Raw genomic sequence first — 115,343 nt, 5'->3', positions numbered from 1 at the left:
TTTTTCCATGTCCGCGTAACTGATACCCTCGGCCTCGGCGCGAGCCCGGATGACGCTCTCGATACGGGGACCGCGGACGATACCGGGAAGGATTGCATTCACGCGAATTCCGTCCGGTCCCATTTCCTTGGCAAGGCTCTGCGTGAAACCGACGATCCCCCATTTGGAAGCGGCATAGGGCGTGCGCAGGCCATATCCGAGACGGCCGGCAACCGAAGATATGTTGATGATCGCGCCGGCTTCGCTTTGCCGCAGCAGCGGCGCGGCTTGCCGGACAACAAGGAACTGTCCGAGCAGATCGATATCCAGCGTCCGGCGAATATCCTCGACGGAAAGCGTATCGATGCGGCCTGTCGGACCGGAAATTCCGGCGTTGTTGACCAGCACGTCGAGACCCCCGAGTTTCACCCGGGCGTCCTCCAGCATGGCCGTCACCGCCGCCTCGTCGGAGACATCCGCCACCACCGTCAGGATGCCCGGAACATCAGCGGCGAGCCTTTCAAGCGCATTGGCATCGATGTCGCAAACGAGCACCTTCGCATCGGCTTCAGCGAAGGCCCGGGCGATGGCTTCACCGATCCCGGAAGCACCGGCGGTGATCAGAACCCGGAGGCCTTTGGCAGGCAGCATCTTGTCCATTAAAGTCGTCACTGGCGATTTTTCTTTCATTTCCGGGACTAGGGTCTGTGGACAATTAGGTTTGGGTCGCGGCGCGAGCCGGATTTCGGTGACCGAACAGGAGGAAAGTCCGCAGTGGTGCCGCCCACCACAAGGACTTTCCGACGCAGTCGGGACCGAAATCCGCCGCGTCTCGAAGTCACGCCACTTCCAGCCAGTTGCGCCTGATCTCCGGCGCGTTCACGAGCGCCTCCGGGGAGCCGCGAAAGACGAGTTCGCCGTGCCCCATCACGAGCACGTCCTGGGCAACCTTGAGGGCGATTGTCAGCTTCTGTTCGACCAGCATGACGGCGACGTTGCGCCTGGCGATGTCCAGAATGAATTCCATGACGACATCGACGATACGCGGCGCAAGCCCCTCGGTGGGCTCATCGATCAGCAACAGGCGGGGGTTGCCGAGCAGCGAGCGGCAGATAGTCAGCATCTGCTGCTCGCCTCCCGAAAGGTATCCCGCGTTGACGCCCCGCCGCTCCTTGAGGCGCGGGAAGTAGCCGTACATTTCCTCCACGGACCAGACATGCGCACCCGGCGCCGCCTTCTGAACGCCCATGGCAAGGTTCTCATCGACGGTCAGGTTCGGGAAAACGAGGCGCTCCTCGGGCACATAGCCGATCCCGCTCCGGCAGACATCGAAGGGGCGGCACCCGGACAGTTCCTTCTCGCCCAGACGCACCGATCCGGCCGTTGGCGGAACGAGCCCCATGATTGCCTTCAAAAGGGTCGAACGGCCCGAGCCATTGCGGCCGAGCAGCGAAACGATCGCCCCTTCTCCGATTTGCATATCGACCCCGTGAAGGATGTGGCTCTTGCCGTAATGGGCGTGCAGACCTTCGACTTTCAACAGGCTCATGTTGCGGCCTCCTCTCCAAGGTAGGCTTCCTGCACCTGCCTGTTCGCGCTGATCCGCTCCGGCGTGTCCGTGGCCAGAATGCTGCCGTAGACAAGGACCGAAACCCGGTCGCACAGGCTGAAGACGACGCTCATGTCATGCTCCACCATCAGCAGGGTCTTTCCTTCCGTGACCGACCGGATCAGTTCGACCGCCTTCGCCGTCTCCTCGCGGGACATGCCGGCCGTCGGTTCATCCAGCAGAATGACATCCGCTCCGGTGGTCAGGGTCATGCCGATTTCCAGAGCACGCTGTTCGGAATAGGTCAGGTCTCCGGCAAGATGGTCCGCCCTTGGCTCCAACCCCACTCTTTCGAGAATATCCACGGTCTCCTCGTTGATCGCGCGCATGCGCGAAACCGGCTGAAAGAGGCCGAAGCGGACGCCGTGGCGTGCCAGGACACCAATGCGGAGGTTCTCGAAAACGCTCAGGCGATGGAAGATATTGGTGATCTGGAAGGACCGGGCGAGACCGCTGCGGTTGATCCGGTGCGGCGGCAGGCCTGTGATGCTCCGCCCGTTGAGACAGATATCGCCACCGGACACCGCAAACAGGCCCGAGATCAGATTGAACAGGGTCGATTTTCCGGCGCCGTTCGGACCGATGACGGCATGCCTCTCACCCGCCTCGACATCCAGATTGACCCCTTTCATCACGGATATTTCACCGAAGGATTTCGTGACGTCCGTCAATTGCAGCGCTGAAGTTCTGGGTGTGGTTTTCCGGGTCATTTTGCCACTCCCGGCGCTGCCGGTTCATGTGCGCCTTCCCCAACTTCCCGGCCCATCTTCTCCCAGCACTTCAAAATGTTCCCGCGGCTTTTGACAAGGATGGCTCCGCCCGCCGCAAGCAGGACGACCGGAACCAGCCAGGTGGCGATACCGAACGGCTCCCACCAGGCTCCGAACATTTCGTAAGCCGGCAAACTTCCTTCCGCGTTGCGGATCTGAACCGCGTATTCCTCGCCGAAGAGGACCGCGACCGTTTCTGTCAGGTAGATGACCGCGCCCGCGATCAGAACGCCGCCGGTTGCCGCCAGCGCATAGGGCCCCGCAAGCAACAGCCAATCGTCGCGCCGCACATTGCGCAAGTGATGCTGCACAACACCGCCGATACCGGTCGGCGCAAAAAGCATGACGAGGACGAAGATCAGCCCCTGGTAGAAGAGCCAGGAACGGGTCAGATCCGAGACGAGATAGGCAAAAAGCGTGAAGGACACGGCGCCGACAACCGGCCCGAAGAAAATCGTCGCCCCGCCGACGAAGGTCTGAAGCACCACCTGCGCTGAAATATGCGAACTGAACAGCGCATAGTTCGCCGTCTCGTTGGATATTGCCTGAAGGCCGCCGGCCACACCGGAAAACATGGCCGAAACGGCGAAGATGATCACTTTCGACGTGTGGGCATTGTAACCGAGAAACCGGACCCGCTGCTCATTGTCGCGCAGCGCCAGGGTGAGCCGTCCGAAAGGTGTCCTTGTGTAGGCCCAAAGCGCCATGACGCTCAGCACCACCCAGAACAGGGTCAGGTAGTAGACCTCCAGGACCGTGCCGAAAACGAAGCCCTGCCAGGGCATGCGCATGGAGGATATCCCGGATTCTCCGCCGAAAAAGCCCTGAAGGTGCGGTGTCAGGGAATGAAAGAGTTCCGCGATTGCAAGGGTGACCAGAGCGAAATAGACGCCGGATCGCATTGTTGCGAAAAAGCCGGCGACCACACCGATGAGAAGACCCATGGCCGCTCCTGCCAGCGGCAGCAGGGGCGTGGGGAAGGAAAGGCCATCCTCGATGGCAAGCATCAGGTGGAGTGTCGCAAAGGCGCCCATGCCGAAATAGGCGGCATGACCGAAGGACAGCAATCCGGCCTGGCCGGACAGGAGGTTGAAGGCCAGCGCGAAGAGACTGGCGATCAGGATGTTCACCAGCGCGTTCTGCCAACCCAGTCCGAGAAAGGGCGGGACGGCCACGAGTGCGACCAGGACGGCGGCGATCAGAAGAATGTTTCGCATGTTTGTCATGTCAGTTCCGCTCACCCATGAGGCCCGCGGGGCGTACGAGAAGAACGATCAGCATCAGGGCGAAGGGAATGGTCGCGCTGACGGAAGAAAGTTCCAGGGTCATCAGTCCGCCGATGGATTGCGCCCAGTCGCCCAGGCCGACCAACCCGAAGAGACCGGCGAGCGACCAGTCGAGACCGACCGAGTAGGACGAAAAGAGACCGATCAGCAGGGACGCGAGCAGCGAGCCCTTGAGCGATCCGAGACCGCCAACCACCACAACGACGAACACGATCACGCCGAGTTCCAGCCCCATGTTCGGATTGGTCGGATAAAAGGCCCCGGCAACCGCGCCCGCCAGCCCGGCAAGCGCCGCGCCGACACCGAAGACGCCCATGAAGACAACCGGGATATTGTGACCCAACGCCTCTGCCATGGCCGGCAGCCGCTCGGCTGCCCGGACCACGATCCCGATGCGGGTGCGCGCAAGCAGGAACCACAACAACGCGAACATGGTGATGGCGGTTGCGCCGATGAACAGCCGGTAGAAGGGATAGTCCGTGCCGAAGACAGTGAATGCGGCAAAACGCAGGTTATCCGGCATCTGGTAATTGACCGGGAAGTCGCCAAAGAACAGCTTGATCAGCTCCTCGATGATCATGGCCAGACCAAAGGTCAGGAGCAGTTCATGGGCATGACCATGGGCGTGGACCCGTGGCAGAAGATATCTCTCGACCAGCATGCCGACGATGCCGACGATGACCGGTGCAACGATCAGTCCGGTCCAGAATCCAAAATAAGAAGACACCGCATAAGCGATATAGGCGCCCAGCATATAGAAGGATGCGTGAGCGAAATTGAGAACGCCCATCATGCCGAAGATGAGCGTCAGCCCGGCGGAGACCATGAACAGCAAAAGGCCATAGGTCACCCCGTTGAGGGCCGAAATGATTACGAATTCCATGAACAGCTCTCCGGAAGGAAACTTCCGAGTAAAAAGGCGGCGGGATCCGGCCGGATGCGCTCCAGCCGGATCGGTTCTTTCAGGATCAGCCCGGACGTTTCATGTCGCAGCTGTCCTGAACCGGGTAGATGGCCTGCTCGCCCGGCACCACCTTGACGGCTTCAAATCCCATCGAGGTATCGTCGGCCGGATACCTGGCGTTCTCGACCACCCTGGAAACGACGACCGGACGGATGGTCTGGTGATCTTCCTTGCGTACGGCGATCGGACCGACCGGTGTCTCATAGGTCACGTCTTCCAGCGCCAGTGCGATCTTGCTGACATCAATGTCGCCGCCAGCGAAATCAACCCCTTCCAGGGCCTGGGAGAGCGCACCGACGGCAAAGATCGTTTGCGGCTCGACGAACAGCGGATAGTGACCCGAGGCCGCTTTGTATTCCTCGGCGAACGAAGCATCGCCGGCGGTATTGTCGTAGTTGTTGGCGATGTAGTGACCGAGGGCGGTCTCGCCGGCATTGGCGATGTTCCCCGGCTGGTCGAGGTAGGCCGTGCCGAAGGTGACATCGAGACCGGCATCGCCTGTCGCCTTCATCAGGAGCAGAAGATCGTTCGACCAGTTGCCGGTGATGACCGAATCCGGATTGGCAGCCTTGATGCGGGCAACGAACGGCGCGAAATCCTGGATCTTGTTCACATCGTGCAGAACTTCGTCCACGACCTCATAGCCGCCCTTTTCCGCGGCCGCGTTGATGGCTGCCTGAACGTCCTGTCCCCAGGAGTAGTTCTGGTTGATGGAGTAGACCCTGGTGCCGAGATCGCCGGCTTCCTTCATGGCGCTGGTCATCGCGTTGACGCGCATGGGGGCCGTGGTCGTGAAGCGGAAATGGTAGAACTGGCACTTGTCACCGGTCAGTTCCATTGCCTCCGCACCAACGTTGATGAAGAGGATCTCCTTGCCCGGATTTCTCAGATTGTGCTTGCGCACATCTTCGGTGATCTGACCGGCAATGGCTGAGGACGCGCCCTGGATGACAATGTTCACGCCATCGGCAACCGCCTGCTTGAATTTGTCGGCCGCGCCGGTCGAGCCGCCGGCATTGTCATATTCAATGACCTGAACGTCCTCGCCATTGAAGCCGCCGGCCGCGTTGATCTTGTCGACACCGTATTGAACGGCGGTTGCGTAGAGACGGCCCGACGACGTCTGGGCGCCGGAAAGACTCTCGATAATCCCGATTTTCAAGGGTTCGGCCTGAACCGCATGCGCGCCGAGCGCAATGGTCGAGACGGCCGCCAGGGCAGCAAATTTTTTCACGTCGATTTCCTCCACACTTTGTTCGAACGCAAAAGCCCGGATCTGTCGGCATCAGCCTTCGGTCCCCGCCGCCCTGGCGCCCACTCCTCCTCGGAAGCGGCGTCCAAATAAACACAAAACAACGACCTCGTAAAGATATGTGATGTGTGATCACACATCAAAAAGCATAGGTCTTCGCATTGCCCGCTCACAAACAACTGACTATAGTCCGCGCGTCCGCGTCACGGCCTGTCTTGTTGGCCGGCACCGGTTCACTCGGGAAGCAATTGCTTCCGGCAAGTCGATCACCTTCGCGGATTTGGCGCATTTGCATCGCGGTAACAGCGGGCACGTCGAAGCAATGAGCCTACGGACGGACAAGTTTTTTGAGCACTGTAGAATTACAAACGCGCAAGCCCGCCCTTTCACCGGTCGACGTAACCACCGTTCAGGAACGGGTCTATCAGAGCCTGAGGCTGGCCTTGCTCAAGGGAGAATTTCTGCCGGGCGACCAGGTTTCCATACGGGGACTGGCGCAGGCTTTCGGCACCAGCGCCATGCCCGTACGCGATGCGCTCGCCCGCCTTGTCGCCGAGCGCGCCTTCGAGCAACCGTCCGCCCGCCTCATGCGTGTTGCACCCTATGTCGCTTCCGAACATGAGGAATACATCCGTATCCGCATTCAGCTTGAAGGCTACGCCACCGAACGGGCGTGCCGGCAGGGCGGCCCGGAAATCATCGAAGCGCTGAAGGAACACAATGCGCGTCTCGAGGAGGCCCTGACCTCGAATAATTTCGAGGCGGCACTGGCCGCAAATCACGCCTTTCATTTTGCGCTCTACAGCGCCTGCGGCTATCCCCAGCTCGTCGACATGATCTCGAACCTGTGGCTGCGCACCGGCCCGATCCTGGCGTCCGCCCAAAAAGACCGCGACTTGTTCAAGCGTCTTTTCACCATCGGGCACCGGATTCACGCCGACGCGATTTCAGCCATTGGGCGCGGGGATACCAAGGCGGTGAGGCGGTCCATATTACTCGATATCCGGTCCACCCATTTTTCGATCCGACACCATTTTCAGACGGCCGGCGAGCAAACCTGAAGCTGTAGGCAGCGCGTAGCCCTTGAGCCGGACGCTTCAACTGCGCCGGATCATGTCGGCTGCCTTCTCCGCGATCATGACCACCGGCGAGGCCGTGTTGCCCGAGACGATTTTCGGCATGACCGACGCATCGATCACTCGCAGACCCTCGATCCCTCGCACGCGCAATTGCGGATCGACCACGGATTCATCGTCCGCCCCCATGCGGCAGGTTCCGACCGGGTGAAAAATGGTCGTGGCGATATCGCCGATCTTCTCAAGCAGACTGTCCTCGCCCTGAACATCGGGCCCGGGAAGGATTTCTTCCGGCAGATAGGGTTTCAGGGCCCTTGCCGTCATGATCCTGCGGGCTTGGCGGACCGCCTTGAGCGCAATCTCGCGGTCCTTGTCCGCGGACAGGTAATTGAGCCGGATCTCCGACTGTGCCGCTTCACCGGCCACGCTCATATGGACCGAGCCGGTGCTTTCGGGGCGCAGGTTGCAGACAGACAAGGTTATCGCCGGGAACGGGTGTAGCGGGTCGCCGAGTTTGTCGGTTGAAAGCGGCTGGACGTGATATTCAAGGTCCGGGGTCTGAAGCGCGGGATCCGATTTGGTAAACATGCCGAACTGGCTGGGTGCCATGGACATCGGCCCTGACCGGGTCAGCGCATATTGCAGGGCAATTCTCGCCTTTCCCGCAAGGCTGTTGGCCATCGTGTTCAGGGTCCTGGTGTTCTTCACCTTGTAGACCGTTCGGATCTGCAGGTGATCCTGAAGGTTCTCGCCCACATTGGCCCGCTCGTGACGCACCTCCACACCCCGATCTTTCAGGATCTCACCGGCGCCGATCCCCGAGAACTCGAGGATCCTGGGCGAGTTGATTGCTCCGGCCGCCAGCAGCACCTCGCGGCGGGCATGCGCCACCAACTCGTGCCCCTTGCGGATGAACCGAACACCCGTTGCCCGTCGCCCGTCCAGGACCAGCTTTCGGGTTTCCGCATGTGTGATCAGCCTCAGATTGGGCCGTTTCAAGGCCGGGCGGAGAAACCCCCTGGCGGTGCTCCAGCGCACACCGTTCCGCTGGTTGACTTCGAAAAACCCGCTGCCTTCATTGTTGCCGTCATTGAAGTCCTCGCGCGGTTGAATACCGAATTCCCTTGCGCCTTCCTGCACGGCGCGCAGGATGTCCCAGTCCAACCGTTGCTTTGCGACCTTCCATTCTCCATGTGCGCCGTGCAGATCCGTCCGGCCCCGGTGGTGATCTTCCGACTTCAGGAAATATGGCAGGACATCTTCCCAGGCCCACCCGACGTTGCCGAGCTGGCGCCAGTGATCATAGTCAGCCGCCTGGCCGCGCATGTAGATCATGCCATTGACGGAGGTGCAGCCACCCAGAACCTTGCCGCGCGGATAAGTCAGGCTCCGGCCGTTAAGCCCCGGTTCGGGAAGCGTTTTCATCATCCAGTCGGTTCGCGGATTGCCGATACAGTAGAGATATCCGACCGGAATATGCACCCAGTGATAATTGTCCGACCCGCCGGCCTCCAGCAGAAGGACCCGGACCGAGGGGTCTTCGGTCAACCGGTTGGCAAGCACGCATCCGGCCGTACCTGCCCCGATGATGATGTAGTCGTAGGTTCCTTCCAGTCTTTCCGGCAAGCTCATCGGCCGTGGGTCCCGTCCTCGAGTTCGGCATCTGTCTGGCTCTTCGGGTTTTCAATCGGCGGGTAACGTAAAAAACCGGCGGCTTTCATGGGTCATCCTCCCGATGAACGGATTGTTGACATCTCCGACCAGATTGGCCGCATGGCCTCGGCGATCTTCAGGTATGTGCCATAGCGCATGTCGTAATGCGGCTTCATCAAGGGATCGGGCTGGAAGAGGTGCCTGACGCGGGTCATGGCGCCCACCGCGTCCTCGTAACTTCCGAAGAGCCCGGCGCCGACACCGGCGCCGATGGCGGCGCCGAGCGCGCCGGTTTCCTGGTTCTCCGCGACCCGGATGGGCACACCGAGACAGTCGGCGAACATCTGCGGCCAGACCGGACTGCGCGCACCACCACCGGCAAGAACCGCACTGTCGAAGGGCACTCCGGCGCGGTCAAGCGTATCGACATGCCGGCGATGTTCAAACAGAACACCTTCGAACAGGGCTCTGAGGAGATGTCCTTCCGTGTGCCAGCCGGCAAGTCCGTAAAACCCGGCCCGGAATTCGGCGCCCTGCCCCGACCCGTAGAGGAACGGATGAAAGAGCGGATCGTCCGCGGCAGGGGTCACTTCCGCAATGCGGGCGTTGCAATACCCGAAAGGGTCCTCGTGATGGCCGCCGCGCTCGACCAACTCGCGCACATACCATTCGAGATTTGCCGCCGAGGTCGCGCTGGATTCGATATTCACGTATCGGGCCGAAGCGAACCCGGCGGCCATGAAGATGTCCGGATCCACAACCGGCGTTTCCGAGAACACCTGGTTGATGCTCCAGGTGCCGGCGATGATCGAAGCCTCGCCCGCATGGACCACACCCGATCCGAGCGCACTGGCGACCACATCGAAATATCCGCCGATAACCGGAGTGCCTTCCAAAAGCCCCGTTGCCGCGGCAGCCTCTGCGGTCACCCGCCCGGCTATGTCCGCCGGCTCGATCAACCGCGGCAGCAGATCACCCACATCGCCAATGCCGAAAAGCTCCAGGATTTCCGGGTCGTAGCGGCAGTCCGGCATGCGCAGCAGGCCACTGCCCGACATGTCGGAAATCTCGCTGACGCGCTCACCCGTCAGCTTGAAGGTGATGAAATCCTTGCAAAACAGGACCGTTCCGGCCCTGGCATAAAGGTCCGGACGGCTTTTCTTTATCCAGGCAAGAAGGGCAGGCGTCTGCGACGGCCAGGGCTTTTGCAGGCTCAGGGCATGCAACCGCTCGCCATGCAACGCGGCCAGTTCGCCGGAAAGGTCCGCCGCACGCGTGTCGAGGGACTGGATCCCGAGCAGAGGTTCGTTGCCCTTGTCGAGAAGGTACAGCCCGTTGCCATGCCCGGCGCAGCCCACCGCCGCGATGCGGGACGGGTCGGCGTCCGCCTTTTCAAGGCAATCGCGGATGACCTTCCGGGCGTTCCGCCACAATTCGCGAAGGTCGCGTTCCACATGTCCCGGAAGAGGCGACAACGACTGCCCGTCCAGTGCGCTCATCGCGATCTGCCGCCCGCGGCAATCGAACAGAACGGCCTTGATGACCGTGTTCCCGGCGTCAAGTCCCAGCAGGAATTTGTTGTCTTCAGGCATGGTTGTAGATGTCCCAGGCTTCATCGCCATCAGCTCCCTGATGGATCATTGCCATGAGGGCGGCGACGACGGCTTTCGGATTGTCATGCTGATAAATGTTGCGGCCATAGACCATGCCCTTCGCGCCCTGGCGCATCAGCGCGGCCGATTTTCGCAAGACAGTCTTCAGGTCCTCCTTGCCGCCGCCGCGCACCAGAACCGGCACGCGCGCGGCTTCCACGACACGATGGAAGTCCTGCGGATTCTCGGTCGGGTCCGCCTTGATGATATCCGCTCCCATTTCGCTCGCCAGACGTGCGAGCGTGACGATCTTGTCCGCGTCGCCATCCACCTGATAGCCACCCCGGACCTCGTTTGGCAGCATGACCAGTGGTTCGATCATGAGCGGCATGCCGTATCTGTGGCAGGCGGCGCGGACCCTGGAAATATTTTCGACACACTGGCGGAACAGCTCCGGTTCGTCCGGCAACATGAAGAGGTTCACGACAACACAGGCCGCATCCATCTCCAGCGCGCCGATGATCGGATCGTCCGCGTTTTGCAGCAACGACCACATCACCCGGTGACGCTGATCATTGTACGGATTTCCCATGTCGATCCGCATCACCAGTGCCGGCTTGTCCTTTTCCGGCCGCCCCTGCAAAAGGTCCGCCTGGCCATAGGCCATCTGGATGGCGTCCGGCCCGGCCTTGATCAGGGTATCGACGACACGCGGCATATCCTCGAGGCCAACCATGAAACTCGGTTCGTTGCAGACACCGTGATCGACTGCAACATCCAGACATCCGCCATTGGTGAACATCCGGTTCAGGCGGACTTTGGGGCTCAAACGCATATCTTGCTCCTGCTGATGTCTTGATTGTCCAGCTTCTCCTGCGAGACGCCGTAATAGGTGCTTAAGTCGTGGATCAACAGCGCCCGCTGACGTTCGCTTTCCGCGGGAGCCCAGCCGAGTTCCCGCGTGGCTATGTCCGTCAACCTGTCGATCAGGTCTTTGGTGAGCAGTCCACGGATAGCAAGCGTTGTCCGTCTCAGGACGATGTCAGTGAGGTTCACAACGTATTCGTGCCGGACCAGGCAGGCGATTTCCGCAGCGGTGATTTCCGTTTCCCCGTCAACCGGAACATCGTCGGATCTCGACTGGCAAAAGGCCAGCAGGTCGCCGGCAGTGGTGCCATAGGTCGACACGAGATGTGCCGCCCTCTTGGCACTCACGCCGAACGTGGCGGCAAGGTCCCGTTCCAGGATGGCACCGGCCAGCGGAAATCCCTTCCCTCCCCCGATGGGTAGCTCGAGCGTATCCGTCGACCTCTTCCTGCCGAGTTCCTCCAACACCTCGTCCGCTGCCTGTGCGGCAAAAGCCCGGAACGTGGTCCATTTCCCCCCGATCATGCAGATCTGCGGCACGCGTCCCTTAATGCGGCGGGTGAAATGTCCTCTCGTGATCCGCCCCGTGAAGTCGTGACTGCTTTTCGGCAGCGGACGAATGCCGCTGAAGCTGAAGACGACATCTTCCGCGCCGACGTCGATTTGCGGAAACACGAGGCGCAACGAGTTCAGGATGTAGTCCTGTTCCTCCGGCTCGCAGCGCACCCGTTCCGCGGACTTGACGCGAATATCCGTCGACCCCGCCAGAACCTTGCCGAAGAACGGATAAACGATGCACACCCTGCCGTCGGAATTTTCGAAATAGACCATGTGGCCCGCGAGAGCGGCTTCAAGTGCCGGATTGTCGATGATGAGATGGGAGCCCTTCGTTCCGGATACCAGGCGTTCGTGGCCGCTCTCTCCGCAGATCTCGTCAATGGCGTCATCGAGCCAGGCGCCGGTCGCATTGACGATCAGCCCTGGAACCACAGTCACGGTCGTCCCTGCCGTTTCGTCACGCAGCAAAAACCCGGCTTCGTCCGGAAGAAGTCTGGCATAGTTCAGCGCGACACAGTCCGGAGCAAGCCTTTCCGTATCCTGTATGAGTTCAAGCGCCAGTCGTTCCGGGTGGCTGATCCACGCATCGAAATAGGTTGCCGAGCACTGAATGGCCCGTGTGAGACCGGGCCAGCGCGCATGTGTCTGCCTGGCCCTGTGGAACCGGTGCCTGGGCAGCTGCCGGTTCTTGCGTGTCACCCAGTCATAGAGCGTCAGCCCCAGTTTGATTGCGATCGCTCCCCTGTTGGACGGCTTGCCGGAGATCCCGACAAAGTTCGCGGCGCTGTTCAATAGACCGGAGAAGATCGAGGTGACCGGGATGACCGTCGGCAATGGATGGACGAGATGCGGTGCGTTCACCAGGAGCGCATCGCGCTCGCGCAGCGATTCACGCACCAGCTCGAATTCGCCGTTTTCAAGATAGCGCAAGCCACCGTGGATCATGCGGGAGGGGGCCGCGCTGCAGCCGGAGCAGAAGTCATTCCGCTCGACAAGGAGCACCCGCAGCCCCTGCAAGGCAAGTTCCCGGTAAACCCCGATCCCGTTGATGCCGCCACCGACCACAACGGCGTCAAAGGCGCCGTCGTGAACGATGCGATCCCATTTCCCTTGCCGTTGTTCGGACATGACTCTCCCGTTCGCCAGACTTGAGTCCGACGTGCTCCCTGTTTCATTTTTGCACTGACTTAAGCGGCGAGCTCAGTCAGATGAATGGCTGCTGCCTTGCTGATCGCCCCGATCTCCTCGTCCGAAAGCCGGATCCGGCCGGCCCGGGCATTTTCAACGGCCTGGGCTCCGGTCCTGGCACCACAAAGCGAGAAGGTGATGCCGGGTTGCTGAAGCGTCCAGGCGATGACAACCTGCGCATTCGTCGCCTCATGCGCATCCGCGATCGGGGCTATCGCCTCCATGAGGAGAGCAACCTTGCGGCGGTTGGCGATGGAAAATCTCGGGTTGTTCTTGCGCTGGTCATCGCCTTCAAACTCCCGGTCCGGACCGATCTTGCCGGTCAGAAGACCGAGTGCGAGCGAGGAATAGCTCAGGACCGACACGCCGTTCTCCAGACAGATGGGGATCAGCGTTTCCTCGATGTCTCGCTTGACCATGCTGTATTCTTCCTGGATCGCGTCCAGCTGTCCGGTGGCCACATAGGCCTTCAACTCCTCGGGCGAGGTGTTGCTGGCGCCGATCGAACGGATCTTGCCTGCGGACTTCAGGGTTTCCAGTGCCTCGACGGTCTCGGCGATCGGTGTTGTCGGGTCCTGCCAGTGGGTGATGTAGTGGTCGATATGATCCGTCCCCAGACGCTTCAGGCTCTGCTCGACCTCATGGATGATGGACTCCTTGCCGAGATAGCGATGCACCGGCTTGCCGTCGTAATCAAAGAAGTGGTTGCCCTTTCCGGTGTGCCAGACAAGGCCGCATTTCGTGGCAAGCACCACCTTTTCACGCCGGCCCTTGATCGCCTTGCCGACGATCTCTTCGGCCAGACCCTGACCATAGGCGGGTGCGGTGTCGATCAGGCTGATCCCTTCGTCGATCGAGGCCTGAATAGCCGCAATCGAGCGGCTTTCATCGGTACCGCCCCACATCCAGCCGCCAATAGCCCAGGTTCCCAGACCAATGGCGGATGCCTCAATGCCGGAGCGGCCGATTTTCCGCGTCAACATCTCATGCAACATTTTGCCTGCCTTCCATGGTTGCGAGGACTTCGCTCGCGGTGTCCTCGTCCAGAATGAGTGAATTCAGATAGTTTCCGTTGAGCACGGCCCGGATCGGCCAGACTTTCTCCTCGCCGGAGACGACGCCGATAACCCTGGCGCATTGGTGCAGATCCGTCGGACGCAGAGCGACCAGGCGCGAATTGAGCGCGTAATCGGCAACGCTTCCGTCCTTGTGGATCAGATGGGCCATGAACTCCGCCGTCGCGCCGCTGCCCACCAGCATCTTCCTGTCGGACTCCGGCATGGGATGCAGGTCGTAGTAGCTCGAGCCGGGCGTCGCGATCGATCCGATACCGACCAGGGCGACATTCGCCCGCCGGGCCAGGTCGAGCACCTCTTTGATGGAAGCCACTTCCATCAGCATGTCGCGCTGCTCGCGGCTCTCGGCGAAAAGGGGCGCGTGAAGCTGCAGGGCCTTGCCCCCGAGTTGATCGGCCAGAAGCATGACCTGATGGTTCACATCGGTGTGGTACTTCCCCTGCACGCCGCCGGTGAACGGAACAACCGTGACATCGAATTTCCGGTCCGTTTCGATATTCTGCACAACCGCGCTGACCGCCTTTCCGCCGGTAATGGCAATGACATCCCCGTCGCGCAGTGTCTCCACAAGGTGGTTTGCCGCAGCCCTGCCAACCTGCTTGAGCGTGGTACTCGTGCTGCCTTCAACGGAGGAGGTGACCAACGCCCTGGTGAGCGGTGTTCCCTCCTCCAGGAGGTGCTCCAGATCGGTCAGCCGCTGGAAGGGATTTTCGATATCTATCTTGATCATGCCCATCTTCCGTCCCTGGGTGATCAGCCGGTTGACCTTGGAGGTCGACAAGTTCAGCAAGTCGGCGATCTCCGACTGCTTCTTGCCCTCCAGAAAATGCAGCACAAGGACGGTGTGCATCTGGCGCATCAGCTCGATATCGTTCTTTTTGTCAGCCATGAGGGTCAGTCTCTTTCCCATGCCGCTCAGGCGCGTTTCTTGACCAGATAGTGATCGATGGATACCGCCGTCAGCAGGATCGATCCGCGAATGATGTCCTGCCAATAGACGGAGACATCCAGCAGCGCGAGCGAGCTGGAGACGACCGACAGAAGCACGGCGCCGAGGATCGCCCCGAAGATGGTCCCCGATCCGCCCTTGAGGCTGGCGCCACCGATCACGGCAGCCGCGATCACGTTCAGTTCCATGCCGATGCCGAAGGTCGGTTGCGCCGAACCGAAACGGGCCATGTAGATGATGCCCGCAACTCCGCACAGCGCGGAACACAGCGTGGTGGTGAAGAAGATGACCCGCTTCGTCCGGATACCCGAATAGGCGGCAGCCTTCTCGTTGCTGCCGGTGTAGAACACCTTGCGGAACAGGGTTGTCCGCCGCAGCATGAAGTCGAAACCGATCACGACCGCGAGGAAAATCAGGATCACGACCGGGACCGGGCCGATCGTTCCCTGGCCGATGAACTTGAACTCCGGTGGCAACGTGTAAAGGCCGAGCGGACGCCCGCCTGTACCGAGCAGACAGACCCCGCGGGCGATCACCATGACCGCCAGTGACACGATGAAATGATGCAGGCCGACACGGGTAACGAAAAACCCCATGAATGCGCCGATGCCGGTGCATACGGCAATGGAAATCGCGGAAGCCACCCATGGATCCACGCCATTCAGGAACAGCCAGCCCGCGACCACCATGGCCAGCGCGGTGACCGAGCCGACCGAAAGATCGATCCCGCCGGAAATCAGCAGGATGGTCATTCCGACCACGACGATCCCTTCCACAGCAAAGGCCATGACCATGGCGCGCATGTTCACCCAGGTCAGGAAATAGGGTGAGGCGATGGACATCGCGACGAACAGAACCAGTATGATTGCGACAAGCCCGGTTTCGCGCATGCGCAGCATCCGGCGGATAAACGAAGCATCCGCGCTCCTGGTGTGCGGTGTGTCTGTCAGGGAGACTGCGTCTTCCATGGTTTTCCCCAAAGTGCTCTAGGCGGTGTGGACGAATTTGAGATGCATTTCGCCGGGAGCTGCATCGTTCAAGATCAAGACGGATTGGCGCTGGGATTGGGCGATGGAGGCCCGGCCCTTAGGGTGAGACAAGAGGCTTCGATCCGACACGAAAAAATCCTTGACCGTATCGCCGATAAGCTCCGCGGATCTTTCCCCGCCATCTCTCGCCTCTTGTCTCACGAAATGCGCCTCCAATTCGTCCGCACGCCCTAGTGTAAGCTTGGCCGGACGCCGCCGACCGACGCCAGGTGCATGATGTTTTCTTCGCTCATGTCTTTTCCGCTGACTTCGCCGCTGATCCGGCCTTCGCAGACAACCAGGACCCGGTCGCACACGCCGATCAGCTCCGGCAGTTCGGAGGATATGACCAGGATGCCGACCCCGCTCGCGGCTAGGGTTCTGAGGATGCGGTGAATTTCCGCCTTCGCGCCGACATCCACCCCGCGGGTCGGCTCGTCCAGGAAAATGAGTTTCGGATCGACCCACAGCATTTTCGCGATGGCGACCTTCTGCTGGTTGCCGCCCGACAGCGACGAAACGGGATCTGTGAGCGCGCCGAATTTCAGGTTGAGGCGCGCCGCGAGTCGTGCGGCCTGCGCCTCCTCCTTGTATCTGACGATGAGGCCCAACGCGTTGGCGACCTGTTCGGGCTTCAGCGCCGAAACATTCGCCGAAATCGGCATCTCGAGGAATATGCCGTCGCCCTTGCGGTCCTCCGACAGGTACACGATGCCTTTCGAGATGCTGTCCTTGTAAGACGTGAGCGAGAGTGGAAGCCCGTTCAGGGACATCTCGCCGCTCACTTTCCCCTCGAGACGGCAAATACCCTTGACGATTTCGCTGCGTCCGGCGCCGATCAGGCCCGCAAGGCCCAGGATTTCACCCTTCCGGATTTGAAACGTTACATCCTTGAAGCGGGTCCGCTCGCTTAGATTACGAACATCGAGAATGACATCTTCGGACCGTTCGTCCTCCGACTGCTTCCTCGGATAAAGTTCGTCGATAACCCGCCCCACCATGGCGTTGACCACGTCGTCGGGTACGACGTCGGCCACGTTGCGGGTGGTGATATGACAACCGTCCCGAAAAACAGAGACACGGTCGCAATTGTCGAAGATCTCCACCATGCGGTGGGAAATATAGATGATCGATATACCCTTGCCGGCCAGTCGGCGCATGATCCTGAACAGGATCTGCGCTTCCTTTTCCGTCAGCGCGGCGGTCGGCTCGTCCAGGATGAGGACCCGGCAATCGAGTGTCAGCGCCTTGGCGATCTCCACCAGCTGCTGATGGGAGATCGACAGGTCGCGCACCAGCGTCGAAGGATCGATGGTGACGAGTTCGCCGAGCACCGCGGCCGCCTTTTTCTCCAACGCATGATAGTTCATCAGGAAAGATCGGCTTGTGTTCGTCGTTGCCATGAAGATGTTCTCGGCCACCGACACATCCGGGCACAAGGCGATTTCCTGATGCACGAACCCGATGCCGAGTTTCTGCGCCACGGCCGGCGAGCCGATCTTCACGCGCTGGCCATCAATGGAGATCTCTCCGCTGTCCGGTTGCAGGATCCCGTCGATCACATTCATCAGCGTCGATTTGCCGGCACCGTTTTCGCCCGCAAGCGCATGGATCTCGCCCTTGCGCAATTCGAAGTCGACCCCCTTCAACGCGCGGACAGGTCCGAACGATTTGCTCAGGTTGGAGATTTTTAGGATCACGTCGTCAGTCATGACAGCGCCGTCTTGCTCAAGATTGGAGTAAGGAGGGCTGTCTTGCGCCTGCTCGTTCGGCGAAGACAGCCCGGGGACAGGAGCGTGTTGCCCGCTCCGGCGGAGCTTTAGCTCGGATCGCGGCCTTCCATGTAGGCGTTGAGGTCGAAGCTGTCGGCATTCTCCTTGGTTATGACGGCGAAACCGTTATCGATGTAGGGAACCTGCATCGGATTGTAGCCGGACACCTTGTAGTCGTTGAACGGATCGAAGACGTCCGGATGCGCGGCCAGAAAAGTGGCCATGAACCCCATGAAACCCTGGATGCCCTGGTTCGGGTTCAGCGCCATATGGATGTTGCCGGCTTTGATATGCTCAAGCGTGGTCGGCGTCACATCCGCATGCATGATCAGCACCTCGGCTTCCGCTTCCAGAACCGCGGCGACAGCCCCTTCGGCGGAACCGGCTTCCGGAATCCACAGCGCCGCCAGGTTCGGATTCGCCTGCAGTATCGAGGCGGTTGCCCGGTAGGCCGCGTTGCTGTCCTGGTTGGTGGCCTGCCGTCCCACCAGCTTCATGTCCGGATAGTTCTCCTCCATGTAGGAAATGAGCGCGGTGACACGCAGATCATGGTTGGACTGGCCAGGATTTTCCAGAACAGCGTACTCTGCGCTGTCGCCGACCTGCTTGACGATTTCTTCCGCGGCGAACTTGGCCTCGGCCAGGTTGTCGGAGGTGATGTAGGCGGTGCGGTTCGACTTTGGCGAATCCGCCGCGAAGGTCACGATCTGCGTGCCGCTGTCGATCGCCCGGTTGATCGGCTCGATGAACGGATCGGACTGCATCGGATGCAGAAGCATCCCGGCCGGCTGTTTGACCATGTCCTGTTCGAAGGAGGCGATCTGTTTGGTGATGTCATAATCCGGAGTGCCCGAGAAGATCGTCTCGCATCCGAAAGCGGCGGCGGCCTGTTTGAAGCCCTGATAGACCGGCACCCAATAGGGGTGTCCGGAGACCATCACGTTCATGATGTATGTTTCGCCCGGCTCACACTGCAAGCCGTTTGCTGCTGCCGGCAGCGGTGAAAGAACTGCAGCCGACAACGCAGCCGATGCCAGAATGGCCTTACATTTCAAAGCGTTCATGGTTACCTCCCTAGAACTGCCCCTCCCGATCCCGCAGCTGGCAAATTTTCCCAACCCTTGCTGCAAGATATTTCAAGCACTGGTTTTTATACCAGCGCAGTTATGGATAAGGGCAAGCTCAAGATGAGGTCAAATCTTTTTGGTATTTATTTCTTATAGTGAAATTTATATCAACTTACCTGCGGCTATCGCTGCAACGCTGCCAGCTTGATCCGTTCTCCTTCCCCGTTCGCCCCGGGCCGGAACTGCCTGTGCTTTTCCGGGCGACGCAACTGGCTGGATTTCGGCCGTCAGACTTATAATACCCGCCTGGATTGTCGTGCGGGCTTTAATCCCCTCGCGGAAACCCGAATGCACCGAGACTCTGGGTCACGGACCCGTAAATGGCGACAAAAGCCGGCGCACTTGTCACTTGAGCGCGTTCGGCAGAAACAGCACGACGTCCGGGAAGACGATCACAACGGCAACGACGAGGAGATCGACGAGAAGAAAGGGAATGACCCCTTTGAAGACCTGAACCACCGTGACGTATCTTGCCGCGACATTCTTGATGACAAACACGTTCAGCCCGACCGGGGGCGTGATCATGCCTATTTCCAGCAGCTTGACCACCAGAACGCCGAACCACACCAGGCTGATCGATTGAGCGTTCAGAATCGGCAGCAGGACCGGCAGTGTCACCAGCATCGCCCCGAATGGCTCCATGAACATGCCGAGAACCAGATACAGCGCAACGATCAGCAGCATCAGTTCCACATAGCTTAGTTCCGCCCCATTGACCGCGCCGGCCAGGAAGCCGGTCAACCCCGTCAGCCCGAGAAAGCGGGTGAACATGGCCGCGCCCACGCCGATAATGAACAGCGAGGACGACGTCATCAGCGTCTCGATCATCGCTCGCCGGAACGTGCTCCAGCTCAGGCGCCGTGTTGCGGTAGAGATCAGGATCGCCCCCATGGCTCCCGCCGCACCGGCCTCTGTTGCGGTGAAGAAGCCGGAGAACATTCCGCCGAACACCAGCAGCATGAGCACGATCACGGGCCATATTTCGAGGAGCGCTTTACGGGTATCGATATCCGCGGCATCGAGCGGCCGGGGCGGTGCGATATCGGGCCGCAGCCAGCACGTGATGAGGACGACGATGGAGTAGGCGACCGCCGTCAAAAGCCCGATGGTGATGCCGCCCAGGAAGACCTGTGTAACCGACGTTTCGGCAAAGACACCGTAAACGATCATGAGAATGGAGGGCGGGATCAGGGCGCCAATCGTGCCGCCTGCCGCAATCGACCCGCTGGCGAAACTCGCCGAATAGCCCGACTTTATCATTTCCGGAATGGCTATGCGCCCCATGGCGGCCGCCGTCGCCAGCGACGATCCGCATACGGCGGCAAAGCCCGAACAGGCAAAGATCGATGAAATGGCGAGAGCGCCGGGAACTTTCCGCAGCACGGCCTTGGCTGCATCGAACAGGCCGCCGGTGAGCCCCGAATGGTAGGCGACGAACCCCATGAGCAGGAACATCGGCACTGCCGACAAGGTCCAGTTTGAGACGAAGTCGAAGGGCGTCGATGCCAGAATGCCTATCGCCGGGGTCCAGCCGAGCAGCCAGGCAATCCCGACCACCGGAACCGCGATCAACGCGAGGGCAACCGGCACCCGCGCCGCCAGCAGAAGGAACAGCAGGATCACGCCGGCAAAACCGGTTGCAACGCTCATACAGCGGCTCCCCGCGCCGGAAAGACCATCCGGATGGCTGTCGTCAAGGCAGCAAGAGCGAAGCCGAGCGGCAGGAGAAAATAGGCAGGCCAGGTGGGAACCCGCGTGTTCTGCGCCAGCACGAAGACACCGGTATCGAAATTTCGCAGGGCGGTCTGCAAGGTGAACCAGGCCAATGCGGCATAAATGACGCTCGACAGAAGCGCCACCAGCCTGTCGGACCAGACAAGTCCCCGTGGGCCGAGAAACGTCTCGAAGACCTCGACCTGCACCATTCCTCCTCCCTTTTCGACCCAGGCCAGCGGAATGAAGGCAAGGGCGATCATGTAATAATGTGTCACGATTTCATACGTGGCGGGTATGGGGGAATTGAGCGCGTTGCGCAGAACCACGTCGGCCGCGACATGCAGCATCAACGCCACGATGGCGAGCGCTCCCACCACCGCCAGCAGGTTCAATAAACTGTCCTGCACACGAAAAAGCAGGCGCATGGGCGTTCCTCACAAGGCCAAAGCGATGCCGGCAGGACCCGGGGGCTGGACCGCCCCCGGATCCTGAACCGGATCAGCTACCGTAGCTCGCGTAGTCCACCTTGGACCAGACTTCTTCGTAGATGCGCTTGGACATGGCCGCCGGGTCGTCTCCGACCTCCTCGGAGATGGCCTCCCACTTCTTGACAAGGCCAAGAAATGTCCCGATCTGTTCCGGAGCGTCCTCGATGCCGAATTCCTGCTGGGAATATTCACCCGCTGTCGTGATGTCCGCCTGGATGAAGTCCTGCATGGCGGTGACAAGAGAGGCGTCGGCCTCGATGAGTTCCACGCCGGCATCCTTGGCGGCCTGTTCGGCTGCCGCGGGCATTTCCGAACCCCAGCGATGGGTAAAGTCGACATTCGCGCGATTGGCCGCCCGGGCCATCGCTCCGCGATCCTCCGCGGAGAGGCCGTCCCAGGTTACCTTCGAGACGGTGAAATCCGATGTGGAATGATAAAGCCCGAGCGGCGCGAAGGTCACGTATTTGACCACCTCGACAAGCCGGAACGAAAGCATGTCGGCAATCGAAGCCATGGTTCCGTCGATCGCGCCCTGGCTGATCGCCTCGAACTGGTCGAAGACGGACATCTGCACCGGAGTGGCTTCGAAATGCTCCGCAAATCGCGCCCAGGGTGCACCGCCCGAGCGAAGCCGAAGTCCCTTGAGATCTTCCGAGGTGCGGATCGGCTTTGTGGTCAGGAATTCGTAGACGTCGGACGCCCCGGATCCCAGATAGACCAGTTGCTGCTTTTTCATTTCCTCCTGGCAGGGCGTGCAATTGACGATGAATTCGGTCACGGCGGCCGCCATGGCCTGCGAATCCGTACCGATCAGGGATAGCTGTCCGGTGACCGCCATCATCGGCAGGTCCGCGGGGAAATAGAGCGGCAGAAGGTTGCCCACCTCGATCACCTGGGACTGGAGCGCATCCTTCACCTGCAGAAGACTGACGACCTCCGGGCCGATCATCAGGCCGGTCAGCCGGCCATCGGATTCCTCAGGCAGGTATTTGATGAAGTTCGTATACATCACTCCGTTCGCCGGATGGGCCGGCGGCGCTGCGGGGGCAACGCGCAATTCGCGCGCGTCCGCACTCAGACCGGTCACGGCAAGCGAGGCAACCAGAGCTGTCATTGCAAGCAGTCGTTTCATCTTCAAGTCCTCCCAGACCTGGAGCATCCTGCGTTCACTTGAACGCAGACAAGATGCTCCAACACTCCAAAATCGATCAACTTGGGACGTACAATCGGAAACGATTGAACGTCCGTTGATCTGGAGCATCCCGCGTTCACTTGAACGCGGACAAGATGCTCCAACACTCCAAAACCGATCAACTTGGAACGTACAATCGGAAACGATTGAACGTCCGTTGATCCAGCACCCTGAAAACCGCTAAAGCTTCAGCAGCTTCCTCCCATTCTCCTTCAGGATGAGCGGGCGCACCTCATCCTTGATCTTGATATTCTCGAAATCCGCCAGCCAGCGGTCCGGCGTGATGGCGGGCCAGTCGGACCCGAAAAGCATCTTGTGCTTCAGGATCGTGTTGGCGTACTGCACCAGGATCGGCGGAAAGTATTTCGGCGACCAGCCGGACAGGTCGATATAGACGTTGGGCTTGTGGGTCGCGACCGACAGGGCTTCCTCCTGCCAGGGGAATGAAGGGTGCGCGAGAATGATCGGCATATCCGGAAAGTCCGCGGCCACATCGTCCAGATAAAGCGGATTGGAATATTTCAGGCGCATGCCCATGCCGCCGGGCATTCCCGATCCGACCCCTGTCTGACCGGTGTGAAACAGCGTGACGGCGCCCTCTTCGGCAATCGCCTCGTAAAGCACATAGGCGTCGCGATCGTTCGGGTAAAACGCCTGCATGGTCGGATGGAACTTGAAACCGCGCACACCGAAATCGCGCACCAGCCGCCGCGCTTCGCGCGCGCCCAGCTTGCCTTTCGCCGGATCGATGGAGGCAAAGGGGATCATGATGTCGCTGTTTTGTGCGGCGATCTCGGCGACTTCCTCGTTGCTGTAGCGCCTGAAGCCTGTCTGCCGTTCGGCATCGACCGGAAAGATCACGCAGCCGATCTTTCTCTCGCGGTAATAGGCGGCCGTCTCGGCAACGGAGGGCAGCATGCCCTTCGCCCCGGCCGGGTTCTTGAAATACCGGGCCATTGCCGCCTGGAACTCGTCATAGCCGTCGTCCCGGGGTCCGCAGCACGGTTCCTCGGCATGGGTATGAATGTCGATCGCGACCAGGTCATCGATATTGATCATTGGGGGCCCTTTGCGTCAGCGCCCCGCGGCGGCCAGCCGGCAACCTTGCGAAGCAGGACGAGAAGCTGCGTGTGCTCATCGTCGGAGAGCATCTGGAACGCCTTGCGGTCTGACGTCTCCATGTCCTGCGACACGCTGTCGATCAGCTTGTGCCCTTCCTCGGTGACATAGAGCTCCACGGAGCGGCGGTCGTTTTTCGGAACTCTGCGGCCGATAAGGGTCCTGTCTTCCAGCGTGCGAACCAGCTTGGTCATGTTCGACCACTTGATCTTGAGAAAATCGGCGAGAACGCCCTGGCGCACGCCGGGGTTCAGGGCGATGCCGACCAGCACGGAATATTCGGAAATCTTGATATCGTGCGCCGGAAAAAGAGCGAAGAACCGTTCAAAGGCCGCCAACTGGGCAATACGCAGGACAAATCCGGCAGCCTGTTCCTGGCTTCCGAAGTTCAAGGGTTCCGCTGTATTGTCGTCCTGTTGTGCGGGAAATTCCAGAATGCTCACGTGTCCTCGCTCTGTCGGTCTTTCGTCGGAATATCGAGCCGCTTGGCCTTCTTCTGAACAAAGGCCTGCAATCTCTCGATCGCCTCGGGCGTGTTCTGCGTCAGGGAAGCGACCATCGATTCAAAGAACAGGCCCTCGTCATACCCGCTGTCATGGATGCGCTGCAGCCCGTTGATGGTGATGTAGTTGGAAAGCGACGCGTTGCCGGCAATCTTTTCCGCAAGCTCCATCGCCTTGTCGAAGGACTTTCCGGGTTCCGTGACATAGGTAACGACGGCGCAGCGCTCCGCTTCCTCAGCGCTCAGCACGCGGCCGGTCAGCATGAGGTCCGTCATCCGGGCGACGCCCATCAGGCGGGTGATGTTCACCGAGCCGCTGCCGCCCACGAATATGCCGCGCTGGCCCTCGGGCATGGCGAAATAGGTTTCGCTGTCGGCAACGCGGATATGGGCGTTGGACGCAAGCTCGAGCCCCCCGCCGACCACCGCGCCATGCAACGCGGCAACGAAGGGAATCTTGCCGCGCTGGATACGGGAAAACACCGCGTGCCAGGATCGTGACCCATCGATGGATTCCATCACGGTCTTTTGCGAATGCTCCAGAAGGTCAAGACCGGCGCTGAAATGGGTGCCGTTACCGCAAATGACAGCGGCCTTGGCCTCCCCGGCCGCGCGATCGGCTGCCATACCGAGATCCGCCAGCATGGCGTCATTCATCGCATTGCGCTTGTCAGGCCTGTTGAGCCGCAGGATCGCGATATCGCCCTGCAACTCGTAGTCCACCAAAGCCATCCACGGGCCTCCCAGGCCATATTCTTCCCGGTCAATTTCATTCGAATTGACACTGTTCACTTTTGAACTATTAGATAATGAACAGATTGACCGATCTTCCGTCAAGCGGAAAATGAGAGGTCAATCGGACCGGCTGGAGACCGGGAACCGGGAGGACATCGATGCAGACACACCAACCTGACCACGCGCGCCGGGTCGAAGCACCATTGCGGCCGGTCGAAGTCTGGGCGCCCGAAATCACCGTGCGCCAGAACGACGACGGGGTGATCTATATCGAGCAGACCAGACCGCTGCCGCCCTATCCCGACCGGATCACCGAGCCGCTTCTCAAATACGCCGCCGAACAGCCCGAGAGGACACTCTTTGCCGAACGGACCGGGGACGGCGGCTGGACAAGGATAAGCTACGCCGAAGCTTTGACGAAAACACGCGCGCTCGGGCAGTACCTCCTCGACGCGGGACTGACTGCCGAACGTCCCCTCGTCATCCTTTCCGGCAACGACCTCAATCATGCCGTTCTGGCGCTGGCGGCGATCCACGTCGGCATCCCCTATGCCGCGATTTCGCCCGCCTATTCCCTGATTTCGAAGGATTTCGCCCGGCTGAAGGATATCTTTGACAGCATCACCCCGGGCATGATCTATGCCGCCGACAGCAAGCCCTTCGAAAAGGCGATCGCGGCGGTCGCCAATCTGGAGGATACGCGCACCCTGTTCGGCAAGAACGCGCCAGGCACCGAACAAGGCTTCGACTTCGCGCTCTCGACGCAGCCGACGGAGGCGGTCGAAAAGGCGTTTGACGCCCTCACCCCCGACAGCGTCGCCAAGTTTCTGTTCACCTCCGGTTCGACGGGCACGCCCAAGGCTGTCATGAACACCCATCGCATGATCTGCTCGAACCAGATCATGACACGGGAAACCTTCACCTATTTCAAGACCGAACCGCCAGTTCTCCTGTCCTGGGCGCCCTGGCATCACACCGCGGCGGGCAACAAGGAATTCTTCATTCCCCTCTTCAGCGGCGGGTCCTTCTATCTCGACCACGGCAATCCGACGCCGCAGGGAATCAAGGAAACCGTCCGGAACCTGAAGGACGTGTCTCCCACCTGGTACTTCAATGTCCCCAAGGGTTTCGAGGCCCTGATTCCGTATCTGGAAGCGGATGGCCAGCTCCGCCGGAATTTCTTCAAGGATCTGAAGATGCTCTGGTATGCCGGTGCATCCATGGCACAGCATACCTGGGACGATCTGGAGCGGCTTGCAGCGGAAACCCTGGGACAGAGGATCCTTCTGGCCACCGGTCTTGGCGCCACGGAAACCGCCCCGGCCTGCCTGATGTGCACCTGGCCGGTCGAGGAAGCCGGTAATGTCGGCCTGCCCGGCTATGGCGTGCAGCTCAAGCTGGTGCCCCAGGACGGCAAGCTCGATGCCAGGGTCAGGGGACCGAACATCATGCCCGGTTACTGGAAGGCACCGGAGGTCACCGCAAGGTCCTTCGACGAGGAAGGCTACTATTGTTTCGGCGACGCGTTGCGCTTTGCCGATCCGGACGACATGTCCGCGGGCTTCTTCTTCGACGGCCGAACGGCGGAGAATTTCAAGCTCGATACCGGCACCTGGGTATCGACCGGCGCGCTGCGCACCGCCTTCATCAACCATTTCGGCACGATCGTGCGCGATGTCGCCATCGCGGGCGCCGACCGCCCCTATCTCGCCGCGCTTGTGTTTCCCAATGTCGAGGAGCTGCATCGGCTGACCGGACTGGACGAAGACGCAGCCCCCGCCGCGCTTTTCGCTCATCCCGCGGTCGTCGCGATTTTCCGGGACAAACTGACGTCGCTTGCAAGTCAGGCGACAGGGTCCTCAACCCTGATCAGGAAGCTGGTGCTGATGGATCCGCCTCCCTCGCCGGATGCGGGAGAGATCACGGACAAGGGATCGGTCAACCAGCGCAAGGTGCTTTCCCTGCGGGCCGCGACCGTGGACGCCCTCTATGAGGAAACCATAGAGACGATCGGCCTCTGACGGATACCTGGAACCGCCCGCGATCAGGCCGGCTATGCCGGCCCCAGACTACTAAGTATATGGTACGCTGCGGAATAAGCTTTCTCGGGGAAAATTCAGCGCGACGTTTCTTATCCAGTGCCTTCAGGCTGCAGGAGTTGACAGTTTTCGGTTAGATTAGCCGTACCAACGAGCCTGCCCCATCGACTTTTACGGGTTGGTCGAAAGAGAGCGCCCAACCTAGAATTTTTTCTTATTACCTCGAACTCTCCCTCGACGGCGTTGTGCGCCGACCTCCAATGCTCCCAGTCTTTTAACGAATAAACATTTGTTTTTGCATTGCTCATTGCGCGATCGATTTCGCGCACATAAAGGGCATAATTTGCCTCAATAGTGTTTACCGCATCAATCATCTTCGGCAGGGGAATATATTCCACAGGTGAGCTTGATAGGGGGGCGAGGCTTTTTATTGCCTCCATCAATGGCTGATTATCCTCAATCTTCGGCGCATCTGGAATTTGTTCGGCCATTGACCGAACACCCCCAATCAAGGGGAATATCCTGTTCACCACGAACAACATAAGTTGCTCGTGATCGCCTTCGTAAGTCCCATAATTTGGAAGGTCTGCTTCAATCTGACGAAGACGGGATTTTGTTAGTTCATGCGCATCTCGTTCAATGCGGTATGGCGCACAAGCGAAATTGTATAAGAAAATGAAGACTACACCTGACAGAGCGCCGACAATAGCGACAACAACAAACGGCACTTCCTCTAATGCCATTTCACGCCCTTTCCAAAGGTATAGGGCGACGAGAGAAGCGAAGCCAACAAATGCACCGCCAAGTAATGTCTTTATGTGGCCAACAGTATCGGCAAAGGCGCGATGTAATATCTGCATCCTTGTAGGATGCACAAAGACACTTCAGTTGTGGAGTCATTTTACCTCACTCCACAACGGCGAGCACCCTTGGTGCTCTTGATACATAATGCCGTTCATTGGTCTGAGGCCGGCTACGCCGCGCCCGCCTTCGCCTAAGCGGCCTCCTGCCGGCCGGCCCATTCGGCACAGGATTTGATACCGCCCAGCGGGAAGAAATGAACCTGCGCGATCGGGCTGTCCGGCGTGTTTGCAACCTTTCGGCAAAGGTCGGTCAGAACGTCTGTCGGTTCATAGGGAAGCAGCAGCTTGCCGAGATCCATTGCCCGGCGCTTGAGCACCTTGATCGACGGCCCGACCCCGCATGTCATGGCGAATTTGATCAGGGTCTGCAGCTTGGCCGGCCCGGCGACGCCCACGTGAATGGGGAGCGTAACGCCCATGCCCTTCAGGCGCTGAGCCCAGCGGACAACAGGATCGGCATCGAAAACGAACTGCGTGACGATTGCCATCTCGGCATCCGTCCTGTCACAGAATGCCTGTTTCCATTGCAAGGCCGCGTCCACCCGCCGGAATGACCCGTCGCCGTCTATGTCCGGATTGCCTTCCGGATGCCCCGCGACGTGAAGGCGCTTGAAGCCGTATTTGTCATAGAGGCCGGTGTCGAGCATCTGCATGGTGTTGTCATAGGCGCCGAACGGCTGCGATCTCCCGCCCCCGACAAGGAGTGCCTCGCTTACGTCGGCTTCGTCCCTGTAGCGCGACAACATGGTCTCCAGCTCACGGGCATCGTCAATGAGGCGCGCCGGCATATGCGGCATGACCGCGAACCCGTCGCCGCGCAAGCGCCTTGCGGTCAGGATCATGTCGTCGAAGTCCGTACCTTCGACATTGGCGACATAGACCCGGGTTCCTTCCGGAAGGAGAGCCTTGAAATCATCGATCTTGGCGGCCGTGCGCGGCAAGACTTCTATCGAATAGCCACTGACCATGTCACCGACGGCCGAACGCCCGCCCATCCATGTGCCCTGACTTTGACCGTCATGTTCCAGCATCGCGGTAATCCTTCCTCCCAACGCGATGCATGTATACACGAACGAGTTAAAATCTCAAAACAGATTCGCTATATTCCATATTTTCTGGCGTTTATCGGAGAGAAAGTCTTCCTGAACTGGATTAGATGCATACATTTTATAATTCGGGAAATCCAAATACCCGGCCTCATCCTGAGGAAGCGCGATGCGCTGTCTCTCAGGATGAGGCCGTTGTCACGGTGAGGATGCACCAACGGCTGTTCCACCCCTCAGGTCTGTTTGCGGTAGCTGTTCCGAAAGGCTTCGTGGATCGGCCAGGGATGGACTTCCGCGCCGACGTCCATCTGCCTGTGGCGCTCCACCACCGGCTTGGCGCTGCCGCCGTCCGGCTCGCCCCACACGATCGTGACCCTGGAACCCGAGGCGGCGCAGTCCGGCGCCACCATGGCCAGCGAAAGCCATGCCCGTTCGTTGGCCGAATAGACCGGGTAGGTGGAAATGCCGACGGTTTTGCCGTCCTTGACCACCTTGTCATAAGGGTGCGCCGCATAATGGGCGGCGGGCATCTCCATGAGCTTGGGACTGTCGCCTTCCTCCATCAGGCCGGCATAGACGGCAACGACGTCCTCCTTGTCCCAGACCAGGGTCACCTTTTTGCGGTGTGTCTCGCCGGCCATCTTTTCCAGCGCCTCGCGGCCGATGAAGTCATGGTCGAACTTGACCACCCGGCCATAGTCGAGATCCCACGGTGTCAGATAGTAATCCTCGACGTTGTCAGAGTAGAAACTGCCGCCCAGAGAGCTGACAGCCTCGAAACTCCCGGCCGGCAGCCATTCGCGGTAGGGCTTCATCGTGTCGCCGGAATAGATTGCCGGCAGCGGTGACGGGATCCATCCCGATTCGGTGGCGACCGAGGAATAGGCACGCGCGCCGGCTTGCGCCAGGCCGTAAGTCTTGCCGATTTCCAGCAAAGCCGCCTTGACCTTCGGACCGTCCTCGAACGGTCCCCAAAGCTCCAGTCCCGGCGCACCGCCCATGCCATGCGCGAGCGTGCGGGCCTTGCAGCCGGCTATGACGATCTCGCCCATGTTGAAAAACTTCGTGGTCAACGGCCCGCCTTCGTTGACCGCTTCCAGAATAGCCATGGCGTTCGGACCCTGCACTTCGTAGCGGTAGGTCTTGCGCGGCTTGTCCGGATTGTCGAGCGAACGTTCGTCCCGCTCCACGGTAACGTCGTATCCGCCGGTTTCGGCATGATACTGGATCCAGTTCGGCAAAGGGGGACGGCCGACGATGTTCACGGCGTCATCTTCAAGGCCGAAGAGAATGCAATCGCCGATGACATAGCCGTCGTGGTTACAGCAGACGAGCTGCTTGGCCTTGTTGCGGCCGAAAGTCTTGAAGCTGTTGACACCCACATGGCTGAGAAGCTTCACAACGTCCGGGCCCTGCACATAAAGGTCGGTCATGTGGAAGGACTGATCGAACAGGACGGCGCTCTGGCGCCAGGCACGCTGCTCATCCATCCAGTTGCTGAAAGCGGCAGGGATCGGAAACACATAGGGCCCGAGCTGAGCGTTGAGCAGCATTTCGGCCGGATTTCCGCCGGTTGCGCGGATCTTGTCCTCAAGTGAAACGATCGTCATTGGAATGTCCTCCCTGTCTTTACCGGCTTCATAGCATTGCGTTTTCCGTCCCGCTTATGCGAAGAATGAATATGATTTTTCATTCTGGTTATTTATGAAAAAGACCGACGCGAAGCGGCTGAGCCTGAAGCAGGTCCGCGTGATCGATGCCGTGGCGCGTTCGCGCGGTTTCGCCGAGGCCGCCGCAATGCTCAATTCCTCCCAGCCGGTCGTCTCGCGCACGATTGCCGCCGCCGAAAAGCTGTTCGGCCGCCCGATCTTTCAGCGCGGCTGGAGCGGCACCGAACCGACCGCCTGGGGCGAGGCGGTGATCGAGCGCTGCGCCAATGCCCTCAAACTGATCGCGCGGGCGGAAACAGATCTTGCTGCGACCGGCCCCCACCCGGATCTTGCGGTCGTTCTGCGCTGGCATCATCTCGACGCCGTCGCCGCCGTGACCTCCTGCGGCGGCACCACCGGCGCCGCCGGATTTCTGGCCGTTTCCCAGCCCGCCATCAGTAAATCCCTGGCCGCCATTTCCGCCTGCACCCCACATCCGCTGTTTCTGCGAAAGCGCGAGGGGCTGGAGGCAACACCGCACGCCCGCAGGCTCGCGGCTCTACGGGACGAACTGCGCCAGGCACTCGGGACCGCCGGCGAGATCACCCGCTCGCCGGCCGGCAGACTCGGCGGCAGGCTGGCGGTCGGTATGCTGCCGTTTTCCGGTCAGGCGCTGGTCGCCAGGACATTCGGGGGGCTTACCGGCCAGGCTCCGGACCTCAGGCTGATGGCGGTGCCCGGAAGCTATCACATGCTCGCCGAAGCGCTTCGCCGCGGCGAGATCGATTGCATGATCGGAATTCTGCGCAGGCCGCCGCCTTTTCCGGATCTTCAGGAGCGGTTTCTCTATCACGAGACGTATACACTCGTTGCCCGGCACGACCATCCGTGCCACCGGCGGCACCTGACCATGGCATCGCTCAAGAACGAGCAATGGATCGTCGCGCCGCACGGCACTCCCATCCGCGCTTTTTTCGAAAGCCTGTTTGCGAACGAGGGAGCCGCCCCTCCGGCTCAGACCTGCGAGATCCTGTCCTTTGGCAACGCCGAACAGGTGATCATGAACAGCCAGGCGATCGGCCTGCTCGCCTATGGCGAACGGCAGCTCCTGGACTTGCACCCGGAGTTAAAGAAGCTGGACATCGATCTTCCCGGCGCCCGGGTCGATGTCGGATTGACGGTTCGCACACAAGCCGGGGAAACGAACGTCCTGCAGGTATTCGAGAAAACCCTGCAGGACTTTCTTAAATGAAACGGTAGTTGCGGCGGAAAGCCGGCTGTCCTATTCGAACACCACGGTCGTGGTTCCGTTCAGCATCACCCTGTCCTGAAGATGCAGATTGACCGCGCGGGCCAGAACCGAGCGCTCTATGTCCCGCCCCCTGCGGACCATGTCTTCCGGCGTATCCCGATGGCTCACATGCTCCACGTTCTGGGCAATGATGGGCCCTTCGTCGAGATCCTCGGTGACATAATGCGCTGTGGCCCCGATCATCTTCACACCGCGCGCATGTGCCTGGTGATAGGGTTTTGCGCCCTTGAAGCCCGGCAGGAACGAATGGTGGATGTTGATGCAACGCCCGGAAAGATAGGCCGAGAAATCGTTGGACAGGATCTGCATGTAGCGCGCCAGAACGATCAGCTCCGCTCCGGTTTCCTCGATGATCGCCTTGATCTGCGCTTCCTGCTCGGCCTTGGTGTCGCGGGTGATCGGCAGATGGTGGTAGGGCAGTCCTTCATGCAGGGTGAGGTTCAGCACGGAACTTGGATGGTTGGAGACAATGCCGACGCACTCCATGTTGATTTCGCCGATCCGCATCCGGTAGAGCAGATCCCCGAGGCAGTGATCGAGTTTGGAGACCAGGATCAGCACCTTTCGGGGACGGTCCGCCGGGCGCAAGGTCCATTCGAAACCGAATTTCGAGACATGCCTTGAAAAGCCGTCGGTGAAGGTCTCGATCGGTTTTTCCATCGTAAAAGCGCAGCGCATGAAGAACATGCCGGTGCGCCGGTCGTCGAATTGCTGCGCTTCGGTGATATCCCCGCCGCAACCGGACAGTTCCGTCGCGACCGCAGCCACGATGCCAGGCCGGTTCCGGCACTTCAGGGTCAAGATACAATTCACGCCCTTAATCCTCCCTTAGAATACATATCCGTCGAAAAGTTTGCGCGCGGTGCGCACGACGCCCGCTTTCCGGACAGACCCGTCCGCCCCCAGATCGACAAGCACAGTGAACTCGCCTGTCGGATGTTCGATCGACATCGACCGGCTGGATCCCTCTCCCTTGTGCGCGATCTCGGCGGCCGGCCCCTCCGGCAGGAGACAGGCCGTCGCGACGCTGACGGCGCCGAGCACACCGATTGCCTTGTGGCAGCGATGAGGAATGAATGTCCGGGTCGAAATCGCCCCGCCCTGCCGTGCCGCACTGACCAGCGTCATCTTCGGCACCGATTTTTCGCGCACGCCGCCCAGGTTCATCATCGGCCCGGCCTTCAGGCGGATCGCCTCGACACGCGCCTTCAATTCCGCGTTCGCTTCCAGTTCTTCCGGCGCTTCCTGACCGCTGAGACCGAAATCGGAAGCACGCAGGATCACACATGGCATGCCGTTGTCGATCAGCGTCGCATCGACCCCGTCGATCCTGTCCACAACATTGCCGGTCGGCAGAAGCGCGCCGCATGTGGACCCGGCTGTATCCTCGAAGACGGTCGGCACCGGAGCGTGGCTCCCCGGCACGCCGTCAATCCGGGCCTCGCCCCGATAGCTCACCTTGCCACCCGGTGTCTGCACGGTGGCGGTCGCGATCTGGCTGGTGTTTTCCATGAAAATGCGGACGTCGGTCGACCCGTCCCGCGCGCTCACAAGGCCGCGTTCGATGGCGAAGGGGCCGACCCCGGAAAGGATATTGCCGCAATTCTGGCCGTCGGTGACGATTGCCCGATCGACGAATACCTGCAGAAACAGGTAGTCGACATCGACACCGGGGCGCTCCGATTTGCGCACCACGGCCACCTTGGATGTCAGGGGATCCGCACCGCCCATGCCGTCGATCTGGCGTGGATCGGGAGAGCCCATCACCTGCAGCAGGAGCCGGTCGCGTTCCGCCGCATCGGCCGGCAGATCCCCGCCAAGGAAATAACCGCCCTTCGACGTGCCGCCCCGCATCCACATGCAGGCAGTGCCTTCAGACATATTTCAGGCCCTTTTCGGCCAGCAGCTCACGCATGTTGTAGATGTCGAGGCCAAGTTCTCCGTCGGCAAGACGCTTGCGTTTTTCCGTTTCGGCGGCCTCACGGGCGCGGGCCTTTTCCAGCACCTCGACGGCTTCCTCGCGCGCAACGACACAGACGCCGTCGTCATCGGCGACGATGATATCGCCCGGATTGACCAGTGCGCCGGCGCAGACCACCGGCACGTTGACCGAGCCGAGTGTCTCCTTCACCGTGCCTTGCGCGAAGATCGCCTTCGACCAGACCGGGAAATTCATTTCGGTCAGGTCGCGCACGTCGCGCACGCCGGCATCGATGATCAGACCCCTGCCGCCGCGCGCCTGCATCGAGGTCGCCAGCAGATCGCCGAAATATCCGTCCTCGCAGGGAGATGTCGGGGCAAGCACCAGGATGTCGCCGTCCTTCACCTGCTCGATGGCCACATGCACCATCCAGTTGTCGCCCGGGGGCGCGGAAATGGTGACCGCCGAGGCCGCGATCCGCGCACCGGAAAAGATCGGCCGCATATAGGAGGCCAGCAGGCCCCTGCGGCCCAGAGCCTCGTGCACTGTCGCAACGCCGCACGCGCCGAGGGCGGCGATCACCTCTGGATCCGCACGCTCGAAATTGCGGACGACAACGCCGGATTTTGTCACAGCGCCGGCCATCACAGTTCATCCACGGTACGGGGAAAGACGGACTGGAAGCCCTCCGCGTACCGGCAGTCGCGACCGCCCGCCTGGCCGCCGGAATTGCGCCGGAAATGGTTGCCCCGGTTCTCCGCGACATTGGTGTAGTAGTGCCACAGGTGCTCCTGGCCCCGCATGCACTCGATGGCTGCCTTCTTCTTCTCCCAGACCTGGGTGATGTCGAGAAACACGTCCGGCTTCCAGCCCATCTGTTCGGTCTGATGCGGCTCGAACAGGTAGAGCTGCGGCGCGCCCAGAACCTTCTCACCCGGATTGTGGCCCCATGCCTGGGCGATCATCCGGCACTCCAGAGCGATCCGCGTCGCATACATGTGGTCGGTGTTGTAGGGATCGTACTGCGAATGGGTGAGCATGAACTGCGGCTGCACCTTGCGGATCACATCCACCAGCCGGTCCTTGGCACCGCTATCCAGCTCCAGCGGATAATCCCCAAGATCGAAGAACTGGATGTCGCTCACGTCAAGCGCCCTGGCGGCATTCTCGGCTTCCTTGCGCCGCTCGGTCTTGACCGTCTCCAGGGTCATGCCTTCCTGTTTCCAGAGCTTCGCGCTCTCGCCGCGCTCGCCGTAGGACAGGCACACGACGGTGACGTCGTATCCCCTCTCTTCATGCAGCGCGATGGCGCCACCGCAGCGCCAGACGAAATCCGCCGAATGGGCGCTGATGACCAATGCGGTCTTTCCTGCCATTGTGCTCTCCTATTCCTTGCCCGGCACGGGAGGCGTGCCATGCGTATGGAAGGTTTCAATGGTCTTGAGGCCCCAGGCCTGACCCTTCTTGCGGTCGGCCTCCGTCCAGACCACCGGCTCCCAGTCCGGCGCCAGCAGCAGCCGGGCACCGGCATTGGCCAGTTCGACGCGATTGCCCGCGGGCTCCCAGACGTAGAGGAAGAACGAGCCCTGGATCGCGTGTTTGTGCGGACCCGTCTCGATATGGACGCCGTTGTTCAGGAAAATGTCTGCGGCGCGCAGGATGTCCTCGCGCTGGTCGGTGGCATAGGTCACATGGTGCAGCCGACCGGTGCCGCCGCCCCGCTCCTCGGTACAGACCAGATCGTAGGTCTTGTTGTTGCAGGTGAACCAGACGCCGCCGAGCCGCCCGTTGTCTAGCTGGATATATTCCGACAGCCGGCTGCCGAGGCAGGTCTCGACGAACTTGCGGAACTCGCTCGCATCCTCGCCAAGCAGGTTGACGTGATCGATGCGGCGGGGACACACGCCCTGGGCGTGAAACTTCGAGGCGTTGTTCTTCAGCGCCGGTTCTTCGCCCGGACCGGGCACGAAGCGGTGCGTATCCCAATAGAGTTCGAAGACGTGACCGAAGGGATCCTCGAACCGGTAGGCCCGGCCGTGGCCGAGATCGCCCTCGACCCAGCCGTGTTTCTTGTAGTCACTTGCCTCGATGGCGGCGACCCGCCGCTCCAGCGCCTCCGGCGACGAAACCCGGTAGCCGATATGGCCCATGCCCGGGGTGTCGTGCTTCGTCAGCTTCAGCGAATGGAACTCATATTCGTCCCATGCCCTGAGATAGGCGGAAGTCTCGTCCCGGCCGGAAACCGTCAGACCGTAGACCCGCGTGAAGAAATCAAGGCTTTCATCGAACTTGTCGGTATAGACCTCGACATGACCGAGATGGGCGACATCAAAGCAGAGTTCCGTCATTCAATCCTCCCTGAGGTGGCCCGTTCACGCGCGCGAAACAGTGCGTTAGGCCATCGAGTGGTTCCTGTATTTCGCTTTAGTTGATCATGGAATTCGGCAGAAAGAGCGAGATCTGGGGAAAGGCCACCAGCAGACCCAGAGTGACCAGCATGGCGAACCAGAACGGCATCACTCCCGCGAATATCTTCCCGATGGGAACATCCTTGGCGACCGATTTCACGATGAAGACGTTGACACCCACCGGCGGCGAAATCAGCCCCATTTCGAGTGTCAGCACGACCAGCACGCCGAACCAGATCGGATCGATCCCGAGTTGCGTGATGATCGGGTAGAAGATCGGCATGCTGAGCACCAGCATGGCGAAGCCTTCCAGGAAACAGCCGAGAACAAGATAGCAGAGCATGATCACAAGCAGGATACCGACCGCCGGCAGGTCCAATCCGGAGAGGAAACCGCCGATGGTCTGAGGAATGTGGCTCAGCGCCAGAAACGGGTTGATCATGTGGGCGGCGATCAGGATCAGCATGACAGTCGACGTCGTCACGACGGAATCCCGCGTTGCGTTCCACAATCCGCGCAGCGTCAGCGTCCGTCCGATGAAGCCGAAGATGATCACCAGACCCGCGCCGACCGCCGCGGCCTCCACAGGCGAGAACAGGCCGCCATAGATACCGCCGATGGTCAGCACGATGATGGTCAGGATAGGTGCGGCACCGGCGATGCCGCGCGCCTTGTCCCGCAGGGAGGTTTTCGGCCCGGCCGGACCCATCTTCGGGAAAAACCAGCACAGGATCGAAACGGTCAGCACGAACATGCCGAGCAGCAGCAGACCGGGCAGAACGCCGGCCAGGAAAAGCCGGCCGATCGATTCCTGCGCCAGGATCGCGTAGATCACGAAGCCGGTGGACGGCGGGATCAGGATGCCCAGGGTTCCGCCCGCGGCGACCACACCCGTCGAAAGACGCGGATCGTATTTGAAGCGGTCCATCTCGCCAAGCGAGACCTTGCCCATGGTGAGAGCCGAGGCAACCGACGAGCCCGAAAGCGCCGCGAACCCGCCGCAGCCGATGACGGTGGCGGAGGCCAGACCGCCGCGCACAGAGCCGATGGTCGCGTAGGCCGCGTCGTAAAGCCTGCGGCTCATCCCCGTTTCGGTGGCCACGTTGCCCATCAGGATGAACAGCGGCACCACGATGAGTTCGGCCGAGGACGCAAGCGTGAAGCTTTCGGAAGCCGTCAGGCTCAGCGCCGCCGGGAAGCCGTTTAGAATGGCGTTGCCGCCAAAGCCGACCGCGAACATGGCGAATGCGACGGGCACGCGCAATGCAAGGAGAACCAGCAGGATGCCCATGCCGGCCAGGCCGATGGCTGCGGGGCTCATATCGCTTTGTCCAGTTGATGGGAAACCGGCTTGCCGCTGAGGGCAATCCCCAGTGCGCGCGTGAACATCCCGAATGCCGTTATGGCCGACAGGACGACCACCACATACTGAAACCACGCCTTGGGCAGATAGATGATGTTCGTTGCAAGGTTGAGCATCCTCGACAGCGCCGCCGACTCCCAGACGGTCCAGGCGATGCCGCAGAAGATCACCCCGCCGAGCAGGGGCGCGATCACGTCACCAAGCCAGAGCACCCGGGGCGGGAAAAAATATTCGAAAATGTCGACGGAGATATGCCCGCCGAGCTTGTCGCAGAGCGCCATGCCGCCGAACACGATGATCACCATTGTCATCTGGGAAATGTCCTGGGCACCGGTCAGCGGCTTGCCGAAATAGCGCCCGGTAACATCGACCAGAATCACCATGACTTCGACAATCAGGCCGATCGATCCGAGCACGGCGGACAGGCCTATCAGCCTGTCCGCCAGTTTGTTGATTGCGGATAACACGGACGTCTTACTGGCCGGTCATGGTTGCGTAAACGTCCTCGGCACCGATCTCCGAGACGATCTTCTGGGTAACCGGCACGGTCAACTCGCCAAACGCCGCGATGTCATCGTCCGAAAGCTCGATGACAGTGTTGTCGCCCGTGGCCTTGAGGGCCTCAACGGTCGCCTTTGCCTTCGCGTTCCAGCCCTCTTCCGCGCTCGCGGAAAGCTTGCGGCCGGAATGGTCGTCGATCGCCTTTTTGGACGCGTCTGACAGGCTGTCATACTTCGCCTTGTTCATGACGAGATAGAAGGAGATGCGGCCAAGCGGCGCGCCGATCGTGTAGCTGTTGGCCACTTCGTCCAGCTTGAAGTCGGCAACCGCGCTGGCACCGGTCACCACACCGTCGATCAGACCGGTCTGCAGCGAATTATAGATCTCGCCGGCCGGCATCTGGACCGGCGTTGCTCCGAGCGCTTCGATGATGGCAGCGGCGGCGGAACCGGAGACACGGATCTTCAGACCCTTGAGGTCCTCCGGCTTGCGGATGTCGCGGTCCTTCATGATGAAGATGTTGGGTTCGGAAAGCCAGAGAGCCAGCGGGACGGTGCCCGGAAATTCCCCGGAGATCTGGCCCGCGTCATAGGCATCCCAAAGAATATCGTATCCGGCCTTGCCGTCCGGAAGAACACTGGGCAATTCTGAAACCATCGTTCTCGGGAATTGCGAGGAGGTGTATCCCTGCAAGCCCCACACGATGTCCGCAACGCCCTGAACCGCACGGACATACTGCTCCAGCGGCCCCTTGCCCAGTTCGCCGCCCGGAAAGACGTCAATCGTCAAGTCACCGTTGGTGTCGGCCTCGACGCCGTTTTTCAGCGGCTCGATTGTCGATTTGGTCAGCGTGTGTGCCGGTGGCACCCAATGCGCGAGTTTCAGGGTTTCGGCTTGCGCCGATGAGGCAATGGTAAAAATCGCCATCGTACCGGCGACCGCAGCGCCGGCAAAAGAACGGCACAGAGTTTGATTGAACATGCAATTTCCTCCCGTTTTTCAGGACCCGACGCAACGCTTTGCGTTTGTTGCCCGATCTCATCGAACCTTACGCCGCGATGGCGCTTTTGGCGAATTCGTTTTCGATGACCCGCCATTAGACTTAGGCTCAGTTTCTGCCGGCCTGAACCTGAAAAGAAAACACCTCTTCAGACCGGGCCCGACCGGCGCCGCGCGATACGCGCAACGCCTTCTTGCAACATCTTGATTTCACACCCTCCCCGGCGTGAAATTTTCCAATACCCCGCGTTCAATTGAACGCGGACAAGATGCTCTGGCACTTTAAGGTCGATCAACTTTGGCGCATCCAGTCGACTTCGACTGGATGTCCGTTGATCTAGAGCATCCTGCGTTCAATTGAACACGGACAAGATGCTCTAGCACTTTAAGGTCGATCAACTTTGGCGCATCCAGTCGACTTCGACTGGATGTCCGTTGATCTAGAGCATCCTGCGTTCAATTGAACACGGACAAGATGCTCTAGCACTTTAAGGTCGATCAACTTTGGCGCATCCAGTCGACTTCGACTGGATGTCCGTTGATCTAGAGCATCCTGCGTTCAATTGAACACGGACAAGATGCTCTAGCACTTTAAGGTCGATCAACTTTGGCGCATCCAGTCGACTTCGACTGGATGTCCGTTGATCTAGAGCATCCTGCGTTCAATTGAACGCAGACAAGATGCTCTAGCACTTCAAGGTCGATCAACTTTGGCGCATCCAGTCGACTTCGACTGGATGTCCGTTGATCTAGAGCATCCTGCGTTCAATTGAACGCAGACAAGATGCTCTAGCACTTCAAGGTCGATCAACTTTGGCGCATCCAGTCGACTTCGACTGGATGTCCGTTGATCTAGAGCATCCTGCGTTCAATTGAACGCAGACAAGATGCTCTAGCACTTCAAGGTCGATCAACTTTGGCGCATCCAGTCGACTTCGACTGGATGTCCGTTGATCTAGAGCATCCTGCGTTCAATTGAACGCAGACAAGATGCTCTAGCACTTCAAGGTCGATCAACTTTGGCGCATCCAGTCGACTTCGACTGGATGTCCGTTGATCTAGACCTTGCTCCGCCAGCTGTCCGCATAGTTTTCACGGGCCTCGCTCGAATACGGGGTCGGCGAGACACGCACGCGGATTTCCGCCTGCTTGTGCTGCTCGGTCGAGGTCTTCGCCGTCGGCTCAGGCTCGCCCCACTTGAGTGTAAGGATGTCTCCGACCTGGACGTCGGGGTCGACAATGCCGAGCGAGAGCATGCAACGTTCGTTGTAGGAATAGCCATTGAACATCGACATGCCGACCATCTTGCCGTCTTTCAACAGCATGTCGGCGCTGGTCGACGCGTAGTTCGGCTGCGGGAAGTCGATCCACTTGTAGGGCGTGCCCTGTTCGAAGGCCGAAGCGATGACCTTGAGAACATCCTCGCGGTTCCACTCGAAGGTGACTTTCTTGCGGTTCCTCTGGCCTTTCATCTTTTCCAGCGCGGCCTTGCCGATGAAGTCCGGCTTCTTCCAGCCGATGTAGAAATCGTAGCCGAGTTCGAACGGATTGACGTAGTAGTCCTCGATGTTGTCGGAGACGAAGGAACCACCGATGGCGCCGGTTGCTTCGTAACTGTCGGCACCGAGCCACTGGCGGTATTCGGCGAGCATGCCGTCACCGGTGTAGATGCCCGGCATCGGCGAAGGAATCCAGCCGGATTCCAGCGTGTTGGTCGAATAGGCGCGGCTGCCGCAGCGAACGAGATCGACACCGGCTTCCTTGGCCGACTCCAGGATGACGGAGAGGATATAGGCCTTGTCCTCGTACGGCCCCCAGATCTCCAGGCCCGGCGCACCGGACATGCCGTGCCGCAGCGCCTGTACCTTCTTTGAACCGACATTGATCCAGTCGACATGGAAGAACTTCACATCGGGGATCGGGCCGCCGTTCATCTTCTCGAAGATCTTCGGCGCTTCCGGCCCCTGGATCTGATAGCGGTAATGCGTCCGCAGGACCCGCTCCCCTTCGGGGCGCGACGGCGAACGCGGATCGTGCTTTATGCGTACATTCCATTTTCCATAGGCGGCACAGAACTGCAGCCAGTTGGATGTCGGCGCGCGGCCGACCAGGATGAACTTGTCTTCCCGCTCCCGGAAAATGATGTGATCGCCGATCACATGCCCATTCGGCGTAACCGGCACAAAATGCTTTGCGCGGTTCAGGCCGAAATTGGAGAAGGAATTGATGCCGTGATAAGCGAGAAACTCTTCGGCCTGTGGGCCTTCGACGATCAATTCATCCATGTGATGACACTGGTCGAAAAGGACCGCCGAGTCGCGCCAGGCTTGCTGCTCGACCCGCCAATTACTGAATTCCGGCGTCACCACCGGGTATACATACATTCCGATTCTTGAGTTGCGTAGTAGCTGGGCGGGATTGCCGCCTTGGCCTAAAACTGCCGCTAAACTGCTTCCTGACATATCTTTTCCTCCCAGACGTCAGATAAATATGTATACATAGCTACCTCATTTTGAGGCTTTTGCCACTTAAAATTTCTTATATTCACCTCTGCGGGACGACAGCGCGCTGGAATGCCGCATTCATTTCCGCGGTCCCCATCGTTGCCCGTCACCGGTTGCCCGCACCGGCGAGAGAGCCGCTCAGGTAACCATCAGCGCAAGGCCGGGCAGCAGGTTGGCGTCGCCTTTTTTCTTCATGGCCTCTTCCAGGTCCCTGCGCGCCGTTCGGGCGTGCTCGCGCGCCAGTGCCTCGGCGCGCGCGCCTTCCCGCGTCCTGATCGCAGACAGGATTTCCCTGTGCTGAGCCTGGGCGATCACGAGCGATGTATGCCGGCTTTCCACATTGACCTTGTCAGGAAGAAAGGCGGACGGCGACGCGAATGGAAGATGAACGACACGGTCCAGTTCCCATTCGATGATCTTGCTGCCGGCAAGGCGGGCCAGCACGCTATGAAATTCCTCGTTGCCTTTCGAATAGATTTCAAAGTCGACACTGCCGTCCTGGAAGCACGCATCCAGCCTGCCCACGATCTCCGTCATCTGCTCCAGCTGCAACGGATCGCCGCCTCGTTCGGCAGCCAGGCGGGCCGCGGTTCCTTCCAGCACACCCCGCAACTCGATCGCGTCGATCACGTCTTCAACGCCGAAGGCACGCACGACAAAGCCGGCACTTTTGGCGCGCTCCAGCAGTCCCTCCTCAGCCAGACGGGACATGGCTTCGCGAACCGGGGTACGTGAAATGCTCAACATTTCAGCCAGAGGAACTTCAAACAGACGTTCTCCGCCGGCCAATTCGCCGCTCAGGATCCGTTTCCTGATCTCTGTCAGCGCACGAGTTGTATGGTTGCTTCCGCTCGTTTCAGCCATATCCTTACCAATGATCTCCCGCTTTCACCCTTTGTGAGCGCCCGAAAAGCATACATCAATTACGGCTGGAAATAACGTGCCCGGCGATTTCGCTCTTCCCCAGGGGATCTCCTGCGTGACGGTCAACCAGCCCGTCTCTCAAAAGATATTTGTTATCAATCATTTAAAAGACAACGCCTGGAATGTGCAGGTCTTGAAGCTCGATCTGCCGAGAGCACACCGCCACATTCCGGAAATCATGACGGCATGAAATGTATGCTTGTGCAATTGCCCCAGCCGCCATCAGGCCCCGCTCCTCGACCGCCTCTAAAACGCCAGAAGCTCCCCGGTTTTCGCCGGTCGAGCTTTTGTTCGATTTGGCTGCGGAAGCAGGTCAGCATTTCTGCCCAGCTGCGCCTGCCTTTGGTCATCTTGCGGGTTATGGCATCCGCGAGCTCGGGAGAGGACGCGTCGTGAATATTTGTCATAAGTGGATATTTTTTGCATCGCATCATAGACATCTCATTGAAAGAGCCCCACATAATGCTTTAAATTCGGAAATCTGTTCGCACTTGCAGCAACCGACCGAGTTGGGGCCAGCCTGAGGGGCGCTGTTCATTGCACCGCTTTGACTGCATGCGAGAATGCCTATTTAAAGCGTGCCAGAAGGCGTTCGCCTCAAGGTCGCTCAGCTTTCCTCCAGCCTCCACTCCGGTTCAGTGCTACCTGGTGTTTCCGACACGCTGTTGTCCTCGTGACGTTGTGGACCCGCTGGAGACCTGACTTAATGTTTGATAAAAAAAACGTCCTGCTGACGTGCCTGCTGGCCTTCGCCGCGGTTTCATCTACCTCCGCTTTCGCGCAGAAAAGCGCCCCTCCCCCAGCGGTCGGCGTAGTTACCTTGAAGTCGCAAGACGTCACGCTTCGCGCGGACATGCCGGGCCGCGTCGTCGCTTACGGAGTCGCGGAAGTTCGCCCGCAGGTTTCCGGCATTATCGTCGAGCGGTTGTTTGAAGAAGGGAGTGCCGTCAAGAAAGGCGATCCGATGTACCGGATCGACAAGGCCGTCTATGCTGCCGTTGTCCAACAGGCCCGCGCCAGTGTCGCACAGGCCAGGGCATCGCTGACCGCAGCGGAAAAAGAGCTGAGCCGCGCCAACAAGCTTCTGCTGCGCGAAGTTGTCAGCCAACAGGCAGTAGATGATGCCACGGCGGAACGGGATGCGGCGCAGGCTGGACTTCTCGTTGCTCAGGCGCGGCTTAAATCCGCGCAAATCGACCTGGAACACACCACAATCAAGGCCCCGCTGTCGGGCATCGCCGGCCGGGCCCTTGCCACGCAGGGCGCACTTGCCACCGCGCAGCAGGCCGAGCCGCTGGCAATCATTCGCCAGATCGAAAAGGTCTATGTGGACGTGACCGCCTCGACGGCGGATGTCCTGCGTTACAATCGCTCCAAGCTGGCAAAAGGCAAAAGCGACGACACTGGCCTCGACCCCGTGGTCACCCTGACCCTGGCCGACGGTCTGACATATGATCAGACCGGCACCATGCGCGCGGCCGAACCGCAGGTGAATCCGAAGACAGGTGTCTCGGTCCTGCGAATGGAATTCCCCAATCCTGAACAACTCCTTCTGCCTGGGCTCTACGTGCAGGCGCATTTGCCGGTGGAACTGGTCCGGGATGTGGTGCTGGCGCCGCAACAGGGGATCAGCCGCGACCGCAGGGGCCAGCCGACAGCCCTGATCGTCAACGACGAAAACATTGTCGAACTTCGCACACTCAAGGTTCTCGGGACACGTGGCGCCAACTGGATCGTCTCCGAAGGGCTCAAGGCCGGTGACCGGCTGATCGTCGCAGGACTGCAGAGGATTGCTCCCGGCGTCACCGTCGCTGCGGAGGAGCAGTCGATCGAAAACACCGTGGTGCAAAACTGAGCCACCCGGCCCAACTCATGACAATCTGAAGGTTTCCGATGGCTCGTTTCTTCATTGACCGCCCGATCTTCGCCTGGGTGATTTCGATCCTTTTGATGGGGGTCGGCGTTCTGGCCGTCATGATGCTGCCCGTGGCGCAGTATCCGCAGATCGCCCCTCCCACCGTTGACGTCAACGCCAACTATTCCGGCGCCTCCGCGCAGACAGTCAACAACACCGTCACCCAGGTGATGGAGGAGCAGATGACCGGCCTCGACGGGCTCCGGTATATCTCCTCTTCTTCCACATCGACCGGCTCCTCGTCCGTGACCCTCACGTTCGAAACCGGAACGGATCCGGACATCGCGCAGGTGCAGGTCCAGAACAAGCTCAGCCAGGCAACGCCGCTGCTGCCTGAAACGGTGCAGAGGCAAGGCGTCACCGTGCAGAAATCCTCGGCGGGATTTCTCATGGTCGCGGCGCTTGTGTCCACCGATGGCGCCCTCAATGCCGTCGACCTCTCCGACTATCTTGTCTCGAACCTGGTGGACCAGTTCAGCCGCCTGCAAGGGGTCGGCAACGTCCAGATTTTCGGGGCGCAATATGCGATGCGCATCTGGTTGAACCCGGACCAGCTTGCGGCCTTCGAGCTCACGCCGGCAGACATCGTTCAGGCGGTCTCGGAAGAGAACGCACAGGTTTCGGCCGGATCCTTCGGCTCCCTGCCCGCTCTGGACGGGCAGGCACTCAATGCCACGATCACCGCGCAGTCGTTGCTGTCGACGCCAGAGGATTTTGAGCAGATCGTCGTACGTGCGGAGACCGACGGCGGTCTCGTGCTGTTGCGCGATGTTGCCCGGGTGGAAATCGGGGCGGAAAGCTACACGACATCAGCCCGCTACAACGGTAATCCGACGGCCGGCATGGCTATCCAGCTGGCTTCGGGTGCCAATGCCCTGGACACTGCCGAACGTGTCAAGGCGAAGCTTGAGGAAGTGTCCGCCTTCTTTCCCCAAGGCGTCGAATATGTGGTGCCCTACGACACCACGCCATTTGTGCAGATTTCGATTGAGGAAGTGGTCAGCACGCTCATCGAGGCAGTCGCGCTCGTCTTTCTCGTCATGTTCCTGTTCCTGCAGAACCTGCGGGCAACGCTGATCCCGACCCTTGCGGTTCCGGTTGTCCTGCTGGGCACGTTCGGCATCATCGCGCTGTTCGGCTTCACCATCAACACGCTGACGATGCTCGCGATGGTTCTGGCAATCGGCCTTCTGGTGGATGACGCCATCGTGGTGGTGGAGAACGTTGAACGCATCATGGAGGAGGAAGACCTCTCTCCCTATGAAGCCACCAAGAAATCCATGAGCCAGATCACCGGGGCCCTGATCGGAATCGCGCTGGTCCTGTCGGCGGTGTTCGTTCCGATGGCCTTTTTTCCGGGCTCCACCGGAGTGATCTACCAGCAGTTCTCGATCACCATCGTCTCCGCGATGATGTTGTCGGTCGTGGTCGCGCTGACGCTCACACCGGCATTGTGCGCGACCCTTCTGCGCAAACCCAAACATGGCGCGCGCGAGCGCGGTGTGTTCGGACTGTTCAACCGCAACTTTGACCGGCTGACCCGCGGCTATTCCTCCTCCGTGGGCTATATCATCCGCCGGCCGCTGCGGATCGGCTTCGTGTATCTGTTGATCGGCGCGGGGATGATCTACCTGTTCGAGCGCACGCCGACCGGCTTCCTGCCGGACGAGGACCAGGGCATTCTCTTCACGCTGGTGCAGGGCCCCACCGGCACGACGGCGGAGGCGACCGAATCGGTCCTGAAAAAGATCGAACAGCATTACATGGAGACAGAGAAAGAGAATATCGCCTCCATCTTCACGGTGCGCGGATTCAGTTTCGCCGGCCAGGGACAGAACATGGGTCTGGCCTTCGTCAGCCTGAAGAGCTGGGACGAGCGCACGACGCCGGACCGCAGCGTTCAAGCTATCGCGGGCCGGGCTTACGGCTTCTTTTCCCAGATCAAGGAAGCTCTGGCGTTCCCGATCGTGCCCCCTGCGGTGATCGAACTCGGCAATGTCAGCGGTTTCGATTTCTACCTCCAGGCACGCGATGGCCAGACACATGAGCAACTGCTCGAGGCGCGGAACCAGCTCATCGGCCTGGCGAACGCGAGCGCTCTGATCGGCCAGATCAGGCCGAACGGTCTTGAGGACGCGACCCAGTTCAACATCGACCTGGACTGGCGCGTTGCCGGTGCCATGGGTCTTTCTGCAACCGATGTCGGAGACATGCTGTCGATTGCCTGGGCCGGACGCTACGTGAACGACTTTCTGGACCGTGGCCGGATCAAGCGGGTCTACGTCCAGGGCGATGCTCCCTACCGCATGGTGCCGGAAGATATCGAACAATGGCGCGTGCGCAATGACACCGGCGGTCTGGTACCCCTGTCGAACTTCTCCAACGCCAATTGGCGTTTCGGTCCACAGGGACTTTACCGCTACAACGGTGTCCCCGCGGTCCAGCTTCAGGGCGGCCCCGCGGCGGGCGTGACTTCCGGCGAAGCAATGATCGAGATGGAAGCTCTGGCGGCGCAGCTGCCACCGGGCTACCAGATTGCCTGGACCGGCCTGTCGCTGGAGGAAAGGGAAGCAGGCGACCAGGCGGGACTGCTGTATGCCTTGTCGCTTGCCGCCGTCTTCCTCTGTCTCGCCGCGCTTTACGAGAGCTGGTCGATCCCGATTGCCGTCATGCTGGCGATGCCCATCGGGATTGCCGGTGCGCTGACGGGAGCCTGGGTCGGGGGTTTCGAGAACGGCGTCTATTTCCAGGTAGCCCTGTTGACGGTCATCGGCCTCACCGGGAAGAACGCCATCCTGATCGTCGAATTTGCCCGGGAGAGGATCGATGCGGGCGAGCCGCTCTGGGAAGGCGTGGTCTATGCCGCTCAGCAGCGGTTCCGGCCGATCCTCATGACATCCATGGCCTTCACGCTGGGTGTCCTGCCTCTGGTGCTGTCCTCGGGAGCCGGTGCAGGCGGGCGGACGGCCATGGGATCGGGCGTCATGGGCGGCGTCCTCTCCGCAACCTTCCTGGGGGTGCTGTTCGTGCCCCTGTTCTTCGTTGTGATCTACCGGCTCTCGAAAGGCTGGCGGAAAACGCGCATGCCCCTGCCCGGCTCGAGCCGGGACCCGCAATCATCAGTGGATTGAAACCCGCCCCCATAGGTCCCACGGGCACTGCCCATTCGAAAACGGTCAGAGACCGCGTCTGCAAAAGTAAAATCAGCGGGCGCGGTCTCGCACTGTTCTGAATAGACCCGAGTTTTCTAGACACCCTCGGTTTTCGTTTTCTACTGCCGATCAAACACCGCGGGCGACCGCGTCCCGTTTAAGATCATCACTGAAATTGCTTGTGCCCATCATGGCCTCCTTGCCTCAAATTCAGGGAAGAAGGCGTCTACGATTTCAGGGGCTTTTCATATTCATATTGAGGGGAAAACAGGGCTTGTCATCGGGCAGGGACCCGAAGACTGGAGGACCGTACGATCAGTTCGACGCCTGCCCGGTATTCTGTTTCCGGGTGTTTGTCCTTTTCCAGCCATTCAAGCATGGCAGAGGCCGTGTGCTGCCCGAAAGCGGCAATGTCACAACTCACCGACGACAATTGCGGCCAGACCTGCGCGCATTCCTCAATGTCATCGAAACCGACAAGGCAGAATTCCTTCCCCAACTTGCGGCCCAGCCGTGCAAACCCCGACAGCATCCCGAGCGCCACCAGATCGTTAAAGCAAACCGCCGCATCGATCTCCGGATGCTTGTTGGTGATCAGATCGGCGGCGGCGTTGCCAAACGAACGTGAAGACCGCCCATGAAAGACCAGGGGCTCTGAGCCGGTCTCGGCCATCACCTTCAAATAGCCTGCCATCCGCTCATTGGTGATGGCGCGTCCTTCAAGACCACCGACGAAGGCTATGTTCTTTGCGCCTTGCTCCAGAAGATGCCGCGTCGCAAGTTCGCCGCCGCGAATGTAGTCGAAGGACGAAAAGGGAATGTGATCCCTGCGCGCCTCGACCTGCCTCAGAACCTGCATCGCGGGAACCCCTGCGCGAATTATCGGACCGAAGCTGCGCTCAGGCTCGCCATAAGCTGGAGAAATGATCAGGGCCGAAACGCCATGTTCGATCATCGATCCGATCAATTGCGCCTGCAGGTCCGGATCCTCGTCCGAATTGGCCACGACAGTCGCATAGCCCTTGGCCGAAAGAGCCATCTGGACCGAGGTGGCGAACTCGGTGAAGAACGGGTTGCGCAAATCGTTGATCACCAGTCCGATCAGGCCGACACTTGTGCTGCGAAGATTGGCGGCGGCACGATTGTAGACATACCCGACTTCGGCCATGGCCGCGCGCACAGTTTCAGCGGTTTCCGCCTTGACCAGCGAGCTGCTTTGCAGAACCAACGACACCGTCGACTTCGAAACCCTGGCCGTGCGAGCGACATCAAGAATGGTCGGGCGTTTGGTCATTCAGGATCGGTCTCCATCTATCCCATGCAGTGCCAGCAGCGTACTCATCCGCGAGATTGCCAGATCGGGATCCGACAGCAAACCGGCCTGATCGGCGAGGCGGAAGACCTCCCCATAGTGAGAAATCTCCCGCGACGACTGGAAGCCACCCGGCATGATGAAATGCGACTGCGCCCCGTTCATCCAGGCAAGGAAGGCGATCCCTGCCTTGTAGAACTGGGTCGGTGCCTTGAAGATCTCGCGACTCAATGCAACGGTTGGTTCCAGGAGCCGGTGATAGGTTGCCCGGTCGCCCTGCGCAAGCGCTTCCAAAGCCTGCGAGGCAGCCGGTGCGATGGCCGCGAAGATCCCCAGTAGCGCATGGGAGTAATGGGTTCCGTCCCCCTCGATGAGGGCGGCGTAGTTGAAATCGTCGCCGGTATAAAGCCGCACACCTTCAGGCAGGCGCGCCCGAAAGGCTTCCTCATGGGCCTGATCGAGCAGCGAGATCTTGATCCCGTCCACCTTGTCCGCATGGCTCATGATGATATCCAGCGCCGCGTCGGAGGCAGCGGCTACGTCCGTCGCACCCCAATACCCGCACAGCGCCGGATCGAACATGTCGCCGAGCCAGTGAAGGATGACCGGATCCCTGGCCTGCTCCAGCAAGTGCCCATAGACCCGCGCATAGGTATCGGGACCGGCGTTAATCGCCGGCAAGGCCCGTGTCGCCATCAGGATGACCTGACCGCCCGCGGCTTCCACCGCTTCGATCTGGGTTTCATAGGCTGCAATGATGGCGTCCGCATCCTTTAGCTCATCAAGGCTCTTGTGATCCGTTCCGGCTCCGCAGGCAACGCGCGGCTTCAAGGGATGCGCCTTCGCTTCCACCATCGTCCGCTCGATCAGCTCCTTTGCCGTCAACCAATCGACACCCATTCCGCGCTGAGCCGTGTCCATCGCTTCCGCCAGGCCAAGGCCCTGATCCCAGAGCCAGTGGCGGAACTTCAGCGTATTTTCCCAATCCACCGCCGGACGCCCGACCCAGGGAGCCCGCTCGGCGATTGGATCGGAGACCACATGAGCCGCCGCGAAAGCGGTCCGTGTGAAAGCCACCTTCGGTGCGCGCGGTATCAACGGTGTGCCGGTAAGGCTGTAGGAAACGAGAGTTCCCTCCTGGGACGGTAAAAGCATCGGATTAGATCCCGTGATCGGCGCGGATCATGTCGGCTGCCTTTTCGGCAATCATGATTGTTGGCGCATTCGTATTGGAGGAGACAAGCTGTGGCATGATCGAGGCGTCGACCACGCGCAACTGGTCCAGACCGCGAAACCTGAGACGCGGATCGACGACCGCGTCGTCATCCGGCCCCATGCGGCAGGTTCCCGCCGGATGATGATCGGTCTTTGCATGGCGGCAGGCGAAGTCGAAATAATCCTGATCCGTCCTGACATCGGGCCCCGGAAGACGTTCGCCCTGAACAAAAGGCTTCAAAGCATCCTGACGCATGATGTCCTGCGCCAGTTTCAAGCCGCGAATGGACATTTCCCGGTCGTAGGGGTCTTCCCAGTAGTTCGGATCGATCAGCGGTGCGTCGTTGTGGCCGTTGCTTGCAAGACGAACCGTTCCGCATGACCGGGGGCGCAGGAAGGCCGAGTTCAGGGTCACACCCGGATGGGTCATTTTAGCGACGCCGGCCTCGATCCCGGAACCAAGCCCAAGGTGAAACTGGATATCGGGCGAGCGGGCATTCTCGTCCGCATACCAGAATCCACCGGTTTCAAAGAGGCTGGAGGCCACCGGGCCTCTTTTGGTCAGCAGGTATTGAAGCCCTGCGATGACCGACCAATGCGGCTTCGCGAACTTGTCGTAGGTGTGATCGCCGGTGCATTCGGCAATCAGAAAAAGATCGACGTGGTCCTGCAGGTTCGATCCAACCGCCGCCTTGTCGAGGACCGGGTCGATACCGACACTTTTGAGGTGATCCGCCGGGCCGATACCGGACAGCATCAACAGGCGCGGCGAGCCGATCGCTCCCGAGGAAAGCAGCACTTCCGCATTGGCATGAACGACCTCTTTGCCCGCGGAGGACGCAAGTTCGACACCTATGGCTTTTCCGTTTTCCGTCACGATCCGCTGAACCATGGCATCCGTGCGGATGGTCAGGTTTTCCCGGCCTCGCGCAGGGCCGAGATAGCTCGTTGCGGCCGACGCACGCTTGGCGTTTTTCTGCGTCAGTTGGTAAAATCCGACACCGTCCTGAGTTTCGCCCGTCATGTCATGATTTCGAGGAATTCCCAATTGCGCGGCAGCTGCAAAATAGGCTTCGCAGATCGGCAATGGCGCCCGCGGCTGCGAAACCCCGAGCGGACCGCCCTTGCCGTGAAACTCATTGTCGAAGGTATCGTTGTCCTCGGCCTTCCTGAAATACGGCAGCACGTCCGCATAGGACCAGCCTTCACAGCCCAGTTGGCGCCACTCGTCATAATCCAGAGCGTTGCCGCGGGTGTAGATCTGGGCGTTGATGCTGGAGCCACCGCCAATCACCTTTGCCTGCGTATAGCGGATGACCATGTCGTTCATGTGCTTTTGCGGCACTGTCGACCAGCCCCAGCTGCCAATCCCCTTGGTCATCTTCGCAAAACCAGCGGGCATTTGATAAAATGGATGCCAGGCGCGACCACCCGCTTCAATCAGCAGGACGCGAGTAGCCGGATTTTCAGACAGGCGGGCGGCCAGTACACAACCGGCGGATCCGCCGCCGGCAATGATGAAATCGTAGGTCTCAGCCATTGGTCAATCCTCAAAGCCGATGAATCGAGAGGCCGCCATCGACCGGGATCACCGCACCGTTGGCAAAGGCGAATTGACCTTCGGCCAGAGGCACAATGACCGAGCCGATATCCTGCGGCTGGCCCCAGCGGGCAGCCGGGACCAGTCCGCCTTCAATGCGAGAGGTGTATTTATCCTTCACACCGGAGGTCATGGCCGTTTCAATGATGCCGGGGCGAATGTCGAAGACCCCGATACCGCTTTCCGCCATCCGCACGGCAAAGAGCTGCGCCATCATCGCCGCGCCTGCTTTCGAGATGCAGTATTCGGCCCGGTCAATGGAGACCATCTCCGCGCTGACCGAGGTGACGAATGTGATGGAACGATATGTTCCCGCCGGTTGGGAGAGCATTCTGCGAGCTACATTCTGGGCCAGAAAGAACGCCCCTCGCAGATTGATATCCAAAGCCAGATCGAAATTGGCGAGCGCCATGTCCAGCATATCGCCGCGGACTTTCGCTGGCACTCCGGCATTGGACACCAGTGCCGTGATCGGACCAAGGTCGGCCTCTACTTGATTCAACAAATCAGGTACCGCATCAAGCTCTCTCAGATCGTGACGAAAATAGCGGGCCTTCACTCCGAGTTTACGCAAGGCCAGCTGGACTTGATCGGCATCCGGCGCGGCCTCGGAAGCAAGCGCCACATCGTATTCGGCAGCAACCAGCGCCTCGGCAATCCCAAGGCCTATGCCTTGCTGACCTCCGGTGATGAGAGCAACGCGGTTCATGAGGCCAGCTCCTCTTTTTGGATAATCCGCGCGGCCCGCAACCCCAGAGCGGCAACCGTCAGCGCCGGATTGACGGCAGCGGATGTCGGCAGGCAGCCGGCGTCGACGACATAGAGATTTGGGTGGTCGTAAGCCCGGCAATCAGGGCGTAAGGGAGCTTTGGCCGGATCGTCACCCATCCTTACAGTGCCGCATTGGTGCGAAGGCACCGCCGCATCGAAGAGCCGGCTCAAGACCACCGGAAATCCGGCCTGTTTCAATTTGCGGGAAAATGCCCTTACCAGCCGCCGATGGGGACCCATGTTGGTTCGCTTCCAGTGCAACCGGATCTGGTCTCCATCCAAGACAACCCGGCTTTCAGGGTCCGGCAAATCTTCCGTGATCCCGTAGAAATCGATCGCATGACGCGAAATCCAGTCCAGCATGAAGCCGGGAACCGCCTTGACCTGGCCACGAAGGATATCGCCTGTGACCCGGCCCAGGAGCTGGATATTTCCGAGGGGAAAGCCACCAGCACCATCGGACAGATAGTAATCGTTGACGCCAAAGGTCTTCTGATAACGGCTGTTGTTCTTATAGCGCGGGTCAATTCCGATGATGGCGCTTGCGTTGTGGTTCATGTAGTTCCGCCCGACCTGGTCGGATCGATTGGCGACACCAGAGGCCAGAAGAAGGGCCGCGGACTGGATTGCCCCCGCGCTGAGGATGACCAGGCGCGGCGTGACCCTGAAATCTTCACCATCGACCCGGGCGTGAACCACGTTGATCCGGCCGGTGGGGTCAGCCTCCAGACGGGTCACCCGGGCATTGCTCTTCAGCTCGAAATTCGGGTTCTTCCGGGCTTGAGCGAGGCCGCATGTCTCGGCGTCCATCTTGCCGGACCGCGTGTCCGGGAAACCGTCGAATGTCGTTTCCCGGTTTGCCATCCAGGTGTCGATATCAACGCCGAGCGGCAGAGAAAACGGATGCAGTCCGGTCTTGGCCAGTCGCTCTTTAACATCGGCAATTGCAGGTTCGTGGGGTAGCGCCGGGAAAGGATAGCCATCCGATCGCGGCGGATCCGTGGGATCCTCGCCTACGGTCCCGCGCACGTTGTAAAGCCGCTCGGCGGCATCGTACCAGGGCGCGATCTCGTCATAACCGAACGGCCAGGCCGGGGAGATACCGTTTTCATGCTCCAACTCGGCGAAATCTTCTTCGCGGTACCGGATCAGGACCGCACCGTAGAACTTTGAATTTCCGCCGATATTATAATGGTTTCCCGGCGTGAAACCTCGTCCTCCGGCGTCCAGCCAAGTCTCATTTGGCATGAAATATCCGCTGCCGAAAACAGCGGCAGGATCATGCACTTCAGGCGTTTCCAGGAGCTGCTGGCCACGTTCCAGCATCAGGATGGACGCTCCCGTATCTGCCAGGCCAGCGGCAACGCTTGCGCCCCCCATGCCTGACCCGATGATCACAATGTCGGGGCTCATGTTGTATCCTTCAATGCGCTGTGCCCGTACATATCGCCCTCTTAGAACGTTCCAAAAAACAACCTGAAAAAAAGCGACCAAATTGCCGCGTTTTCACTACGAGGCAGCTAGGGTCAGAACCCTAGATCCGCTGCTCGGTTTCAGGGTCGAACAGAACTGCTTTTTCCATGTTGACCGCAAACGGGAAGACATCTCCCGGTTTCACATCGACATCGGCTCGAAACCGGCCCGTGATTTCGGTCCCGCCAAACGCGCTGACAACAAACGTATCGGAACCGGCCGGCTCCGTGATTTCAACATTCGCCTTAACGGTGTGGATCGCCTTGCTGTTGCGGTCCGCGCCATCCAGGTCCGTGATAGCTTCCGGGCGAATGCCCAGGATGACCGATCGGCCTGCATGGCTCGCAACGGAGGGATCCACGATTGGCAACACGCCGATCTGGCCGCTCTCAAGGGAAAATTCCGCCTGCGGAACACCGTTGGCGACTGCGATCTTTGCCTGAAACAGGTTCATCGACGGCGACCCCATGAAACCGGCCACGAACATATTCGCCGGATTGTCATAGATCTCCTTCGGGGTTCCGAGCTGCTGGACATGACCGCCAAACATCACCGCGATCCGCGTCGACAAGGTCAGCGCCTCGATCTGATCGTGGGTCACATAGACAATCGTGGTTCCCAGCTTCTGATGAAGCTTCTTGATCTCCGTCCGCATGTCGACCCTGAGCTTGGCATCGAGGTTCGACAACGGCTCATCGAACAGGAAAACGTCTGGATCGCGCACGAGAGCACGGCCCATTGCGACCCGCTGACGCTGACCGCCGGACAATTGTCCCGGCTTTCGCGTCAGAAGCTGAGTGATCTGCAGCAGCTCGGCAACGTCACGGACGGCCTCGTCGCGCTTGGGCTTGGGTACGCCGTGCATTTCCAGACCGAAGGCAATGTTCTGCGCGACGTTCATGTTCGGATAAAGCGCGTAGGATTGAAATACCATCGCAATGTTGCGATCCGCCGGACGCACTTCGTTCATGCGCTGATTGCGGATCGCGATTTCGCCGCTGGTGACTTCCTCCAGTCCCGCAATCATGTTCAGCAAGGTGGACTTGCCACAGCCGGACGGTCCGACCAGGACGAGGAACTCCCCCTCTTCCACCGAGATGTTCGTTTCATGCAGAACCTGCATCGCACCATAGGACTTGGTGGCTTTTTTGATGTCGAGAAAACCCATAAAATTACCCTTTCACGGACCCGGCCATCAACCCTCGAACGAAGAACCGTCCGGCGACGACGTAAACAAGGAGGGTCGGGAGCGCGGCCATGATCGCGCCGGCAAAATGGACGTTGTATTCCTTCACTCCGGTGGAGGAGGACACGAGATTGTTGAGAGCGACCGTCATCGGCTGACTGTCAAAGTCGGCAAAACTCGCGCCGAACAGGAAGTCGTTCCAGATGTTGGTGAACTGCCAGATGATGCAGACGACCGCGATCGGGCCGGATGACGGTAGCATGATGCGCTGGAAGATCTTGAAGAACCCTGCCCCATCGATCATAGCCGCGCGTACCAGTTCAGTCGGGAACTGGGCATAGTAGTTGCGGAAGTAGAGCGTCGAGAAACCGATGCCATAGACGAGGTGCACAAAGACGAGTCCAGGCACCGTTCCCGCCAGTCCCATCAGTCCCAGCATGCGCGCCATCGGGATCAGCACCATCTGAAACGGGATGAAGCACCCGAACAACATCAGTCCAAAGATGATCGTATCCCCGCGGAACCGCCACTTGGTCAGCACATATCCATTGAGAGCCCCCAGCAAGGTGGATATGACAACAGCGGGCACCACCATCAGGATCGAATTCAGGAAGTACGGCCGCAGACCCGTTGCTTCCACGCCGATCTGAGCCGTTGACCAGGCACTTGACCAGGGTGCCAAAGTCCATGCCTGCGGCAGGGACAACATCCCGCCGCCACGGATTTCATCCAGCGGCTTCAAGGAGTTCACCACCATCACATAGAGCGGCAGCAGATAGTAAATGCAGAACACGGTCAGGATCGTGTAGATGACGAACCGGGACGTTCTTCCGGTCCGCACAACGGTATCGGATGCACCACCGGCCATCAGCTCTTCTCCCGCAGTTCAGACCAGAGATAAGGCACGATGATCGCCGCGATGGTCATCAACATGATGGTGGCGGACGCCGCACCGATGCCCATCTGGTTGCGTGTGAAGGTGTAGGAATACATGAAGGTTGCCGGGAGTTCGGTGGCGCGGCCCGGTCCGCCATTCGTCAGGGCAATCACCAGGTCATAGGATTTGATCGCCATGTGAGCCAGCACCACAAAGGCGGACATGAAAGCCGGGCGAAGCTGCGGAATGACAATTCTGCGGTACAGAGCCCAATTGGAGGCGCCATCGATCTGGGCAGCCTTGAGCACTTCATTGTCAATGCCGCGAAGACCGGCCAGGAACATGGCCATGACGAATCCCGACGTCTGCCAGACTGCCGCAATCACAATGGTATAGATCGCCATTTGACGGTTCTTGATCCAGTCGAATGTGAAGCTCTCCCACCCCCACCCCTGGACAACGGCTTCAAGGCCGATGCCCGGATCGAGAAACCACTTCCAGGCCGTTCCGGTGACAATGAAGCTCAAGGCCATCGGATACAGGTAGATCGTGCGGATTGCTCCTTCGGCGCGAATTTTCTGGTCGAGGAGGATGGCCAGAGCCAGTCCCAGCACGCAGCAGATCACAATATAGAGGCCACCGAAGACAAACAGGTTGTCGACCGCGATGCTCCATGACCGCAATCGAAACAGTTTTTCGTAGTTCTCCAGTCCGACATAGCCGAAGCTCGGCAGAATTCGGCTGTCGGTCATGGACAGGTAGAACGTGAAAAAGATGAAGCCGTAAACGAAGATGACGACCAGCGCGAGGCTCGGGCTGAGGACAAGCTTCGGTAATGCCGAGCGAAGCCAGTCACCGGGCCCCTGCCGCGAAGGTACAGACTGCACCATTGAATTGGATCTCCCCAGCGCAAGGGCACACAGGTGCCCTTGCGTGGTTATAGTCAGGAAGTGACGTGCGCTACTGAGCGATCTCGACCGAGCTTACGAGCTCTTCAACCGCTGTGGCGGAATCGTATTCGCCGTTGAAATGCGCGGTGATCACATCATACATCGCATTCTTGACCGAGGCCGGGTTGGCATGGCCATGGGCCATCGAGCCAAACAGATTGTCACTTGCAGCCGCGGCGGCAAGGTCCTTCATGCCCTTCTTGCCGCACGCATCAAAAGCTTCGTCCGACACATCTGTGCGGGCGGGAACAGAGCCCTTGACCACATTGAACGCGGATTGGAAGGACGGCGACAGGATAGCGGTCGCAAGTGCGGCCTGCTCCTTGCTGACTTCCGAGCCCTGGGCAAACATGGCGAACTGGTCGGCATTGAAGGTGACCTGGTCCTGCGTACCGGGGAAACGGAAGCACAGGAAGTCCTCATCCGGGACCTTGTTCGCATTCAGGAATTCACCCTTGGCCCAATCGCCCATCATCTGGAAGGCGGCGTCGCCCTTGATGACCATGGCGGTTGCAAGGTTCCAGTCGCGACCGGAGAAGTTATCATCCACGTAAGAGCGGATCACACCCATCCGGTCGAAGGTTGTCTTCATGGTGTCCGACCCAAGGGTCTCCGGATCGAGTTCGATGAAGGCCTTGCTGTAGAACTCGGGACCACCGGTCGCCATGGCAACTGCATCGAAGATCGTAGCGTCCTGCCAGGCCTGACCGCCATGCGCGATCGCAACCTTGCCGGACGCCTTTACCTTTTCCAGGGCCGCAACGAACTCGTCCCATGTGGTCGGAACGGCGATACCCAGCTCATCGAGCACAGCCTTGTTCGCCCAGACCCAGTTGGTCGAATGAACATTCACAGGTGCAGCGACCCACTTGCCGTCATATTTGGAGAACTTTTGAAGCGCGGCGGGAACAACGTCGTCCCAGCCTTCCATGCTCGCCTGAATGTTCAGATCGGCGAGAGCGCCTTCCTTTGCCCAGTCGATAATGTCAAACCCAAGCATCTGTACGGCGGTTGGCGGGTTGCCGGCCGTAACACGGGCCCGAAGAACCGTCATCGCCTGGGTGCCGCCGCCACCGGCGACAGGCATGTCCTGCCAACCGATACCCTGGCTTTCGAGGTCCTGCTTCAGGACATTCAACGCGGCAGCTTCACCGCCGGATGTCCACCAATGCAGGACTTCCACATCCGCTGCGGACGCGACCGACGAAGCGGTCATGAAGCTTACGGCTGCTGCCAGTGAAACGAGTTTCAAATTTCGCATTTCCATTCCTCCCAAGTACTCGTTCAAGTCTTGCGCTGCTTCCCAATTTGCAGCGTCATTTCACCCAAGGTTGACGGGTCTGTCCGATCCTCATCAAGACAGACTTGACCTCGAGGAATTCCTCCAGTCCATAGTGGCCGAGCTCCCTGCCCTGACCGCTTTGCTTCACCCCGCCAAAAGGCAATTCGGCGAAACCATCCATCCAGGTGTTCGTCCAGACGGTTCCGGCCTGCACCCGGCGGGCGAACTCAAGACAGGTATGAACGTTCTCGCTCCAGACCCCGGCGGAAAGTCCATAGCTTGCAGAATTAGCCAGACTGATTGCTTCATCAAGGGTTTTAAAGGTCAGCACTGCCAGAACCGGCCCAAAGACCTCATCGCGTGCGATCGGCATTGAACTGTCGATATTCGAGACGATCGTCGGTCCGTAGAAGCACCCCGGCAGGCCATCGATCGCAAGCGCCTCACCACCCAAATGGATTTTGGCACCAGCCCGTTTGGCGGACTGAACGTAACTGTCGATTTTACCCCGATGGGCTTCCGAAATGATCGCGCCGACCTGTGTATCGGGGTGCAGCGGATCACCGAAGGAGACCTTTTTTGAAAGGGCGACAATCTTCTCGACCAATGCGCCGGCAACATCTTCGTGGACGATGATGCGGCTGCCGGAATTGCAGCATTCGCCAGCGTTGAAATAGACCCCGAAGACGATCGCATCGGCTGCCTGATCCAGATCCGCATCGGCAAAGATTGCTTGCGGGTTCTTGCCGCCCAGCTCGAGCGATACTTTTTTCAACGTTCCGGATGCCGCAGCAACAATGTGCTTTCCGACGGCAGTCGAGCCGGTGAAGGTCACAAGATCGACATCCTCATGCGTCGACATCAGGCTCCCGACCGGGTCGCCAAAACCGAGAACGATATTGGCAACACCGGCCGGCAGCCCGGCTTCCATTAATAGCTCGCCTAAAATCACCGTGGTCGATGGGGTTAGCTCTGACGGCTTGATCACGGCGGTACAGCCAGCGGCGAGCGCGAATGGAAGCTTCTGGCTGACAATGAGAAACGGGAAATTCCAGGGGGTGATGATCGCCGCGACACCGATCGGTTCCTTCAGGACAACTCCGAGCATGTCGGAGCCGAGCGAATTGTGACTGTCGCCATGGACGGTGCGGGCCAGAGCCGCCGCATAGCGCCAGAGGTCGACGGATCCTTCGATCTCGGCCTTGGCCTGGGAGATCGGCTTTCCGCTTTCGAGCGTCTCCAGCAGCGCAATGCGCTCCACATTGGCCGCGATCAGGTCCGCAACGCGCAACAGCAGCTCCGAGCGCTGCTTGCCGGAAGTCTGCGGCCAGCCGGACGTATCAAAGGCCTTTCTGGCTGCTGCAATGGCAGCATTCGCATCGGCCTCTCCCCCCCTTGCGGAAAGGCTCACAAGGGTCTTGTGGGATGGCGAACCGCGTTCGAATATCGCGCCGTCGGCACTGTCCTGCCAGCGCCCGTCAATCAGGTGGCGGCCACGAAAAGTCTCGTGGTTCGTCTTTGATTTCTTGCCGTGAACGAGGGTCAATTGCGACATGAGACTTCTTAGCTTCCTGGAAATTCGGGAGTGCGCTTTTCGGCGAAAGCGGTCACGCCTTCGGCCCGGTCGGCGGTGGCGGCAACCATGCCGCTCGCCAGCGCTTCGATCATCGACGGGCGGTCTTCACCTACTCCCGCATGGATCATGTATTTGGCAACTTCCGTTGCCCGTGGGGACGTCGCGGTCAGCTTGTCCAGGATCGCCCGGGCGGCACCTTCCGGATCATCGGATATCTCCGCGGCAAAGCCGAAACCATAGGCCCGGTCCGCGGATATCCGCCGTCCGAATAACGCCATCTCCTTGATCACCGGCTCCGGCAGCAACCGGACAAGGCGCTGGGTTCCGGACCAGCCCGGCACGATCCCGACATGCGTTTCCGGCAGCGAAATTGTCGCTTTGGGTGCCATGACGCGCAGATCGCAGGCCGCCGCCAGTTCCAGCCCGCCACCGAATGCATGCGCGCCGAGCGCCGCGGCCGTTGGCTTTGAAAGCCTTGCCAGACGATCGAAAATCCGGTGTCCGTCGCGCACCCAGTGCCGGGCAAACTCGGCAGGCGGAATGTCCTGCCATGCCTTGATGTCAGCTCCTGCGCAGAATGCCTTGGCGGGCTCGGCCATCAGCAGCACCCCGAGCACGGCGTCTTCCCGTTCCAGCGAGACGCAATGCGCCTCAAGGTCCGCCAGCATGGAAGGGGTAAACGCGTTCAACTTGGACGGATTGTCCAAAGTGAGGGTTGCCACCGGGCCATCGATCTTGAGATGAACGGCACTCACAGGCTCAGCCCCATAGGTGCCTGCCGCAAGAGAGACAGCGGCATTACGGTCGCATTGGCGGCAATCGCCACCAGGCCCTCGGACGCATCGACAATATCCTTCTGGGGATCAATGCCGGGCATGATTTCCATTGCGACCAGGCCGTTTTCGGTAAGCCGCATCACACATCGTTCCGTGACATAGAGAACCTCCTGTCCGGTGCGAAGTCCGCGTTGGCCGGCAAAGGTCACATGCTCGACGGCTTCGACCATCTTGGTGAACTTGCCCGGCCTGACCACCCGCAATCCGCTCTCGTCCAGCGCGAGTTCCGCTCCGGCTTCAAAGAACCCGGAAAAAACGATCTTGCGGGCATGGGCGGTGATATCGACGAAACCGCCACAGCCGGCCGTCAGATAGGGTTTCTTGCCGAGCTTAGAGACGTTGACGTTGCCTTCGGCATCGACTTCCATGAACGACAGAAACGAGATATCGAAACCGCCACCCTGGAAATAGGTGAACTGGTTCGGAGACGGGACGAAGGCATCGGCATTGGAGGCACAGCCGAAGGCAAAGCCGGTGAGCGGCATGCCGCCGACGGCGCCCTGCTCGATCGCCCAGGTGACTTTCTTTTCATGCCCCTCTTCCAGCAGGATACGCGGAACCAGTGCGGAGATGCCAAAGCCAAGATTGGCGGTCTGGCCATCCTTCAGCTCCATCGCGGCCCTGCGGGCGATAACCTTCTCGACGCTGTGCGCGGCCAGTGAGAAACTGCTCCACGGCCGCATGATCTCACCGGAAATCGCCGGATCATAATCCGTTTCAGTGGTCTGCTTCTGGTGCGGAGCAACAACAATCAGATCGACGAGATGTCCGGGCACATGCACATCGTGCGGGCGCAGAGAGCCGGTCGAGGTAACACGCTTGACCTGCGCGATGACCAGCCCGCGATGATTGCGGGTGGCAATTGCCTGATCCAGCGCGCCAAGGGTCGCCCCTTCGTGTTCATAGGTCAGGTTGCCATGTTCATCTGCCGTGGTCGCGCGAATGATGGCGACATCCGGCACGATGTTGGGAAAATGCAGCCAGGTTTCATCGCAGAACTCCCGCCGGAACACGATAGGGGCAGCCGCCGCCTGCTGGTTCATCGCACAGCCTTCGCGCACCGGATCGACGAAAGTTTCCAGACCGACCTTGGTCAGGACGCCCGCCTTCCGTGCGGCGGCATCGCGGTGCATGTCGAACAGAATTCCGGACGGAACGTTGTAGGCCGCGGCGCGGTTCTCAACGACCATTTTCCAGATTTCCGGCATCGGCCGCGACGACGGACCGGAGGGGTAGGACCCGGCAATGATGCGCGACAACAAGCCATCGCGGGCAATATGATCAATACCCTTGACGCCGTACATGTCTCCCGCAGCAATCGGGTTCAATGTCGTCAGGTTCCGCGGATGGCCTTCCCTCTCGAACCGGTCGCCAAGCGCCTCCAGAACGGTGTCCGGGCAACCGAGAGCCGACGAAGACGAGATGGTTACCACCGCATTGTCCTGAATGCGGGCGACGGCCTCTTCGGGGCTGACGATCTTGCTCGCCATGTTCAAATGCCTCCGTAGTCGACAGAGACACGGGAGCCGGACCTTGCAGCCTCAGCCACTGCTTCGGCAACGGCCAGAGACTTGACACCATCGACCCCGCTTGCGGATGGGCGGCCCTTGCCAGCGACCGCATCGCAGAACATTGCGACGGCGCGCGCATAGAGATTATGCTCGCTGAATGGCAGTATTTCGCGTCCGGCTCCGGTAACGAGTTCAATCTCGCCAACCGGCTTCTGCGTCATCACATTGCGGGCGACGATCGATCCTTCAGTGCCATGCACTTCAAAGCCGGTGCCCGGGTATTTGTGCGTGAAGCTCTCATGGGTCTGAACCATCGCGCCGGACGGCATTTTCCAAACGGACATGCAGCTGTCCTCAACGCCTTCGCCCAATCCCGAGGCCGCAGACATCGCGGCTACTTCCTGAGGGTCCTCCTCGAGATGGAACCGGACCGTATCGGCGTCATGAACGACAATGTCCGGGATCACACCACCACCGGCGCCCGGGTTGTTGATCCGCCAGCCCTGCAGATGCGGCGGAAGGAAAACGGCATGAAACACCCGAACACTAAGGACCTTGCCGATACGGCCATCCTCTATCGCCTGCTTGATCGCAAGGTGAGAACCGGCATTTCGAAGATGGTGATTGGTGGCAAAGACCAATCCCGCGCTCTCGGCGGCTCGAACCATGGCAATTGCATCCGCGACGTTCATCGCGAGCGGCTTCTCGCACAAAACATGCTTGCCGGCAGCAATCGCGGCCATCGCCTGGGGAAAATGCTTCTCGTTGGTGGTCGAGATATAAACCGCGTCGATGCCGGGATCGCTCAGCAGATCATCCAGATCGGCGACACCGCGTGCGATATCGTGTTTGTCAGCGTAGGACCCGGCACGCTCCGCACTCGAGCTCAGGACTGCGGCCACCTCCCCGTCCCCGACAGACCGCATGGCGTCTATCATCCACTCGGATGCGATAGTACTTGCCCCGATCAATCCCCAGCGCATACGGCCTCCAAACCAACGAAATTAGAACGTTCCAAAGATTAATTGGAACGATCCAAATTTGTCAATATTCCAAGCCAATTATTTTCAGATGGTATTTTCGGGAAGAGAGGCCAAGGCTAGACATTCGCCTGAAAAATCAAACTCATGGGCCCAAAAATAACCGAGCGTATCGGCAGCAAACAGGAAAAAATGAATAGATGAAGTCGTTGCCACCCTACACACACGACGTTTCAATGGCGATGTCAGGGATCACGAGATGTGAACGACGGCAGCCATGCCATCTATTCAGATCCAGAAGGTGGTGGTCGCTGAAAACTCAGGAAAGGGCGTTGATCTGATGATCCACGGTCGGCTGGCGACGACCCTCGCGGCCCTTGAAGCGTCGCGAGAAGAGGAACGCCACCTGAAGTCAGAATACCGCAAAGCCTGCAATTCTGCCGCTGGCCAACCCCAATCAGGACTTGCTCCCCGATGGCCTTTGAACGCAAAAACCCCCGTCGATTTGATAGGACGGGGGTTTTGATTTGGTTGCGGGAGCCTGATCACACCGAGACTTTAAACTTTGCTATTTATCTCGTCACTCCGGAACCGCTTCGATTGATTGGTTGTTAATTTTCCAGATTCCGGTGCCGCGCAATCGTAACTCCCAGATGGCTACCGGGCAGCATTTATGCCGCCCGGCCGGTCCAATTCTGTTGATCAGATATTGCCCGCGCTCAATTCACGCGCGATGTGATCCGCCTGGCGGATTGCGAGCGCAACGATCGTAAGTGTAGGATTTTCCGAAGCTCCCGTCGTGAACTGGGAGCCATCGGATATGAAGAGGTTCGGGATGTCGTGGGTTTGGCCCCACTTGTTGACCACCCCGTCTCTTGGCTTTTCGGACATCCGGTTGGTACCGAGATTGTGGGTCGATGGGTATGGCGGCGTCGGGAATGTCCGGGTTGCCCCGACCGCCTCGTAGATAGCCTGCCCTTGTTTGTAGGCATGATTTCGCATGGCGACATCATTGGGATGATCGTCGAAATGCACGTTGGCGACCGGAAGGCCCCATTGGTCCTTGACATCGTGGTTGACGGTTATGCGGTTGGTTTCCTGCGGCATGTCTTCGCCGACGATCCACAAACCGGCCATGTTTTCATAAGAATCCATCGCGGAGGTGAATTCTCGTCCCCAGGCGCCGGGATCAAGGAAAGCGGCCATGAACGGCAGACCGAGCGACAGGGTTTCCAGCTCGTAGCCCCCGACGAACCCGCGCGAGGGATCGTGCCGGGCTTCATCCTGAATGATGCCCGCCATGGTCGTTCCGCGCCACATTTTTACCGGCTTGTCGAACACCGCGTAGACCGAACCGGTCATGTGCCGCATGTAATTGCGCCCCACCTGCCCGGAGCTGTTGGCCAGCCCGTCCGGGAACATTGCGGATGCCGAGTTGAGCAGCAGCCGCGGGCTTTCGATCGAGTTGCCGGCGACACTGACAAGCCGTGCTTTCTGCAGCTGAAGACTGCCGTCCTTGTCGAAATATTCGACACCCGTCACCTTGCCCTGGTCATTATGCACGATACGCGCCACATGTGCATGATCGCGAACTTCGAGGTTTCCCGTCGCTTCGCCCCGCGGAACGTCGGTATAGGCCGAGGACCATTTGGCTCCCCATTTGCAGCCCTGGAAGCAGAACCCTGTCTGCTGGCAAGAGACCCGGTCATCATAATCGGCCGAATTGATCGCCATCCGGCCCGTATGAACCTCCTTGTAGCCAAGCGCCTTTGCGCCCTTTTCAAGAACAAGAAAATTGTTGTTGCCCGGCAGGCCGGCGCGGCCGCCGGTTCGCGTCACACCGAGCTTGTCTTCAGCCAGAGTGTACCAGGGATCGAGTTCCTCTCCCGTAATCGGCCAATCGAGCAGGTTCGCGCCCTGGACGGCACCGTAAGTGGTTTTCGCCTTCCATTCATGTGGCTGAAAACGCAGCGAAGCCCCCGCCCAGTGGATCGACGATCCGCCGACAGCTTTGACGATCCATGCGGGAAGACCGGAAAAATCCCTGGAAACACGCCAGTCACCGGACGTCGTGCGCGGATCCACCCACGCCAGTTGTCCGAAGCTTTCCCATTCGTCATTGACGTAGTCTTCCGGCAGATAGCGTCCGCCTGCCTCAAGGGCGACGACGCTTACGCCTTTCTGCGCCAGTTCGTTTGCCAGCACGCCTCCCCCGGCGCCTGTTCCGATGACAACAACAACACTATCGTCGTTCAGGTCAAAAGGTGCAGCCATGGTTATTCCTCCCGAAGGCTCAAAGCCAGTTTATGTCGTTGAAGCCCCGATCGATGTATCCACCGAGCTCAAAGGATGCCCCTTCGTATCCAAACAGGGGCCAAACGGCCTTCTGGTTGTAAAGGCCGGTCACAAGGCCACCGCGGATCTTCTGGAAAAACGGGCTTTCTTCCATGGACTGAAGGACACGCACGCGATCGGCTTCCCATCCGATATCGAGATAGGACGCGAACCCCTTGCCGCGGGCGGCCGAATTCAAGGCCTCGATCCCGGCTTCGATATCTTCGGCATTGTCCGGGTTGTCATACCCCTTCACCGCGAGGACGTAATATTCGTCGCCGATGCGGTCATGCGGGTAGATGTCACGGGCCATTTGAACCAGGGACGCAAACGTCTCCGGCTTCACAGTCGTCAGTTCCGTTGCCCAGGCAGCGTCCTTGGCCGCCATGAATCCGGAACCGACCACAAACACGGCGCCCGCAGCACTCACCCTCGTGAGGAGCTGACGCCTGGTCAATCCTTTCGGGCCCTTGGGACTTTTCATTTTCTCTCCTCCCACTTGAATCACTTGAACCGGCCTCCACGCTCCAGCACCTCGATCTGGTAGCCGTCCGGATCAGCGACAAAGAAAAACCGCGCAACAACCTCCCCGGCAGGCGCGAATTCGACGAGTTTTCGGGGGTGCAGACCTTCGGCTTCGAACCGAGCATGTTCCGCATCGAGGTTCTCGACCGAAACGGCCAGGTGACCGTACCCGTCACCCAGGTCATAGGGATCCGTGCGCCCCTTGTTGACGGTCAGCTCGACCTCAAAACCGGATTCCGGATTGCTCAGATAGACAAGGGTAAAATCCGGAAAGTCCAACCGGTCGGCGACTTTCAGACCGAAGGCCTTGTCGTAAAAATCGACAGACCGGCGTTCGTCCAGAACCCGGACCATAGAATGGATTGCTTTGGCCAAATGCCGCTCCTGCTGGATTTTTCACATCACAACAGGAGCGTAACGCCGCCGACCCGGGGCGCGGGTAGTATGCCTATACTGCCACCGGGAAAATTTACGGCGCAGTCTCGACAGTTATTCAGCGGCGATGGAGGCGGCGTGGTGATCGGGTGACATTTCCATGAACTTCAGGCAGGCGCAGCGCAGCAGCGATGTGAAGTTCGATGGCTCCCCGCTCAGCTGCAACACCTCCGAGTGCAACGTGGAAATGAAGACCGGTGTGGTGACGCCTTCAGTCGCGGCTATCTGGTCAAGAATTTGCCAGAACGAGTTTTCAAGGCGAATGCTCGTGCTTTGCCCGTTCAGGCGCAGCCGCCTCGTATGACTTGCATATCTCTCCGGTTCCTGACCGGCAAAAACATGGCACATCGGCTCTCCTCCAACGATGCACTGGTTATGCCAGAACTTATCCTTTTGATGACATACCGAATTTTGTATACGAAATAAGGGTATTCTCTCTATTGAATTGGTCAAGTCCCAATTAATGCACGTCCTGCTCGAGGGTGTCCGGCAGCAAATCGCGGAACAGAAGATGGACTCGATCAAGCCCCGAAAATCGCTCGTCGAGCAGACCTACGAGATCCTGCTCAACGCCATCTGCACCGGTGAACTGGGGCCTGGAGAAAGACTGACACAGGATGAGATCGCCGCAAAACTCAATGTTTCCCGGCAACCTGTTAACAGCGCCATTTCCATTTTAAAAGCCAATCAGCTCGTTGCCGATACAGGCCGCCGCGGTGTCATTGTAACCCCGATTGACCGGGATCTGTTTCAGTCGATCTACGAATTCCGGTCCGTCATCGAACCTTTCGCCGTTCGCCTGGCCGGCATGCGGCTGCCGGAAAGCGCGAAGAACCATGCCGGAGCCATCCTCGAAAGCGGCAACGCAGCAGTGCGGTCAGGGGACGTCGGTGCGATGCTGCAAGCGGATATCGATTTCCACGAAATGATTTTCCGGTGGAGCGGCAATCCGGTTATCGAGAATTCAATGCGGATCAATTGGCATCACATTCGCCGGTCAATGGCGGTCGTCCTCAAAGACCCGGACGCCGCCCTTCCGGTCTGGAAGGACCATGCGGATATTGTTGACCATCTGCTGGCGGGAGATACCGAAGGCGCTACGGCTTTCATGCACAATCACATCGAGAAAGCCCACTCCCGGTCAAGAACCGCGCTTGAGGCATTGGAGCCCAGCGAATAGCCACGGTTCAGGGTGGAAAATTTTCAGGGCAGCAAAGGTGACCGGCTCTCCTTTCAGTCTCCCTCTTTATGGATCTGCCAGGCACTGCGGGACAATAGCAGCGGAACGAATTCCTCCGCTGTTTCGGTAACGAAGGAAAAGCGCCGTTTGTTCGAACCGCTCCGCTCGAAACCCTTTCTGGTCAACAATGCGAGCGACGCCTCGTTTGCGGTATGAACTTCGGCTTTGATCGGGAGATCAACTGGTTTGGAAAAATAGTTTTCGGCCAACCAATCGATGGACCGGCTGGCCAACCCCTTCCGCCAGAACTTGCAGACCACCCAGAAAGTCAACTGACTGGACAGCGTAACGATGCCGGCGAACGCACCGTTCAATTCCATGGTCCGGGAGGCCTGCCCCGAACTGCAGAGAAATTGCAGGTAGGTATGCAACGTCGCCTCGTCCGGCGGGTATGGAAGAGCCGCCAGATATCGGGAGACGGATCGCGTCGCCAACGCGTCGGCGATCATCGGACCGTCTCCGATCAAGGTCCGCCTCAAGTGAAGCTGTCCGGCAGGAAGACTGATGTCGGCACTCTCCGGCAAAGCGCTTACCGCAGCGTAAGCGTCGTCTGTCACCACAATTCCCTCATCTTCAACCTATTACCGGCACCCCGACGCATCCGTTGCAACCGCTAATATTTCACCAAACATCTTGCTGCACTGCAAAATATTCTTTTCTTGAATACGATACCTTATCCAGCGTTTGACGTTAATTTTGACCGGCCTCACTGTATGTAAACATTTTTTTCCTTACCAAATAAAATCGTGACAACAATGATAGGTAATTTAACCAACAAAAACTGGACTTTCTTCTAGTAGCTGAGTAAATTTGTCGCACACTAGAGGCCAAGGAACCTCGGTCCTCGCCGGCCAATCGGCAGAGCGAACCAGCGGTCAAAATGGGAGGGAGACCTAGTGTGTCAGGAAGACGCGGCGCAGATGAGCGCGGCGCGTTTTGGACGTGTCCTGCCACCAGGCCAGCCAATACCTCTACGATGAATGCACTCAGGCGTTTGGGGAGGCGTCAGACCAACCAGTCTGTCGATTCCCGGATGATTGTCCGGGAGACGTGACCAACCCGACTCGAACGCATCCAGGGAGACGATAGAGTGGTTGACATTTTTTCCAAGAAAGACGGTCCCCGGCGCGAAGACGTTGCCGCAAAACGCCTGATCAACGAAAACCGGGCCACGATCCATCGCCTTGCCGACCAGATAAGCAACGGCGGATTTTCACGCTCGCGCGAAAAGTTGAGGCAATCCCGGCAGGAACCGAAACCGGACGGGCTGATCATCCATATACTTGGCGGCTCGCAAACCCGGGAAGAAACCGATCCGGCCGTTCGGATCAGCGCGAACAATCGTGTGTTCGTGATGGACAAGATCTCGGGCAAGCAGTTGTTGTTTCTGGGAGAGATCCGCAGCAGGGGAACGACGCGCTATTTTGCGCTGGCAACCGAGGAAAACGGGTTCATCTCTCCCCTGGAAGAGGACGTCGAACAGGATCTTGAGGACCTCAACGGAATTGTAATCGAAACGCCGGACATCCAGGAAAAGTTTCTTGAAGTGATGCGCAAAAGGCTCGAGGTCTCCTGACCCCTGTCCTTAGGACGAAATTGTTTGCCCGCTACGGATACTCTCCCAGCCTAGGACGACAATCAGCATGTTGACGAGTTATTTCTCTTCGAGAAAATCAGCAAGATCTGACACGCCGACACCCGGTTTCCATAACAACGAACGCGCAACGATGCGTGCCTGGGAACAATATGTCGAAGGCCGGCTGGAAACAGAGGAAATCGAACGTGGGTTTGCCGGCGTTCGCCCCGAGATCCTGAAGTCCTGGGACCGCAGTTCCGACTGGGGCATCAGTGCGTTGTCGGATGCAACACCCACGAAACTGACCGCCGATCACGTCAAATCCCTGAGCCAGAAGAATCAGAGCCTGGTCAGTGCGGCGCAGGCCGCCTTTTCACGGCTGGCCCCGCATCTTGCGGAATCAGGCGCCATCCTGATCCTGACGGATAAAAACGGTGCCATCATCGAAGCTATCGGCGACCCTCAGACAATCGATGCCGGACGCGATATCCAACTGGAAATCGGCGGCGTCTGGGCCGAGGGCGTTATCGGCACAAATGGCATCGGAACGGCGCTGAGCACAGGCAAGGCAGCCTATGTCCATGCTTCCGAGCATTTTTGCCTCGGGATCAAGGCCTGGACCTGCGCCGCCGCACCGATCTTCGATCCACTCGACAAGAGCGTGGTTGGAGTGGTCGATCTCTCAGGCCCGCCCAATATCTTCCGCCCGCATAACATGGCGCTCGTCGTCGCGGCCGCCCGGGAGATCGAGATCGCGCTTTACGAAGATTTGCGGGAAGAACGAACGATTCTGCTCGAGGCATTTATCGATTTGCCCACGCCGCCGGACAATGCCGACGGCGTCGTGCTGTTGAACCGGCACGGCCGGATCATCTACAGCCGCAACACCGACAGAATTCCGTTTCCTCGCGCACAGCAACTGGGTATAGGGCAGATATTGCTCACCATGCGGCCGGAAATGACCGGGGGCCAGTTGGCCGAGGCCCTGCCGCGTGAACTTGTGACCAAAGGCGTCGAACTTCTGAAAACCGAGGGGGAAACCCGCGGTGCGGTGGTCATTCTTCCCGGGCAGTCGGTGTCGAAGAAAAGCTCGGCACGGCCCAGCAGCGTCAAAATCGCACCGCGCGTGGGTGTCAACGAAGACGAAATTCAAATCGTCGGTAATTGCCCCAAGATGCTGGAGGCAATGGATTTCGCCCGCCGCGCGGCGGAGGCCAATGTCACGGTGCTCGTGCAGGGCGAAACAGGTGTCGGCAAGGAACTTTTCGCGCGGCTCATTCACAGCCACCACACCGAACGCGATACCCCTTATGTCGCAATCAATTGCGCCGCGATTTCAGGCGATCTGATCGGCGGCGAACTCTTCGGCCATGTTGCCGGTGCCTTTACCGGAGCGCTGCGCGATGGAAAGGCCGGAAAATTCGAATTGGCCAATGGCGGAGTGCTTTGTCTCGACGAGATCGGAGACATGCCGCTGGAACTTCAGTCCTATCTGCTACGCACACTCGAACAGCGAGCCGTCTATCGTATCGGCTGCAACCGCCGCCGGCCGATCGACGTACAACTCGTCGCCATGACCAACCGCAACCTTCGTCTGGATATCGAAGAAGGCAGCTTCCGCCGCGACCTGTTTTACCGGATTGGCGCAATCGTGATCGACGTTCCGCCGCTGCGCGAACGGGGCAAGGACATCGAACAACTGATTGACCACATCAACCAGACCGTGGCTCGGAAGTTCGGCCGTGAGCCGTTAATTCTCGACGACAGTGCCCGCGCCGCACTTTGCGCCTACCGCTGGCCCGGCAATGTGCGCGAGTTGCGGAACACCATTGAACGGTTGCGACTGCTGTCCCCGGGCGATCATGTATCGGTTTCAGACCTGCCCACCGAAATCACAATCCCGGACGATGACATGCTCCTTCCAGGAGACCACCGGACCTTGATCCCTGAAAGGCTCAATCTTGACGCCATCGAGTCCGTTGCCATCCAAAGGGCAATCGAACTTGAAGGGGGAAACCTTTCGAAAGTGGCCACATCGCTGGGAATTTCCCGTCCGACCCTCTATCGAAAAATCAGGATCTACGGACTCGATCGAGGCAAATAGCCGCCGGCACGGCCTGAAGGCACGCTCGCCGGAATATATGAAACATCTTGCTTGAAATTTGTCTGTCCGCTGGATCAAATCTGCACAGCCGGATCAAGCCTTCCGACGACGACATGCATGCCACGCTGTCTCCGGAAGACTCGATATTCAAATCACTTACGGCACGATAACCCCGCGCCCGGTGAAGCGATGATCCTTGAAATCCCTGATTGCGGTATTGATGTTGTCGAGCGAATACTCAGTGTAGTGCATTTTCACCAGGCCGTCCGCATTCATCTCCATCAGTTCGACCAGTTCGGTGTAGTCCCCGACCAGGCTTCCGCCAATCTTGATTTCGTTGACCACCAGTTCGACGGTCGGGATTTCTATCGTGCCGCCATAGCCGACGACAATCAGTTCGCCTCCCTGCCGCAGCAGTTTCCAGCAGATGTTCTCAACGCCGAGTTCACCGACGAAATCGATCACCACATGACTACCGCCGCCGGTGACTTCCTTGATCGTCTCGATGAGATCCGGCCCGCCATCCAGAACGATATCCGCCCCCAACTGCTTGGCCAGAAGGCGTGCGCCCGGTTCGCGGTCAACAGCGATGACGCGCGCTCCGCAGATGTGCTTGAGGCACTGGACCGCGATGTGGCCCAGTCCGCCGACCCCTAAAACCGTGACATAGGCTCCCGGATAGACAAGCCGCGCCGCCCGTTTTGCTGCCCGGTAGGCGGTGATGCCGGCATCGGCCATCGGAGCCACTTCCAGGGGCGTGATATCCGTGTTCAGCTTGATCAGGGAGCGCTCGTTGGTGAGAAAATATTCGGCAAACCCGCCATCCAGCCCCAGGCCGGGAAATTGCCCGTGGTCACAATACATGTCGTGCCCATAGCGGCAGTTCAAACATGTTCCGCAACTGCGGAACGGATGACAGATCACCGCGTCACCCGGTTTGACAGCGGTGACGTTGCTGCCGACGTCTTCCACCCACCCGGCATTCTCGTGCCCCATGATATAGGGTAGAAGACTACCTTCGACATCCATGATGTCCTTCCACACACCTTCGATAATGTGCAGATCCGTCCGGCACAGGCCGGCCGCGCCGACCTTCACGATCACTCCGTCCGGCGTGTTGATTGTGGGTGGCGAGACGTTCTCGATCTTGAGCTCGACATTCATCGCCGGATCATATTCGTAAAGCCTGGCTGCTTTCATGACGGGTCCTTTCCTTATTCCGATGATCTCCGGTGCCATGCCCATCGGCACCGAGTTGAGCTCCTGGAGCATCCAGTGTTCAAAACACCCCGGATTTCTCTAACGCTCTAGGGTCTGTGGACAATTAGGTTTGGGTCGCGGCGCGAGCCGGATTTCGGTGTCCGAACAGGAGGAAAGTCCGCAGTGGTGCCGCCCACCACAAGGACTTTCCGACGCAGTCGGGACCGAAATCCACCGCGTCTCGAAGAGATTTGGCGCAAAACGCCCATTTCGGCGTCCCAATGTCTTGAAAGGGAACACCCTTCCCGCGACCTTGCTTCTTGAACTGGGCGTTTTGCATCCAAACCTCGACCAAATCCTTAGTGTCCACAGACCCTAGAATTGTTTCATTTTCTGACTTGCACTCGGTCCGTTGGGACGAGCCTCTTTCTAGGGGCGGCCGAGAAGTTCCGAGCCGCCGCCAAGCGCGGGTCCGGAGGTCGGATCCACTTCGCCTTCTTCCAGATCGCCAACCAGCGTTTCGGTGGTCAGGATCAGCATCGCGACGGATGTGGCGTTCACAAGCGCGCTGGCGGTCACCCGAACCGGGTCGATCACGCCGGCGGCGAACATGTCCTGGAACTCTCCAACCGCCGCGTTGAAGCCGATGCCCGGCTGGGCTTCGGTGACAGTGACGACGACCGATTCCGGATCGGCTCCGGCATTGCTCGCAATGCGCGCCAGCGGACGTGTCAGGACACCGCGGACCAGCTCGACGCCTGCTTTGACGTCGCTTTCGTTTTCGGAAACCAGGCCCTTGAGAACCCAATCGATTTGCGCCAGTGCTGTTCCACCACCGGCGACGACGCCATCCTCGAAGGCCGCGCGCACTGCGGAAAGGGCATCATCGATAAGCTGTATCTTTCGCTTCTGCTCGACCGGCGTAAAACCGCCGGCAAATATCACCGCTGTTCCGCCGGTAAGCTTCGACAGCCGTTCGCGCAACTTGTCCTGTTCGATATTGGGAGGTGCCACGTCATATTGCCGCTGAACCTGCGCCCTGCGTGCCACGATGGCCAGTGGATCTCCCTCACCTTTCAAGATGGAAGTGTGGGACGCCGAAACCTTGACTTTCTGGGCTCCGCCGAGCTGGGCCAGAGTAACTTTTTCGATCTTTTTGCCCAGGTCCCGCGCGATGACTTCACCACCCGTCATGATCGCCAGATCGTCCATCATCGCCGTTCGCCAATGACCGTATTCCGGCGGGTGCACGATCAGGTATTTGCCCGGCCCGCCGTCTTCCAGCAAGGAAACGACCACATCGGGCGCGATTTCCTCGGCAATGATCAGCAGCGGACGTCCGGCCTCTGCGGCAAGCCGGCGCGCATTGTCCAGGATTTGCGGCGCCAGAATTTTCTGATCCGTCAGCAGGATCAGCGGATTTTCCAGAACCGCGTCCATTTGCTCGCGATCGGTGACCATGTGATGCGAGATATAACCCCGCTCGAAGGACATGCCTTCGATCACTTCAAGCGTCGAATCGACGGTGACACCGAATTCGGCTGTGATGATCCCTGAATTGCCGACTTTCCTGTAAGCTTCCGCAACGAGCCCACCCAGTTCCGGGTCGGTGGCCGACACTCGGGCGACGGCTTCCAGGTATTCCGGATTTTCCACACAAGAACGCGATGACTGGTCGAGCCCTTCCACGATCTTCTCCACCGCAAGCTCGATACCGCGGCAGAGATCAACCGGCTTGACTCCACTGGCGGTGAGCTCAACACCCTTCTGGATGAGTGCGTTCGCCAACACGATCGCGGTCGTGGTTCCATCGCCGACCACTTCGTTGGTCTGCATGGACACTTCCCGCACGACTTGCGCACCCATATTCTCGAACCGGTCGGGCAATTCGATCTCCGAGGCGATCGACACGCCGTCTCGGGTGATCAGCGGTGTCCCCACAGGTCGGTCGATCATTGCGTTCAGGCCCTTCGGCCCGAGTGTGGGCTCGACGGCTGCAGCGAGTTTCGCCACGCCCCGGGCCAACGCGGTGCGCGCGGCACCGTTGTGAATGAGTAATTTGGCCATGTTCAATTTTCCTGTTGTTGGTGACACCGCGTGGCGGCGCATCCAGGCTGCGTTCAGCGACCGGTTGAGGCGGATGGATCTGGCGGTACGCGGTCATGGATGAAGTCCACGAGCGTCGGGCCGTCCGCGCTGATCTCGACCTCCTTGTAGCGTGTCGATTTCAGTCCACGGCAGAGCGCACCGTTGAACTCCATGTTGATGCGCACTGAACGCAGGTCACCGAGATGTTTGCGCAGATTGTCCGGCGGGATCCGTTCGCCCTGCCAGGTCGGAAACACCGGATCGCCCGGTTCCCTTGCAAGGTTCCGCTCGATGAGCAGCGAGCGATACCTCGGTTTCTGCCTGCTCTCTTCCCCTCCCTGGAATTCGACCTGATCGAACTCCTTAAGGGTCATCGATACAATCTGCCCGGGCGAATACCCACGGTGCTGCAGAGCCAGAAGGACGGTCTCCTGGCGCCGGATGAAGGCTTTTTCCTGGAATTTCAGCTGTACGGCCTCCAGATTTTCGCCACCGCAATGCTCGGCGAAAATCTCGCTGAACGCACGATCGCTGTTGAGCCCGGCATTGATCTGTTCCCCGAAGCAATGATCTCTCAGCGTGACGGTGATTTCCCTCACCCACGGCAACCGGGCGATCTCCTGCTTGATGCCGAACGCCATCAGAAACGCGAAATTCGGAGAACACCAGTAAGTGGGAAGCCGAAAATCGACTTCCACTTTCCTTGCATCGGCAACCTCCACCCGCTCAACGAAGCCCATATCGGTGATGGGCTCGTCGAGTTCGGGGTCGGTCACATCCTCAAGCGTTCCCCACACTGCCGAAACCAGTTCGGACTGCTGGATTTCCAGAACCATCTGATCACTCCGCTGCAATCTGGATTGGTGCGGCGTTCAGCTCCTTCAGCTTGGCGACGGGGTCGATGTTGTAGAGTTTCGCCGCGTTGAGACCGAGGATCTTTTCCTTGATCTCGTCGGTGAGCTGGATGCCGCCGCGCTCGGAGGAGATGTCCTCCGGGATCTGGTAGTTCCAGAACCGCTCCACCAGCCAGGCCGGGGTCCAGATGGCATAGTCCGAGCCGAACAGGATCTTGTCTTCGCCGATCCACCACAGGAGCTCGGCGATCACTTCACCGAAATAGCGAGGTCGCGAGAAGATGAACGGCAGCGCGACCGCCAGCCCGCCATAAACATTGGTTTCCTGTGTGGCGATCCAGCAGAAATCGTCGAGCCGCGGCAAGCCGCAATGTTCAACGATCCAGTTCAGGTTCTGAAAATCCGTCGCCGCGTGGTCTACGTCGTGGACGTCGAAGGCATCCTTGCTGAGCGGGATGATCGTCGGCCCCTTGTGAACGTGAATGTTGCGGATGCCCAGCTTGTCGCAAAGCTCAAAGCACTTGTAGGCAGCCGGATCGTTGAGCGCCCACCCCTGGCTCTCGCCATTCCATTCAGCGGTGTACATCTTCACACCCTGAATATTGAAATTTTCCTTCATGTAATGGATGTATTCCAGCGCCTTTTCGCCATCGCGCGGATCGAAGGCGCCATTGACGATAAACCGCTCCGGATGGCGCGATGCCATTTCCGTGCTGCGCTCGATACTGGAAAAGCCGTTCTTGTAGAAATCGCGCAGATAGGTGGACTGGATGACCGCCATGTCGTCGGGACCGTCGATAAACAGGTCGCGATAAATGTCATCTTCGGAATACTTCTCGAACCGGGATTTTTCCCAGAGCTGGTCAGGAGGGCTTAAATTCGTGTGATAGGCGTAGAAGCACTCGATGAATTGCTTGCCGTGAATATTGGCCTGGTTTTCAGGGCTCCCGTCCCAGAAATGGGTGTGGCCGTCGAGGATGAAAATCTCTTTTCCGTCCTTGGTCTTGTACATCTCGTTCCTCCCTCTAGAGAATGCTGCTGTTTGACTGAAAAATGGGAGCCGCAGGCCTCAGACCGGGCGGAAGGGCCTGCGGCTGGGACGTCATTCGATGTATTCGATGACGTCATCCATGTTGCCGAAGAGGACGACGGTATTGTCATCGACCCGCACCATCCGTCCGTAATGGGTGGAGGTGTTCACTTCGAAGGTCTCCGCGGTTATTTCACGGCCGAGATATTCGCCGATCTCGTCCATCTTGAAGACAAGCTTGCCTTCGCCGTCGACACGGATGGTCGCCGGGTTGTAGGTCACCGTCACGTTTGGGTCCTGCCCCATGAATTCGGCGATTGCCCGTGCCTCAACACTGTCATTCATCGTCACGCCGCACTGATGCGAGATCGTCTGGTCGAACGTGATCTCCTTCATCGACTTGAAAATGTTCTGCTTTGACGCATTGCGCGCTACATTGGACATCTGGGTACTCCTTGGATTAACGGCTGAGGCCGAGTTCTCCGAGAATCTGGCCGATACGCTCCTGCGACACGGCTTTGACATCCTCGAATGCAACGGGTTTGGAATGGGGCTGTGACCAGATCGGCTGCAGAGCCTGCGCGGCCCTGTCGGCCAGTGCGCTGTGCTTGTTGACCCACGACTGGAACAGCGCCTTGTTGTGAGCGGCATGCTTCTCGTCGTTGATCAGCAGGTACATCAGGTCGATCGTGTTGGCGAGGTTGCGCTCATAATCGGCCTCGGCTGCGGAAATCACCGGAGGTGTGATGAAATCGTTGTTCGCCGCGGCTGCCTGCATGAGGAAACCGGAGCGGAACAACTCACCCACCAGAGGCTCGAAAACGATATTGATGGCGAAATACTGCTCCAGGTAGTCTTCGCATCCCATAATCGTTTCGACGGCTTCACGGGTCGGTTGCCAGATCGGATCTTCCAGCCAGAACTTCTTGCCGAGCTCATGATCCCAGCCTTCGATGTCCATGCCGATTTCGGCCAGGTACAGCGTGATGTCCTGGGCGAGCCGCATCTTGTAGCTGGAGTTGGTCAGCGTCGCGTTGTTGATCATCTGGGTGTAGCCGTACCGCTGTGCCTGCATCAGCGAGGTTCCCAACCCGAATTCCGCGTGTTTCCAGGCACCCAGATGGGACTGAAGGATGCGGTTCCAGGTCTTGTCGAAGGCGGAATGGGCGCCTGCCTTGCGGGCATTCGCAATAACACTCTGCACCATCGTCACAATCTTGGACTGACGCTGATAATGGGTCCTTTCCCATTCCTGGTCGGGGGCCCGGAAGGCATGCCAGTTGGAGCTGAGCGCGGCGGTGTTGTCCTTCCTGTAGGCGCCTCCGCCCTTGCCGCCTTCGAATTCGATGATCCAGTTCTGGATCAGATACCGTTCGGGATCGGGTTGCACATCAACCGTCACATCCTCGTAGTGGGTTGCGCGCTTGCCGCGCGGTTCGAAGTAATTGTACCGGCGGCTTGCCGATCCGACGAAGGTCGCTGCACCCGCGGCACCTGATCCGACTGAACTTGACGTTGCTACCACTGTAGCCTCCCTGGATTTCCATTGATCACTGACTAGCGATCGGCCCTGGTTTTCAGTGGGCCGATGAACCGGAAGTCGGAGTGAACTTGTCGAAGAAGATGCGTTCCGCATCGAAGTCGTGCATGAAGAGCACGGGTGTCAGCGCCTCGATCATCGGCGGAGGTCCGCAGGCATAGACGTCGCCTTCGCCGTCGATTTCCATTTCCTTGAGCCGGCGATCGACGGTTTCGTGCACAAACCCGCGCTCGCCTTCCCAATCCGCATCATCGTCGGCGTGACTGAGCACCGGGATGAATTCGACGGTTGGAAATTTGGCGGTAAGCTCGCCAATCTCTTTAAGCTTGATGAGATCGTTTCGCGTCCGCGCTCCGTAGAAGAAATAGACCGGCCGGTCTTCGTTGCTGGCGACATGGTCGTTGAGGATCGACCAGACCGGAGACATGCCCGATCCCGCGCCAACTAAGATGATGGGTCCTTCCCGTCCTTCTCGTCGGAAGCACATTCCGTACGGTCCGTAGACCCGGACGCCGGCGCCGATCCTGATCCCGCCGTTGTCGAGCTCGTTGGAGAAGCGTCCGTCGGGATATTTTTTGATGATGAACGAGAGGCTTTCGGCTTCGCTCGGCGGATTTGCCATGGAGAACGAACGTGTAATCGTCTCCCCCGTTTGCGTGGTGACCGTGATGTCGACATACTGCCCAGCCCAGAACTTGAGCGGCTCCTGAAGTTCGATCTGAACGCCGCGGATATCATGGGTCAGTTTCTGAAAATCGACGATCCGGCCGGCAAACTCCTTCACCGGAATGGATTTTGAAAGAACCTCCTCGTCATAGTTCAGAAGTTCAATTTCAATGTCGCTGTAAGCGAGCGTCCGGCACATCAGAACATGGCCACTGTCACGCTCCATGTCGTTGAGAGCGAAAGTCGAGTACTTCAACATTTCGGATTCGCCGTCCAGCTTGATGCATTTGCAGGCCGAGCACTGTCCCTCCTTGCATCCGTGCGGCAGGGCAATGCCCTGGCGAAAAGCGGCATCAAGGATGGTTTCATCCTCCTCCACCTCGAATTCCACACCTACCGGCTCCAGTCGGACGTTGTAGGTTTCACCCATCAGTTTGGTCTCCATATTCGGCGTTGCCGCGAAGCGTGATCGCGGACCGGGAGAGCGGAGGCCGTTTCCGGCCTCCGAACGTTGCTTAGTGGCAGGGATTGATGGTGAAGCCCTTGCGGTACTCGGCGACATGCGCGTCGCGTTCGCTGTCGGACATTGCCCGCAAAGCGTTGAGCGGCGAGGCAAGCGTGTGTCCGCGGACGTGCTCCAGCTTCCACATGTCCTTGTCGTCGAAGCGCAAGTGCGGTTGCGGAACCAGCGTTTCACCGTCTTCGCGGACGAAGTTGAGATCCTTGATGGCATCGGCCAGATCCCAGCCGTCATAGACGGTTTCCCATTCGCGTTTTCCGGAGAACTTGCCCATTGCCGGCGTCGGACGGCCCTGATACTCGTCCGCGAACGCTTCTACCGCGGTCCAGCGGTCAAGCTCGTGGGCGAAGGTGTGCCATTTGCCGTCGATCTGGTCGATTACCATGTCCTCACGGACCAGGCAGGGCACCAGGCATGACCAGCAGCGATGCGGGTACACGTATCCCGTTTCCTCATTGAAGGTGATGACCTTCTCGCCGGGCTTGCTGAGCTTGCCGTACCATTTCCAGAAGTCGCCGAATTCGGCGTACCAGCCCGGATACTTGTGCTCGAACCATTCGAAGTCCTTTTCCGTCTGGGCTTCGATCCGCCAGAAGTTCACCGGCCAGCCGACCGCGAAGAACTGGGCGACCTTGTGAACGTATTTCTGGTCGGTGATCCGTTTCCAGGCTTCCTGAACGTCGTCGTGATGAATTTTCACGCCGTATTTCTCGAGCGGCAGCATGTAGGTCCGGTAGTAGTCCTCGAAGATCCACCGGTGCCACATTTCCGCATAGGACTCCTTGTCCTTGTCACGGTTGGTGGTGCCGTATTCGATGAAGGTGCCGATGGCGGCATCGACGATCGCGTGGTTCTGCCAGAAGGCGTAACGGAGATCACGCTCCAGGAGCAGATGGTTTTCCGGCTCCTTCAGAGCGGCCATCAACAGGGAGTGACCGTTGCCGATGTGGCGGCTTTCGTCCGACTGGACGGACAGGAACACGGTGGGAAGCGCATAGTCACCGTTACGTGCCGCTTCCGAAGGCATTGCCACGAAGAGCGTGTTGGTGAAGGCCGTTTCCGCGACAACCGTCAGATACATGCACGCTGCCGTCATGGTATCGCCGGTTATGAACCCTTCACCGAACTGGCGTCCGATGGTGGTCGCGTAGCACTTGCCGAAAGCTTCTTCGGTGATGTCGAACCCTGCCGGATCGATGTAATTTTCCATGTACCACTTCTTCAGGTTCATCTGAATCGTGGAGTGACGGAACTCGTCGACCATCTGCATGGTAAAGCCGGTTCTCAGGTCCTCCCCGGGAGCCAGGCGCGCAACCATCGCCATGGACCGGGCAGCCGAGATTTCCGGAAAGGGAATGATCGCCAGGAAGAGCTTCATCCATTCGATCCAGCGCGGTTCCACGTTGCGGAACATGTCACCGCGCAAGGCGGCGTCCAGGGCACCGTAAACCCGGTTGTCCTTTTCCTCTTCCATGGGAAAATAGGAACGAAGCACCTGCTTCATCGGATCCCGTGGAGCCTTGGTGATCTTGTAATCGGTCGGAAACGTCGCTGCTTCCTGAACGTAGGTCGGGTTCCATCCGAGATCTGAAATCTTCTTGGTCGCCTCCCCAACGGAAATCCCCCGCTGGGAGGTAATTTTATTCAGCGTAATCGCCATACCTTGAGCCTCCTAGAGCTCTAACCGGCGAACCGGCCGGTGGGAGGCAGCAGACTGCTGCCGGTTTACCCGGACAAGACACTGCCTGCCTGCGAATCCGAAAGATCCGAAGAGGCGTTCGACCGGGCGGATGACGGCAAAGGTTGAGAAGGTCCCCACTTCGGGAACTTCGGAAACGCACCGCTGTTGCCCTCCTTCGGCAAAACGGTGCCCTGTCCTCCCTATCCTTCGTTCTTGGCGATCCTTTTTCGGCTGGACCGCGTTGTTGTCCCCGGGTAAATGCAAGGGGCGTACCGGATTGGGAGATAATTCGAGAAGAATGGACAAATACGAGGTCAGATTTTCTTAAGTATCTGTATTAAAATACTTTTCTGATCAAAAATTATTTGAAAACAAAAGAAGAAGAATTTGCGCCGTCTATTCAGAAACAAGCAACGTCGCGCTGGAATGTTGCAAATTTTTACACTGCTTTACACACACACCTGCAACGACTTACAGCGTTACACATTCACGATGCACTTTGGTTTTCGAAAACCTGCTGGACCCACATGGCGCATGCACCCATAAATGAAGTTGAAATGACATTGACATAGATGAAGGCCATGAGGACGTCGCCGGACAGCGACCTCTTCATCCGTCCATTGAAGCGGTGCTGCGGTCACAAGTCAGATCCGCGCCATTGGGCAGGAAGTCCTGGCCAAAACAGATTTGTCGGTAATCCGGGTCGGACAACAATGAACGCTCAGGGAAAAGCCTCGTTCGAAAACAGCTATCGCGGTTGTTCACCCCAGCTGCTGGCGCGAACCCAGCAATTGTGGTCTGCACGCGGGCTGGACCATGAACGTATCTGGCGCCGGTCGATCGGATCCCTCAACAGCTTCCGTCCATTCAGAGTTTCGGAGTTCAACGTCAACAGCGCTCCAATGGATGCCTTCCTGCTTTTCGACCAGGCGTTGATCTGGGTCGCGGCACTCCATGCGGCGGCATGCCGGTCCGATACGCTTCCCGAAACTCGGCTATCGCGCGAACAGTGGCTCAGCGTCAGAGCCGTCACTTTCCGGCTGATGGAGCAACTCGACGGAATTCGCCTACTGTTCTTTGCGGACCTGCCAATTCCCGCCATGCAGATCGCCCGCTCCATTTCTGAAGATGCAGACATGGTGCTTGCTTTCCTGGTCCGGCGCAAACTTGCCCAACGGTTCACCAATTGCAGTTCGGTGGAGGAAACGACAGACTTCTGGCGTCGCCATATTGCGGGCGGCCGCGCTTATCGTGTGGTTACGGAGCAACTTTACAGTGTCGGGCTTGATTACGGTTCGGATGGCGCATATTCGGACTGGCGCAGAAGCACGGTCGCAACCCTTGGCGCGGCGGCTCATACCTCGTTTCACTGGCACCTCATGCGAGACGCCTCACCGGGTTTTGAACCGCTCTTCAGGCAGACCGGGGACTGCCTTGATTTTGTGACCCTGCGTCTGCAGGAAATGTGCGCCTATTCCAGCGTTCTTCAGGACAGGCTGCAGGAGGATCTGGTGTCGCTGAGGAAACAGGCTGCAGGCGATCCAAATCCCGATATCCTGGCGGCCTCGGCCGCAGTGATCGGCGAGATCACCGTCAACCAATGGCGCCGAAGCGTTACCGAAGACGCTACCGGCTGAGTGGCCTGACCTCCTGATCAGTGCTGGTTTTCCGGGGCCGTTTTCGATGTGTCCCGCGCGATCCATTGAGCGGCCATCACCAGGGCACCCATGGCGAAATCCTTGCCATGCTCGTCGATCATCTCCTCCGATATTTCAGCGATCCGCTTGAAGTAGCGATCCTTGCTTACTTCCTCCGGCGTGAGTTCGTTTTTCATTTTTTCCTCCTTCGCATTCATTTGAACATTTTCTCCGGCAAGGTGACGATGCTGCAGTCGCCGCCGGCATCCCCGACGATCAAATGGGTTCCGTCGGGCGACCAGCGCAATGCTGTCACCGCGGCACTCGACCTTTTCCGCAGGATCAGTTCGTCCGGTGTGCCGATACCGGTTACCGAGATCAATCCGTTCGCGTAACCCGATGCGACCAACCCGCGTGTCGGGTGCGCGGCTATCCTGTCGATCACCACAAATCCGGTCTTTCCGGAGACCAGGGACGTACCGGGTTCGTCTTTGAGGGGCAGATCGTCTTCCGCCCAGGCCACCAGACGAAAGGCGCCTGACGCGACAAGCGCATGGCCGGGCTCGCTGAAGGCAACGCACCGGACCGCACCCGGGAACCCTTCGACGCGCTGGATCTGCTTTGTCGAACAATCGATGATCAGCATCGTGTTGTCCACGGATCCGCAGGCAACATGACTTGCCGAGGAACTCCAGCTCATGTCGACGACATCTCCCTCGCAGGCGAAGGTCTTTATGTCCGCCTCCTTCTGCGACCAATCAACGATCGACACGGAATTCTCTCCCCAGGCCACTACCCGTGACCCATTCGGATCCATGGCAAGACAGCTCACGCAATGCCTGAGTTGAACCGAAGCGGCAACTTCCGCACTCGCCACGTCGAAAATCAGGAGATCCTTTTCCCGCGCCAGGGCAAGACGGCTTCCGGAAAGGTCGCCGCAGAAAGCCGTCGCCGGTCCGCCTTCATTGGACAATCTCTCCAGAACCTGACCCCGCGCGGTCACCTGGCAGACAGCGCCGCTTTCGCTGACGGCTGCGAAGTCCCCTGTCCCGAAACGAACAACAGGAAGATCGGGCCGCGTCAGGATCCCGGATCTCACGGGGGGCATGGGAGGCGTGGTCCGCGGGCGGATGGTTGTCCTGCCGCTCTCCTTGTCGATTGTCATGCGTCTTGCCGGCGATTCCGCGTCCGAGGTCCTCATGATGGCCAGCTTGCCCGACGCTTGCTGGAATATGGAATGCTGACCGTCAGAGCTGACCTCGGACCGAGCGATCTCCTCTTCCAATGTCCAGGACATCGCCAAAAGATCAAAAACCGACAGGTTCGCAGCACTTTGTTCAATCATTGACCTCTCCTTCCAGATCGTTGCGTTCCAGCTCCCGGTCGATCCGATCAAGCTCTGCGGTAAGTTTTTCCGAAGCGGCCGCGTTGCATTCGATTTTGGTGGCCACGGCTTCCTTTTCCTTTTCGGCTTCCGAACAGGTCGCCTCATCCAGGCTCTTGAACTCCGCGGCACTTGCGACCTGCAAGAGCCTGTGATGCTCCGCAAACACCGCCGACAATTCCTGGACCACTGCAGTCCGCAGACGCAGAAGGTCGTCGAACTTCTCTGTTTGACCGGTCATTCTTCGCTCCTATATGCAATTGGCCAAAGCACGCGGAAACCGGAGGAATTGCGAATGCTTGGATCAGCACCGAAACAGTTCTTTCTCGCGGTTGCCGCTGTAGGCGCGCAGATACCGGGGGCGGACCATCCGCTGTTGCGGACGATCGAAACAGGGGATGGTGATATCGATCCGAACTCGATTCTCGAGGCGCAAAGAGAACTCGCGGAAATTCCGGCAGAAACGCGCGAAAACCTTCTTCAAGCCATGCACGAATACATGCAGCAGGATGTCTCCGCGATCCGGGACCACCTTTCGAACGCCGGAAAATCCCGCGTCCACCAGAGTACGGACCCAGGCGCGCGCAAACGAGACGCTCGAATACTCTAAAATCGGCCAAACTCCGGATCGGCCGAACATCACAGATCCCTTTCTCGCAGGAAACGCACTCCTTGCCGCTTGCTTCCGGCACAGTTTTCCTGTTCTCACGCAGGAAAAATCGGGACTTCACGCCTTTTTCAAAGATTAAATTATCAATCAGACCAAATTAAACAAGCAATAATTCAAAAATAGATTTATAAATTTGATTTTTCTAGAAGAGTGAAAAGTTTTGTTACAAATTAACATTAGACAGTTTCATTATTTTACACTTTTTGCATAATATTTTGGTGAATAAAAAATATCTAACCTTAAAGTGCCTGATGTAAACATTCGGATGGAATGGTATGCTGACCATCGAAAAAATGATTGCCGCTCGAGAATTTCGGATCGATGCAATGTCTTGAACTGAGCCCGGAGTTCCATCCACTTCAGCGCGGCCAATACAACCAGACAGAAATGACGCGGCTTACGGGCTCCAGAATATGGAATCGCCCTGGTGAACGAAAAACGACGCTGGAGAGCGGCACCCCGGGGTTTCGCCCGTTTGAGGAAGGACGCTTCTTCCCGAGGACTCAACCGGAAGAATTTCAGTTGATTGCCCCGGTCACCAGACCGGATTTTTCATAGGTCGGGTTGAGCCGGCTCAGGAGATAGTCGTCACCACGGATCGGCGGGTATTTCGCCGGGCTGTCCTCACCCGAACAACCCGGCAGGCAAGCGACGATCGCGTCGGGATCCGGATCGAGAAAGAACGGCACCGAATAGCGCTCCCGGCCCGAGGGATTGATCACCCGGTGCGGCGTCGAGACATAGAGGTCGTTGGTCCAGCGCATCAGGCAATCGCCGATGTTGCAGATGAAGGTGTCCGGTATGTAGGGCGCCGACAGCCACTCTCCATCTCGGGTACGCACCTCCAGTCCGCCGGCATCGTCGGTCGCCAGCAGCGTGACGCAGCCGTAATCCGTGTGTTCGCCGGCGCCGAGCTGGCCCTCCTCCATCTCCGCCGGGCTTTCCGGATAGTGCAGGAGACGCAGGGTGGCGAGCGGCCGCCGGAGCTTGTCATCGAAGAAATCCGGATCGAGGCCGAGCTCGGTCGCAAAGGCCGTGTGCAGGGTCCGCCCCAGGGACAGCATGGCGTCGTAATAGTCCAGCATGATCTCCCGGAACCCGGGCACGTCCGGCCACAGGTTAAGTGCCCGCAAGGGCGCCCTGGCAAGGATTTCCGGATCGTCCTCGGCAAGGTCAAGGCCGATATTGTAGCCCTCCTTCAGGTCCGGCGCCTTGGTCGGGTCGAGGGATTCGCCCTTCATCGGCACGTAGCCCCGGTTGCCGGTGTCCCTGGAATAGGCGGTCTTCATCTTCAAGTCGTCCGGACTTTCGAAGAAGGTTCGCGCCATGGCGAACACGCTTTCGCGCCGCTCCGCCGGCACGCCGTGTCCCTTCAGGTAGAAAAAGCCGATGCCTCGGCAGGCTTCCCCGATCTCCCGGGCAACGGCGAGCCTGCCCGCGTCGCCGTCTTCGAAGAGAGGTTTCAGGTCGATAACGGGAATGCTGTCCGTCATGGTCGGGTTCCTTCCGTTTGCGGCCTTTCAGCCGGCCGGGATGATGTCGTCGATTTCCCGCGCCCAGGCGGACGTCCAGGCGCGTCTTGTGGTGTCGTCGAGCCAGGCCGCTTCCAGGCTGGCCAGGATCGCCGTCCTCAGGTCCTGAAGCGTGAAGCCGAGCTCGGAATGCGCCAGTTCGAACTCCCGGCCAAGATCGGTGGCAAACATCGGCGGGTCGTCGGAATTAATGGTCACCGCGAGCCCTGCCGCCTTCATCCGCCGGATCGGATGATCCGGGTCAGCCAGGTCGCGCCAGGAGGTCGTGTATTTCGTCGTCGACGGACAGCAGGTGAAGGCGATGCCCTCGTCGCGGCAGCGCGCGATCAGCGCCGGGTCGTCGACGATGTTGTAACCGTGGTCGATGCGCTCCACCTTCAGGGCGTCCAGCGACCCGGCGATGAATGCGGCCGCCCCGGATTCACCTGCATGGGCGGTAAGGCGAAGTCCGGCCTTTCGCGCCCGTGCGAACACACCCGCATAGGGCTCGGGCGGAAACGGTGCCTCGTTGTAGTCGAGGCCGAGGCCTATCAGGTCGTCGCCGCGGTTTGCGAGGATCTCGTCGAGATAGTGCTCGCCGGCGGCAGGGCCGAGTTCCCGGTTCATGCCGGGGATGATGCGGGAGAGGATGCCGAAATCCGTCTCCGCCTCCGCCATGCCGGCCCGAATGCCCTCGAACTGGCGCGCGAACGGTACGCCTTTATGGGCGTGCGGGCTGATGAAGAACTCCATGTAGCGGCAATTGTTGTCCGCGGCCGACGCCAGCATCTCGTAGGTGATGCGCCGGAAATCGTCGACGGTGACGATGCTGTCGGCGATGGCGCCGTAAACGGCGAGAAAGTCCAACAGGTTGTCATAGGAATAAAGGTCCGCGACCCGTTCGCAGTCCGGCAGCCCGACGCCGTTCTTCGCTGCCAGCTCCATCGCCGTGTCCGGCCGGATCGCCCCTTCAAGGTGGATGTGGATCTCCGCCTTGGGCAGCTTGCGGATGAGCCTGCTGACGTCCATGTCCGTTCCCCTTCGTCAGTGTTCCGGCCGGGGCGCGGTCACGCCGCCGATCCAGACCTGCGCTATGTTCGGCCGGCTGGCCGTGTGGACGATCTTTTGCAGTATTTCGTCGCCCCGGTGCAGCTCCGGCCACAGGCGCAGCGTGCCGAACGGCGCTTGCGGATCGATCAGCACCGCGTCGAACTGGTAACCGGGTGCGAACTGACCGACCGGCAGCCCGAGGGCCGCGCCGCCGCCGGCTGTCGCCAGATGGAACGCCGTGCGGAAATCGATGCGCGCGCCGCCTCGCCCGGAGCGCTGATCCGGTCCGAGTTCCGGATCGGTACCGGTCTCCAGCATCCGCGACGCCGTCACCGCGCTGCGCGCGCTGTCGAGCATGGTGCCTGCCGGCCCGCCGGCGATATCCGTGCCGAGGCCCACATGCAGCCCCTTTTCCAGCGCCGCCTTGAGCGGAAACACAGAACCGGCGAAATAGGCATTCGACAGCGGACAATGGGCGACGGCCGCCTGCCGCGCCCTGATCCGCTCCATGTCGGCGGCGGAAATGAAATTGGCATGGCCGAGCACGCTGCCCCGGCGCAACAGGCCGAAGCGGTCGAGACTGTCCGTATCGCTGACCCCGTGGCGTGCCTGGACGTAACCATGCTCCCAGTCGCTTTCCGAGCAATGGGTCTGGACATGGCAGTCGTGAGACGCGGCGATGGCTCCCAGTTCGCTCAGGAGATCGTCCGTGCAGGACGGAATGAATCGCGGCGTCACCACCGGCATGACCCTGTTGAGGGCATTGTCCGGGTGGTTGCGGATATGCTCGATCAGGCCGATCGTCCCCTCGACGGCGGCGCCGACCGAGGCATCCCGGTAATAGTCGGGGCACTCGGCCGGATTGTCCATGGCGACCTTGCCGATCAGCGCCCGCTGCCCCTTACCGATGCAGATATCGGCGAGCAGCCGGTTGGCCTCGTCATGGATGGTGCCGTAATAGACCGCCGTCGTGGTGCCCGACGCCACCAGATCGTCGACCAGCACCGTGTAGGCGCGCCGCGCGAAGGCCGTGTCGGCGTAGCGCGCCTCCAGCGGAAAGGTGTATTTCTGCAGCCACACCTCCAGCGGCACGTCGAGCGCGTTGCCGAGCTGGGGATATTGCGGCGCATGAATGTGCAGATCGACGAAGCCCGGCAGCAGGTAGACGCCCTCCGGCAGCTCCGTCAGGCTTCCCTTGGCGCGCGCTTCATCGAGACGGCCGCAATAGCTCTCCTGATGCGGGTGAAGTACATCGTGGATCGTTCCGTCCGGATCGACATCGATCAGCACATCGTCGAGGCACTCGACCTCGCCAGGGACGGGCGCGTGAAACCCGCTCCCGCGGATGAGCTTGTTGCGAAGATCCTGCATGTCTGTCAGGCAGCCGTCAGCGTTGTGCCGTAGATCAGGCCCTTTTCCTTCAGCCAGCGCCGGTAGGCGATGGAGGAGGCATCTGCTCTGGTCGGGATTTCCGCGCGCGGTTCGAGCGGCAACAACACCGGCCGCTGGTTTTCAAGAATGATCCGGTCCTGCAGGAAGATGTCGAGCTGGAAGGCGATCAGGTCCTGCTGCGGCGTAACGTCATCGATGAGGAGCATCAGAGGATGCGCCTTGCACAGGTCTTCCTGCATCGGCTGCACGAACAGGCAGATCACGTCCCAGCGCTCGTCGGAATTCGGGCAGGTCTTGTAGAGGACGGTCACGAACGGGGTCGCAACCCGGTAAATATAGTCGGTGAGGATAGCACCCTCCACCGACATCGCGGCCTTCGGCTGCAGGAACTTGCAATTGGTGGCCCAGACCTCGTCGACGTCGCGGCGGATCTCGCAATCGTAATGCTCGACCTCCGTATGCGGCTCCGAGCCGAGGATATCGGTGTGGACGAAGGGGAAATGCGCCATGTCGAGGAAGTTCTCCACGATGCGCAGGCCCGATGCCTTGACGGTGACATTGCCGCACGCGACATGGCGGCGGTCGGTTTCGTCGGCTTCGGGGATCGGCACGACATCCCGGTCGGGCGCGCCGAGCGTCGCCCACAAATAGCCATAGCGGATCTTCGAAGCGACGGTTCCGCTGCCGTCCTTCCGGCGGACGGTCACGGCGGCGGAGCCGGACTTCGTCATGACGAGATCCGTCCCCAGCAGTAGCGTCGCGCTGTCGCCGGGCTGCATGTCGGCGACGCAGCCGAGACAATACCAGTTGTCGAGCGCCGCCTTTTCCACCTTCCTGTTCATCCTTGCCTCCATTTCAAGCTCCCTGCCTCAATTGTCGTGCAGACGTTTCATCGTCGCGCGGTGGTCCGCCAGCACCGCCTCGGCGTCGAAGGCTGTGAACCGGCCATCCGCGATCACCTGCACACCGTCGATGAAGGAATGATCCACCTTGAACGGCCCGCACATGATCAGGGCGGCAAGCGGATCGCGTTCGGCTCCCGACAGGCCGAGCTGGTGCATGTTCACGGCAACAAGATCCGCGCTCATGCCGGGCGCCAGATGACCGATGTCGTCGCGTCCCAGCAGCCTGGCGCCGCCCCGCGTCGCCATGGCGAGCGTCTCGCGCGCGGACAGGGCCGTCGGCGTGCCGCCGAAGCCGCCGCGCCCGCCGGGCTTTTCGGACAGATATTTCGCCGGTGCGACCCGCTGGAGAAACTGGCCGAGCCGGGCTTCCAGGAACATGTTCGAGGTGTCGTTCGATGCGGACCCGTCCACGCCGAGACCGACAGTGACCCCGGCATCCAGCATCTCGCGCACGCGCATGATGCCGAGGCCGCAGCGCATATGCGCCGACGGGCAGTAGGTCGCGCCCGTGCCGCTGTCGGCGAACAGCCTGATCTCGTCATCGTTGAGAAAGATCGCATGGGCGAACCAGACATCGTCGCCCAGCCAGCCGACGGATTCGGCGAAACCCACCGAGCGCATGCCGTAGATCTCGCGGCAGTAGACCTCCTCGTCCAGCACTTCGGCGATATGGGAGTGCAGACGCACCCCGTCATGGCTGCGCGCCAGCTGCGCCGCATCGCGCATGAGCTCCGGCGTCACCGAGAACGGCGAACACGGCGCCAGCACGATGCGGCTCATCGAATGGCGGGTCATGTCGTGATAGGCCCCGATCAGCCGCTCGGCGTCCTTGAGGATGAAGTCCTCGTCCTCGACGCAATTGTCCGGCGGCAAGCCGCCCTTGCTCTCGCCGCGCGACATCGCCCCGCGCGACGCATGGAACCTGAGTCCCATGTCCCGCGCGGCCTCGATGGTGGTGTCGAGGCGGGCATTGGTCGGCATGATATAGAGATGATCGGAACTGGTGGTGCAGCCCGACATCATCAGCTCCGCCATCGACACCTTCGCGGAGACGCGGATGGCATCGTCGTCGAGCCTGCCCCAGATCGGATACAGCGTCTTCAGCCAGACGAACAGGGCATCGTCCTGCACCATCACCCGGGTCAGGTTCTGATACATGTGGTGATGGGTGTTCACCATGCCCGGCATGACCACGTGGTTCGACAGGTCGATGGTCTCGTCCGCCTGGCGGCCGGACAGCTCCGCGCTTGTGCCGACCGCCTCGATGACATTGCCGCGCAGAAGGATCGCCCCATCGGCGATCTCCCGATCCTCGTCGTCGAAGGTTGCCAGAAGTGCGATGTTTTTCAGAAGCTTCGTCGCCATCGGCCTATCTCATGTCGCGGTAATAGGGCACGGCAAGCGCGGCGGGTGCCGCCATCGCCCGGCGCATCTTCTGCCAGGCGAGCACCGGCACGATGATGAACGCGACGGTTCCAAGGTAGGGCAGCATCGACAGGAACGCCGGCGCGATCGGCCATCCACGCGCCTGACCGACGAAGCCGAGCGCCGTGATCAGACCGAAGAGCAGTCCGGAAAGCGTCGCCATGATCGGCCTGTACCCGGCGAAGATCACCAGCGCGACGGCGATCCAGCCGCGCCCGGCGACGACACCGTCGGACCAGGACGGCACGAAGGCGAGCGTGAGATAGGCTCCGGCGCCCGCGGCCAGGGCGGCGCCGATGGTGACATAGGAAAACCGCATCAGGTTGACCGGAATGCCGGCGGCATCCGCGGCGGCAGGGTTCTCTCCCACGGCGCGCATGTTGAGCCCGTGCCGGGTGGAAAACATCAGGTAGCTGAAGAAGATCGGCAGGATCAGGTAGATCAGGTAGAACAGGATGTTCTGCGAGAAGAAGGCAGGTCCGAGAACCGGGATCTCGCTCAGGACCGGGACCTTGACCGGCTCGAAAATGACCGGGGAAGGCATGCCGGAATAGTTCCGGCCGATGGTCGAGGCAAGCCCCGAACCCATCAGCGTCAGCGCCAGACCGCACAGCACCTGGTTGGCGCGCACGTAGACGGTGGCGAGCGCGAACACCATGCCAAACAGAGCCCCGACGACGAGCGCCGCCAGGAACCCGAGCATGGGAGAGGGGACGACTGTCACGGTGGCGATACCTGTCACGGCACCCATGGCCATGAGACCTTCCACGCCGAGATTGACAACGCCGACACGCTCGGTAAGCACCTCGCCCAGCGCAGCCAGGGCGAGCACGGCCCCGGCCAGGAATGCGGTTGTCAGAAGACCAGTCAGCAAGTCCATCTGAAAATGACCTCAGGCTTTCTCCCGCGTGATGCGGTAGTAGGACAGCTCGTCGCCGATGGCCGTCAGGAACAGGATGAAACCGGTGATCGCCAGCACGATCGAGGTCGTCAGCCCCTGCGTCTGCAGAATGATTCCGGAATTGAGGATCAGGGCCATCAGCGCCCCGGAAAAAATCACGCCGATCGGGGACCCGCGCGCCAGAACCGCGACCATGATGCCGAGATAGCCGAAATTGTTGGAGATGCCGCCCTGGAGCCGGTGCACCGTGCCGGCGATTTCCAGCATGCCGGCAATGCCGGCGATCCCACCGGACAAAAGCATCACCGCGATCAGGTGCTTGCGTACCGGGATGCCGGCGTATTTCGCAGCCGACGGATTGGAGCCGACGAGGCGGACCTCATAGCCCCATCGGGAAAAGGCCAGGACCGCGGCCACCAGCACCGCGAGCCCGATGGCGATCGGAAAGCCCCAGTGGACGATGCCCCAGAAGGACGGCACATCCGTTGACAATGGCGGGGTCGCGGAATTCGCCATGCCGCTGCGATCCCGCCAGGGACCGGTCGAGACATAATAGACAAGCAGCGTGGCGACGAAATTCAGAAGCAGCGTCGTGATCAGTTCGTTGACGTTGGCGTAGGCACGCGCCAGCGTCGGGACAAGGATCCAGGCGGCACCGCCGGCCATGCCCGCGACAAACATCAGCATCAGGATCAACGGCCCTTCGCCGGGCACAAACAGGCCGATTGCGGTGGCCGCGAAGGCCCCGGCGTAGAACTGGCCTTCCGCCCCGATGTTCCAGGCCCCGACCTGCTGGGCGACCGCGACCGCGAGCCCGGTCAGGATCAGCGGTATGATCAGGACACCGAGATCCTCCATGCCGAAGGCCGACCCGAACGAGGCGGTGATCACCCTGGCACCGAGGTTTAGCGGGTTCATGCCGGCAAGCGCGATGCCGATGCCGGCGACCAGAAGCGCGATCACGATCGCCGCGACGCGTGCCGCAAGCGCGATGCCCGCATGAGACGATGGCAGGCGCTGAAGGCGGTAGGAGCCGAACATCAGGCGACCTCCCGGGCCGCTGTGCGGCCGCCCATCAGCAACCCGATTTCCTCGATGTCGAGATTGTCGTTGTCCACGACACCCATGATCCTGCCTTCATAGAGAACCGCGATCCGGTCGGAGAGATTGAGCAGTTCTTCAAGTTCCTCGGAAATAAGAACGATGCCGGCGCCGGCGTCCCGCAATTCGACGATGTAGCGCAGCATGGTGTTGATCGCGCCCACGTCGAGGCCGCGGCTCGGATAGGCCGCGATCAGGACCTTGTCGGCGATGCGCATTTCGCGGCGCGCGACGAGCCGTTGCTGGTTGCCGCCGGAAAGATTGCGCACGGGCATGCCATAGTCCGGGATTGCCACCTCGGCCGCTTCTGCGATTTCCCTGGCAAGCCTGTAGGCGCTGCGCGGGTTATAGATGCCGTGGGGCGACACCGGGGCCTGGCCGTATTCGCGCATGACCGCATTGGTGGTGATGCTGAGTGCCGGCGCCAGACCGCTGTGCAACCGGTCTTCCGGGATGTGTCCGATGCCGAAAGCCGCGAAGACGGCCGCGTTCGCCCCCTTCATCGACTTGCCGTCGACAATGACCTGCCCGGAGGAGGCGGACCGCACCCCCGTCAGAACCTGACTGAGTTCGCGTTGTCCGTTGCCGGCCACTCCCGCGATCCCTAGGATCTCACCTGCATGCAGTTTCAGACTGACATTGGCCAGGCCATTGCCGCCGGACTCGCTCGACACGCTGACATTGTCCAGAACGAGGACGGGCTCCACCGAAACCTGTGCGGCGCCTTCAGCGCGGTGACGCATGTCGTCCAGCACGATTTCACGGCCAACCATGAGATTCGCCAGCATGTGAGGATCGCAGTCGCGGGTCTGTCTCGTGGCGATCTTGCGCCCTCCGCGCAGGATCGAAATCCGGTCCGAGATTTCCATGACCTCGTCCAGCTTGTGACTGATGAAGATCACCGCGTTGCCCTCCGCAACGAATTCCCGCAAGGCCCGGAACAGTTCGCGCGCTTCGGCGGGCGTCAGAACGGCCGTCGGTTCGTCGAGGATCAGCAGCCGGGCCTCGCGGGCCAGAACGCGCAGGATCTCGACACGCTGCTGCTCGCCTGTCGAGAGATCGCTGACCGTGGCGCCGGCGCGGATGTCCAGATTGAAACGTTTCGCCAGCTCATCGGTACGGTTTTCGAGAACGGCTTTCGAAGCCCGCCTCGGCGTCTCTGACCAGCCGAGGTGAATGTTCTCCGCCACGGTGAAGGCCTGGACCAGCTTGAAATGCTGGTGGACCATGCCGATGCCGGCGGCGATCGCCTGCATGGGGGTCGCGAATTCCTTTTGATAGCCGTCGATGATGATTTCGCCCGCATCGGCCTGATAGATGCCGGTCAGGATGTTCATCAGCGTCGACTTGCCGGCCCCGTTCTCGCCAAGCAGGGCGTGGATCTCGCCGGGCATGACCTCGAGATCGACATTCTCGTTGGCGACGACACCGGGAAAATATTTCGCGATGCCCTTCAACTGAACGATCGGCGCGGTCCCCGGAGGGGGCGTGAAACTCTGCTCGGCTACGGTCATCGGCACTTGTCGGGACTGAGATCAGGATGGGGGAAATGTCCGGACGGCGCTACCGCCGCCCGGACCGCTTCATGAGCCGGCGGTCAGCTTTCGAGGCCGGACACACCGTCGACGGACCAGTCCCAGTTGTAGAGTTCCAACTCGGTCATTTTCTGACCGGCCTCGACGCGGACCTTTCCGTCCTTGTCCTTCAGTTCGCCGACGAAGGGCGACCAGCCCCCAAGGATTTTCTCGCGAACCTCGTCGGCAGCCTTGCCGACTTCTTCCGGAACGTTTTGACCCCACTTGTCGCGGTCGACGCCGCCACCCATCGGCAGGATATGTTCGCCCGGCGTCCAGGTGCCGGCCAGACGCTTGCCGACCTGGTCGACATAGAAATCCTTGAAGTCGATGATGACCGACGAAACATAGGCGTTCGGACCGTAGCGGCGGATGTCCGTGTTCCACATGGCCGCCCAAACGCCGCGCTTTTCGGCCACCTGCAGGTACCCGGCCTCGTCCATGATGCCGAACAGGAAGTCGCAGCCGTTGTCGATCAGCGCGGTACCGGCCTGGGTGGCAGCCTGCGGATCGAACCACGAATTGATGACGATCGTCTGCAGGGTGGCGTCCGGGTTGACGGTGCGCGCGCCCATCAGGAAGGCGTTGGTGGAGGCATAGACGGACGCGACCGGGAAGGACGCTACATAGCCGAGTTGGCCCGTCTTGGAGAGATGACCGGCTGCGACACCCATCACATAGGTCGGGTACCAGTGCGCCAGATAGTACCAGCCGAGATTGTCCATCAGGGCATGGCCGTTGCATTCCATGAAGGCAACTTCCGGCGCGCGCTTGACCACCTGATGCAGGAAGTCGCCGGTGGAAGACGTGTCGAAGATCATGTTGGCGCCTTCGGACACGAACTGCCTGTAGGTGCGGGTCGCATCGGCGGAATACGGTACGTTCTCGACCTCAAGAGTAGTCTTGAGTTTCGGAAAGGCCTCCTTGACGGCAAGCAGACCCTGATGATGGCTCCAGGTCCAGCCTTCGTCGGTGATCGGGCCGACATGACCGAAACCGATCACCGCCTCTTCTTCGGCAACCGCCGGGAGAGGTCCCGCCGCCAGGGCAGAGGACAGTATACCCTGCGGTAGAAGCAACGATGAGCCGGCTGCGGCACTCATGTTCAGGAAGCCGCGCCGTGAAAGATTGCGAATGCTGTTCATGCTCATTTTCCCTTGATCTCCGATGCGTCCACAAGGGCCGCGAATTGAATGGTCGCCGGCAAGAGCCGATCGATCGCCGGAGAGAAGTGCAGCACGAACCATGCCAGTTCGCGCTGTACATTCAGGGGTAGTTCCACCCATTTCCGACAACCATGCTGCAATGCAGCACATCTTCGGTAACGACAAGGAACACACCGGCGCCAACCCGGCACCCGCCCGCTCGGCCACAACAGCGTCAACCGCCTGTTTCCCAGCGTTCACCGGTCTCTTTCCAGCAACTCCGGAAAAGCGTTCCAAATATAACTTGTTGTGCATAGTGCAAAATTCATGACGAGGGTGATGCTCCTGACGCAACACTTGACTCTTCGAAATCATCGGCTTTATCAAACGTTCGGGCAAATCCTGCTCACGAATAAGGCGCTGGTCATTTTTTGTGCATTTGCAAGGAAAAGAGGCGCAATCAAGGACCTGCCGGAGAGGAACCAGGCGTGAAACGTGAAAGCGTCACCTTCAATTTCAGAGGACATTTCCGGGTCGACAGCTTCCTTGCCTTTGCGCGACACCGCGCGGCCCGACTCGATTTGCCGCTCGCCGTCCTCGCAAGCGACGACGGAATGATCGCTCTGGCGGTCGAGGGTCAGGCCGACCTCGTCGATGCCTTCGACATGGCATGCAGTCTCGGTCCCCATGATTGTCTTGTGCTCGACGTCGAGCGCAATCCGGCGTCTTCAGCACTGTTCACATCAAGAAACGAGAGGATCGGACAATGAGTTTGCGAGACTGGTACCCGCTCGCCCTTTCCCGCGACATTACGCCGGGCACATCGGCCGGCACCCGGGTGGAGGGCCACGAGTTCGTTGTCTGGCGCGACGCCGGAGGCGCGGCGCATATCTGGGAAGACCGTTGTCCTCACCGCGGCATGAAGATGAGTTTCGGCTTCGTGCGCGGCGACCACATCGCCTGCCTGTATCATGGCTGGCAATATGACAGCGAAGGCCAGTGCCGCCATATACCGGCCCACCCGGATCTGGACGTCCCCGCGACGATCAGGATCGCGCGCTTCGCCGTCCTGGAGGCCGGCGGCATCATCTGGGGATGCTTCAACGAAGTGGACGGAAACCTGCCCCGGGCTCCTGAGCTTCCGGCGGCAACCACTCCGGTACGGAGCCTGTTCATCGACTGCCCCGCTCAAAGGCTGACGGCCCTGATCGCGGATATCCCCTTTGAAGGGTCCGCGCCCAATGTCACGACAAGAACCGGACGGATTGTCGGGATCACGCTTGGCGACAATGTCCTGATTGCCGCCGTTCAGCCCGTCTCCGGTAGCGAGAGCGCGCTGCACCTGATCGCAACCGGCGCTCTGGAATCACAGCACCTCAAGCAGATTTCCACATGGTCAGAACAGCTCCGCCGAGAGGTGGAAGCCCTGACCAGCAAAGACAACGACGGGGAGATCGCGGCATGAGCAATCCGGTCCTCTACAACTACGACCTGGACGAGAACTGCTACAAGGTTCGCCTGCTCCTGTCCTGCCTCGGTATCGAGGCCGAGACGATTGCCGTGGACGTTTTCCCGGGCAACGAGCACTTGTCACCGGCGATCCGCGCAATGAGCCCGAAAGGGTCACTGCCGGTTTTGAAACAGGGCGACCTCGTCCTTCACGAAGCGGAGGCCATCCTCGCCTGGCTGGCGCGCTCGCAGAAACCCGATAAGGGGTTTCTTCCGAACGATCCGGACACCTTCGCCCATGTGATGATGTGGCTCGCCTTTTCGGCGCGGGAACTCGATGTCGCCGTGCGGGCCCGCGTCACGGCGATGATGGATGCGCCAGGCGATATCGATGCGCTCCGTTCGGGCGCCCGTGAAGCCTTGCGCATTATGGAAGATCACATGACCCGGCAGCATTTCGACGATGTGGAGTATGTCGCGGGCGCCCGGGCGACCATTGCCGACATCGCTCTGTTCCCCTCCTTCGCGCTCAGCCGCGACTACAACATCGACCACGACGCGTTTCCCGCTCTGCGGCGCTGGGCACGCGCTGTCCGCCGGATTGACGGCTTCATCACGATGCCCGGCATTCCCGATTATCACTGATTGCGAGTGAACCTGAAAATGGACCCTTACCGGCTTGGACTGATCGCAACCCGCACGCATTACTTCCAGCTCGTGGCCAGGCTGGGATCGATCAGGCAGGCGTCCAAGGCCCTCAATGTTGCCCCATCCTCCATCAGCCGTGTGATCAAGCAGCTCGAGGACGAACTCGGCACGCCCCTCTTCGAACGTGTCCGTCAACGGCTTCGCCTGACCAGTGCGGGCGAACTTCTGCTCTATCACGTGCGTGAAAGCTACGTCGACATGAACCGCGCCGTCATGGAGATCAACGACCTCAGCGGCCTCCGGCGCGGAACGATCGCCGTCGCCACCATCGAGAGCGCGGCCCGCGGCATGCTGCCCGAGGCGCTGGAGGAATTCTGGAGCCGTCATCCGGAAATCACCGTCGACGTCAAGGTGGTCAGTTCCCAGGATGTGGCAAACGCTGTCGGTGACGGCAGCTGCGATCTTGGTATCGCCTTCGATGTCAGCGTGCCCAGAAATGCCCGCCGTCTGTCATCCCTGGCCGTTCCGCTCGGCCTGCTCGTGCCGCCGGGAAGCCGTTTCGCGGACCGCACGGAATTGCGCACCTTCGACATTTCGGGTGAGCGCATCATTCTGTCCGACACCAGCCTGTCGCTCTCCATGTCGGTGGAAGAGCTCTTTTCCGGAAGCATGGTGGAATTTTCCCGTCGATCGAGGACCAATTCCATCGGCCTGATGATCGATCTCGCCCGGCGCGGACTTGGCGCGATCATGCAGACCCGGGTCGGTGTGGAACGCGAAATCGAAAATGGCGAGCTCCTGTTCATTCCCTTGCGCGACCCCAAACTCCGACCCCGGCGGCTGATGCTGATGTCACGCGCGAAATCCGAAATTTCGGACGCAGCGTCCGCCTTCGCCACCAGTCTCTCCCGCTGCTTCGAACAGCTGAAGAGTTGAGCCTTTTTCCGGAAACTGTTGCTTTGAGCACAACACCTTGGTTCGAAAATACCGCCTATTCGAAACAAGTCCGGATTGCCAAGATAGCACCCGAACCACGTTTGAAAGCTGCGGCGCAGCAGTCAAACGTTGAAAAAACCGGGCAGTCGCATTCTTGCAAGGCTCAGATCGCCGGGCGCAAACGGAGGGGAAGACACATGAAGCAGAGCGCCGTCGATGCGGTGATCAGGGGCCTGAAGCGAGCTGGCGTGAGCATCGTCTGCTATCTTCCGGATTCCCTGTTCAAGGAACTCTACCCGGCGCTCGACGCGGATCCTGAAATCCGCACGATCCGGGTCACCAACGAAGGCGAAGGCGCCGCGATCTGCGGCGGGGTGTTTCTGTCGGGCAAGCGCGCCGCGCTCGTCATGGAAAATTCCGGCTTGCGCGCGTCCGTCGAACCGCTTGCCCGCATGGGACTGGGCGCCGGCATCCCGGTGGTCATGCTGATGAGCTATCGCGGCGAGCTGGGCGAAAACAACTGGTGGGCAATCCCCCACGGCATCACCATGGAACCGGTTCTCGACGCCCTGCGCATTCCTTACCGGGTCGTGCGCGAGGAAGATGCGATCGAGCAGTCGATCGTCGAGGCCTATGACTGGTCCTACAACGCCTATTACCATTCGGCGATCGCACTTGGCGGGAGTGTCGTACGATGAAACGCTACGATTGCATGACCGCACTTGCCGGGCACCTCCGGGACGAACTCGTCATCCTGTCGCTCGGCGCCAGCGTCGATGAATGGTACAACGCCGCTCCGCACATGCGTGAGGGCAGCCTGTTCCAGCAGCAGCTCGGCTGCGTCACGCCGCAGGCCTTCGGATTGGCCGCGGGTTTGCCGCACCGCCGGATCGTCTCGCTAGACACCGACGGCGGCATGATGTTCAACCTGGGCATCCTTGCAACGCTCGGCAACGAGCAGCCGAAGAATCTCTTCGTCGTCGTCTGGGACAATGAGTGCTACCAGTCCATCGGCGGCCCGCCGACCCATACTGCCTTCGGCCGTGTCGACATCGCCGCGATCGCCCGCGGCGCCGGCATCGACAAGGCCTACACAGTGACGACGCTTGAGGCGTTCGATGCCCATTGCGAGGCCGGTCTCGCGGCCGAAGAACCTTATGTGCTTGTCGCCAAGGTCTCCGGCACGGTTCAGCCCGACATCAGGCGCAAACACTCCGATGGCCGCGAAGACAAATACATCTTCGTGCGTCATGTCGAGAAAACCGAAGACATCGTCATCATGGGCCCCAGCGAACACAATTAGCCCGGCAGGAAACCCGTCACGCATGCCAGCCGCCGTCAGCAGCATCCCGCGCAAATCGCTTGTGAAGGCCTACGACTATATCGTCGTCGGCTCCGGCTCCGGCGGCTGCCCGGTCGTGCACAGGCTGATCGAGGACACCGACGCGACCGTTCTGCTGATCGAGGCGGGCGAGCCCGGGATCGGCGTGCCCGGGATCGACGATCCGGCCGAATGGGTGGCGCTTGGCAAAAGCCGCTACGACTGGGGTTACGACTACGCCCCGGCGCCGCACGCGGACAACCGTGTCATCGGCATTCCGCGTGGCCGCGTGCTCGGCGGGTCGAGCGCGATCAACGCCCTCATGTGGTATCGCGGTCATCCCCTCGACTACGACGCCTGGGACGATGCCGGCGCGACCGGCTGGCGCTTCGATGACGTGCTGCCCTATTTCAAGCGCTGCGAGGACTGGGAAGGTGGCGAGACAGCGTTCCGTGGTGCTGGTGGCCCGCTCACGATCACCACCAGCAGGGATTTGCATCCGGTCGCCCGCGCTCTTATGGAAGGTGCCGGCGAGCTCGGCATGCCGGTCATCGGCGATCCGAATGGCGCAAACAACGAGGGCGCCGCCCCCTCCAATTTCAACATTTCCGGGGGCAAGCGCTGGAGCTCCGCAACCGGTTACCTCTTTCCGATCCTCGACAGCCCGCACCTGACGGTTCTGACCGGCTCGCTGACGATCGGCCTCGTCATCGAAAAGGGCCGCTGCATCGGCGTGCGGCATCTCGTCGACGGGGACATCGTCGAGACCCGCGCAACCGGTGAGGTCATCCTGGCCGCCGGCGCCATAGACACACCGCGCCTTTTGATGCTGTCGGGCATTGGCAAGGCGAACGATTTGAAAGCATTGGGCATTCCACCAGTACTGGACCTGCCCGGCGTCGGCCGGAACCTGCAGGATCATCCGCTGATCCAGGCCTGCGTCTTCCGCGCGAGCCGGCCGCTCGGAGCGAAGACCGACAATGGCGGCGGCACGATGCTGAACTGGAAATCCCGGCCCGATCTTGAGCAGCCCGACGTTCACGCCTTTCCCGTTCAGGGCAACAGCGCGGAGCCCGCTTTGCGCGAGACATACGACATGTCAGGCGAGGTCTTCGCCATCGGCTTCGGCCTGATGCGCTCGAAAAGCACCGGCTACATGAAGATGCTGACGAACGACCCGCGTGGTCCCCTGGAACTGCAGCCGAACTACCTCGCAGAAGCCTCGGACATGGAGGCACTTGTCTCCGCCTATCATACCATTGCGTCACTCGCCGGCACGAAAGCCTTTCGAGACCTGTCCGCAGGTCTGCTCGCACCGGACCGCCCGCTGGAAGGTTCCGATCTCAAGGCGTTCATCCGTCAGGGCTGCTCCACGTTCTTCCATACCTGCGGAACGGCCCGGATGGGCACCGACGATCTGGCCGTGACAGATCCGCGTCTCAAGGTGCGCGGCATCGAAGGACTGCGCATCTCCGATGCTTCCGTCATCCCGATCATCCCGACCTGCAACACGCACGCACCCGTCACCATGATCGGTGAACGCGCGGCAGATTTCCTGAAGGAGGACGCATGAGCGATCCCGACCTCATTCTGGCCGGCGGCCACCTCCTGACGATGGATCCCGGCAATACCGTTCTCGTCGACGGTGCCGTTGCCATCGCCGACGGCGAGATCCGCGCGGTCGGCACGCGCAAGGACTTGCTGGAACGCTATCCGGACACCCCGCTGAAGCACTTGCCCGACGCGGTGCTGATGCCCGGCCTTGTCAACGCCCACGCCCATTCCGGTTTCCTGCGCGGCACGGCCGAACATCTTCCGGTCTGGGACTGGCTGACGCTGCACATCAATCCGATGCACCGGATGCTTCAACCTCATGAAGCCAGGGCCGCGTCCAGGCTCTGCTACGCGGAATCCGTTCTTGGCGGCACCACCACCATCGTCGACATGTGGCGCTACATGGACGGCAGCGCCGAGGTCGCGGAAGCCATCGGCAACCGTCTTGTCGCCGTGCCCTATGTCGGCGAACATCCGGACTACAACTATTTCGACACGCTCGACATGAACGAGCAGCTGATCGAGACCTGGCACCGCAAGGCGAACGGCCGCGTGAACGTCTGGGTCGGGTTGGAACATCTCTTCTATGCCGACGATGCCGGAATGAAGCGCGCCGTCGACATGGCGAAAAATCACCGGACCGGCTTCCACACCCATTGCAGCGAAGCCGAAATCGAAGTCGCGGAATTCGAGACACGTTTCGGCAAGCGCCCGATGTACGTCCTGGAGGACTTCGGCTTCTTCGAAACCCCGCGTGCCATGATCGCGCATGCCGTCTGGCTGCAGCCCGACGAAATCGACCTGATCTCCGGATATCCGGTGTCGGTTGCGCACAATCCGGTTTCCAACATGAAGCTGGCAAGCGGCATCGCCCCGATTGCCGACATGCTGGAGGCGGGTGTCGCGGTCGGGCTCGGTACGGACGGCGAGAAGGAAAACAACAATTTCGACATGTTCGAGGAAATGAAGGTCGCCTCTCTCCTCGGCAAGCTGAAGGACCGGGACGCAGCTGCCATGGACAGCTGGAACGTCCTGCGCATGGCCACCATCGGCGGGGCCAGGGCCATCGGACTCGATCACGAGATCGGCTCTATCGAGCCAGGCAAGCGGGCGGATATCATCGCCGTACGCACGGACACGCCCCGCATGACGCCGCTGTTCGGCTCCGGACCCTGGTTCAACCTGCAGCACAATCTCGTTCATGCGGTGCGCGGCTCGGACGTCGCCATGACCATGATCGACGGTCAGATCGTCGTCGAGGACGGGCAGTTGCTGACCGGCGACCTGACCGAGATCCTCGATGAAATCCACACGGTGGCACCGCCGCTTTTCAAGCGCCGCGCGGCGTGGCTGGCCGAGAACAAGTCGGTGCAATGGGGCACGGAGGGCAAGGTATGACCAAGACGACGGACAAGGTGGCACTTGATCAGTGGTTCGCGGTGGAGACAGTCGCCGACATCGCCGATGCCCCCATCGTCACACGCCTGCTCGGACAGGATATCGAGATCACCAGGAACAACAACAGCGGCCTGCGCGTGCACGAGATCCTCGCTGGCGGGGCACGCGGCCCCGAGCTGCCGACCCGGGAAAAATACGGTTGCCTCTGGACGACGCTCGGCGAGCCGGAGCGCGACATCGTCGAGATCGCCGAAGCTTACGAGACCGGCCGGCGCTACGTGCCCTGCGGCTGGGTGAAAATGCGCGCCTCGGGGCTTCGCGTCGTCGAGAACTTTCTCGACATGGCGCATTTCCCCTTCGTCCATGCCGACATTCTCGGCTCCGAACCGCACACGGAAGTGCCGCAGTACAAGTCCGAGATCCGCCGTGACGTCGACGAGGTCTGGGCGACCAACTGTACCTTCTTCCAGCCGCAGATGACCGCGACGCGGCCCGGAGGGGAATTCACCCATCTTACCTATCGCGTGCCGTCGCCCTTCGTGGTCATGCTCTATCGCATCTGTCCGACACAGCCCGACCGTCTGGACGCCATTGCGCTGTTCATCCAGCCGATGGAGGAGGACCTCTGCCGCGCGACACCGGTCATGTACCTCCTCGACGACCAGGCCTCGCTCACCCAGTTGCGGCGTTTCGAGCAGGTCATCTTCCTGCAGGACCGCATCATCGTCGAGAACCAGCGCCCCCTGCTGATGCCACTGGAGCCCCGCGCGGAAATCCCGACGCGCGCCGACTCCTCTTCCGTCGCCTATCGCCGTTGGCTGAAGGAAAAGGGCCTGCGCTTCGGGACGACCATGGCAGCGAACGAGGGCAAAGAAGGCAAAGACGATGCGCATACTGAGACCCGATAGCCTTGGCCAGGCCGTCGCCCTTCTGGCGGAAGCAGGACCTGAGGCACGTCTTGCCGCCGGTTCGACGGCGCTTCAGGCGGAATGGTCGCTCGGCAAGCTGCGCCCCCCGGCCATTATCGACATTTCCCGTTTCAAGGAACTGACCGGCATCGACCAAACCGGCAGCGGACTGCGCATCGGCGCAAACGAGACACTGTCGGCGCTCATCGCGTCCGGCAATGTCTCGGACGTCTGTCCGCTTCTCATTGACGCCGCCCGCCGTGTCGGCGCGCCGTCGATCCGCCACCGCGCCACTCTGGGCGGCAACATAGGCTGGCGCATCGGCTGCCTGCTGCCGGCCCTTCTGGCCCTTGACGCCGAACTGGAGCTGCAAACGTCAGAAGGCGTGGGAACGCTCACCCTGGAAGACTGGCTTTCGGCCCCCTCCGAGACGTCGTTGATCACCGCGGTCCGCATTCCGCGCCAGAACCCCTGGGGCCATTACGGCTATCGCAAGATCGGCCTGCGCGCCGCCTTCACGCCGAGCGTGATCGCCGTGTCGGGCGCTATCATCACTGACGAGGGGACCATCTCGGCAGCGCGTGTCGCTGTCGGCGGCGGTCCGGTCGCGGCCACCCGTTTAGCTACGATCGAAAGAGAACTCGTCGGTCAGGACCTCGACAGGATCGACCAGGCCCTTCTCGGATCGATCATCACTGACGCGATCTCCGCGCCCGGCGATGCGTTTCGAACCGAAAGATACCGCAAACGCGCCGGAGCGAACGCACTTGTCAGCATCCTGTCCGGAGCAGCTTCCACGGAAGTCAGATCCGGTCGGACGATCCGCCCCGCTCCGGACAGCAACGAACCGGACGAGATCCGCCTGTCCCGTGAGCAAGGCGGCAACCGCTGGCACATTCGCCCGGACCTGCCGGCGAAAATCGCCGCCGAATTCCCCTATCTGACCGACGTCCGCCGTGCCGACATGCTGGTCGGAGCAACCTTGCGCCTCGATGATCCGCACGCCCGTATCCTGTCCATCGATACCGAAGCGGCCGACGCCCTGCCCGGGGTGAAGGCGGTCGTCACTCACAGGGATATCAGGGGCGAAAATTCCTTCGGCATCCTCTTTCCGGATCAACCGGCGCTTTGTTCCGACAAGGTCCGGTATCTCGGAGACCCTGTTGCAGCCGTCGCTGCCGTCGACCGCGAGACGGCGATCGAGGCCCTGTCCCTGATCAAGATCGAGTTCGAACGCCTGCCTCCGGTCGGCGATCCCCTGGCGGCCCTCGGCGATGGCGCGGAAGCCGTGCACGACACCGGCAATCTTGTGGATACCGTCCAGCTGGAGCGTGGGGATGTCGACGCGGCTTTCGCGAAGTCCGTCCATGTGATCGAGGACACCTATGTCACGCCGCGGCAGATGCACGGCTTCATGGAAACCGAGGGCGGCTACGCCGAGCCGACGGAAGACGGAGGACTGGCGGTATTTGCCGGCGGTCAATACGGCGTTCGCGACAGGAAACAGCTCTCACGCATTCTCGGCATGCCGGAAGAAAAAATCCGCGTCGTTACCAGCCCGACCGGCGGCGGTTTCGGCGGCAAGGACGAACTGACCGTTCAACCGGTGCTCGCACTTCTGGCCCTGAAAGCAAATGCGCCCGTCCGCATGCAGTGGACCCGTGCCGAATCCGTTCTCGCCGGCACCAAACGCAATCCGTTCCGCATTCGCATGCGCACCGCCTGCGATGCCGGCGGCATGTTGCTGGCGCAGGAGGTCGAGGTTATCGCGGACAGCGGTGCCTACGCCTCGCTCAGCCCCGGGGTTATGGAAACCGCCAGCGAACATGCCTGCGGCCCCTACATTACGCCGAACGTGAAGACGTTCAGCCGGCTTGCCTACACCAACAACGGCGCCTGTGGCGCTTTTCGCGGTTTCGGTGCCAACCAGATGACCTTCGCGGTCGAATGCCAGATGGATCGCCTGGCGGCCAAGTGCGGGCTCGATCCGGTCGAGATCCGCCGCCGCAACCTGCGCAAGCCAGGCATGCCCGGTTTCCTCGGACAGCCTGTCGCGCCCTCGGAACGCCTTGAGGAAATGCTGCAGGCCGCCGCTGCGAGCCCGATGTGGCAGGAGACCGGTGGCGCACGGCCCGGCGAAGTTCTCGGCACCGGCATGGCGCTGATCTACCAGGGCAACGGTCTCGGCACGATCCCCCATGATGAAGCGGCGACCCGGATCCTGCTGGCGGCCGATGGCCGGATTGAGGCCCATTTCGGTCTCGACGAGATGGGCCAGGGCCTCCTCCCCTCCATTCAGGCCGCTGTCGCCGACCGGCTCGGTTGTGCGCGGGAGGATATCCGTCCGGTCGTCGGCGATACCAGCGCAACACCGGATTCCGGCTCGACCACCGCGTCTCGCGGCGGCTACGTGGTCTGGAAGGGCACGGAGCTTATGGCACCTCCCTTCGAGGCCAAGCTGCTTGCAAGCGCCGGCAAGTTGCTTGATCGCGCTCCGGAAAGCCTCAGGATCACGGCTGGCGGCATCGCCGACGCGGCCACCAACAGCCGGTCTCCGCTCATTGGTTTCGCGGAGCTCGCCGCGAAAGTTCAGCCGGCCGAATCTCTCCGAGCGGAAGCGGATTTCGCGTTTCCGAAATCAGATTACACCGAGGGCAATGCCCGCTTCATATTCGCCTTCGGCGTGAACCTCGCCCACGTCGCGATCGACCGGGTATCGGGTGAAGTCCGGGTGCTCGATCTTGAACTGCATACGGCTGCCGGCCCGGTCATCGACCTGGCCGCCTATCTCGGCCAGATGGAAGGCGGTCTCGTTCAGGGCCTCGGTTTCGCGCTCACGGAGGACGTCCTGATCGAGGACGGACATTTCCTGACCACGAACTACGACAACTACTTCATGCCGACGGTCCGGGATGCGCCCGGCCGGATGACGAGCCATGCGCTGGAGGATCTCGATCCCGGAGATCCATTCGGCCCACGCGGCGCCGGCGAAATCGGTATCAACGCCGTGACGCCGGCGATCGCCAACGCCGTGGCCGACGCCCTCGGCCGATGGCCAACGATCACACCCTTCCGGCCGGAAGACATCCTCGACTACTGCGAGGCGGCGGAATGACCGAAATCCAGTCAGACAAACGGATTGCCTTGAAGTTCACGCTGAACGGCGAACCTGTCGAGACCGCCGCTCCGGCGGGTGCCTCCCTGACGCGCGTTCTGCGCGACACGCTGTATCGAACCGAAACCAAGATCGGCTGCGAGGCCGGACGCTGCGGTGCCTGCATGGTGCTGATGAACCGCAAGCCGATCAACTCGTGTCTCGTCATGGCCTGGCAGGTGGAAGGATCGGAGATCATCACCGGCAGCGGTCTGGAAGCGCTTGCCGTCACAGGAACCGTCCGCCAGGCCCTTGCGGAGGAATCCGCCTTTCAGTGCGGCTATTGCGCGCCCGGATTCGTCATCTCGCTGGTGGCGCTTCTGACGGAAAACCCGAAGGCCACGCGTGATGACCTCATGACCGCCCTTGAAGGCAACATATGCCGCTGCACCGGCTACCATTCGATCCTGCGCGGGGCGGAACTCGCCGCCACCCGCGTCGCGAACCAGGTTGAAACAAGAAGATGACCCTGAAGATCCCTGCCCGGCAGCCCGACACCGAAGGCGCACGAGATTTTCTCGCCGGCGGCCCGAAAAAGATCCTGATCGCCGGGGAATGGAAGGACGCATCCACCGGCGAGGTCTTCGCCACCTTTGATCCGGCGTCCGGTGCCTTGCTAACCGAGATTGCCAAGGGAACTGCCGCGGACGCCGACCAGGCGGTTGCCGCCGCCCGTGCGGCCCTTGCCGATCCTGCATGGTACGACATGAAGCCTTCCGCCCGCGGCAGGCTTCTGTGGAAGATCGCGGATCTGATCGAAGCCCATGCCGACGAACTGGCCGAACTGGAAACGCTCGACCAGGGCAAGTCCTGGGCGACCTCGCGTTTCGCGGAAATTCCGGCCTCGGCCGAACAGTTCCGTTATTACGCGGGCTTCGCCAACAAGATCCTCGGCCAGACCATCCCGACTTCCATCGGCTATCACCCCCCGGGCAAGAAGGTCTTCGCCTATACGACCCGGGAACCGGTCGGGGTCGTCGCCGCGATCACGCCCTGGAATTCCCCGCTTCTGATGGCGGCGATGAAGCTCGCTCCTGCCCTTTGCGCGGGGTGCACGGTTGTTCTGAAGCCTGCCGAGGAAACCTCCCTCACCGCGCTTCGTCTCGGGGAACTGCTGGTGGAGGCCGGCGTTCCACCGGGGGTCGTCAACATCGTCACCGGCTACGGCGACACGGTCGGTGCGCATCTGACAGCGCACAGCGATATCGACAAGGTTGCCTTCACCGGTTCGACCGAAGTCGGCCGCAGGATCGTCGGCGCGGCACAAGGCAACCTGAAGAAGCTGACCCTGGAGCTTGGCGGAAAGTCACCGGCCATCGTGATGCCGGACGCCGATTTTGATCTGGTGCTGCCGGGTGTGGTGCGAGGTATTTTCGCCAATTCCGGTCAGGTCTGCGTCGCCGGGTCCCGCGCCTATGTCCATTCCAGCATCCACGACGCCTTCGTCGAGGGCCTGACCAGGGAAGCCCGAAGGCTGCGCCTTGGCCACGGCCTTGACAGGGAGACGGATCTCGGGCCGCTGGTCTCGACCGCCCAGGCAGAGCGCGTCGCCGCCTTCGTGGACGAAGGCAGGGCGGATGGTGCCGGGATCGTAACCGGCGGCGAACGCTTCGGCGACGACAGCGCCTTCTTCTCCCCGACGGTCGTCACGGACGTGCGGCCGGACATGCGCATGATGCGCGAGGAGATTTTCGGACCCGTCATCGCGGTCACGCCCTTCGACGACGCGGAGGAAGCCCTCGCTTACGCGAACGATACCGACTACGGACTGGCCGCCAGCGTCTGGACACGGGACCTGTCCGGCGCGCACAGACTTGCCGCCGGCATCCGGGCGGGCACGGTCTGGATCAATTGCCACTCGTATTTCTCGCCGGAGCTGCCCAAGGGCGGACACAGGGAATCGGGCTGGGGCTACGAGAACGGCGCCCAGGGACTTGAAAACTATCTGGAAACGAAGACAGTCTGCGCGGTCATCTGACCGCGCCGTAACACGCCTGGCGCCGATCCGGGAACCGCGTCAGGATGCGACCCAGAACCCCTCGTGAACCACGGCGCTTTCCTCTGAAAGCAACGGCCCGACAACTTCGACCTTGCGCTGCCCGGCGCCGACGACGTCAAGGCACGGCAGATCCATGGTCAGGTTTTCCGGATCCGGACCGATCAGATCCTTGAGTGCCTTTTCGGACATGCCGTGAACGATACGGCCGACCCCTGTCCAATAGACCGACCCGGCGCACATCGCACAGGGTTCGGCGCTCGTGTACATGGTGCATCCGGAGAGGAAACCGGCATCGTACTTCAGCGACGCCTCGGTCATCAGGTTGCGCTCGGCATGTCCCGTACGGTCGCCCTTGGTGCCACAGGTGTTCATCGCCTCGAGCAGGATTTCGCCATTTTTGTCCGCAAGCAGGGCGCCGAAGGGATGGTCGCCGCGGTCCCGAGAAATTTTCGCCAGCTCGATGGTCCGGCGCAGCAGGTCAAGATCGCGGTCTTCGGTGATGGGCATCGGTCTGTTCTCCATGAAAGCTGCCTCTTCTGTTAAGAGCATCCCGAAAGCCGGGCAAGCCTTCAGTGGGCAAATTTAGAGCATTATCAAAACTTGCTTATTTTTTAATCGTTCTCAGGAAAACCTGCCCGCAAGCAAGGCAGCTCTCGGACGGGAAAAACGGATTATTGAACGATTTCAGCAGTCTCTTGGAATTGGCACGCCTTGTGCAAAGTAAAACGCGAGTAGAAGCGGCAGGACCTGAAGGTCCGGGACATTGCTCGGCGGAAATGGCTTACACCGGAGAAACGCCCATGCCGACTGCTCGACTATCCGCGAGATCGAACGCCAGAGGGAGGCTGCCCGACAGGTCGGCTTGTCAATCCGTGCGGATAACAAAATACAGACAGCGAGGACTTGCAAACATGGCTTTGAACAAACTGAAGGCGCTTGCCGCCGCAGCGATCGCCGCTGCCGGCACAGTTACGACGGCACAGGCGGCCGACACGGTTACCTTTCAGCTCGACTGGCTGCCGGGCGGCGACAAGGCGCCGGTCTATGTGTGCATCGAAAAGGGTTTCTGCGCGGAGGAAGGCATCGAGGTCAAGATCGAGCCGGGACGCGGCTCGTCAGAAGCGATCACCAAGCTGGCCACCGGCGTGTCCGACATCGGTTCCGCCGACATCGGCGCCCTGATGGCTGCCAAGGTCACTGAGGGCGTTCCGGTCACCGCCGTCATGTCCATCTTCAACAAGGGTCCGCATGCCTTTTTCGTTTTGAAGGACAGCGGCATCGAAAAGATCGAGGACATCAAGGGCAAGGAAGTCGCCACCTCCCCGTTCACCTCGTCCAACGTTTTCCTGCCTCTGGTGCTGGAGGATGTCGGCCTGAGCGAGGATGACATCAAGCTCACCAAGGCCGACCCTGGCGCCCTCGGCCCGATGCTGATGACCGGTTCCGCCGACGTCATCGTCGCGTGGATGACCAATGTCGCCATCTTCACCAATCAGGCAAGCCAAGCCGGCAAGGAAATCATGCCTTTCCCGTGGGACGCCGCCGGCCTCGAGCTTTATTCCGCATCTCTTCTGGCCTCGGACAAGTTCCTGGATGAACGCCCGGAAGTCGCGAAACGCTTCGTCAAGGCCTTCAAGAAGTCCCTCGAATACGTCAAGGAGAACCCGACGGCGTCCGCGGAAGCCATGGTTTCCCAGGTACCGGAGCTGACCGTTGCCGACGTCGAAGGCGCGATCATCGATACCATGGTGCTGGAATTCAACGACGTCAGCGACAAGGACGGTGTCGGCGTCCTGATGCCGGAACGCCTCTCCGCCACCTGGGATCGCGTTTCCGCCGCTCAGGGTCTCGACAAGGAGGCTTTGGATCTGGAAACGGTCGTCGACCGTTCGTTCCTGCCGGAGAACTGAGCGGGATGACGATACCGCCGGCAACAATCCGCTTTTCCGGTGTCGGGCAGGTCTTCAGGACCAGGACCGGCACCGTTGAGGCGCTGCGAAGTGTCGACATGTCCATCGACCGCCACGAATTCGTGGCGGTTCTTGGACCCTCGGGGTGCGGCAAGTCCACCCTGCTGCGCCTGACATCAGGACTGCTGAAACCGACCCGGGGTACGGTCGAGGTGTTCGGACTGGAGATCACCGAGCCGCGTGACGACATCGGGATCGTGTTCCAGCGGCCGACCCTGCTTCCCTGGGCATCCATCGAGGACAACGTCGTCTTTCCCGTCCGCCACAAGACCGGCAGGGTCACGACGCAGGACCGCGAAACCGCCCGCGCGCTTCTGGAGAAAGTCAGCCTGAAAGGCTTCGAAAACCGTCTGCCCGATGAGCTTTCCGGCGGCATGCAGCAGCGCGTCGGCATCGCCCGTGCGCTCTTCATGGATCCAGATATTCTCCTGATGGACGAGCCCTTTTCCGCTCTCGATGCCCTGACCCGGGAGGAGATGGGTTTCGAACTTCTGCGGATCTGGGAAGACCGGCCCAAGACGGTGATGTTCATCACCCACTCGATCGGCGAAGCGGTGCTCCTGGCCGACCGCGTGCTCGTCATGAGCGAACGTCCTGGCATCGTCGTCGAAAACCTGAAAATCGATCTCCCTCGTCCCCGAAACATGGAGACGAGCAACCACAAGTTGATGCATGACTATGTCGGACACCTCCGCAGTCTCCTCCTCAAGCGCGCCGCCTGAACCGGTCCCGCCAAGACCCTCGGTTCTGACGCGTGCGCTCGCCGCGCCGGGCCTGCTCCCGGCCGTGTCTTTCATCGCGATCGTGGCGATCTGGGAGATCTCCTGCCTCCTCTTCAACATTCCGTCCTATATTCTCCCCGCGCCCAGCCGCATCGCCGGTGGCTTCGACGCGATTCCTATCACCCGCTGGCTCGATCATGTCTGGGGAACGCTCAGGGTCGCCCTGATCGGCTATTTCGCATCCATCGCCATCGCGATTCCGATCGCGATCTCGCTGGCACGTTCCGAGCTCCTGTCCCGGGCCTTCTATCCGATGCTTGTCGTGGTGCAGTCCACGCCTGTCGTCGCCATCGCGCCGATCATCATCGTCGGACTGGGATCCGGAGATCTGCCGCGCGTGGTGATCACCTGCCTGATCACCTTCTTTCCGCTGGTTGTCTCGACGACCACAGGCCTGATGGCCACACCGCCCGAACTGATCGAACTGTCGCGCAGCCTGCGCGCGCCGGTCTGGCGCGAAATCACCCAGATCCGGCTCCCCTTCGCGATCCCCTACATCTTCTCGGCTCTGAAGATCTCGGTGACGCTTTCCGTGATCGGGGCCGTCGTTGCCGAATTCGTCGCAGCCGACAAGGGACTGGGTTACCTCATCCAGTTCTCGACCTCGATGTTCAAGATCCAGCAGGCCTGGGCCGGGCTCGTCGTTCTCGTCCTGATGTCCCTCGTCCTGTTCCAGGCCGTCGTTGCGGTGCAGCGGATCTGGTTCCCCTGGAGCCTGCCGAAGGAAAAATGACACGTCCTGCGGCTGCCATCCGGCCGCCGGACCCTGAATAAAAGCGAAAGGAGAGCGCCCGGGTCAGCCGCCCGGAGGGACGCCCGTCCCGAAAAAGGGAGTAGAAGCAGTCAGCGCCACCCGGCGTCGGTCATTGCTCCTTCAAGATCGCGGCTTACCGCCGCATTCAAGAATTGGAGATCCACAATGGAAACGACAGCATCAAACCAGAACTATTCTCTTGAAGAACTGAACAAGGAAACGACCTTCGGAGGCATGGGCCGTGAAAAGGCCCGCGAGGTTCCGCAAATCGACCTCTCCGACTTCACCAGCCGCAAGGCGGAGATCGCCGATCAGCTCTGGAAGGCCTCGACCGATATCGGCTTCTTCCAGTTGATCAATCACGGCATTCCCCAGGCGCAGATCGACGAAGCCTTCGAATACACCGAGAAGTTCTTCAATCTGCCCATGGATGTGAAGGCCAGGTATCCGCTCGAGAAAGGCACCAATTCCGGCTGGGAATACAAGGCACAGGTGCGCCCTTCGACCGGCACCGCCGACAACAAGGAATCCTATCAGATCACGCTTCCGCGCATGGCCAGCCTGTGGCCGACCGGAGCCCAGGCCCCAGGTTTCAAGGCCGTGATGCTCGCGTTCGAACGCGCCAACTGGGCACTCGGCATGAAAGTTCTGTCCTGCTTCGCCATGAAGCTGGGCTTCGACGAGGACTTCTTCACCGAAGCCCATGATCCGTTGTCGCCGCAATACCAGAGCACGTTGCGCCTGATCCACTATCTGCCGATGGCCGACGCCAAACCGGAGGACTTCACCGGATGGCGCGCCGGCGCGCATACCGACTTCGACTGCCTGACGCTTCTGCACCAGCGCCCCGGCCAGGGAGGCCTGCAGCTCTGCCCGGGCAAGGAGGCCACCGGCGGTGAGCTGGAATGGACGGATGTGCCGCCGCTTCCCGGCGTCGTCACCTGCAACATCGGCGACATGCTGATGCGCTGGAGCGACGACCAGCTCCAGTCGACCCTGCACCGGGTGCGCATGCCGCGCCAGGACGAATATCTCGGTCCGCGCTATTCGCTGCCGTTTTTCTGCCAGGCCAACAGGGATGCCATCATTCAGGGGCCGGGCAGGAAATACGAGCCGATCAGCGCCAAGGACTATCTGTGGCAGCGTGTCACCGCGAACGCGCTGTAGGCCCGGACCCGATAGCGGCGGCCCGCTCGCGGTCCGCCGCCCCTTCCTTTTCCCCTTCTGCCAGGAGTTGGCGATGAACACTTCCCTCGATGCCACACGCGTTGCCGGCGATGCCTTGCCGATTGTCGACATTTCGGATCTTTGCGCGTCCGACCCTGAAACACGCAGGGCTGTCGGCGCGAAGCTGCGCGCAGCCTGTATCGACAAGGGCTTCTTCTATTGCGCCGGTCATGGCATTCCCCAGGGCCTGATCGACGCGGTGTTCGAGGAGACAAAACGCTTCTTCGATCAGCCGGAGGAGGCCAAGCTGGCGATCGAAAAATCCAGGGTGTCCAGATGCAACCGCGGCTACGAGGTTCTCGGCGGCCAGGTTCTGGAGTCCGGCGCGCCGCCGGACCGCAAGGAAGGCTATTACATCGGCCTCGAACTACCGGAGGACGACTCCCGGGTCGTGGCCGGACGGTTCAATCGCGGCCCCAATGTCTGGCCGTCCGATCTGCCCGGTTTCGAACCGGTGATGGCCGCCTATTTCGAAGCGATGCGGCGTCTTTCGGAGAGGCTCATGAAGGGCATAGCGCTGTCGCTCGATCTGGAGGAAAGCTATTTCGACACGTTCAGGCGCGATCCCGTCGCCACCCTTCGCCTGCTGCATTATCCGCCCCAGCGGGACGATGCGGAGCCGAACGAAAAGGGTGCAGGAGCCCATACCGATTGGGGTGCCCTCACCCTTCTCCTTCAGGACGGCGTCGGAGGGCTGCAGGTCCTCGACAAGAACACCGGCGGGTGGCTCCATGCCGATCCGGTGCCGGGGACTTTCGTCGTCAACCTCGGCGATGCGCTCGCCCACTGGACCAACGACATGTACAAGTCCACATTGCACCGTGTCGTCAACGCATCCGGCCGCGAGCGCTATTCCGTTCCGTACTTCTACGATGGGGACGCCGACTACGAAGTCACCTGCATCCCGACCTGCCTGAAAGCGGGCGAGAAGCCGAAATACGCGCCGATCACCGTCGAAGGCCACCTCATGAACATGTACCGTCGATCCTATGGCTGATCCGGTCGTCCTGATCCACGGCGCCTGGCAGGGAAGCTGGGCCTGGGCACATCTGGTTCCTCATCTCGAGGCGGAAGGACTGGAGGTCCACGCGGTCGATCTGCCTGGCAGCGGACCGGAAACGGCCTCCGCCGGCGACATCACGCTGGAGACGGTTCTCGACCATCTCGACGACGTCTTGTGGAACATCGGACGGCCCGTCTCGCTGGTCGGCCACTCCGGTGGCGGAATTGTCGCCTCGGCCGCCGGCGAGCGGTTCCGCGACCGGGTCACCCGTATCGCCTATGTCGCCGGCATGATGCTGCCGTCCGGCATGACTTTCGGAGATCTCCAGACGGAGCTTCAGGGCCGGAAAGGCTTTTCACAGGGCATCAGCGACCGCATTGTCTACAGCGATGACCGCCTGAGCAGCACGGTTCCGATCGAAGAGGCGGCAGCGATCTTCTTCAACGACTGTCCACGTGATGTCGCGATGGCAGCAGCCGGCAAACTCACGCCGCAAGCGGAAGGCGCACGCGCGATCCTGCCGATCCTCACCCCCGAGCGTTTCGGAACCCTGCCCCGGCTCTATGTCGAGGCGACAGATGATCGCTCTGTGGTGCTGCTGGCGCAGCGTCGCATGCAGGACCTTGTGCCCGGCGCCACAATCAGGTCTCTGCCGACCGGCCACGCGCCTCAACTGAGCGCCCCCGAATTGCTTTCGAGGGCCCTGGCCCCGTTTCTTCTCGGCAGGAAGTGACCTGTCTATCAACCATGTTCGCCCGCCCTGACCGGCGCCGAGGACCAACGCCGCTCCTGCCCGCACCGGTCAGGTTCAGGGCGTGGATCTGTACCCAATCGAACTCAAAAAGGTCGCACGATGATCTCACAGACGCTTGCCGCGCTCTGAAACGTTCCGGAAGCGACGCAGGTCATCCGATCCAGGCCTCACTCCTTGATGTGCTTTAAAACACAAAAAGCCCCGCCGTTTTACGGTCGGGGCTTTTTGTTGGATTTGATTTGGTTGCGGGAGCAGGATTTGAACCTGCGACCTTCAGGTTATGAGCCTGACGAGCTACCGGACTGCTCCATCCCGCGGTATAGGTCGTTTGTGTT

The 115,343-nt window shown here is 60.3% G+C and carries 103 protein-coding genes and 1 tRNA gene (1 of these 104 running past the window's edge); 29 read left to right on the top strand and 75 right to left on the bottom strand.

Going from position 1 to position 115,343, the window contains the following annotated elements; all coding sequences use genetic code 11:
- The 6 genes from CLV41_RS13245 to CLV41_RS13220 all read right to left on the bottom strand — a co-directional run.
- A protein-coding gene (locus CLV41_RS13245; protein ID WP_103222890.1) for an SDR family oxidoreductase crosses the window boundary here: on the bottom strand, window positions 1-669 show its 5' portion. Its footprint begins 141 nt before the window's first position; only the first 669 of its 810 coding nucleotides appear in the window; it begins with the start codon at window positions 667-669; its stop codon lies beyond the left edge, outside the window.
- 148 nt (window positions 670-817) lie between these two features.
- The gene (locus CLV41_RS13240; protein ID WP_103222889.1) at window positions 818-1,528 is read right to left on the bottom strand and encodes an ABC transporter ATP-binding protein; all 711 of its coding nucleotides are present in this window, start codon (window positions 1,526-1,528) and stop codon (window positions 818-820) included.
- On the bottom strand, window positions 1,525-2,298 hold the full coding sequence (locus tag CLV41_RS13235) for an ABC transporter ATP-binding protein (protein ID WP_103222888.1): 774 nt from the start codon (window positions 2,296-2,298) through the stop codon (window positions 1,525-1,527). The genes CLV41_RS13240 and CLV41_RS13235 overlap by 4 nt, the downstream gene beginning before the upstream one ends.
- Entirely contained in the window at window positions 2,295-3,584 is a 1,290-nt protein-coding gene (locus tag CLV41_RS13230) for a branched-chain amino acid ABC transporter permease (RefSeq protein WP_103222887.1), read from the bottom strand. Before CLV41_RS13230 ends, CLV41_RS13235 begins: the two co-directional genes overlap by 4 nt.
- A gap of 1 nt (window position 3,585) precedes the next feature.
- On the bottom strand, window positions 3,586-4,527 hold the full coding sequence (locus CLV41_RS13225; protein WP_103222886.1) for a branched-chain amino acid ABC transporter permease: 942 nt from the start codon (window positions 4,525-4,527) through the stop codon (window positions 3,586-3,588).
- Between the two features lie 85 nt (window positions 4,528-4,612).
- Window positions 4,613-5,848, bottom strand: coding sequence for a branched-chain amino acid ABC transporter substrate-binding protein (locus CLV41_RS13220; RefSeq protein WP_103223091.1), 1,236 nt, complete (start codon window positions 5,846-5,848; stop codon window positions 4,613-4,615).
- A gap of 359 nt (window positions 5,849-6,207) precedes the next feature.
- Here CLV41_RS13220 and CLV41_RS13215 point away from each other — a divergent pair, with 359 nt between their 5' ends.
- Window positions 6,208-6,921, top strand: a complete 714-nt coding sequence (locus CLV41_RS13215) for a GntR family transcriptional regulator (RefSeq protein WP_103222885.1) — start codon at window positions 6,208-6,210, stop codon at window positions 6,919-6,921.
- Window positions 6,922-6,957: 36 nt separating this feature from the next.
- Here the strand turns inward: CLV41_RS13215 and CLV41_RS13210 are convergent, their stop codons facing one another.
- The 15 genes from CLV41_RS13210 to CLV41_RS13135 all read right to left on the bottom strand — a co-directional run bounded on the left by CLV41_RS13210 (window position 6,958) and on the right by CLV41_RS13135 (window position 24,495).
- Window positions 6,958-8,568, bottom strand: a complete 1,611-nt coding sequence (locus tag CLV41_RS13210; protein ID WP_103222884.1) for a GMC family oxidoreductase — start codon at window positions 8,566-8,568, stop codon at window positions 6,958-6,960.
- A 92-nt stretch (window positions 8,569-8,660) separates the two neighbouring features.
- Window positions 8,661-10,181, bottom strand: a complete 1,521-nt coding sequence (locus CLV41_RS13205) for an FGGY-family carbohydrate kinase (protein WP_103222883.1) — start codon at window positions 10,179-10,181, stop codon at window positions 8,661-8,663.
- The gene (locus tag CLV41_RS13200) at window positions 10,174-11,016 is read right to left on the bottom strand and encodes a class I fructose-bisphosphate aldolase (protein WP_103222882.1); all 843 of its coding nucleotides are present in this window, start codon (window positions 11,014-11,016) and stop codon (window positions 10,174-10,176) included. Before CLV41_RS13200 ends, CLV41_RS13205 begins: the two co-directional genes overlap by 8 nt.
- Window positions 11,007-12,734, bottom strand: a complete 1,728-nt coding sequence (locus CLV41_RS13195) for a glycerol-3-phosphate dehydrogenase/oxidase (protein ID WP_103222881.1) — start codon at window positions 12,732-12,734, stop codon at window positions 11,007-11,009. Before CLV41_RS13195 ends, CLV41_RS13200 begins: the two co-directional genes overlap by 10 nt.
- Window positions 12,735-12,793: 59 nt before the next feature.
- Window positions 12,794-13,789 (bottom strand): aldo/keto reductase, encoded by a 996-nt coding sequence (locus CLV41_RS13190; RefSeq protein ID WP_103222880.1) that lies wholly within the window; start codon window positions 13,787-13,789, stop codon window positions 12,794-12,796.
- Window positions 13,779-14,759 carry a sugar-binding transcriptional regulator gene (locus tag CLV41_RS13185; protein WP_103223090.1) on the bottom strand — a complete coding sequence of 327 codons (981 nt, stop codon included), beginning with the start codon at window positions 14,757-14,759 and terminating at the stop codon, window positions 13,779-13,781. Before CLV41_RS13185 ends, CLV41_RS13190 begins: the two co-directional genes overlap by 11 nt.
- Before the next feature lie 26 nt (window positions 14,760-14,785).
- Entirely contained in the window at window positions 14,786-15,718 is a 933-nt protein-coding gene (locus tag CLV41_RS13180; protein WP_208987511.1) for an ABC transporter permease, read from the bottom strand.
- 320 nt (window positions 15,719-16,038) lie between these two features.
- A complete protein-coding gene (locus tag CLV41_RS13170; protein WP_103222877.1) occupies window positions 16,039-17,559 on the bottom strand; it encodes a sugar ABC transporter ATP-binding protein in 1,521 nt (506 codons plus the stop codon).
- 107 nt (window positions 17,560-17,666) lie between these two features.
- A complete protein-coding gene (locus CLV41_RS13165) occupies window positions 17,667-18,683 on the bottom strand; it encodes a substrate-binding domain-containing protein (RefSeq protein ID WP_103222876.1) in 1,017 nt (338 codons plus the stop codon).
- Window positions 18,684-19,091: 408 nt separating this feature from the next.
- A complete protein-coding gene (locus CLV41_RS13160; protein ID WP_103222875.1) occupies window positions 19,092-20,396 on the bottom strand; it encodes a TRAP transporter large permease in 1,305 nt (434 codons plus the stop codon).
- Window positions 20,393-20,887, bottom strand: coding sequence for a TRAP transporter small permease (locus tag CLV41_RS13155; RefSeq protein ID WP_103222874.1), 495 nt, complete (start codon window positions 20,885-20,887; stop codon window positions 20,393-20,395). The genes CLV41_RS13160 and CLV41_RS13155 overlap by 4 nt, the downstream gene beginning before the upstream one ends.
- A 73-nt stretch (window positions 20,888-20,960) precedes the next feature.
- Window positions 20,961-22,082, bottom strand: a complete 1,122-nt coding sequence (locus tag CLV41_RS13150; RefSeq protein WP_103223089.1) for a C4-dicarboxylate TRAP transporter substrate-binding protein — start codon at window positions 22,080-22,082, stop codon at window positions 20,961-20,963.
- A 240-nt stretch (window positions 22,083-22,322) separates the two neighbouring features.
- Window positions 22,323-23,201: an amidohydrolase family protein gene (locus CLV41_RS13145; RefSeq protein WP_208987489.1), complete on the bottom strand. Its 879-nt coding sequence runs from the start codon at window positions 23,199-23,201 to the stop codon at window positions 22,323-22,325.
- A complete protein-coding gene (locus CLV41_RS13140) occupies window positions 23,198-23,704 on the bottom strand; it encodes a MarR family winged helix-turn-helix transcriptional regulator (protein WP_170107187.1) in 507 nt (168 codons plus the stop codon). The genes CLV41_RS13145 and CLV41_RS13140 overlap by 4 nt, the downstream gene beginning before the upstream one ends.
- Window positions 23,701-24,495, bottom strand: a complete 795-nt coding sequence (locus CLV41_RS13135; protein ID WP_103223087.1) for a crotonase/enoyl-CoA hydratase family protein — start codon at window positions 24,493-24,495, stop codon at window positions 23,701-23,703. The genes CLV41_RS13140 and CLV41_RS13135 overlap by 4 nt, the downstream gene beginning before the upstream one ends.
- Window positions 24,496-24,656: 161 nt before the next feature.
- On the opposite strand from CLV41_RS13135, the gene CLV41_RS13130 reads away from it, so the two are divergent.
- Entirely contained in the window at window positions 24,657-26,519 is a 1,863-nt protein-coding gene (locus CLV41_RS13130; protein ID WP_103222872.1) for a feruloyl-CoA synthase, read from the top strand.
- Window positions 26,520-26,629: 110 nt separating this feature from the next.
- On the opposite strand, the gene CLV41_RS13125 is transcribed toward CLV41_RS13130, so the two are convergent.
- The 3 genes from CLV41_RS13125 to CLV41_RS13115 form a co-directional block, all read right to left on the bottom strand.
- Window positions 26,630-27,397, bottom strand: a complete 768-nt coding sequence (locus CLV41_RS13125) for a hypothetical protein (protein WP_103222871.1) — start codon at window positions 27,395-27,397, stop codon at window positions 26,630-26,632.
- 134 nt (window positions 27,398-27,531) lie between these two features.
- Window positions 27,532-28,431 carry a methylenetetrahydrofolate reductase gene (locus CLV41_RS13120; protein WP_103222870.1) on the bottom strand — a complete coding sequence of 300 codons (900 nt, stop codon included), beginning with the start codon at window positions 28,429-28,431 and terminating at the stop codon, window positions 27,532-27,534.
- 248 nt (window positions 28,432-28,679) lie between these two features.
- Window positions 28,680-30,056: an aminomethyltransferase family protein gene (locus CLV41_RS13115; protein ID WP_103222869.1), complete on the bottom strand. Its 1,377-nt coding sequence runs from the start codon at window positions 30,054-30,056 to the stop codon at window positions 28,680-28,682.
- Window positions 30,057-30,150: 94 nt separating this feature from the next.
- Between CLV41_RS13115 and CLV41_RS13110 the strand changes: the two genes are divergently transcribed.
- Window positions 30,151-31,347: a LysR family transcriptional regulator gene (locus CLV41_RS13110; RefSeq protein ID WP_103222868.1), complete on the top strand. Its 1,197-nt coding sequence runs from the start codon at window positions 30,151-30,153 to the stop codon at window positions 31,345-31,347.
- 30 nt (window positions 31,348-31,377) lie between these two features.
- Here the strand turns inward: CLV41_RS13110 and purU are convergent, their stop codons facing one another.
- From purU to CLV41_RS13060, 10 genes are all read right to left on the bottom strand, one after another.
- Window positions 31,378-32,229 (bottom strand): formyltetrahydrofolate deformylase, encoded by an 852-nt coding sequence (purU, locus tag CLV41_RS13105; protein ID WP_208987510.1) that lies wholly within the window; start codon window positions 32,227-32,229, stop codon window positions 31,378-31,380.
- Between the two features lie 6 nt (window positions 32,230-32,235).
- Entirely contained in the window at window positions 32,236-33,288 is a 1,053-nt protein-coding gene (locus CLV41_RS13100) for a 4-oxalomesaconate tautomerase (protein WP_103222866.1), read from the bottom strand.
- Window positions 33,281-33,973, bottom strand: coding sequence for a 4-carboxy-4-hydroxy-2-oxoadipate aldolase/oxaloacetate decarboxylase (gene ligK / locus CLV41_RS13095; RefSeq protein WP_103222865.1), 693 nt, complete (start codon window positions 33,971-33,973; stop codon window positions 33,281-33,283). Before ligK ends, CLV41_RS13100 begins: the two co-directional genes overlap by 8 nt.
- On the bottom strand, window positions 33,973-34,704 hold the full coding sequence (locus tag CLV41_RS13090) for a PIG-L deacetylase family protein (protein WP_103222864.1): 732 nt from the start codon (window positions 34,702-34,704) through the stop codon (window positions 33,973-33,975). Before CLV41_RS13090 ends, ligK begins: the two co-directional genes overlap by 1 nt.
- Before the next feature lie 9 nt (window positions 34,705-34,713).
- A complete protein-coding gene (locus CLV41_RS13085; protein ID WP_103222863.1) occupies window positions 34,714-35,676 on the bottom strand; it encodes a VOC family protein in 963 nt (320 codons plus the stop codon).
- A gap of 76 nt (window positions 35,677-35,752) precedes the next feature.
- On the bottom strand, window positions 35,753-37,057 hold the full coding sequence (locus CLV41_RS13080; RefSeq protein ID WP_103222862.1) for a TRAP transporter large permease: 1,305 nt from the start codon (window positions 37,055-37,057) through the stop codon (window positions 35,753-35,755).
- Window positions 37,054-37,566, bottom strand: a complete 513-nt coding sequence (locus CLV41_RS13075; RefSeq protein ID WP_103222861.1) for a TRAP transporter small permease — start codon at window positions 37,564-37,566, stop codon at window positions 37,054-37,056. The genes CLV41_RS13080 and CLV41_RS13075 overlap by 4 nt, the downstream gene beginning before the upstream one ends.
- 7 nt (window positions 37,567-37,573) lie before the next feature.
- Window positions 37,574-38,581, bottom strand: coding sequence for a TRAP transporter substrate-binding protein (locus CLV41_RS13070; RefSeq protein ID WP_103222860.1), 1,008 nt, complete (start codon window positions 38,579-38,581; stop codon window positions 37,574-37,576).
- Between the two features lie 1,076 nt (window positions 38,582-39,657).
- The gene (gene ligM, locus CLV41_RS13065; RefSeq protein ID WP_103222859.1) at window positions 39,658-41,061 is read right to left on the bottom strand and encodes a vanillate/3-O-methylgallate O-demethylase; all 1,404 of its coding nucleotides are present in this window, start codon (window positions 41,059-41,061) and stop codon (window positions 39,658-39,660) included.
- 180 nt (window positions 41,062-41,241) lie between these two features.
- Window positions 41,242-41,967 (bottom strand): GntR family transcriptional regulator, encoded by a 726-nt coding sequence (locus CLV41_RS13060; protein WP_103222858.1) that lies wholly within the window; start codon window positions 41,965-41,967, stop codon window positions 41,242-41,244.
- 76 nt (window positions 41,968-42,043) lie between these two features.
- Between CLV41_RS13060 and CLV41_RS27765 the strand changes: the two genes are divergently transcribed.
- The 3 genes from CLV41_RS27765 (at window position 42,044) to CLV41_RS13050 (ending at window position 47,073) form a co-directional block, all read left to right on the top strand.
- Window positions 42,044-42,217 (top strand): hypothetical protein, encoded by a 174-nt coding sequence (locus CLV41_RS27765; RefSeq protein WP_170107186.1) that lies wholly within the window; start codon window positions 42,044-42,046, stop codon window positions 42,215-42,217.
- Between the two features lie 516 nt (window positions 42,218-42,733).
- The gene (locus CLV41_RS13055; protein WP_103222857.1) at window positions 42,734-43,882 is read left to right on the top strand and encodes an efflux RND transporter periplasmic adaptor subunit; all 1,149 of its coding nucleotides are present in this window, start codon (window positions 42,734-42,736) and stop codon (window positions 43,880-43,882) included.
- A 38-nt stretch (window positions 43,883-43,920) separates the two neighbouring features.
- Window positions 43,921-47,073: an efflux RND transporter permease subunit gene (locus CLV41_RS13050; RefSeq protein ID WP_103222856.1), complete on the top strand. Its 3,153-nt coding sequence runs from the start codon at window positions 43,921-43,923 to the stop codon at window positions 47,071-47,073.
- Window positions 47,074-47,371: 298 nt separating this feature from the next.
- On the opposite strand, the gene CLV41_RS13045 is transcribed toward CLV41_RS13050, so the two are convergent.
- The 17 genes from CLV41_RS13045 to CLV41_RS12965 form a co-directional block, all read right to left on the bottom strand.
- A complete protein-coding gene (locus CLV41_RS13045; protein WP_103222855.1) occupies window positions 47,372-48,388 on the bottom strand; it encodes a LacI family DNA-binding transcriptional regulator in 1,017 nt (338 codons plus the stop codon).
- Complete coding sequence (locus CLV41_RS13040; RefSeq protein ID WP_103222854.1) at window positions 48,389-49,561, bottom strand: dihydrodipicolinate synthase family protein; 1,173 nt, start codon at window positions 49,559-49,561, stop codon at window positions 48,389-48,391.
- Between the two features lie 4 nt (window positions 49,562-49,565).
- Window positions 49,566-51,161, bottom strand: a complete 1,596-nt coding sequence (locus tag CLV41_RS13035) for a GMC family oxidoreductase (protein ID WP_103222853.1) — start codon at window positions 51,159-51,161, stop codon at window positions 49,566-49,568.
- Window positions 51,162-51,171: 10 nt separating this feature from the next.
- Window positions 51,172-51,930: a 3-ketoacyl-ACP reductase gene (locus CLV41_RS13030; protein ID WP_103222852.1), complete on the bottom strand. Its 759-nt coding sequence runs from the start codon at window positions 51,928-51,930 to the stop codon at window positions 51,172-51,174.
- Entirely contained in the window at window positions 51,927-53,405 is a 1,479-nt protein-coding gene (locus tag CLV41_RS13025) for a GMC oxidoreductase (protein WP_103222851.1), read from the bottom strand. The genes CLV41_RS13030 and CLV41_RS13025 overlap by 4 nt, the downstream gene beginning before the upstream one ends.
- Before the next feature lie 121 nt (window positions 53,406-53,526).
- Window positions 53,527-54,633, bottom strand: coding sequence for an ABC transporter ATP-binding protein (locus CLV41_RS13020; RefSeq protein ID WP_103222850.1), 1,107 nt, complete (start codon window positions 54,631-54,633; stop codon window positions 53,527-53,529).
- 4 nt (window positions 54,634-54,637) lie between these two features.
- Complete coding sequence (locus CLV41_RS13015) at window positions 54,638-55,519, bottom strand: carbohydrate ABC transporter permease (RefSeq protein WP_103222849.1); 882 nt, start codon at window positions 55,517-55,519, stop codon at window positions 54,638-54,640.
- Window positions 55,519-56,418 (bottom strand): carbohydrate ABC transporter permease, encoded by a 900-nt coding sequence (locus tag CLV41_RS13010; RefSeq protein WP_103222848.1) that lies wholly within the window; start codon window positions 56,416-56,418, stop codon window positions 55,519-55,521. The genes CLV41_RS13015 and CLV41_RS13010 overlap by 1 nt, the downstream gene beginning before the upstream one ends.
- Window positions 56,419-56,488: 70 nt before the next feature.
- Window positions 56,489-57,739 carry an ABC transporter substrate-binding protein gene (locus CLV41_RS13005; RefSeq protein WP_208987488.1) on the bottom strand — a complete coding sequence of 417 codons (1,251 nt, stop codon included), beginning with the start codon at window positions 57,737-57,739 and terminating at the stop codon, window positions 56,489-56,491.
- A 55-nt stretch (window positions 57,740-57,794) separates the two neighbouring features.
- Window positions 57,795-59,315, bottom strand: a complete 1,521-nt coding sequence (locus tag CLV41_RS13000; RefSeq protein ID WP_208987487.1) for an aldehyde dehydrogenase family protein — start codon at window positions 59,313-59,315, stop codon at window positions 57,795-57,797.
- Window positions 59,316-59,323: 8 nt separating this feature from the next.
- Window positions 59,324-60,091: an enoyl-CoA hydratase/isomerase family protein gene (locus CLV41_RS12995; RefSeq protein WP_103222846.1), complete on the bottom strand. Its 768-nt coding sequence runs from the start codon at window positions 60,089-60,091 to the stop codon at window positions 59,324-59,326.
- Window positions 60,088-61,662, bottom strand: a complete 1,575-nt coding sequence (locus CLV41_RS12990; RefSeq protein WP_103222845.1) for an acyl CoA:acetate/3-ketoacid CoA transferase — start codon at window positions 61,660-61,662, stop codon at window positions 60,088-60,090. The genes CLV41_RS12995 and CLV41_RS12990 overlap by 4 nt, the downstream gene beginning before the upstream one ends.
- 2 nt (window positions 61,663-61,664) lie before the next feature.
- The gene (locus CLV41_RS12985) at window positions 61,665-62,666 is read right to left on the bottom strand and encodes a Gfo/Idh/MocA family protein (protein WP_103222844.1); all 1,002 of its coding nucleotides are present in this window, start codon (window positions 62,664-62,666) and stop codon (window positions 61,665-61,667) included.
- A 699-nt stretch (window positions 62,667-63,365) separates the two neighbouring features.
- Entirely contained in the window at window positions 63,366-64,937 is a 1,572-nt protein-coding gene (locus tag CLV41_RS12980; RefSeq protein ID WP_103222843.1) for a GMC family oxidoreductase, read from the bottom strand.
- A 19-nt stretch (window positions 64,938-64,956) separates the two neighbouring features.
- Window positions 64,957-65,481, bottom strand: a complete 525-nt coding sequence (locus CLV41_RS12975; protein WP_103222842.1) for a gluconate 2-dehydrogenase subunit 3 family protein — start codon at window positions 65,479-65,481, stop codon at window positions 64,957-64,959.
- Between the two features lie 20 nt (window positions 65,482-65,501).
- A complete protein-coding gene (locus tag CLV41_RS12970) occupies window positions 65,502-65,897 on the bottom strand; it encodes a VOC family protein (RefSeq protein WP_103222841.1) in 396 nt (131 codons plus the stop codon).
- A gap of 114 nt (window positions 65,898-66,011) precedes the next feature.
- Window positions 66,012-66,305: a ribbon-helix-helix domain-containing protein gene (locus tag CLV41_RS12965; protein WP_103222840.1), complete on the bottom strand. Its 294-nt coding sequence runs from the start codon at window positions 66,303-66,305 to the stop codon at window positions 66,012-66,014.
- A 163-nt stretch (window positions 66,306-66,468) separates the two neighbouring features.
- On the opposite strand from CLV41_RS12965, the gene CLV41_RS12960 reads away from it, so the two are divergent.
- The gene (locus CLV41_RS12960; protein WP_170107185.1) at window positions 66,469-67,137 is read left to right on the top strand and encodes a GntR family transcriptional regulator; all 669 of its coding nucleotides are present in this window, start codon (window positions 66,469-66,471) and stop codon (window positions 67,135-67,137) included.
- Between the two features lie 53 nt (window positions 67,138-67,190).
- Here the strand turns inward: CLV41_RS12960 and CLV41_RS12955 are convergent, their stop codons facing one another.
- Window positions 67,191-67,754, bottom strand: a complete 564-nt coding sequence (locus tag CLV41_RS12955) for a GNAT family N-acetyltransferase (protein WP_328590040.1) — start codon at window positions 67,752-67,754, stop codon at window positions 67,191-67,193.
- Window positions 67,755-68,287: 533 nt separating this feature from the next.
- Between CLV41_RS12955 and CLV41_RS12950 the strand changes: the two genes are divergently transcribed.
- Window positions 68,288-68,773, top strand: coding sequence for a hypothetical protein (locus CLV41_RS12950; RefSeq protein WP_103222837.1), 486 nt, complete (start codon window positions 68,288-68,290; stop codon window positions 68,771-68,773).
- A 151-nt stretch (window positions 68,774-68,924) separates the two neighbouring features.
- Entirely contained in the window at window positions 68,925-70,877 is a 1,953-nt protein-coding gene (locus tag CLV41_RS12945; RefSeq protein ID WP_208987486.1) for a sigma-54-dependent Fis family transcriptional regulator, read from the top strand.
- 156 nt (window positions 70,878-71,033) lie between these two features.
- Here CLV41_RS12945 and CLV41_RS12940 read toward each other — a convergent pair whose 3' ends face one another.
- The 8 genes from CLV41_RS12940 to CLV41_RS12900 form a co-directional block, all read right to left on the bottom strand.
- Window positions 71,034-72,077 carry an NAD(P)-dependent alcohol dehydrogenase gene (locus tag CLV41_RS12940; RefSeq protein WP_103223085.1) on the bottom strand — a complete coding sequence of 348 codons (1,044 nt, stop codon included), beginning with the start codon at window positions 72,075-72,077 and terminating at the stop codon, window positions 71,034-71,036.
- A 429-nt stretch (window positions 72,078-72,506) separates the two neighbouring features.
- Window positions 72,507-74,144: a molecular chaperone GroEL gene (gene groEL, locus CLV41_RS12930; RefSeq protein WP_103222834.1), complete on the bottom strand. Its 1,638-nt coding sequence runs from the start codon at window positions 74,142-74,144 to the stop codon at window positions 72,507-72,509.
- A gap of 53 nt (window positions 74,145-74,197) precedes the next feature.
- A complete protein-coding gene (locus CLV41_RS12925) occupies window positions 74,198-75,001 on the bottom strand; it encodes an iron-sulfur cluster assembly protein (protein ID WP_103222833.1) in 804 nt (267 codons plus the stop codon).
- Window positions 75,002-75,005: 4 nt separating this feature from the next.
- Window positions 75,006-76,031: an amidohydrolase family protein gene (locus CLV41_RS12920; RefSeq protein WP_103222832.1), complete on the bottom strand. Its 1,026-nt coding sequence runs from the start codon at window positions 76,029-76,031 to the stop codon at window positions 75,006-75,008.
- 90 nt (window positions 76,032-76,121) lie between these two features.
- Window positions 76,122-76,493, bottom strand: coding sequence for an MmoB/DmpM family protein (locus CLV41_RS12915; protein ID WP_103222831.1), 372 nt, complete (start codon window positions 76,491-76,493; stop codon window positions 76,122-76,124).
- 16 nt (window positions 76,494-76,509) lie between these two features.
- Window positions 76,510-77,574: an aromatic/alkene monooxygenase hydroxylase subunit beta gene (locus CLV41_RS12910; protein ID WP_103222830.1), complete on the bottom strand. Its 1,065-nt coding sequence runs from the start codon at window positions 77,572-77,574 to the stop codon at window positions 76,510-76,512.
- Between the two features lie 52 nt (window positions 77,575-77,626).
- The gene (locus CLV41_RS12905) at window positions 77,627-78,685 is read right to left on the bottom strand and encodes an NADH:ubiquinone reductase (Na(+)-transporting) subunit F (protein ID WP_170107184.1); all 1,059 of its coding nucleotides are present in this window, start codon (window positions 78,683-78,685) and stop codon (window positions 77,627-77,629) included.
- Between the two features lie 85 nt (window positions 78,686-78,770).
- Window positions 78,771-80,435, bottom strand: coding sequence for an aromatic/alkene/methane monooxygenase hydroxylase/oxygenase subunit alpha (locus CLV41_RS12900; RefSeq protein WP_103222828.1), 1,665 nt, complete (start codon window positions 80,433-80,435; stop codon window positions 78,771-78,773).
- Window positions 80,436-81,169: 734 nt separating this feature from the next.
- Between CLV41_RS12900 and CLV41_RS12895 the strand changes: the two genes are divergently transcribed.
- Window positions 81,170-82,093 carry a hypothetical protein gene (locus CLV41_RS12895; RefSeq protein ID WP_103222827.1) on the top strand — a complete coding sequence of 308 codons (924 nt, stop codon included), beginning with the start codon at window positions 81,170-81,172 and terminating at the stop codon, window positions 82,091-82,093.
- A 17-nt stretch (window positions 82,094-82,110) separates the two neighbouring features.
- Here the strand turns inward: CLV41_RS12895 and CLV41_RS12890 are convergent, their stop codons facing one another.
- Genes CLV41_RS12890 through CLV41_RS12880 form a run of 3 tightly spaced genes read right to left on the bottom strand, consistent with a single transcriptional unit; the run spans window position 82,111 to window position 83,718 of the window.
- Complete coding sequence (locus CLV41_RS12890; RefSeq protein ID WP_103223084.1) at window positions 82,111-82,290, bottom strand: hypothetical protein; 180 nt, start codon at window positions 82,288-82,290, stop codon at window positions 82,111-82,113.
- A gap of 17 nt (window positions 82,291-82,307) precedes the next feature.
- Entirely contained in the window at window positions 82,308-83,438 is a 1,131-nt protein-coding gene (locus CLV41_RS12885; RefSeq protein ID WP_103222826.1) for a WD40 repeat domain-containing protein, read from the bottom strand.
- Window positions 83,431-83,718, bottom strand: a complete 288-nt coding sequence (locus tag CLV41_RS12880; protein WP_103222825.1) for a hypothetical protein — start codon at window positions 83,716-83,718, stop codon at window positions 83,431-83,433. The genes CLV41_RS12885 and CLV41_RS12880 overlap by 8 nt, the downstream gene beginning before the upstream one ends.
- A gap of 54 nt (window positions 83,719-83,772) precedes the next feature.
- On the opposite strand from CLV41_RS12880, the gene CLV41_RS12875 reads away from it, so the two are divergent.
- Complete coding sequence (locus CLV41_RS12875; RefSeq protein ID WP_103222824.1) at window positions 83,773-84,087, top strand: hypothetical protein; 315 nt, start codon at window positions 83,773-83,775, stop codon at window positions 84,085-84,087.
- A 578-nt stretch (window positions 84,088-84,665) separates the two neighbouring features.
- Here the strand turns inward: CLV41_RS12875 and CLV41_RS12870 are convergent.
- The 10 genes from CLV41_RS12870 to CLV41_RS28295 form a co-directional block, all read right to left on the bottom strand.
- A complete protein-coding gene (locus tag CLV41_RS12870; protein ID WP_103222823.1) occupies window positions 84,666-85,640 on the bottom strand; it encodes an isopenicillin N synthase family dioxygenase in 975 nt (324 codons plus the stop codon).
- 27 nt (window positions 85,641-85,667) lie between these two features.
- Complete coding sequence (add, locus tag CLV41_RS12865) at window positions 85,668-86,687, bottom strand: adenosine deaminase (protein ID WP_103222822.1); 1,020 nt, start codon at window positions 86,685-86,687, stop codon at window positions 85,668-85,670.
- A 15-nt stretch (window positions 86,688-86,702) separates the two neighbouring features.
- Window positions 86,703-88,079, bottom strand: coding sequence for a guanine deaminase (guaD, locus tag CLV41_RS12860; RefSeq protein WP_103222821.1), 1,377 nt, complete (start codon window positions 88,077-88,079; stop codon window positions 86,703-86,705).
- A gap of 5 nt (window positions 88,080-88,084) precedes the next feature.
- Window positions 88,085-88,942 (bottom strand): aromatic ring-hydroxylating oxygenase subunit alpha, encoded by an 858-nt coding sequence (locus tag CLV41_RS12855; RefSeq protein ID WP_103223083.1) that lies wholly within the window; start codon window positions 88,940-88,942, stop codon window positions 88,085-88,087.
- Between the two features lie 27 nt (window positions 88,943-88,969).
- A complete protein-coding gene (locus tag CLV41_RS12850) occupies window positions 88,970-90,370 on the bottom strand; it encodes an 8-oxoguanine deaminase (RefSeq protein ID WP_103222820.1) in 1,401 nt (466 codons plus the stop codon).
- A 4-nt stretch (window positions 90,371-90,374) separates the two neighbouring features.
- A complete protein-coding gene (locus CLV41_RS12845) occupies window positions 90,375-91,310 on the bottom strand; it encodes an ABC transporter permease (protein ID WP_103222819.1) in 936 nt (311 codons plus the stop codon).
- A gap of 12 nt (window positions 91,311-91,322) precedes the next feature.
- Window positions 91,323-92,372 carry an ABC transporter permease gene (locus tag CLV41_RS12840; protein ID WP_103222818.1) on the bottom strand — a complete coding sequence of 350 codons (1,050 nt, stop codon included), beginning with the start codon at window positions 92,370-92,372 and terminating at the stop codon, window positions 91,323-91,325.
- Window positions 92,372-93,946 (bottom strand): ABC transporter ATP-binding protein, encoded by a 1,575-nt coding sequence (locus CLV41_RS12835; protein WP_103222817.1) that lies wholly within the window; start codon window positions 93,944-93,946, stop codon window positions 92,372-92,374. Before CLV41_RS12835 ends, CLV41_RS12840 begins: the two co-directional genes overlap by 1 nt.
- A gap of 83 nt (window positions 93,947-94,029) precedes the next feature.
- Complete coding sequence (locus CLV41_RS12830; protein ID WP_103222816.1) at window positions 94,030-95,151, bottom strand: BMP family ABC transporter substrate-binding protein; 1,122 nt, start codon at window positions 95,149-95,151, stop codon at window positions 94,030-94,032.
- 2 nt (window positions 95,152-95,153) lie between these two features.
- Window positions 95,154-95,288: a hypothetical protein gene (locus CLV41_RS28295; protein ID WP_268952650.1), complete on the bottom strand. Its 135-nt coding sequence runs from the start codon at window positions 95,286-95,288 to the stop codon at window positions 95,154-95,156.
- Window positions 95,289-95,639: 351 nt separating this feature from the next.
- Here CLV41_RS28295 and CLV41_RS12825 point away from each other — a divergent pair, with 351 nt between their 5' ends.
- The 12 genes from CLV41_RS12825 (at window position 95,640) to CLV41_RS12770 (ending at window position 108,497) form a co-directional block, all read left to right on the top strand.
- Complete coding sequence (locus tag CLV41_RS12825; protein WP_103222815.1) at window positions 95,640-95,921, top strand: hypothetical protein; 282 nt, start codon at window positions 95,640-95,642, stop codon at window positions 95,919-95,921.
- Complete coding sequence (locus CLV41_RS12820) at window positions 95,918-96,616, top strand: Rieske (2Fe-2S) protein (RefSeq protein ID WP_103222814.1); 699 nt, start codon at window positions 95,918-95,920, stop codon at window positions 96,614-96,616. The genes CLV41_RS12825 and CLV41_RS12820 overlap by 4 nt, the downstream gene beginning before the upstream one ends.
- Window positions 96,613-97,245, top strand: coding sequence for a glutathione S-transferase family protein (locus tag CLV41_RS12815; protein WP_103222813.1), 633 nt, complete (start codon window positions 96,613-96,615; stop codon window positions 97,243-97,245). The genes CLV41_RS12820 and CLV41_RS12815 overlap by 4 nt, the downstream gene beginning before the upstream one ends.
- Before the next feature lie 6 nt (window positions 97,246-97,251).
- On the top strand, window positions 97,252-98,184 hold the full coding sequence (locus tag CLV41_RS12810; RefSeq protein ID WP_235867127.1) for a LysR family transcriptional regulator: 933 nt from the start codon (window positions 97,252-97,254) through the stop codon (window positions 98,182-98,184).
- Between the two features lie 197 nt (window positions 98,185-98,381).
- Window positions 98,382-98,882, top strand: coding sequence for a thiamine pyrophosphate-binding protein (locus tag CLV41_RS12805; RefSeq protein ID WP_103222811.1), 501 nt, complete (start codon window positions 98,382-98,384; stop codon window positions 98,880-98,882).
- Complete coding sequence (locus CLV41_RS12800) at window positions 98,879-99,487, top strand: thiamine pyrophosphate-dependent enzyme (protein WP_103222810.1); 609 nt, start codon at window positions 98,879-98,881, stop codon at window positions 99,485-99,487. Before CLV41_RS12805 ends, CLV41_RS12800 begins: the two co-directional genes overlap by 4 nt.
- A 22-nt stretch (window positions 99,488-99,509) precedes the next feature.
- The gene (locus tag CLV41_RS12795; protein WP_103222809.1) at window positions 99,510-101,078 is read left to right on the top strand and encodes a GMC family oxidoreductase; all 1,569 of its coding nucleotides are present in this window, start codon (window positions 99,510-99,512) and stop codon (window positions 101,076-101,078) included.
- On the top strand, window positions 101,075-102,457 hold the full coding sequence (locus CLV41_RS12790; protein WP_103222808.1) for an amidohydrolase family protein: 1,383 nt from the start codon (window positions 101,075-101,077) through the stop codon (window positions 102,455-102,457). Before CLV41_RS12795 ends, CLV41_RS12790 begins: the two co-directional genes overlap by 4 nt.
- On the top strand, window positions 102,454-103,365 hold the full coding sequence (locus CLV41_RS12785) for an aromatic ring-hydroxylating oxygenase subunit alpha (RefSeq protein ID WP_103222807.1): 912 nt from the start codon (window positions 102,454-102,456) through the stop codon (window positions 103,363-103,365). The genes CLV41_RS12790 and CLV41_RS12785 overlap by 4 nt, the downstream gene beginning before the upstream one ends.
- Window positions 103,343-106,480 carry a molybdopterin cofactor-binding domain-containing protein gene (locus tag CLV41_RS12780; RefSeq protein ID WP_103222806.1) on the top strand — a complete coding sequence of 1,046 codons (3,138 nt, stop codon included), beginning with the start codon at window positions 103,343-103,345 and terminating at the stop codon, window positions 106,478-106,480. Before CLV41_RS12785 ends, CLV41_RS12780 begins: the two co-directional genes overlap by 23 nt.
- On the top strand, window positions 106,477-106,986 hold the full coding sequence (locus CLV41_RS12775) for a (2Fe-2S)-binding protein (protein ID WP_170107183.1): 510 nt from the start codon (window positions 106,477-106,479) through the stop codon (window positions 106,984-106,986). The genes CLV41_RS12780 and CLV41_RS12775 overlap by 4 nt, the downstream gene beginning before the upstream one ends.
- Window positions 106,983-108,497 (top strand): aldehyde dehydrogenase family protein, encoded by a 1,515-nt coding sequence (locus CLV41_RS12770; RefSeq protein ID WP_103222804.1) that lies wholly within the window; start codon window positions 106,983-106,985, stop codon window positions 108,495-108,497. The genes CLV41_RS12775 and CLV41_RS12770 overlap by 4 nt, the downstream gene beginning before the upstream one ends.
- A 39-nt stretch (window positions 108,498-108,536) precedes the next feature.
- On the opposite strand, the gene CLV41_RS12765 is transcribed toward CLV41_RS12770, so the two are convergent.
- Window positions 108,537-109,025, bottom strand: coding sequence for a nucleoside deaminase (locus CLV41_RS12765; protein WP_103222803.1), 489 nt, complete (start codon window positions 109,023-109,025; stop codon window positions 108,537-108,539).
- Window positions 109,026-109,429: 404 nt separating this feature from the next.
- Between CLV41_RS12765 and CLV41_RS12760 the strand changes: the two genes are divergently transcribed.
- From CLV41_RS12760 to CLV41_RS12735, 6 genes are all read left to right on the top strand, one after another.
- Entirely contained in the window at window positions 109,430-110,428 is a 999-nt protein-coding gene (locus CLV41_RS12760) for an ABC transporter substrate-binding protein (RefSeq protein WP_103222802.1), read from the top strand.
- A gap of 5 nt (window positions 110,429-110,433) precedes the next feature.
- Window positions 110,434-111,210 (top strand): ABC transporter ATP-binding protein, encoded by a 777-nt coding sequence (locus tag CLV41_RS12755; RefSeq protein WP_103222801.1) that lies wholly within the window; start codon window positions 110,434-110,436, stop codon window positions 111,208-111,210.
- Window positions 111,161-112,003, top strand: a complete 843-nt coding sequence (locus CLV41_RS12750; protein WP_103222800.1) for an ABC transporter permease — start codon at window positions 111,161-111,163, stop codon at window positions 112,001-112,003. Before CLV41_RS12755 ends, CLV41_RS12750 begins: the two co-directional genes overlap by 50 nt.
- Window positions 112,004-112,189: 186 nt before the next feature.
- Window positions 112,190-113,191 (top strand): isopenicillin N synthase family dioxygenase, encoded by a 1,002-nt coding sequence (locus CLV41_RS12745; RefSeq protein WP_103222799.1) that lies wholly within the window; start codon window positions 112,190-112,192, stop codon window positions 113,189-113,191.
- Window positions 113,192-113,264: 73 nt separating this feature from the next.
- Window positions 113,265-114,248 carry an isopenicillin N synthase family dioxygenase gene (locus CLV41_RS12740; protein WP_103222798.1) on the top strand — a complete coding sequence of 328 codons (984 nt, stop codon included), beginning with the start codon at window positions 113,265-113,267 and terminating at the stop codon, window positions 114,246-114,248.
- A complete protein-coding gene (locus CLV41_RS12735; RefSeq protein ID WP_103222797.1) occupies window positions 114,241-114,987 on the top strand; it encodes an alpha/beta fold hydrolase in 747 nt (248 codons plus the stop codon). The genes CLV41_RS12740 and CLV41_RS12735 overlap by 8 nt, the downstream gene beginning before the upstream one ends.
- Before the next feature lie 261 nt (window positions 114,988-115,248).
- Here CLV41_RS12735 and CLV41_RS12730 read toward each other — a convergent pair.
- A tRNA-Met gene (locus tag CLV41_RS12730) sits at window positions 115,249-115,325 on the bottom strand.
- Window positions 115,326-115,343: the final 18 nt, after the last annotated feature.

Source organism: Roseibium marinum, assembly GCF_002906165.1.
Classification (GTDB): Bacteria; Pseudomonadota; Alphaproteobacteria; order Rhizobiales; family Stappiaceae; genus Roseibium; species Roseibium marinum.
This window is presented reverse-complemented; position numbering and strand designations above follow the sequence as displayed.

What these genes read in the sequence shown, in the direction of transcription:
- CLV41_RS13180 (WP_208987511.1), bottom strand. Translation starts at nt 15,718, where the DNA reads ATGCTGCGCATGCGCGAAACCGGGCTTGTCGCAATCATACTGGTTCTG.
- CLV41_RS12805 (WP_103222811.1), top strand. Translation starts at nt 98,382, where the DNA reads ATGAAGCAGAGCGCCGTCGATGCGGTGATCAGGGGCCTGAAGCGAGCT.
- CLV41_RS13005 (WP_208987488.1), bottom strand. Translation starts at nt 57,739, where the DNA reads ATGCGAAATTTGAAACTCGTTTCACTGGCAGCAGCCGTAAGCTTCATG.
- CLV41_RS13050 (WP_103222856.1), top strand. Translation starts at nt 43,921, where the DNA reads ATGGCTCGTTTCTTCATTGACCGCCCGATCTTCGCCTGGGTGATTTCG.
- CLV41_RS12770 (WP_103222804.1), top strand. Translation starts at nt 106,983, where the DNA reads ATGACCCTGAAGATCCCTGCCCGGCAGCCCGACACCGAAGGCGCACGA.
- CLV41_RS12880 (WP_103222825.1), bottom strand. Translation starts at nt 83,718, where the DNA reads ATGACCGGTCAAACAGAGAAGTTCGACGACCTTCTGCGTCTGCGGACT.
- CLV41_RS13040 (WP_103222854.1), bottom strand. Translation starts at nt 49,561, where the DNA reads ATGCTTTTACCGTCCCAGGAGGGAACTCTCGTTTCCTACAGCCTTACC.
- CLV41_RS12870 (WP_103222823.1), bottom strand. Translation starts at nt 85,640, where the DNA reads ATGACGGACAGCATTCCCGTTATCGACCTGAAACCTCTCTTCGAAGAC.
- CLV41_RS13090 (WP_103222864.1), bottom strand. Translation starts at nt 34,704, where the DNA reads ATGGCAGGAAAGACCGCATTGGTCATCAGCGCCCATTCGGCGGATTTC.
- CLV41_RS12850 (WP_103222820.1), bottom strand. Translation starts at nt 90,370, where the DNA reads ATGGCGACGAAGCTTCTGAAAAACATCGCACTTCTGGCAACCTTCGAC.
- CLV41_RS13130 (WP_103222872.1), top strand. Translation starts at nt 24,657, where the DNA reads ATGCAGACACACCAACCTGACCACGCGCGCCGGGTCGAAGCACCATTG.
- CLV41_RS13110 (WP_103222868.1), top strand. Translation starts at nt 30,151, where the DNA reads ATGAAAAAGACCGACGCGAAGCGGCTGAGCCTGAAGCAGGTCCGCGTG.
- CLV41_RS13210 (WP_103222884.1), bottom strand. Translation starts at nt 8,568, where the DNA reads ATGAGCTTGCCGGAAAGACTGGAAGGAACCTACGACTACATCATCATC.
- CLV41_RS12765 (WP_103222803.1), bottom strand. Translation starts at nt 109,025, where the DNA reads ATGCCCATCACCGAAGACCGCGATCTTGACCTGCTGCGCCGGACCATC.
- CLV41_RS13160 (WP_103222875.1), bottom strand. Translation starts at nt 20,396, where the DNA reads ATGAGCGTTGCAACCGGTTTTGCCGGCGTGATCCTGCTGTTCCTTCTG.
- CLV41_RS13145 (WP_208987489.1), bottom strand. Translation starts at nt 23,201, where the DNA reads ATGATCAATATCGATGACCTGGTCGCGATCGACATTCATACCCATGCC.
- CLV41_RS12840 (WP_103222818.1), bottom strand. Translation starts at nt 92,372, where the DNA reads ATGTTCGGCTCCTACCGCCTTCAGCGCCTGCCATCGTCTCATGCGGGC.
- CLV41_RS12915 (WP_103222831.1), bottom strand. Translation starts at nt 76,493, where the DNA reads ATGTCCAATGTAGCGCGCAATGCGTCAAAGCAGAACATTTTCAAGTCG.
- CLV41_RS12735 (WP_103222797.1), top strand. Translation starts at nt 114,241, where the DNA reads ATGGCTGATCCGGTCGTCCTGATCCACGGCGCCTGGCAGGGAAGCTGG.
- CLV41_RS13185 (WP_103223090.1), bottom strand. Translation starts at nt 14,759, where the DNA reads ATGGCTGACAAAAAGAACGATATCGAGCTGATGCGCCAGATGCACACC.
- add (WP_103222822.1), bottom strand. Translation starts at nt 86,687, where the DNA reads ATGGACGTCAGCAGGCTCATCCGCAAGCTGCCCAAGGCGGAGATCCAC.
- CLV41_RS13225 (WP_103222886.1), bottom strand. Translation starts at nt 4,527, where the DNA reads ATGGAATTCGTAATCATTTCGGCCCTCAACGGGGTGACCTATGGCCTT.
- CLV41_RS13100 (WP_103222866.1), bottom strand. Translation starts at nt 33,288, where the DNA reads ATGTCTGAAGGCACTGCCTGCATGTGGATGCGGGGCGGCACGTCGAAG.
- CLV41_RS13010 (WP_103222848.1), bottom strand. Translation starts at nt 56,418, where the DNA reads ATGGTGCAGTCTGTACCTTCGCGGCAGGGGCCCGGTGACTGGCTTCGC.
- CLV41_RS13155 (WP_103222874.1), bottom strand. Translation starts at nt 20,887, where the DNA reads ATGCGCCTGCTTTTTCGTGTGCAGGACAGTTTATTGAACCTGCTGGCG.
- CLV41_RS12800 (WP_103222810.1), top strand. Translation starts at nt 98,879, where the DNA reads ATGAAACGCTACGATTGCATGACCGCACTTGCCGGGCACCTCCGGGAC.
- CLV41_RS12925 (WP_103222833.1), bottom strand. Translation starts at nt 75,001, where the DNA reads ATGGTTCTGGAAATCCAGCAGTCCGAACTGGTTTCGGCAGTGTGGGGA.
- CLV41_RS12830 (WP_103222816.1), bottom strand. Translation starts at nt 95,151, where the DNA reads ATGAACAGCATTCGCAATCTTTCACGGCGCGGCTTCCTGAACATGAGT.
- CLV41_RS13060 (WP_103222858.1), bottom strand. Translation starts at nt 41,967, where the DNA reads ATGGCTGAAACGAGCGGAAGCAACCATACAACTCGTGCGCTGACAGAG.
- CLV41_RS12960 (WP_170107185.1), top strand. Translation starts at nt 66,469, where the DNA reads ATGGACTCGATCAAGCCCCGAAAATCGCTCGTCGAGCAGACCTACGAG.
- CLV41_RS13085 (WP_103222863.1), bottom strand. Translation starts at nt 35,676, where the DNA reads ATGACGGAACTCTGCTTTGATGTCGCCCATCTCGGTCATGTCGAGGTC.
- CLV41_RS12920 (WP_103222832.1), bottom strand. Translation starts at nt 76,031, where the DNA reads ATGTACAAGACCAAGGACGGAAAAGAGATTTTCATCCTCGACGGCCAC.
- CLV41_RS13000 (WP_208987487.1), bottom strand. Translation starts at nt 59,315, where the DNA reads ATGTCGCAATTGACCCTCGTTCACGGCAAGAAATCAAAGACGAACCAC.
- CLV41_RS13195 (WP_103222881.1), bottom strand. Translation starts at nt 12,734, where the DNA reads ATGTCCGAACAACGGCAAGGGAAATGGGATCGCATCGTTCACGACGGC.
- CLV41_RS12875 (WP_103222824.1), top strand. Translation starts at nt 83,773, where the DNA reads ATGCTTGGATCAGCACCGAAACAGTTCTTTCTCGCGGTTGCCGCTGTA.
- CLV41_RS13150 (WP_103223089.1), bottom strand. Translation starts at nt 22,082, where the DNA reads ATGAAACGACTGCTTGCAATGACAGCTCTGGTTGCCTCGCTTGCCGTG.
- CLV41_RS13080 (WP_103222862.1), bottom strand. Translation starts at nt 37,057, where the DNA reads ATGAGCCCCGCAGCCATCGGCCTGGCCGGCATGGGCATCCTGCTGGTT.
- CLV41_RS12775 (WP_170107183.1), top strand. Translation starts at nt 106,477, where the DNA reads ATGACCGAAATCCAGTCAGACAAACGGATTGCCTTGAAGTTCACGCTG.
- CLV41_RS12815 (WP_103222813.1), top strand. Translation starts at nt 96,613, where the DNA reads ATGAGCAATCCGGTCCTCTACAACTACGACCTGGACGAGAACTGCTAC.
- CLV41_RS13055 (WP_103222857.1), top strand. Translation starts at nt 42,734, where the DNA reads ATGTTTGATAAAAAAAACGTCCTGCTGACGTGCCTGCTGGCCTTCGCC.
- guaD (WP_103222821.1), bottom strand. Translation starts at nt 88,079, where the DNA reads ATGCAGGATCTTCGCAACAAGCTCATCCGCGGGAGCGGGTTTCACGCG.
- CLV41_RS12940 (WP_103223085.1), bottom strand. Translation starts at nt 72,077, where the DNA reads ATGAAAGCAGCCAGGCTTTACGAATATGATCCGGCGATGAATGTCGAG.
- CLV41_RS12835 (WP_103222817.1), bottom strand. Translation starts at nt 93,946, where the DNA reads ATGACCGTAGCCGAGCAGAGTTTCACGCCCCCTCCGGGGACCGCGCCG.
- CLV41_RS12780 (WP_103222806.1), top strand. Translation starts at nt 103,343, where the DNA reads ATGCGCATACTGAGACCCGATAGCCTTGGCCAGGCCGTCGCCCTTCTG.
- CLV41_RS13170 (WP_103222877.1), bottom strand. Translation starts at nt 17,559, where the DNA reads ATGACTGACGACGTGATCCTAAAAATCTCCAACCTGAGCAAATCGTTC.
- CLV41_RS12890 (WP_103223084.1), bottom strand. Translation starts at nt 82,290, where the DNA reads ATGAAAAACGAACTCACGCCGGAGGAAGTAAGCAAGGATCGCTACTTC.
- CLV41_RS13205 (WP_103222883.1), bottom strand. Translation starts at nt 10,181, where the DNA reads ATGCCTGAAGACAACAAATTCCTGCTGGGACTTGACGCCGGGAACACG.
- CLV41_RS13020 (WP_103222850.1), bottom strand. Translation starts at nt 54,633, where the DNA reads ATGGGTTTTCTCGACATCAAAAAAGCCACCAAGTCCTATGGTGCGATG.
- CLV41_RS12750 (WP_103222800.1), top strand. Translation starts at nt 111,161, where the DNA reads ATGACTATGTCGGACACCTCCGCAGTCTCCTCCTCAAGCGCGCCGCCT.
- CLV41_RS12975 (WP_103222842.1), bottom strand. Translation starts at nt 65,481, where the DNA reads ATGAAAAGTCCCAAGGGCCCGAAAGGATTGACCAGGCGTCAGCTCCTC.
- CLV41_RS12745 (WP_103222799.1), top strand. Translation starts at nt 112,190, where the DNA reads ATGGAAACGACAGCATCAAACCAGAACTATTCTCTTGAAGAACTGAAC.
- CLV41_RS12760 (WP_103222802.1), top strand. Translation starts at nt 109,430, where the DNA reads ATGGCTTTGAACAAACTGAAGGCGCTTGCCGCCGCAGCGATCGCCGCT.
- CLV41_RS12855 (WP_103223083.1), bottom strand. Translation starts at nt 88,942, where the DNA reads ATGAACAGGAAGGTGGAAAAGGCGGCGCTCGACAACTGGTATTGTCTC.
- CLV41_RS12990 (WP_103222845.1), bottom strand. Translation starts at nt 61,662, where the DNA reads ATGGCGAGCAAGATCGTCAGCCCCGAAGAGGCCGTCGCCCGCATTCAG.
- CLV41_RS13235 (WP_103222888.1), bottom strand. Translation starts at nt 2,298, where the DNA reads ATGACCCGGAAAACCACACCCAGAACTTCAGCGCTGCAATTGACGGAC.
- CLV41_RS13025 (WP_103222851.1), bottom strand. Translation starts at nt 53,405, where the DNA reads ATGAGCCCCGACATTGTGATCATCGGGTCAGGCATGGGGGGCGCAAGC.
- CLV41_RS13115 (WP_103222869.1), bottom strand. Translation starts at nt 30,056, where the DNA reads ATGACGATCGTTTCACTTGAGGACAAGATCCGCGCAACCGGCGGAAAT.
- CLV41_RS12980 (WP_103222843.1), bottom strand. Translation starts at nt 64,937, where the DNA reads ATGGCTGCACCTTTTGACCTGAACGACGATAGTGTTGTTGTTGTCATC.
- ligK (WP_103222865.1), bottom strand. Translation starts at nt 33,973, where the DNA reads ATGGCCGGCGCTGTGACAAAATCCGGCGTTGTCGTCCGCAATTTCGAG.
- CLV41_RS12740 (WP_103222798.1), top strand. Translation starts at nt 113,265, where the DNA reads ATGAACACTTCCCTCGATGCCACACGCGTTGCCGGCGATGCCTTGCCG.
- CLV41_RS12755 (WP_103222801.1), top strand. Translation starts at nt 110,434, where the DNA reads ATGACGATACCGCCGGCAACAATCCGCTTTTCCGGTGTCGGGCAGGTC.
- CLV41_RS12945 (WP_208987486.1), top strand. Translation starts at nt 68,925, where the DNA reads ATGCGTGCCTGGGAACAATATGTCGAAGGCCGGCTGGAAACAGAGGAA.
- CLV41_RS13030 (WP_103222852.1), bottom strand. Translation starts at nt 51,930, where the DNA reads ATGAACCGCGTTGCTCTCATCACCGGAGGTCAGCAAGGCATAGGCCTT.
- CLV41_RS13200 (WP_103222882.1), bottom strand. Translation starts at nt 11,016, where the DNA reads ATGCGTTTGAGCCCCAAAGTCCGCCTGAACCGGATGTTCACCAATGGC.
- CLV41_RS12965 (WP_103222840.1), bottom strand. Translation starts at nt 66,305, where the DNA reads ATGTGCCATGTTTTTGCCGGTCAGGAACCGGAGAGATATGCAAGTCAT.
- CLV41_RS12795 (WP_103222809.1), top strand. Translation starts at nt 99,510, where the DNA reads ATGCCAGCCGCCGTCAGCAGCATCCCGCGCAAATCGCTTGTGAAGGCC.
- CLV41_RS12900 (WP_103222828.1), bottom strand. Translation starts at nt 80,435, where the DNA reads ATGGCGATTACGCTGAATAAAATTACCTCCCAGCGGGGGATTTCCGTT.
- groEL (WP_103222834.1), bottom strand. Translation starts at nt 74,144, where the DNA reads ATGGCCAAATTACTCATTCACAACGGTGCCGCGCGCACCGCGTTGGCC.
- CLV41_RS13240 (WP_103222889.1), bottom strand. Translation starts at nt 1,528, where the DNA reads ATGAGCCTGTTGAAAGTCGAAGGTCTGCACGCCCATTACGGCAAGAGC.
- CLV41_RS13135 (WP_103223087.1), bottom strand. Translation starts at nt 24,495, where the DNA reads ATGGCTTTGGTGGACTACGAGTTGCAGGGCGATATCGCGATCCTGCGG.
- CLV41_RS13045 (WP_103222855.1), bottom strand. Translation starts at nt 48,388, where the DNA reads ATGACCAAACGCCCGACCATTCTTGATGTCGCTCGCACGGCCAGGGTT.
- CLV41_RS12895 (WP_103222827.1), top strand. Translation starts at nt 81,170, where the DNA reads ATGAACGCTCAGGGAAAAGCCTCGTTCGAAAACAGCTATCGCGGTTGT.
- CLV41_RS13015 (WP_103222849.1), bottom strand. Translation starts at nt 55,519, where the DNA reads ATGGCCGGTGGTGCATCCGATACCGTTGTGCGGACCGGAAGAACGTCC.
- CLV41_RS13070 (WP_103222860.1), bottom strand. Translation starts at nt 38,581, where the DNA reads ATGTTCAATCAAACTCTGTGCCGTTCTTTTGCCGGCGCTGCGGTCGCC.
- CLV41_RS13190 (WP_103222880.1), bottom strand. Translation starts at nt 13,789, where the DNA reads ATGTTGCATGAGATGTTGACGCGGAAAATCGGCCGCTCCGGCATTGAG.
- CLV41_RS12820 (WP_103222814.1), top strand. Translation starts at nt 95,918, where the DNA reads ATGAGTTTGCGAGACTGGTACCCGCTCGCCCTTTCCCGCGACATTACG.
- ligM (WP_103222859.1), bottom strand. Translation starts at nt 41,061, where the DNA reads ATGTCAGGAAGCAGTTTAGCGGCAGTTTTAGGCCAAGGCGGCAATCCC.
- CLV41_RS12905 (WP_170107184.1), bottom strand. Translation starts at nt 78,685, where the DNA reads ATGGGTGAAACCTACAACGTCCGACTGGAGCCGGTAGGTGTGGAATTC.
- CLV41_RS13230 (WP_103222887.1), bottom strand. Translation starts at nt 3,584, where the DNA reads ATGACAAACATGCGAAACATTCTTCTGATCGCCGCCGTCCTGGTCGCA.
- CLV41_RS13120 (WP_103222870.1), bottom strand. Translation starts at nt 28,431, where the DNA reads ATGCTGGAACATGACGGTCAAAGTCAGGGCACATGGATGGGCGGGCGT.
- CLV41_RS12845 (WP_103222819.1), bottom strand. Translation starts at nt 91,310, where the DNA reads ATGGACTTGCTGACTGGTCTTCTGACAACCGCATTCCTGGCCGGGGCC.
- CLV41_RS13125 (WP_103222871.1), bottom strand. Translation starts at nt 27,397, where the DNA reads ATGCAGATATTACATCGCGCCTTTGCCGATACTGTTGGCCACATAAAG.
- CLV41_RS12985 (WP_103222844.1), bottom strand. Translation starts at nt 62,666, where the DNA reads ATGCGCTGGGGATTGATCGGGGCAAGTACTATCGCATCCGAGTGGATG.
- CLV41_RS13165 (WP_103222876.1), bottom strand. Translation starts at nt 18,683, where the DNA reads ATGAACGCTTTGAAATGTAAGGCCATTCTGGCATCGGCTGCGTTGTCG.
- CLV41_RS12885 (WP_103222826.1), bottom strand. Translation starts at nt 83,438, where the DNA reads ATGATTGAACAAAGTGCTGCGAACCTGTCGGTTTTTGATCTTTTGGCG.
- CLV41_RS13035 (WP_103222853.1), bottom strand. Translation starts at nt 51,161, where the DNA reads ATGGCTGAGACCTACGATTTCATCATTGCCGGCGGCGGATCCGCCGGT.
- CLV41_RS12785 (WP_103222807.1), top strand. Translation starts at nt 102,454, where the DNA reads ATGACCAAGACGACGGACAAGGTGGCACTTGATCAGTGGTTCGCGGTG.
- CLV41_RS12790 (WP_103222808.1), top strand. Translation starts at nt 101,075, where the DNA reads ATGAGCGATCCCGACCTCATTCTGGCCGGCGGCCACCTCCTGACGATG.